At 62.9% G+C, this 114,968-nt stretch carries 99 protein-coding genes and 8 pseudogenes (1 of these 107 cut by a window edge); 66 read left to right on the top strand and 41 right to left on the bottom strand.

The genetic code is table 11. The annotated features are described in order from the left end of the window. The first annotated feature begins 322 nt into the window (after positions 1-322). Positions 323-2,185: a dihydroxy-acid dehydratase gene (gene ilvD, locus OKW28_RS06515; RefSeq protein WP_429444262.1), complete on the top strand. Its 1,863-nt coding sequence runs from the start codon at positions 323-325 to the stop codon at positions 2,183-2,185. Between the two features lie 255 nt (positions 2,186-2,440). Here ilvD and OKW28_RS06510 read toward each other — a convergent pair whose 3' ends face one another. After that, positions 2,441-3,175 (bottom strand): GGDEF domain-containing protein, encoded by a 735-nt coding sequence (locus OKW28_RS06510; RefSeq protein ID WP_429444261.1) that lies wholly within the window; start codon positions 3,173-3,175, stop codon positions 2,441-2,443. 335 nt (positions 3,176-3,510) lie between these two features. Between OKW28_RS06510 and OKW28_RS06505 the strand changes: the two genes are divergently transcribed. After that, positions 3,511-3,972 carry a CHRD domain-containing protein gene (locus OKW28_RS06505; protein ID WP_429444260.1) on the top strand — a complete coding sequence of 154 codons (462 nt, stop codon included), beginning with the start codon at positions 3,511-3,513 and terminating at the stop codon, positions 3,970-3,972. Between the two features lie 44 nt (positions 3,973-4,016). Here OKW28_RS06505 and OKW28_RS06500 read toward each other — a convergent pair whose 3' ends face one another. Together OKW28_RS06500 and OKW28_RS06495 are read right to left on the bottom strand one after the other, a co-directional pair. Then, positions 4,017-4,709: a cytochrome b/b6 domain-containing protein gene (locus tag OKW28_RS06500; protein WP_429444259.1), complete on the bottom strand. Its 693-nt coding sequence runs from the start codon at positions 4,707-4,709 to the stop codon at positions 4,017-4,019. A gap of 8 nt (positions 4,710-4,717) precedes the next feature. Beyond that, positions 4,718-4,837: pseudogene (locus tag OKW28_RS06495) on the bottom strand (GGDEF domain-containing protein); the annotation flags it as partial. 351 nt (positions 4,838-5,188) lie between these two features. On the opposite strand from OKW28_RS06495, the gene OKW28_RS06490 reads away from it, so the two are divergent. Beyond that, on the top strand, positions 5,189-7,573 hold the full coding sequence (locus OKW28_RS06490; protein ID WP_429444258.1) for a filamentous hemagglutinin N-terminal domain-containing protein: 2,385 nt from the start codon (positions 5,189-5,191) through the stop codon (positions 7,571-7,573). A 123-nt stretch (positions 7,574-7,696) separates the two neighbouring features. Here the strand turns inward: OKW28_RS06490 and OKW28_RS06485 are convergent, their stop codons facing one another. Further along, positions 7,697-8,188, bottom strand: a complete 492-nt coding sequence (locus OKW28_RS06485; protein ID WP_090807449.1) for an aminoacyl-tRNA deacylase — start codon at positions 8,186-8,188, stop codon at positions 7,697-7,699. 409 nt (positions 8,189-8,597) lie between these two features. Between OKW28_RS06485 and OKW28_RS06480 the strand changes: the two genes are divergently transcribed. Next, the gene (locus tag OKW28_RS06480; RefSeq protein ID WP_429444257.1) at positions 8,598-10,361 is read left to right on the top strand and encodes a beta-galactosidase; all 1,764 of its coding nucleotides are present in this window, start codon (positions 8,598-8,600) and stop codon (positions 10,359-10,361) included. Positions 10,362-10,381: 20 nt separating this feature from the next. Here OKW28_RS06480 and OKW28_RS06475 read toward each other — a convergent pair whose 3' ends face one another. Next, a complete protein-coding gene (locus OKW28_RS06475) occupies positions 10,382-12,346 on the bottom strand; it encodes an enterotoxin (RefSeq protein ID WP_429444256.1) in 1,965 nt (654 codons plus the stop codon). Between the two features lie 54 nt (positions 12,347-12,400). Then, the gene (locus OKW28_RS06470) at positions 12,401-12,526 is read right to left on the bottom strand and encodes a hypothetical protein (protein ID WP_429444255.1); all 126 of its coding nucleotides are present in this window, start codon (positions 12,524-12,526) and stop codon (positions 12,401-12,403) included. A gap of 537 nt (positions 12,527-13,063) precedes the next feature. On the opposite strand from OKW28_RS06470, the gene OKW28_RS06465 reads away from it, so the two are divergent. Next, the gene (locus tag OKW28_RS06465; RefSeq protein WP_429444254.1) at positions 13,064-14,272 is read left to right on the top strand and encodes an acyltransferase family protein; all 1,209 of its coding nucleotides are present in this window, start codon (positions 13,064-13,066) and stop codon (positions 14,270-14,272) included. Positions 14,273-14,642: 370 nt separating this feature from the next. On the opposite strand, the gene OKW28_RS06460 is transcribed toward OKW28_RS06465, so the two are convergent. Beyond that, positions 14,643-15,608 (bottom strand): diguanylate cyclase domain-containing protein, encoded by a 966-nt coding sequence (locus OKW28_RS06460; protein WP_429444253.1) that lies wholly within the window; start codon positions 15,606-15,608, stop codon positions 14,643-14,645. 422 nt (positions 15,609-16,030) lie between these two features. Between OKW28_RS06460 and OKW28_RS06455 the strand changes: the two genes are divergently transcribed. The 4 genes from OKW28_RS06455 to OKW28_RS06440 all read left to right on the top strand — a co-directional run bounded on the left by OKW28_RS06455 (position 16,031) and on the right by OKW28_RS06440 (position 20,617). Beyond that, positions 16,031-16,489: a filamentous hemagglutinin N-terminal domain-containing protein gene (locus OKW28_RS06455; protein WP_429444252.1), complete on the top strand. Its 459-nt coding sequence runs from the start codon at positions 16,031-16,033 to the stop codon at positions 16,487-16,489. Positions 16,490-16,929: 440 nt separating this feature from the next. After that, positions 16,930-17,472, top strand: coding sequence for a (2Fe-2S)-binding protein (locus tag OKW28_RS06450; protein WP_429446871.1), 543 nt, complete (start codon positions 16,930-16,932; stop codon positions 17,470-17,472). Continuing rightward, positions 17,469-18,479, top strand: coding sequence for an FAD binding domain-containing protein (locus tag OKW28_RS06445; protein ID WP_429444251.1), 1,011 nt, complete (start codon positions 17,469-17,471; stop codon positions 18,477-18,479). The genes OKW28_RS06450 and OKW28_RS06445 overlap by 4 nt, the downstream gene beginning before the upstream one ends. Further along, the gene (locus tag OKW28_RS06440; protein ID WP_429444250.1) at positions 18,476-20,617 is read left to right on the top strand and encodes a xanthine dehydrogenase family protein molybdopterin-binding subunit; all 2,142 of its coding nucleotides are present in this window, start codon (positions 18,476-18,478) and stop codon (positions 20,615-20,617) included. Before OKW28_RS06445 ends, OKW28_RS06440 begins: the two co-directional genes overlap by 4 nt. Positions 20,618-20,709: 92 nt before the next feature. Here the strand turns inward: OKW28_RS06440 and OKW28_RS06435 are convergent. From OKW28_RS06435 to OKW28_RS06425, 3 genes and pseudogenes are all read right to left on the bottom strand, one after another. Beyond that, positions 20,710-22,024: pseudogene (locus OKW28_RS06435) on the bottom strand (SUMF1/EgtB/PvdO family nonheme iron enzyme). A gap of 114 nt (positions 22,025-22,138) precedes the next feature. After that, on the bottom strand, positions 22,139-22,795 hold the full coding sequence (locus OKW28_RS06430; protein WP_429446870.1) for a helix-turn-helix domain-containing protein: 657 nt from the start codon (positions 22,793-22,795) through the stop codon (positions 22,139-22,141). A gap of 339 nt (positions 22,796-23,134) precedes the next feature. After that, entirely contained in the window at positions 23,135-23,602 is a 468-nt protein-coding gene (locus OKW28_RS06425; protein WP_090807329.1) for a universal stress protein, read from the bottom strand. Positions 23,603-23,870: 268 nt separating this feature from the next. On the opposite strand from OKW28_RS06425, the pseudogene OKW28_RS06420 reads away from it, so the two are divergent. Beyond that, positions 23,871-24,561, top strand: a pseudogene (locus OKW28_RS06420) (FadR/GntR family transcriptional regulator). 57 nt (positions 24,562-24,618) lie between these two features. On the opposite strand, the gene OKW28_RS06415 reads toward OKW28_RS06420, so the two are convergent. Further along, positions 24,619-25,212, bottom strand: a complete 594-nt coding sequence (locus OKW28_RS06415) for an acyl-homoserine-lactone synthase (protein WP_429444249.1) — start codon at positions 25,210-25,212, stop codon at positions 24,619-24,621. A gap of 156 nt (positions 25,213-25,368) precedes the next feature. Here OKW28_RS06415 and OKW28_RS06410 point away from each other — a divergent pair, with 156 nt between their 5' ends. After that, entirely contained in the window at positions 25,369-25,686 is a 318-nt protein-coding gene (locus OKW28_RS06410; RefSeq protein ID WP_013092374.1) for a hypothetical protein, read from the top strand. Here OKW28_RS06410 and OKW28_RS06405 read toward each other — a convergent pair. Beyond that, the gene (locus OKW28_RS06405) at positions 25,670-26,374 is read right to left on the bottom strand and encodes a helix-turn-helix transcriptional regulator (protein ID WP_429444248.1); all 705 of its coding nucleotides are present in this window, start codon (positions 26,372-26,374) and stop codon (positions 25,670-25,672) included. The two genes, OKW28_RS06410 and OKW28_RS06405, sit on opposite strands and share 17 nt — an antisense overlap. Before the next feature lie 576 nt (positions 26,375-26,950). Between OKW28_RS06405 and OKW28_RS06400 the strand changes: the two genes are divergently transcribed. The 7 genes from OKW28_RS06400 to araD all read left to right on the top strand — a co-directional run bounded on the left by OKW28_RS06400 (position 26,951) and on the right by araD (position 35,142). Beyond that, a complete protein-coding gene (locus OKW28_RS06400) occupies positions 26,951-27,940 on the top strand; it encodes a dihydrodipicolinate synthase family protein (RefSeq protein WP_429444247.1) in 990 nt (329 codons plus the stop codon). Then, positions 27,937-28,881 carry an SMP-30/gluconolactonase/LRE family protein gene (locus OKW28_RS06395; protein WP_429444246.1) on the top strand — a complete coding sequence of 315 codons (945 nt, stop codon included), beginning with the start codon at positions 27,937-27,939 and terminating at the stop codon, positions 28,879-28,881. Before OKW28_RS06400 ends, OKW28_RS06395 begins: the two co-directional genes overlap by 4 nt. Before the next feature lie 248 nt (positions 28,882-29,129). After that, a complete protein-coding gene (locus tag OKW28_RS06390; protein WP_429444245.1) occupies positions 29,130-30,299 on the top strand; it encodes an extracellular solute-binding protein in 1,170 nt (389 codons plus the stop codon). Between the two features lie 170 nt (positions 30,300-30,469). Continuing rightward, on the top strand, positions 30,470-31,549 hold the full coding sequence (locus tag OKW28_RS06385) for an ABC transporter ATP-binding protein (RefSeq protein WP_429444244.1): 1,080 nt from the start codon (positions 30,470-30,472) through the stop codon (positions 31,547-31,549). Next, a complete protein-coding gene (locus tag OKW28_RS06380; RefSeq protein WP_429444243.1) occupies positions 31,546-32,433 on the top strand; it encodes an ABC transporter permease in 888 nt (295 codons plus the stop codon). The genes OKW28_RS06385 and OKW28_RS06380 overlap by 4 nt, the downstream gene beginning before the upstream one ends. Further along, positions 32,433-33,374, top strand: coding sequence for an ABC transporter permease (locus OKW28_RS06375; RefSeq protein ID WP_429444242.1), 942 nt, complete (start codon positions 32,433-32,435; stop codon positions 33,372-33,374). The genes OKW28_RS06380 and OKW28_RS06375 overlap by 1 nt, the downstream gene beginning before the upstream one ends. A 31-nt stretch (positions 33,375-33,405) precedes the next feature. Further along, positions 33,406-35,142, top strand: coding sequence for an L-arabinonate dehydratase (gene araD, locus OKW28_RS06370; protein WP_429444241.1), 1,737 nt, complete (start codon positions 33,406-33,408; stop codon positions 35,140-35,142). Between the two features lie 3 nt (positions 35,143-35,145). On the opposite strand, the gene OKW28_RS06365 is transcribed toward araD, so the two are convergent. Both OKW28_RS06365 and OKW28_RS06360 read right to left on the bottom strand, forming a co-directional pair. Continuing rightward, positions 35,146-35,751, bottom strand: a complete 606-nt coding sequence (locus OKW28_RS06365) for a short chain dehydrogenase (protein ID WP_429444240.1) — start codon at positions 35,749-35,751, stop codon at positions 35,146-35,148. 140 nt (positions 35,752-35,891) lie between these two features. Then, a complete protein-coding gene (locus tag OKW28_RS06360; RefSeq protein WP_184007055.1) occupies positions 35,892-36,344 on the bottom strand; it encodes a DUF3005 domain-containing protein in 453 nt (150 codons plus the stop codon). Between the two features lie 329 nt (positions 36,345-36,673). Here OKW28_RS06360 and OKW28_RS06355 point away from each other — a divergent pair, with 329 nt between their 5' ends. Continuing rightward, complete coding sequence (locus OKW28_RS06355) at positions 36,674-36,907, top strand: hypothetical protein (protein WP_013092363.1); 234 nt, start codon at positions 36,674-36,676, stop codon at positions 36,905-36,907. A gap of 148 nt (positions 36,908-37,055) precedes the next feature. Then, a complete protein-coding gene (gene epsC / locus OKW28_RS06350) occupies positions 37,056-37,982 on the top strand; it encodes a serine O-acetyltransferase EpsC (RefSeq protein WP_018423597.1) in 927 nt (308 codons plus the stop codon). Between the two features lie 50 nt (positions 37,983-38,032). Here the strand turns inward: epsC and OKW28_RS06345 are convergent, their stop codons facing one another. The 3 genes and pseudogenes from OKW28_RS06345 to OKW28_RS06335 form a co-directional block, all read right to left on the bottom strand. Next, positions 38,033-38,545, bottom strand: coding sequence for a metal-dependent hydrolase (locus OKW28_RS06345; protein WP_429444239.1), 513 nt, complete (start codon positions 38,543-38,545; stop codon positions 38,033-38,035). 144 nt (positions 38,546-38,689) lie between these two features. Further along, a complete protein-coding gene (locus tag OKW28_RS06340) occupies positions 38,690-39,199 on the bottom strand; it encodes a hypothetical protein (protein ID WP_429291650.1) in 510 nt (169 codons plus the stop codon). Positions 39,200-39,364: 165 nt separating this feature from the next. Beyond that, a pseudogene (locus OKW28_RS06335) lies at positions 39,365-40,484 on the bottom strand (porin). A gap of 597 nt (positions 40,485-41,081) precedes the next feature. Between OKW28_RS06335 and OKW28_RS06330 the strand changes: the two are divergent. After that, complete coding sequence (locus tag OKW28_RS06330; protein WP_184024828.1) at positions 41,082-41,603, top strand: hypothetical protein; 522 nt, start codon at positions 41,082-41,084, stop codon at positions 41,601-41,603. 176 nt (positions 41,604-41,779) lie between these two features. On the opposite strand, the gene OKW28_RS06325 is transcribed toward OKW28_RS06330, so the two are convergent. After that, a complete protein-coding gene (locus tag OKW28_RS06325) occupies positions 41,780-42,211 on the bottom strand; it encodes a hypothetical protein (protein WP_429444238.1) in 432 nt (143 codons plus the stop codon). 240 nt (positions 42,212-42,451) lie between these two features. Here OKW28_RS06325 and OKW28_RS06320 point away from each other — a divergent pair, with 240 nt between their 5' ends. The 5 genes and pseudogenes from OKW28_RS06320 (at position 42,452) to ggt (ending at position 47,747) form a co-directional block, all read left to right on the top strand. Continuing rightward, a complete protein-coding gene (locus tag OKW28_RS06320; RefSeq protein ID WP_429444237.1) occupies positions 42,452-43,153 on the top strand; it encodes a CDP-alcohol phosphatidyltransferase family protein in 702 nt (233 codons plus the stop codon). Continuing rightward, the gene (locus tag OKW28_RS06315; RefSeq protein WP_429444236.1) at positions 43,150-43,965 is read left to right on the top strand and encodes a HalD/BesD family halogenase; all 816 of its coding nucleotides are present in this window, start codon (positions 43,150-43,152) and stop codon (positions 43,963-43,965) included. Before OKW28_RS06320 ends, OKW28_RS06315 begins: the two co-directional genes overlap by 4 nt. After that, a pseudogene (locus tag OKW28_RS06310) lies at positions 43,962-44,405 on the top strand (TIGR00374 family protein); the annotation flags it as partial. The gene OKW28_RS06315 and the pseudogene OKW28_RS06310, both read left to right, overlap by 4 nt. Before the next feature lie 157 nt (positions 44,406-44,562). Further along, entirely contained in the window at positions 44,563-45,966 is a 1,404-nt protein-coding gene (locus OKW28_RS06305) for an MFS transporter (RefSeq protein ID WP_429446868.1), read from the top strand. 35 nt (positions 45,967-46,001) lie between these two features. Further along, a complete protein-coding gene (ggt, locus tag OKW28_RS06300) occupies positions 46,002-47,747 on the top strand; it encodes a gamma-glutamyltransferase (RefSeq protein WP_429444235.1) in 1,746 nt (581 codons plus the stop codon). Between the two features lie 48 nt (positions 47,748-47,795). Here ggt and OKW28_RS06295 read toward each other — a convergent pair whose 3' ends face one another. After that, a complete protein-coding gene (locus OKW28_RS06295; RefSeq protein ID WP_429444234.1) occupies positions 47,796-48,845 on the bottom strand; it encodes a S1C family serine protease in 1,050 nt (349 codons plus the stop codon). A 177-nt stretch (positions 48,846-49,022) separates the two neighbouring features. On the opposite strand from OKW28_RS06295, the gene OKW28_RS06290 reads away from it, so the two are divergent. Then, positions 49,023-49,421, top strand: coding sequence for a VOC family protein (locus tag OKW28_RS06290; protein WP_429444233.1), 399 nt, complete (start codon positions 49,023-49,025; stop codon positions 49,419-49,421). A gap of 162 nt (positions 49,422-49,583) precedes the next feature. Next, positions 49,584-50,510, top strand: coding sequence for a polyphosphate kinase 2 (gene ppk2, locus OKW28_RS06285; RefSeq protein ID WP_429444232.1), 927 nt, complete (start codon positions 49,584-49,586; stop codon positions 50,508-50,510). A gap of 98 nt (positions 50,511-50,608) precedes the next feature. On the opposite strand, the gene OKW28_RS06280 is transcribed toward ppk2, so the two are convergent. Together OKW28_RS06280 and OKW28_RS06275 are read right to left on the bottom strand one after the other, a co-directional pair. Continuing rightward, on the bottom strand, positions 50,609-52,195 hold the full coding sequence (locus OKW28_RS06280) for an inorganic phosphate transporter (RefSeq protein WP_429444231.1): 1,587 nt from the start codon (positions 52,193-52,195) through the stop codon (positions 50,609-50,611). A gap of 236 nt (positions 52,196-52,431) precedes the next feature. Beyond that, positions 52,432-53,025 (bottom strand): short chain dehydrogenase, encoded by a 594-nt coding sequence (locus OKW28_RS06275; protein ID WP_429444230.1) that lies wholly within the window; start codon positions 53,023-53,025, stop codon positions 52,432-52,434. Positions 53,026-53,245: 220 nt separating this feature from the next. On the opposite strand from OKW28_RS06275, the pseudogene OKW28_RS06270 reads away from it, so the two are divergent. Next, positions 53,246-54,089 (top strand): annotated as a pseudogene (locus OKW28_RS06270) (CHAD domain-containing protein). Between the two features lie 103 nt (positions 54,090-54,192). Then, positions 54,193-55,788 carry a diguanylate cyclase gene (locus OKW28_RS06265; protein ID WP_429444229.1) on the top strand — a complete coding sequence of 532 codons (1,596 nt, stop codon included), beginning with the start codon at positions 54,193-54,195 and terminating at the stop codon, positions 55,786-55,788. A gap of 64 nt (positions 55,789-55,852) precedes the next feature. On the opposite strand, the gene OKW28_RS06260 is transcribed toward OKW28_RS06265, so the two are convergent. The 3 genes from OKW28_RS06260 to OKW28_RS06250 all read right to left on the bottom strand — a co-directional run bounded on the left by OKW28_RS06260 (position 55,853) and on the right by OKW28_RS06250 (position 58,887). Beyond that, on the bottom strand, positions 55,853-56,965 hold the full coding sequence (locus OKW28_RS06260) for a VTT domain-containing protein (RefSeq protein WP_429444228.1): 1,113 nt from the start codon (positions 56,963-56,965) through the stop codon (positions 55,853-55,855). 218 nt (positions 56,966-57,183) lie between these two features. Beyond that, positions 57,184-57,822, bottom strand: coding sequence for a GTP cyclohydrolase I FolE (gene folE / locus OKW28_RS06255; protein WP_184063367.1), 639 nt, complete (start codon positions 57,820-57,822; stop codon positions 57,184-57,186). A gap of 135 nt (positions 57,823-57,957) precedes the next feature. Then, complete coding sequence (locus tag OKW28_RS06250; RefSeq protein WP_184063233.1) at positions 57,958-58,887, bottom strand: LysR family transcriptional regulator; 930 nt, start codon at positions 58,885-58,887, stop codon at positions 57,958-57,960. Between the two features lie 419 nt (positions 58,888-59,306). Between OKW28_RS06250 and OKW28_RS06245 the strand changes: the two genes are divergently transcribed. The 5 genes from OKW28_RS06245 (at position 59,307) to pcaC (ending at position 63,546) form a co-directional block, all read left to right on the top strand. Further along, positions 59,307-60,014: a 3-oxoacid CoA-transferase subunit A gene (locus OKW28_RS06245; protein WP_062131411.1), complete on the top strand. Its 708-nt coding sequence runs from the start codon at positions 59,307-59,309 to the stop codon at positions 60,012-60,014. A gap of 13 nt (positions 60,015-60,027) precedes the next feature. Further along, positions 60,028-60,687: a 3-oxoacid CoA-transferase subunit B gene (locus tag OKW28_RS06240; RefSeq protein WP_429444227.1), complete on the top strand. Its 660-nt coding sequence runs from the start codon at positions 60,028-60,030 to the stop codon at positions 60,685-60,687. Positions 60,688-60,971: 284 nt separating this feature from the next. Beyond that, complete coding sequence (locus tag OKW28_RS06235; protein WP_429444226.1) at positions 60,972-62,351, top strand: 3-carboxy-cis,cis-muconate cycloisomerase; 1,380 nt, start codon at positions 60,972-60,974, stop codon at positions 62,349-62,351. A 5-nt stretch (positions 62,352-62,356) separates the two neighbouring features. Further along, positions 62,357-63,148: a 3-oxoadipate enol-lactonase gene (gene pcaD, locus OKW28_RS06230; protein ID WP_429444225.1), complete on the top strand. Its 792-nt coding sequence runs from the start codon at positions 62,357-62,359 to the stop codon at positions 63,146-63,148. Continuing rightward, on the top strand, positions 63,145-63,546 hold the full coding sequence (pcaC, locus tag OKW28_RS06225) for a 4-carboxymuconolactone decarboxylase (protein WP_018423567.1): 402 nt from the start codon (positions 63,145-63,147) through the stop codon (positions 63,544-63,546). The genes pcaD and pcaC overlap by 4 nt, the downstream gene beginning before the upstream one ends. 162 nt (positions 63,547-63,708) lie before the next feature. On the opposite strand, the gene OKW28_RS06220 is transcribed toward pcaC, so the two are convergent. The 6 genes from OKW28_RS06220 to OKW28_RS06195 all read right to left on the bottom strand — a co-directional run bounded on the left by OKW28_RS06220 (position 63,709) and on the right by OKW28_RS06195 (position 66,933). Then, positions 63,709-63,867, bottom strand: a complete 159-nt coding sequence (locus OKW28_RS06220; protein ID WP_429444224.1) for a hypothetical protein — start codon at positions 63,865-63,867, stop codon at positions 63,709-63,711. A gap of 33 nt (positions 63,868-63,900) precedes the next feature. Continuing rightward, positions 63,901-64,104, bottom strand: a complete 204-nt coding sequence (locus OKW28_RS06215; protein WP_429444223.1) for a hypothetical protein — start codon at positions 64,102-64,104, stop codon at positions 63,901-63,903. Between the two features lie 503 nt (positions 64,105-64,607). Then, complete coding sequence (locus OKW28_RS06210) at positions 64,608-65,000, bottom strand: hypothetical protein (protein ID WP_429444222.1); 393 nt, start codon at positions 64,998-65,000, stop codon at positions 64,608-64,610. A 39-nt stretch (positions 65,001-65,039) separates the two neighbouring features. After that, positions 65,040-65,405 carry a hypothetical protein gene (locus OKW28_RS06205; protein WP_429444221.1) on the bottom strand — a complete coding sequence of 122 codons (366 nt, stop codon included), beginning with the start codon at positions 65,403-65,405 and terminating at the stop codon, positions 65,040-65,042. Next, complete coding sequence (locus OKW28_RS06200) at positions 65,402-65,803, bottom strand: tlde1 domain-containing protein (protein ID WP_429444220.1); 402 nt, start codon at positions 65,801-65,803, stop codon at positions 65,402-65,404. Before OKW28_RS06200 ends, OKW28_RS06205 begins: the two co-directional genes overlap by 4 nt. A 437-nt stretch (positions 65,804-66,240) precedes the next feature. Continuing rightward, the gene (locus OKW28_RS06195; protein WP_429444219.1) at positions 66,241-66,933 is read right to left on the bottom strand and encodes a TetR family transcriptional regulator; all 693 of its coding nucleotides are present in this window, start codon (positions 66,931-66,933) and stop codon (positions 66,241-66,243) included. Between the two features lie 289 nt (positions 66,934-67,222). On the opposite strand from OKW28_RS06195, the gene OKW28_RS06190 reads away from it, so the two are divergent. The 11 genes from OKW28_RS06190 to OKW28_RS06140 all read left to right on the top strand — a co-directional run bounded on the left by OKW28_RS06190 (position 67,223) and on the right by OKW28_RS06140 (position 81,346). Next, positions 67,223-68,812 (top strand): 6-hydroxynicotinate reductase, encoded by a 1,590-nt coding sequence (locus tag OKW28_RS06190; protein ID WP_429444218.1) that lies wholly within the window; start codon positions 67,223-67,225, stop codon positions 68,810-68,812. A 24-nt stretch (positions 68,813-68,836) separates the two neighbouring features. After that, on the top strand, positions 68,837-69,775 hold the full coding sequence (locus OKW28_RS06185) for a UPF0280 family protein (RefSeq protein ID WP_429444217.1): 939 nt from the start codon (positions 68,837-68,839) through the stop codon (positions 69,773-69,775). Beyond that, a complete protein-coding gene (locus tag OKW28_RS06180; protein ID WP_429444216.1) occupies positions 69,751-70,341 on the top strand; it encodes an amino acid synthesis family protein in 591 nt (196 codons plus the stop codon). The genes OKW28_RS06185 and OKW28_RS06180 overlap by 25 nt, the downstream gene beginning before the upstream one ends. Before the next feature lie 50 nt (positions 70,342-70,391). Further along, positions 70,392-70,976, top strand: coding sequence for an amino acid synthesis family protein (locus OKW28_RS06175; RefSeq protein WP_184024981.1), 585 nt, complete (start codon positions 70,392-70,394; stop codon positions 70,974-70,976). A 173-nt stretch (positions 70,977-71,149) separates the two neighbouring features. After that, positions 71,150-73,102, top strand: a complete 1,953-nt coding sequence (locus OKW28_RS06170) for an ABC transporter permease (RefSeq protein ID WP_429444215.1) — start codon at positions 71,150-71,152, stop codon at positions 73,100-73,102. Further along, positions 73,099-73,908: an ABC transporter ATP-binding protein gene (locus OKW28_RS06165; protein WP_429444214.1), complete on the top strand. Its 810-nt coding sequence runs from the start codon at positions 73,099-73,101 to the stop codon at positions 73,906-73,908. The genes OKW28_RS06170 and OKW28_RS06165 overlap by 4 nt, the downstream gene beginning before the upstream one ends. Further along, positions 73,905-74,618 (top strand): ABC transporter ATP-binding protein, encoded by a 714-nt coding sequence (locus tag OKW28_RS06160; protein WP_429444213.1) that lies wholly within the window; start codon positions 73,905-73,907, stop codon positions 74,616-74,618. The genes OKW28_RS06165 and OKW28_RS06160 overlap by 4 nt, the downstream gene beginning before the upstream one ends. 34 nt (positions 74,619-74,652) lie before the next feature. Then, positions 74,653-75,852: an amidohydrolase family protein gene (locus OKW28_RS06155; protein WP_429444212.1), complete on the top strand. Its 1,200-nt coding sequence runs from the start codon at positions 74,653-74,655 to the stop codon at positions 75,850-75,852. A gap of 31 nt (positions 75,853-75,883) precedes the next feature. Next, the gene (locus tag OKW28_RS06150; RefSeq protein WP_429446866.1) at positions 75,884-76,390 is read left to right on the top strand and encodes a (2Fe-2S)-binding protein; all 507 of its coding nucleotides are present in this window, start codon (positions 75,884-75,886) and stop codon (positions 76,388-76,390) included. Continuing rightward, complete coding sequence (locus OKW28_RS06145; RefSeq protein ID WP_429444211.1) at positions 76,387-80,034, top strand: molybdopterin cofactor-binding domain-containing protein; 3,648 nt, start codon at positions 76,387-76,389, stop codon at positions 80,032-80,034. The genes OKW28_RS06150 and OKW28_RS06145 overlap by 4 nt, the downstream gene beginning before the upstream one ends. Positions 80,035-80,137: 103 nt before the next feature. Then, positions 80,138-81,346 (top strand): ABC transporter substrate-binding protein, encoded by a 1,209-nt coding sequence (locus tag OKW28_RS06140; RefSeq protein ID WP_429444210.1) that lies wholly within the window; start codon positions 80,138-80,140, stop codon positions 81,344-81,346. Positions 81,347-81,474: 128 nt separating this feature from the next. Here the strand turns inward: OKW28_RS06140 and OKW28_RS06135 are convergent, their stop codons facing one another. Continuing rightward, the gene (locus tag OKW28_RS06135; protein ID WP_018423554.1) at positions 81,475-81,726 is read right to left on the bottom strand and encodes a hypothetical protein; all 252 of its coding nucleotides are present in this window, start codon (positions 81,724-81,726) and stop codon (positions 81,475-81,477) included. A gap of 195 nt (positions 81,727-81,921) precedes the next feature. Between OKW28_RS06135 and OKW28_RS06130 the strand changes: the two genes are divergently transcribed. Then, positions 81,922-82,446: a DUF6496 domain-containing protein gene (locus tag OKW28_RS06130; protein ID WP_429444209.1), complete on the top strand. Its 525-nt coding sequence runs from the start codon at positions 81,922-81,924 to the stop codon at positions 82,444-82,446. 100 nt (positions 82,447-82,546) lie between these two features. Here the strand turns inward: OKW28_RS06130 and OKW28_RS06125 are convergent, their stop codons facing one another. Continuing rightward, the gene (locus OKW28_RS06125) at positions 82,547-83,875 is read right to left on the bottom strand and encodes an aspartate aminotransferase family protein (protein ID WP_429444208.1); all 1,329 of its coding nucleotides are present in this window, start codon (positions 83,873-83,875) and stop codon (positions 82,547-82,549) included. A gap of 185 nt (positions 83,876-84,060) precedes the next feature. On the opposite strand from OKW28_RS06125, the gene OKW28_RS06120 reads away from it, so the two are divergent. Beyond that, positions 84,061-85,476 (top strand): PLP-dependent aminotransferase family protein, encoded by a 1,416-nt coding sequence (locus OKW28_RS06120; RefSeq protein ID WP_429444207.1) that lies wholly within the window; start codon positions 84,061-84,063, stop codon positions 85,474-85,476. Positions 85,477-85,500: 24 nt separating this feature from the next. On the opposite strand, the gene OKW28_RS06115 is transcribed toward OKW28_RS06120, so the two are convergent. Beyond that, positions 85,501-86,124: a LysE family translocator gene (locus OKW28_RS06115; protein ID WP_429444206.1), complete on the bottom strand. Its 624-nt coding sequence runs from the start codon at positions 86,122-86,124 to the stop codon at positions 85,501-85,503. A 300-nt stretch (positions 86,125-86,424) separates the two neighbouring features. Here OKW28_RS06115 and OKW28_RS06110 point away from each other — a divergent pair, with 300 nt between their 5' ends. From OKW28_RS06110 to OKW28_RS06100, 3 genes are all read left to right on the top strand, one after another. Further along, positions 86,425-87,132: a site-specific integrase gene (locus tag OKW28_RS06110; RefSeq protein ID WP_429444205.1), complete on the top strand. Its 708-nt coding sequence runs from the start codon at positions 86,425-86,427 to the stop codon at positions 87,130-87,132. 12 nt (positions 87,133-87,144) lie between these two features. Then, positions 87,145-87,819, top strand: coding sequence for a hypothetical protein (locus tag OKW28_RS06105; protein ID WP_429444204.1), 675 nt, complete (start codon positions 87,145-87,147; stop codon positions 87,817-87,819). Positions 87,820-88,086: 267 nt separating this feature from the next. Continuing rightward, on the top strand, positions 88,087-88,545 hold the full coding sequence (locus tag OKW28_RS06100) for an RES domain-containing protein (RefSeq protein ID WP_429444203.1): 459 nt from the start codon (positions 88,087-88,089) through the stop codon (positions 88,543-88,545). 240 nt (positions 88,546-88,785) lie between these two features. On the opposite strand, the gene OKW28_RS06095 is transcribed toward OKW28_RS06100, so the two are convergent. From OKW28_RS06095 to OKW28_RS06080, 4 genes are all read right to left on the bottom strand, one after another. Beyond that, on the bottom strand, positions 88,786-89,028 hold the full coding sequence (locus OKW28_RS06095; protein WP_429444202.1) for a hypothetical protein: 243 nt from the start codon (positions 89,026-89,028) through the stop codon (positions 88,786-88,788). A 448-nt stretch (positions 89,029-89,476) separates the two neighbouring features. Then, positions 89,477-90,832: an MFS transporter gene (locus tag OKW28_RS06090; protein ID WP_429444201.1), complete on the bottom strand. Its 1,356-nt coding sequence runs from the start codon at positions 90,830-90,832 to the stop codon at positions 89,477-89,479. A 262-nt stretch (positions 90,833-91,094) separates the two neighbouring features. Next, entirely contained in the window at positions 91,095-92,132 is a 1,038-nt protein-coding gene (locus OKW28_RS06085) for a Rieske 2Fe-2S domain-containing protein (protein ID WP_429444200.1), read from the bottom strand. A 144-nt stretch (positions 92,133-92,276) separates the two neighbouring features. Continuing rightward, a complete protein-coding gene (locus OKW28_RS06080; RefSeq protein ID WP_429444199.1) occupies positions 92,277-93,371 on the bottom strand; it encodes a porin in 1,095 nt (364 codons plus the stop codon). A 416-nt stretch (positions 93,372-93,787) separates the two neighbouring features. On the opposite strand from OKW28_RS06080, the gene OKW28_RS06075 reads away from it, so the two are divergent. From OKW28_RS06075 to OKW28_RS06005, 15 genes and pseudogenes are all read left to right on the top strand, one after another. Further along, positions 93,788-94,429 carry a TetR/AcrR family transcriptional regulator gene (locus OKW28_RS06075; RefSeq protein WP_429444198.1) on the top strand — a complete coding sequence of 214 codons (642 nt, stop codon included), beginning with the start codon at positions 93,788-93,790 and terminating at the stop codon, positions 94,427-94,429. A 104-nt stretch (positions 94,430-94,533) separates the two neighbouring features. Beyond that, positions 94,534-95,808, top strand: a complete 1,275-nt coding sequence (locus tag OKW28_RS06070) for a cytochrome P450 family protein (protein ID WP_429444197.1) — start codon at positions 94,534-94,536, stop codon at positions 95,806-95,808. An 11-nt stretch (positions 95,809-95,819) separates the two neighbouring features. Continuing rightward, entirely contained in the window at positions 95,820-97,241 is a 1,422-nt protein-coding gene (locus OKW28_RS06065; RefSeq protein WP_429444196.1) for an aldehyde dehydrogenase family protein, read from the top strand. Further along, positions 97,241-98,344, top strand: a complete 1,104-nt coding sequence (locus OKW28_RS06060; RefSeq protein WP_429444195.1) for an alcohol dehydrogenase catalytic domain-containing protein — start codon at positions 97,241-97,243, stop codon at positions 98,342-98,344. Before OKW28_RS06065 ends, OKW28_RS06060 begins: the two co-directional genes overlap by 1 nt. A 12-nt stretch (positions 98,345-98,356) precedes the next feature. Further along, the gene (locus OKW28_RS06055; protein WP_429444194.1) at positions 98,357-99,934 is read left to right on the top strand and encodes a class I adenylate-forming enzyme family protein; all 1,578 of its coding nucleotides are present in this window, start codon (positions 98,357-98,359) and stop codon (positions 99,932-99,934) included. 226 nt (positions 99,935-100,160) lie between these two features. Continuing rightward, positions 100,161-101,372, top strand: a complete 1,212-nt coding sequence (locus tag OKW28_RS06050) for an acetyl-CoA C-acetyltransferase (protein WP_429444193.1) — start codon at positions 100,161-100,163, stop codon at positions 101,370-101,372. A 14-nt stretch (positions 101,373-101,386) separates the two neighbouring features. Further along, entirely contained in the window at positions 101,387-103,537 is a 2,151-nt protein-coding gene (locus OKW28_RS06045; RefSeq protein WP_429444192.1) for a 3-hydroxyacyl-CoA dehydrogenase NAD-binding domain-containing protein, read from the top strand. Beyond that, a complete protein-coding gene (locus tag OKW28_RS06040; protein ID WP_429444191.1) occupies positions 103,530-103,976 on the top strand; it encodes a PaaI family thioesterase in 447 nt (148 codons plus the stop codon). The genes OKW28_RS06045 and OKW28_RS06040 overlap by 8 nt, the downstream gene beginning before the upstream one ends. Then, positions 103,973-105,172: an FAD-dependent monooxygenase gene (locus OKW28_RS06035; protein ID WP_429444190.1), complete on the top strand. Its 1,200-nt coding sequence runs from the start codon at positions 103,973-103,975 to the stop codon at positions 105,170-105,172. The genes OKW28_RS06040 and OKW28_RS06035 overlap by 4 nt, the downstream gene beginning before the upstream one ends. 116 nt (positions 105,173-105,288) lie before the next feature. Beyond that, positions 105,289-106,242, top strand: coding sequence for a PDR/VanB family oxidoreductase (locus OKW28_RS06030; RefSeq protein ID WP_429444189.1), 954 nt, complete (start codon positions 105,289-105,291; stop codon positions 106,240-106,242). 173 nt (positions 106,243-106,415) lie between these two features. Next, positions 106,416-106,919: a TetR-like C-terminal domain-containing protein gene (locus tag OKW28_RS06025; protein WP_429444188.1), complete on the top strand. Its 504-nt coding sequence runs from the start codon at positions 106,416-106,418 to the stop codon at positions 106,917-106,919. Between the two features lie 59 nt (positions 106,920-106,978). Further along, positions 106,979-107,443, top strand: a complete 465-nt coding sequence (gene tnpA / locus OKW28_RS06020; protein ID WP_429444187.1) for an IS66-like element accessory protein TnpA — start codon at positions 106,979-106,981, stop codon at positions 107,441-107,443. Beyond that, positions 107,443-107,796 (top strand): IS66 family insertion sequence element accessory protein TnpB, encoded by a 354-nt coding sequence (tnpB, locus tag OKW28_RS06015; protein ID WP_429444186.1) that lies wholly within the window; start codon positions 107,443-107,445, stop codon positions 107,794-107,796. The genes tnpA and tnpB overlap by 1 nt, the downstream gene beginning before the upstream one ends. Before the next feature lie 116 nt (positions 107,797-107,912). Beyond that, positions 107,913-109,490, top strand: coding sequence for an IS66 family transposase (gene tnpC / locus OKW28_RS06010; protein ID WP_429444185.1), 1,578 nt, complete (start codon positions 107,913-107,915; stop codon positions 109,488-109,490). A gap of 80 nt (positions 109,491-109,570) precedes the next feature. Next, positions 109,571-109,996: pseudogene (locus OKW28_RS06005) on the top strand (transposase); the annotation flags it as partial. A 27-nt stretch (positions 109,997-110,023) separates the two neighbouring features. Here OKW28_RS06005 and OKW28_RS06000 read toward each other — a convergent pair. The 4 genes and pseudogenes from OKW28_RS06000 to OKW28_RS05985 form a co-directional block, all read right to left on the bottom strand. After that, complete coding sequence (locus OKW28_RS06000) at positions 110,024-112,093, bottom strand: recombinase family protein (RefSeq protein WP_187639680.1); 2,070 nt, start codon at positions 112,091-112,093, stop codon at positions 110,024-110,026. After that, entirely contained in the window at positions 112,086-112,277 is a 192-nt protein-coding gene (locus OKW28_RS05995; RefSeq protein ID WP_187639681.1) for a hypothetical protein, read from the bottom strand. Before OKW28_RS05995 ends, OKW28_RS06000 begins: the two co-directional genes overlap by 8 nt. 1,099 nt (positions 112,278-113,376) lie before the next feature. Next, positions 113,377-114,054 (bottom strand): annotated as a pseudogene (locus OKW28_RS05990) (helix-turn-helix domain-containing protein); the annotation flags it as partial. Between the two features lie 30 nt (positions 114,055-114,084). Beyond that, on the bottom strand, positions 114,085-114,968 hold the 3' portion of the coding sequence (locus OKW28_RS05985) for an IS4 family transposase (protein WP_429443705.1). 496 nt of this gene lie beyond the right edge of the window; only the last 884 of its 1,380 coding nucleotides appear in the window; the start codon falls outside the window, past its right edge; it ends in the stop codon at positions 114,085-114,087.

The raw sequence follows: 114,968 nt of genomic DNA, 5'->3' as shown, positions 1-114,968 counted from the left end.
GCGACTGGCCTCGAACCCGGTGTTGCACTCGAAAAGACCTCTGTTTCCGTTTCAATGTTCTTACAGTGAACACGGTTTCGTTAAACGAACGCTACATTATTCGCGGTGGGAGCGGGAAATGTCAAGAAAAACGTGAAATCGGCTGAACGGTCGCGACATCGATTAATATCTTTCACGACCTAATTACGCAGAAAAAATATATTGGACGTCTTACTGGCGTTCTTGCACTATTCGTTCCAGCGCAAAGTCCGCGTACTCATGCGATCCCCACGCCCGCGCGGGCGCTCATTAAAACCGATAACAGCAATTCCTGAGGATACAGATGCCCAACTATCGCTCACGCACTTCGACTCATGGCCGCAACATGGCCGGCGCCCGCGCGCTGTGGCGCGCCACCGGCATGAAGGACGACGATTTCGGCAAGCCGATCATCGCGGTCGTGAATTCGTTCACGCAGTTCGTGCCGGGCCACGTGCATCTGCGCGACCTGGGCGCGCTGGTCGCGAAGCAGATCGAAGCGGCCGGCGGCGTGGCGAAGGAATTCAACACGATCGCCGTCGACGACGGCATCGCGATGGGCCACGGCGGCATGCTGTATTCGCTGCCGTCGCGCGAACTGATCGCGGACTCGGTCGAGTACATGGTCAACGCGCACTGCGCGGACGCGATGGTCTGCATCTCGAACTGCGACAAGATCACCCCGGGCATGCTGATGGCCGCGATGCGCCTGAACATTCCGGTCGTGTTCGTGTCGGGCGGTCCGATGGAAGCGGGCAAGGTCAAGTCGCCGACCGACGGCCAGGTGATCGCGAAGATCGACCTGATCGACGCGATGATCAAGGCCGCCGATCCGAAGATCAGCGACGCCGAAGTCGCCGAAGTCGAGCGCAGCGCGTGCCCGACCTGCGGTTCGTGCTCGGGCATGTTCACCGCGAACTCGATGAACTGCCTGACCGAGGCGATCGGCCTCGCGTTGCCGGGCAACGGCACCATCGTCGCGACGCACGCATGGCGCAAGGGCCTGTTCGAGCAGGCGGGCAGCCTGGTCGTCGATCTGTGCCGCCGCTACTATCAGGAAGAGGACGCCTCGGTCCTGCCGCGCAGCATCGCCACCAAGCAGGCGTTCGAAAACGCGATGACGCTCGACGTCGCGATGGGCGGCTCGACCAACACCGTGCTGCACCTGCTGGCCGCCGCGCAGGAAGCGGGCGTCGATTTCACGATGTCGGACATCGACCGTATCTCGCGCAAGGTGCCGTGCCTGTGCAAGGCCGCGCCCATGACCGACAAGTACCACATCGAGGACGTGCATCGGGCGGGCGGCATCATCGGTATTCTCGGTGAGCTCGCGCGCGCGGAGCTGCTCGATCTGTCGTGCGGCAACGTGCATAGCGACACCCTCGGCAACGCGATCGCGAAGTGGGACATCGCCGGCGGCGCGGGCGAGGAAGCGCAGAAATTCTTCCGCGCGGCGCCGGGCGGCATTCCGACCACGGTCGCCTTCAGCCAGGAAGCGACCTACGCGACGCTCGACACGGACCGCAAGAGCGGCTGTATCCGCAGCAAGGAAAACGCGTACTCGAAGGACGGCGGCCTCGCGGTGCTGTACGGCAACCTCGCGGAGAAGGGCTGTATCGTGAAGACCGCGGGTGTCGACGAATCGCAGTGGCTGTTCTCGGGTCGCGCGCGCGTGTTCGAAAGCCAGGACGACGCGGTCGACGCGATTCTCGGTGACAAGGTCGTGCCGGGCGACGTCGTGGTGATCCGCTATGAAGGTCCGAAGGGCGGTCCGGGCATGCAGGAAATGCTGTACCCGACTTCGTATCTGAAGTCGAAGGGCCTCGGCAAGAGCTGTGCGCTGTTTACCGATGGCCGTTTCTCGGGCGGCTCATCGGGCCTCGTGATCGGCCATGCGTCGCCCGAAGCAGCGGAAGGCGGCACGATCGGTCTGGTCGAAGACGGCGACGTGATCGAGATCGACATTCCGCAGCGCAAGATGCATCTCGCGGTGTCGAATGAAGAGCTCGCACGCCGTCGCGCGGCGATGGAAGCGCGCGGCGACGACGCATGGCAGCCGACCAATCGCGAGCGTGTCGTGTCGCAGGCATTGCAGGCGTATGCGGCGCTCGCGACCTCGGCCGATCGCGGCGCGGTGCGCGATATTTCGCAATTGAAGCGCAAGTAAAGCGCCAATAAAGCGCCAATAAAGCGCCAATAAAGCGCCAATAAAGCGCCAATAAAGCGCCAATAAAGCGCGGACTGGCGCGGATCGGCGCGGCGGCCCTTTTCGCGGTGACGCGACCGGGCCCCAATAGAGACCGGTATGCGGGCGACTGCATGCCGGTTTTTTTGCAGTGGCAGTGCGAATGGACGATCGCTCAGGCGTCTCCTGCGCAGCCCTCCGCGGAGCCTTTCCTAAGCCGGAAAACTGGAAACGATGTCATCGGCACGCTACGACGACCCCGCCAGCATCACGCAGTTTCTGCCGTTGGCTTTCGCGGCATAGAGCGCTGTATCGGCTCTCGCCGTCACCGAATTCGTCGACGCCAGCGCTGAGTGTGCATGCGACGTCGCCGGTCGGAGCGCGCGCAACAGACGCCGCGACGAGTGCGCGCAACCGGTTCGTGAGACGGGCCGCCTCCTTTTTCCCGGTCAGTGGCAGCAGTAGCGCAAACTCCTCACCGCCGATGCGGCCAAGGACGTCGGTTTGCCGAATTCCGCGCGATATCGTCAAGGCAACATGCGCAAGAGCCTGGTCGCCAGCAGCATGCCCGTATCTGTCATTGATGCCCTTGAAGTTATCGATGTCCAGAATAGCGATGGACAGCTTCGACTTCGCCACCTTTGCCAACTCGAACAGCGACTCGGTCCTGGCGATGAACGCCCGCCGCCCGAGCGCGCCCGTCAGATCGTCGATGGTGGCGAGGCGCTCCATCCGCTCCGCCAGCCGGTCATGCGCCAGCATCACCATGCCAACCGACAGGCATGGCAAGGTCAGTATCGCCATGCCGAGAAACGCGACGTTCAGCGGCGTGTCCTCCAGAAAAGTCGTTTCATGCGCCAGGCCGGATCCATACGAGCCGAGAACGGCGACGCTCATCATGCAGGACAGAATCGCGATGCCGATGAAGGCGTTCGGGATGGACATGGCAGCGTAACAATGGGTGTGATCCATGAAGGCTCCTGGCGCAACACCAGGTCGCGCCAGTTACATCCGCTGCCTTCGCGCAAAGCGCATATGTACCGGAAGAATTTTTCGCGCCAGATCAAATTTCAACGATTTTCGCCCGACGGTTTCCTTTCGAATCGCTGGACAGACTCATCTGGCGTCGACGTGACGGGGCGGTCGCCACGCATAGCCGGATTTCGGCCTCATGCAACCTTCGCGTTACGGCCTGCTTGCGTCTATGCTTGACTCACTTGTTTGGCTGCCAACAACGCCGACGAGGTCTTCTGCAGTCTTCAATAATCGCCCGCTCACCAAGGGCAAACCCAACAGGAGAAAACCAGATGTCACGATCCATCACGCGGCGCGCTTTCATGGTGTTCGGTGGTTTGGCCTTCGCGGGTACGCTGACCTTGGCGCAAGCGGCGCCCGTCTCGTTTGAGGTGCCTTTGACGGGCGCCCAACAGGTTCCGCCGGTGCAGACGCCTGGCAGCGGCAGCGCCAAGCTCACGTTCGACCCCAGCACGCGGGTCGTCACCTGGAACATCAGCTTCAGCGGATTGACGAGTCCGACCACGATGGCGCATTTCCACGGACCCGCCCCGGCCGGTAAAAACGCTGGCGTAAAGATCTGGCTGTCGCAGAAGGGCACCATGGAGGCGACGAGCCCGATCACCGGTCAGGCCACGCTATCTCCGGCCGACGCCAAGATGTTCGAAGCCGGTGACATGTACATCAACGTTCACACGAAGAACAATCCGGATGGCGAGATTCGCGGCCAGGTGACGCCGCCGAAGGGCAACTGAAGCAGGCACGGTAGCCGCGCCCGGAGAGCGGGTTTGCGTCAGGCTCAAAGATAAGCCGCGAGCAGCATCACCATGGCAACGCCGACGCCGAATGGCAGCAGCGCCAGCAGCGCTGGCGCCTGCCGCGGCGCGTCCACGGACCAGGGCAGCAGTTTGTAGCCGGTCAGCATCGGGCGCAGCAGGTTGTGTCCCTTCGCTACCGCGTAGAGGGCGATCACGAGCACGTGCAGCACCACCGCGGCGAGCAGCACGTACCAGACAAGGCCGTGCAACGCTGAGATTGCGTTGGCGAGCCACACGGGCACCAGTTCGCTAAACGGCCCTTCGTCGGCGATGTCGTTGTTGACGTAGAGCCCGCTCAGCGTCTCGGTCAGCAGCAAGACGAGCAGAAATAAAACCATCCAGCCGCCGGCCGGATTGTGACCGACCTGCACATCGGGCTCGCGATGAAACAGGCGGCGCAAATGGTGAAGCGCGGCAGCGGGTGATGCCACGAAACTGCGAAAGCGGGCGGTCTCACTGCCAAAGCAGCCCCATAGCAGCCGGAAAATGACAAGGGCGAGCAGCGTCTCGCCGACGCGCACGTGCCAGTCGATCCAGTTCAACTTCAACGTGACATACGCGGCCGTGACCAGCACGACCACCAGCCAGTGAAACAACCGCACCGGCGCGTCCCAGACAAGGACAGGGCGGGTTACGGGCTGGGTCGGCCGTGTGTCGGGTTCGTGAGCATCCATGTGTCGTACAGCATTCGCAATTCCTTGCCGCGCTTGGGATGGGACAGGTGTTCCCAATACATCATGGCGGAACTGGCAAACAAGGTTCCGATCACAAGAAGGTAAAGCGTGGCTAGATCGACTTTCATCGCTGACTTCAGAGCGCGTCCCCGGTGCAACGGGCAAAAGGTTAGAGACTACATACGTGATAACGGCAAACGCCGCGCATCCTTGCGAAATGATATCGGAATGGGTCGTGGGGGAGACGCGAAGCCGGGCGGGTGGGCCTACGGTCGACCGAAAAGCTACACGGTGAACGCGGAAATTTCGCCGGCTGGCATCTTCTGCGAAACGCGCCATGTCGGCGCAAAGCCAATACAGATCGTCGCGAAAGGTTGAGTTCATCGCGAGGCGCAGCAGCGCCAGATTGCTATTCTTCATAGACATAGACCGGTTGTTCACGCGCACTCCCATGCGTGCCCGCGCGGAAAGGGGGATGTATGACGCGTCCTGCACTATCGCTGCTTTTCCTGTGCATTTCTGTTGCCGGTCTGTCTGCGACGCACCTTGCGTGCGCAGCAGGCGTTCTTCCGCAGGGCGGCCAATACGTTGCCGGGGCCGGCACCATCTCGAGCCATGGCAACGCGCTGCTGGTCACGCAGCCGGGTTCGACGCGCGGCGTGATCGATTGGAACAGCTTCTCTGTCGGAGCCCACAACCGCGTGACGTTCGACAACGGCTCCGGCGCGACCTTGAATAGGGTCACGGGCGGCTCGCCGTCGGCAATCCTCGGCAGACTCAGCGCAACGGGCAGCGTGTATGTGATCAATCCGCAGGGCATAGTCGTGGGCCCCTCGGGCGTCGTGACAACGGGTGGACGTTTCGTCGCGTCTACGCTCGATGTCTGCAACTGTGCTTTCATCAAAGGCGACGCACTCACGCTGTCGGGCGAGTCAAATGCGAGCGTGATCAACCTCGGCAAAATCAGTTCGAGCGGCGCCGATGTCTTCCTGATCGCGCGAGGCGCGGTCGTCAATGCGGGCACGATCAAAGCGCCAGGCGGCACGGCCGAACTGGCCGCAGGCGAACAGGTGTTGTTACGGGACTCGGCCAGCAGCAAACAGGTTTTCGTGCAGACGGGGAGCGTTGGTACGGTCGTCAACAGTGGACGCATCGCAGCCGCGCAGATCAGCCTGCAGGCCGCCGATGGCAACGTGTTTGCGCTCGCCGGCGGTGGCGCGCGCATACGCGCGACGGGCACGGCGAACCGCGACGGACATGTGTGGCTCGTCGCCGACACCGGCCGGATCGAGCAGTCGGGCGTCGTCACGGCCAGGAACGCCGACGGCAGCGGCGGGACGGTCGATACTGCCGCGGCGCAACTGGCATTCGGCGCCAAGGCAGCGGTAAATGCGGGCGAATGGAATCTCTCGACGCCTGCATTCACGATCGATCATTTCGCTGCACGCGCACTGCGCCGCAGCCTGAATTCGGGCACTACTGTCGATGTCGCCACGACAGGCGCGATGGGCGCAACGGGCGATCTGGACGTCGCATCGAGCCTGCGCTGGTCTGGTCCCGCTTCGCTGACGCTCGCCGCGTACCGCGACGTGTCAGTCGCGAGCGGCGCGACGATTGCGAACAAAGGCGCGGGCAATTTGACCTTGCGCACCGACGCAACCGGAAGCGACAACGGCGGCAGCGTCGTGAATCACGGCACGCTCGACTGGTCGAAAAGCACCGGCGCGCTGAGCGCTTTCTATGACATGAACGGCACATACGTTGCCGGTACCCAACTGAGCAACCCGGCGTGGACGCCCCCCGCGTTCAGCGGTCTGGTGACGCAGATCACCGCATACAAGCTGGTGAACTCCCTGACCGATCTGTCGAATGTCGCCAACGACCTCACCGGTAACTACGCGCTCGGCAAGAATGTCGATGCGAGCGCGACGAGCAACACCGCCTTCGTTCCAATCGGCAGCGTCGACACACCATTCACGGGGCAGTTCGACGGACAAGGCAACACGATCAGCTCGCTAACGGTCGCGCAGTTGGCGCCTTCCCAGTTCGTACGATTGATGGGTATGTTCGGCGTGATCGGCGCCCAGGGCGTCGTGCGCAACGTCGACATTTCGGGCACGGCGAGCACGGCTCCCAACCAGATGGCCAGCGTCTACATGGGCTTGCTGGCCGGCATGAACAACGGCACGGTCCTGCGGGTGAATACGTCCGGCACGGTTCTTAGCGGTGGACCTGGCGCATCCGCTTTGCTCGACTTTTCGATAGCCGGTGGGCTCGTGGGCGCTAACGCCGGCTCGATCCAGCGTTCTTCGAGCAGCGCCGCCGTGACCGCGGGAAATGTGCTCGGTGGTCTGGTGGGCGCGAATAGCGGTCTGATCAACCAGTCGTTCGCCACGGGTCCTGTCGTTTCGCTGAGTTATATCAATGAGGGCGGCGGCGGCCTTGTCGGCGTTAACAGCGGCATGATCAACCAGTCTTATGCAACCGGCTCGACAACGCTTCTGGGCTATTGCCGCGGCGCTGCCGGTACGCCGTGCGGCGGCGCCGGCCTCGTCGTCATAAACTCGGGAACGATCACCCAGTCATTCGCGACCGGTCTCGTGACTCAGCCGTCCTATCAGCCGATCGGCATCGCGCGGGCCAATACCGGCAAGATCGGGAACGATGTGTACTGGGACACCGACACCACGACTGCCACAGTCGGCGTCGTATACGGCACGCAGATTCCCGCGGCGAACGGGCTGACCACCGCGCAGATGAGCACACCGGCATCATTCGTCGGTTATGACTTCAGTCCGACGGGGGTGTGGGCGATGCCTGCTGGCGCGACGCATCCGGTGCTGCGCTGGCAGCTGGCGCAATGACGCGTGACTAATCAAGCGGAAGCTGGAAAAAAAATTCTAGCTTCCGCTGATTAGTTACCCCCTGATAAATGAAGCAATAGGCGGTCAAATTATCGCGGCCAGCGCACGGGCTGGCCAGTTGGGTCAGGCCCGCCCGCTCAACCCTCGCATCCGCCGTGCGAAATGGGCGCGCTCCGCATCGTCCATCAGCATGAGGAATTGATCCGCTTCCATATGAATCAGTTCTTCGTGATCGCCCGCCTCGAAGTAGACGTCGGGCTGGCCTGCCAGGCTGGATTCCAGGTAGGTTTTCATGCCATACGCCATACAAATTGGCGGCAGCGCTCCCACATCGCAGTCCTTGAATAATTCGCGCAGTTCGACTTCCGTGGCCAGGGCGAGCCGGCGCCCTGTCTTGCTCCAGAGTTCGGAGAGCTGCACGGCGTAAGTTGACGGCAGCACGGCGGCCACGTAGCCGTGTTCGTCTTCGAGGAGCACGGTCTTGGCGAGGCGGTCGCCCGGAATGTGCGCCGCAGCAGCCGTTTCGATACTCGAGTGGCTGTATGGGTGACGCACGACTTCGTAGCGGGAACCCTTGCTGCGCAGGCAGTCCTGCAAGGTTGGCGACATCGACATGGCACACCTCCTGTCGAATACCAGAAAAGGAATGAACAATTGCGATCTTTTCAGAATAGTTCACGCACCGGCAATACGCACGCCAGCTGAACGATTCCATCGAGCGATCGCATCCACCAGTTGAATCCACCGTTCCTTAGCTGACGTCGGTCGGCCGGTCCGGCGAACGACACCTTTTGTCCGTGCGAGGCATGGCGCCGCCGCGGACCGAAAATGTTCGCAAGCTGTAGATCGTTAAAGAACTGCGTTCTACCGTTCTCGCAGGTGCAGCCGATTTACAAGTAGCCTGCATTCGTCAACTTGACAACGCCCATCGTGAACCTCGAACGCAACCATACCTTCTCCTTTAGCCACCGACGGCGAACATTTCCTGCTCGACGGCCTGCCGTTCCAGATTCGCAGCGGCGAGATGCATCCAGCCCGCATCCCGCGCGAGTACTGGCGACACCGGATCCGCATGGCAAGGGCGATGGGGTTGAACTGCATCGCGTTGTACATCATGTGGAATTACCACGAGACGCATAGAGGCGTGTTCGACTTCCGCAGCGGGAATCGCGATATCGAGGCCTTCATCCGCCTGTGCCAGGCCGAGCAGATGTGGGTGCTGTTGCGCCCCGGGCCTTACGTGTGCGCAGAGTGGGATCTGGGCGGCCTCCCTTCCTGGCTGTTGCGCGATCCGGACATCCAGTTGCGGACCGACTCGGCCACCGATCCTCGCTACATGGCGGCGGTGGCTCGCTATATCGACGAACTGGTTCCGCGTATCAAGCCATTGATGAGCGAGCACGGCGGACCGATCCTGATGATCCAGATCGAGAACGAATTCGGTTCGTATGCGAGCAATCCGGCTTACCTCGAAGAGCTCAGGCAGCTTTGGCTAGCAGGAGGCATAACCGGGCCGTTCTACACCGAAGACGGTCTCCCGCAACTCGAACGCAATCGCACCACGGTAACGGGCGGCGCGATCGCGCTGAGCAACGGCGACGCAGCGCAGATCGCAACCGTGCGCCGCGATTTCCCCTCGGTGCCCGCGATGGCTGGCGAGGTGTACCCGGGGTGGCTCACGCATTGGGGCGAAGCGGGGTTTTCGGGCGTGGACTACGACCTCTCCAGTACCTTGGCCACGTTCATGCAGGCGCGACTGTCGTTCAACCTGTATGTCATTCACGGCGGCACGAGCTTTGGCTTTTTTGCCGGCGCGAACGTGGACGGTTCAGGCAACTATCAGCCCGACATCACGAGCTATGACTACTGCGCCCCGATCAGCGAGCAAGGCATGGCGACGCCGAAATACATGAAGTATCGAGACCTTATCGCCAGCTATCTGCCCGAACCCTTGCCAGCCATACCCGACGTCATCGCCACGCTTGACTGCGCAGGCGCTGAGGCCTTGATGCCAACGCTCTACGCCTCGATCTGGGACAACCTGCCCGCGGCACTGCCACGCGAGCATGGCGTCGAGCCGCAGTCGTTTGAACGCTACGGTCAGGCGTTTGGCTTCGTGCTGTATCGCAAGTCTTTGCCGGAGCAGGCGCGCGGTGTGCTGGATATCAGCGCCGTTCACGACTACGCAACGGTTTTCCTTGGTGAACGGTACGCGGGCGGCGTATCGAGAGCGCAACTGCCGCAGAAGTACGCGCAGTCGCTCCACATGATGCATCGCGCGCCGCTTGCCCTGCCTTCGGCGCGGCACAACCACGGGTCGAACCCGGACGGCCAGGTAGCGCTGGAGATACTCGTCGAGGCCATGGGGCGCGTCAACTTCGGACCCGCGATCGTTGACCGTAAAGGTCTGCTCGAGCCGGTCACGATGAAACACGTCGACGGCTCGCTCGCGTTGCTCGAGGAATGGGACATCTACCTGCTGCCGATGGATGAAACGTTTATCGCCAACCTCAACGAAGACTGCACGAACCCACAGAAACCCGGTCTCTTTTATAAGGCGAGCCTGCTGCTGACTGAAGTCGGCGACACCTGGCTCGACATGAGCAACTGGACCAAGGGTATCGTCTGGGTCAATGGCCGCAATCTCGGACGCTACTGGAACATCGGCCCGCAAAGGCGCCTGTATTGTCCCGCGCCGTGGCTCGTGCAAGGTAACAACGAGGTGCTGGTCTTCGACCTCCATCAGATCGAGGCAAAGCCGATTCAACTGGCCGACAGGTTGTACTAGCGCCTACGCCTCGTCCCCCTTCACCGCTTCGCGGCGGCAACCGGCAGCAGTTCGAGCGTGAGCACTTCGAACGGCGCCAGTTGCACTGCTTGCGACAGATCAGCGTCCAGTTGAGCAGGAATACCGGAATCCCCCGCACGCCCAAGGCTGCGCGATTCGAATCGTGCCGCCGCGTTATCTGGCAGTTCCAGTTGGCGCCGCAGGTCGAGTGCGAAGCGTTGCGTGCGACTGTGAGGATTGCGCAGCGTCACGATCGCCTTGTGCGGCGCCCACGCTGCCCAACCATAGGCCGCCAGTTCGTCCGGCGCTCCGCCAATCCAATGACTGTCGCGAAGAATGTCGCCGTTTTCGCGCGCCCATTGGGCGGCGCGCGCAAGCACATCCCAGTCGTGCTCGCCCAGCAGCGCCGGCGTAATGTAGAGCTCCTGCAATTGCGTGCCGGTTCCGAAGTACGACCACACTTCGTTGGAGAATGCGTCGCCCGCCGACGCATTGAGGCGTGGATTGCACTGCGCGTAGAGGATGCCGTGCAGCATCAGCGAATTGAGTGGAAAGAGCGGACTGCGCTCCACGACGTTGTGATACGTCTGCGTGTCGCGGTATGTGATCCAGCGCTCGCGGTTCGTGCCGCTGCCCGCCAGGCCATCGTCGCTGCCGCCGCGCCAGATGGAGTCGACGTGGCGCAGCCAGAACGGCGACGGATGCGTACCTGTGGTGAGATTAATGAAGGTTTCGGGCTTGGCCGCGCGGATGTCCTCGATCAGTTGAATCGCCGCGTCCCAATCGCTGTCGAACAGGCTGCCGGGGAACACCCTGTCGGCATTGCCTGTGCCGTCGAACTTGAAATGGTTGACGCCGCCCTTGTCGAGCAAGTCCATCACGACTTCATGAAAGCGCCGGTAATACGTCGGCCCCGATAATGCGAGACCGTTGTCGATGACCTCATAACCAGCGGCACGTCCTCGCGTCACGCGTTCCTGTTTCGGCATACCGTAGCCGCCCCACGGGGAAAGCCATATGCCGGGAGCGGCGCCGAATCGCGCGGCAGCGTCGCGCAGCGGAGCGAAGCCATGTGGAAATGCCTTGCTGAATTGCCAGCCGCCGCCAAGGTCGTCCCAGCCATCGTCGAACAGAAGCGAATCGATCTGCACCCCGCGCGCTGTGTGCAACTCGTGGCCGATTGCTTCGATGCGCTCGAGCGCCTGCTCCTGCGTGTACGGCGTGAGGTAGCCGATGTCGCCCCAACTGTTGTAGTGCAGAAACGGGCGATACGGGCGAGCCCGTTCCCGCTCCAGATAGATGCCGAAGTCGCGCCGAACCTGGCCGTCGCTGGCTACACCTGCCACAGCGGAGTAGACCAGCGTCCTGTTTTTCTCCAGCGGCAACGCGCGATGCAGCATGAAGCTGAGGCTGTCGCCCTTCACCTGACTTGTCGCCAGCGGGTGCTCGAAGCCCAGATAGAAGTTACCCGCAATGACCGGCGTGCCCTTGCGCTCACTACTGGCCCTGGCGCCTGGAGCGCGCGTCTTCAGCAATGAGACGGCAGCGATCTCTTCGTCCTGAAGAAGCGCCGTAATTGCCAGCTGGACGCGCAGATATCGTGACCCTTCGCGCTGCTCGACGCTCCATTGCACCTTTAGGCGTCCATGTGTATCTACCAGGGAGACGCTCGCGCGTCGCCCTGCGATTCGTTCGCCCAAGCGGGACGCATGCGGGTTGGGTTCGAGCGCAGCGTCGCTCACGGGCGCAACGACCCTCAGCTCGGCCACGCCCATAGTGGTTCCGTCAGCGAGCGTGAGCGTGAACGGCGCGACGATGCGTAACGTGCGTTTGCGCTCGCAATCGATCAGTGAGAAACCGGCGAGACGTTCGTCTTCGTTCGTCCAGCGCAATGCAATCGCGTCGTTGCCGAACGAGGAGATATGTCCCGTCGTCTGGAGCACGGGCATGCCAGTTTGCGTAGGCGAAGCATGGTTGGCGCGCATGGAGAAACCTGTCTCGGGCCAGAGGAAGAGATTTTCGCCGCCCCGCGAATGGCGTCAGATAACGAACTGCGCCGTGGTGGAAGGCGCGAACAGTTCGTCGATAGTCAATAGCCGTTCGGAAAGCCCCTGCGTATGGTGGTAGCGCAAGAACGCGTTGAGCACCGCTTCGTTGCCGGGCACACCGTAGCGCTCGCCCGAGGCGGCTCCGGAGCGGCGACTCTCAAATCCGCCAACGCGTACTTACGACCCGCAGCGGTCACTGGAACTGCTCCATCGTAAATGATCGCTACCGAGGCGACTACGGCCGGCCGCATCGTTGTATCCCGCTCCGTGGCTCGGCTGTGTAACTCGGGCCGACCAATCGGGCCTTTGGGGTTGTGAAAGCCAGTTCGGACGCGCAACAGCCATATCCGCCTTATGGAAAGCCTCTCATACAGTTCAGCGACCGTCGGAAAGAAGAGCCGTCCGCCTCGTTCGACCTGTTATGGAGGTCCGGGCCGCGACGGCGAGGTCGCAACTTCGCGAACAGCGGTCATTGCCTGATAAGCCTCCCGTTGAATGCGCCAATCGTTTGAATACGCCAATCCGTAGGGTGTTTTTGACGATCCGGCATTCGTGTCTGACCTGTCGTCTTATCCTTGGGTGAGCTTCGTGGAATCCCTCGGTCGGATCGACCGCAAACGATATAACAAGGGCATGCTATGTGGAGGCCAGGTCATGGCTATGACTAACGCCGTCGTGTCAGTCCGTCCCGCCAACGCGCGGAAGAATATCGAAGTGTTCACTTCGTTGCGCGGTATCGCATGCCTGATCGTTGTTATGGCGCACGTGTGGAGCATCCTTGACTGGCCGCGCCTTTTTGCCAACGATCGTTCAGTCCTCTCTTCGTATCAACTCATTGGCGGCTTGTTCAATGCGTCGGGCGCCGTTCAGATGTTTTTCGTGTTGAGCGCATGCGTGCTTGCAGTGTCGCTGTCAAATGAACCAACGCAACAGGCGCCGCCGGTTAAAAAGTTCTATGTGCGGCGCTTCTTCAGGATCTACCCAGCCTTATGGGCTTCAATTGTCCTGACGCTATGTCTCTGGCATTTGATTCGATCCCCGCAGGCGTTGGACTCTGGGCTTTATAGCGCGTGGGGAGCGTGGCAAGCGTACCCTTCGCCGCCCACCGCAAAACTCATCGCGCTCTCCATGTTGGGGCTCTACGTACACCTGAACGGGCCGCTTTGGACCTTGCGTGTCGAGCTGTTCTACTCTCTCGCATTTCCAGTTATTTATCTGCTTGCCCGGAATCCACGCAAGCGGTGGGCGTTACTCGCTTGTGTTTCCCTATTGGCCCTGTTACCGATCCCGCGGGTGTTTTGTATGCATTATGCGTTAGCCTTCGGACTCGGCGCCGCCATTCCCTTCCTGCCGCGTGCGGGCGATGTTCCATACCGCATCACAGCTACCATCGCATTGATTGCGCTGCTGTTCTCGCAGATGGCCGCGGACCGGCTCGGTATAGACATGAAAGGCGCTGAGAACATCGAGATGCTGGTCGCGTTCGTCGCCGTATATTGCCTGTATCACAGCGGCAGGTCGATGCAGGCACTTGAAGCCGGGCCGTTCGCATTTATCGGCGACATCTCCTACAGCATCTATGTGCTGCATTTCCCAATTCTGTTCGCGTTGACGCCGCTAGTCGTCGAGGGTTTCGGAACGACACAGGTACGCGCGCATCCGTTGGCGTCTCTGCTCGTTCTCACCGTTTTCGCCATTTGCACAACGATCTTCGTGGCAGCGCTCTCGCGCCGTTATGTCGAACGGCCCGGGGAACGCCTCGGCCGGATCCTCTACGCCGCGGGCAAGGAACAGTCTTCGCGCGCGTCTACCACTGACAACTCACCAAGCGTCGCAAGCAGGCGCCCGTCTGAGCGGGACTGACAGAGAAGCCCCAGCCTGCGGATGTCTTGCTAAAAGCTATATATCTGCGGGTTGAAAGCCTCATCTTGCCAATCACGCGACAGTCCGAGCAACGTGAATCGTCGGCGCACGAGCGACCGGTTAATGGCGGCAAACCGACGTTGGGTGTCAGACTAGCGAGCTACGTGACGGACCGTTCATGGCCGCACCCGGCCGGATGGCGACCGTCTCAGTTCGCCCCACTCCGGGCCGAACTCCAGCCGCGAAATGAAACTATCTTCCGCAGCGAGACGACGCGCACACTGCTCCCAGATACGAGCGTCCGCGGCCCGGCACCTGCATCAAATGCGCTCGCCAACACGAGCAGGACACCGCCGGGAACCCTGTCCGCTTACGCGCCGGCACCCGTCTCATCGAAGAATGAGGTTTTGTCCGTCCCGTTCGCTTTGGCGCGATACATCGCGCTGTCGGCCTGGCGCATCAGGGCGTGTACATCAAGACGTCCGTCCGCGCTATTGGCACCGAGCATGCGCACGCCAATGCTGGCCGATACGGCGACGGGATGACCGGCGATCTCTCGAAGCCCATGAAGGATGTCGTGAATACCGTCGGCAATCGCGCGCGCGCCGGCGTCGCCATGCACGTGGCGGGCGAGCACCGCGAACTCGTCGCCTCCCAGGCGGGCAACCGTATCGCCGCGGCGAATGCGTGTCTGCAGACCGTTGGCGAAGCACTGCAACAGTTCATCACCCACCGCATGCCCATAAGCGTCATTGACGTACTTGAAGCCGTCGAGATCGATGAACATCAAGACAGACTGTCCTTTATCGTCGTCTCGCGCCGCAGTCGCTTTAGCGATCGCCTGCTCGAGTCGAGTGCGGTTGCTGAGTCCTGTCAGAGGGTCCGTCGCAGCCTGCCGTTCGAGCCGATGCACGAGGGCCATCAAGTACACGGAAGTCGCCGCGATGCTGAGCATGATGCCCAATCCCACCGCGAGGTTTTCTCTCCACCACGGCTCGACGTGCATCAAAATCACGACGCCTGCAAGCGCAACTGCACATGAAAGTAGCAACGGCCGCTTACCGTGGCGGCAACCGGCACCCACAAGAAACCAGAACACGACCCAGAGCAAGGGCAGCGCCACGCGCCCGCCGAGCGCCAAGGCAGTCATGACAAGCGCCTGGTCTGCAATCGTGGTGACCGTCAATCGAAGGCGCGGCCGAACTGTCCAGGCGGTCGCGGCTATGTATGTCACCACGCCGAATACAACGTATGCGAAAACCACGCCCAGAGTGTCATACGCGGCGGCCGTGCGTTGGAGCGCGGCGACGGCGATATAGCCGATCAACACGACCATGCCCAAGCATATCCGGAGGAGCGCCTGCTCCTTCTCAGGTTGTCCGCGAAAGACACCTAGAAACGTTTGCTCATGCCAACGCTGCGCGCCCGGCCGCTCCATGCCGTCTACCCCGTCAATATTGTCCTTTGCAGAGCGGGCATTCTATCGCTTTTGCCGGCGACCAATGCTTCTTGCCGCTCTCTCCGTCCGCTTCCGAGGGTTGAACGGCGATTCCTGCCGCCGCGGCGACCGACACACACCCCCGCCTGAAGCGGTACCAGCAAGCACCGGGTGCATGCCCAAATACCGGTTGGTCTTTTGAAACGCGCTGCAACCATTAGGCTGTGTTGTGCGGTATGGCGGCTTTCGCGCCTTGCCTGGTCGCAACAATCTGCGTTCCGCGACGACGACTTTCCACGAACCACGTTTCGGGAGGGATCATGTCGCGTCATTCATCCAGACTGGCGCTCCAGTCGCCCCCAACCCCGCGCAATGGGCTGTCCTTTTCGCTGGCGTATGCCGGCGCGGCACTCATCGCGCCTCGGTCGCGGCCTTCCGCGTGGAACCGTGTTCTGCGCCCGCTGCCGCTTGCGCTATGGGTGCCGCTCGCGCTCACCGCGTGGTGCGTGCCGATGGCCCACGCGGCCGGACCGCTGCCGCAGGGCGGCGCCTTGGTCCGGGGCCAGGGCGCGATGACGAGCGGCACCACTTCGCTGACGATCGACCAGTCCTCGTCCCGCGGCGTGATCGACTGGCACAGCTTCTCGATCGGCAACGGCAACACCGTCGCCTTCAACAACGGGTCGGGCGCGACGCTGAACCGTGTCACGGGCGGCGATCCGTCATCGATTCTCGGCAAGCTCACCGCCACCGCGGCACACTCGCAGCCATGTGAATGAGGGCAGACGTCGAATAACCTTTAACGCGTGCAGCCAACCGACGTCAGGCACAGGTCGTTGCAAACCGGCCAGTTCTCGACGGAGAAGGATCGTTAAATTCGGTGCCCGCATTGGTCCAATGCTGTTTTTTTGAGGATACTGCGCCGACACTTTTTATCTGGATCGTGCGGACCGCCATCACCTACATCGACTGCGTTTCGCTGGCGCATAGGGCCTGGGACCTATGGCCTCAATCAGCATCAGGTCGAAATCGGCTCACCTAATCCTGGCCCGCTTGCAAGTGTCGAGCGAGTGCATGCGAGCAGCTCGCCGTTGCAGTTCGAGCCGGATCGATTCTTTGGGAGACGGTGCGGAGGCAGGAGGGATATCGTCCCTTGATATCGACTCCATATGGTCTATATACAAGCAGAGTGATTGTTGAAACCGGCAAGGAATTGGGAATGAACGACGCTACTTTCGGGGAGCAATCAGATCCAAATCGAGACGCCGGGCTGCATTGGTCAAGCAGCGTCACGGTGACGATGCGTGTGAACGGCCAGCCGCGGGTCGCCATGGTGAACCCGCGCGTCACGCTGCTGGACTGGTTGCGCGAAGACTCGGGTCTCAGCGGCGCCAAGAAGGGCTGTAATGAAGGCGCATGCGGCACCTGCACCGTGCTGGTCGACGGCAAGCGGATGAACAGCTGTCTGACGCTCGTCGTGCAATGTGACGGCTGCGAGGTCACGACTGTCGAAGGTCTGGCCGCCTCCGACGGGACGCTGCATCCGGTACAGCAGGCATTTATCGAGCACGATGCCTTTCAGTGCGGCTATTGCACGCCCGGGCAAATCGTCTCCGCGGTCGCCTGCATCGCTGAAGGGCACGCGACCGATGAGGCGAGCGTTCGCGAATGGATGAGCGGCAATCTGTGCCGCTGCTCCTGCTATCCGCAGATCGCGGCGGCCGTGCTCGATGCCGCCGGCGCGGCCGGGGACGAACGATGAAAAACTTCGAATACGCGCGTGGCGCAACCGCGCAACAGGTAGTCGCGTCGCTGGCGGCGGGCAACGTGGCGATCATCGCGGGCGGTACGGAGCTGCTCAACTGGATGCGGCTCGGCATCGCAGCGCCCGATCGCGTCATCGATGTCGGTGGACTCACAGGTCTCGTTCGTATTGTGCGCGAGCGTGACGATCTGGTGATCGGCGCGCTGACGGACCTGAACGTGATCGGTGAAGACGTGCTCGTCGGCGCCCACGCGAGCGCGCTGGCTCAAGCCTGTCTGCTCGCCGCCTCGGCGCAGGTGCGCAACCGCGCGACGCTCGGCGGCAATGTGATGCAAAAGACGCGATGCGCTTATTTTCGTTCGGAAGCGCCGTTGCCATGGGGCTGCAACAAGCGCAATCCCGGGTCGGGCTGCCCCGCGCGCAATGGCATCAACGAACGGCATGCAATTTTTGGCTGGACCGATGCATGCGTCGCGGTTCAACCGTCCGATCCGGCTGTGGCACTGGCTTGTCTGGATGCGACAGCTGAGGTCATCGGGCCGAACGGCGGTCGAATGATCAAGATGACGGAGTTCCACCTGACGCAGCAGGAAGCGGCCGGCATGGGCGGCGATGCCGCCCGGCTCGAGACGAGACTGGCTGCCGACGAAGTGATCGTCTCCTTTCACATACCCATCCGCGCGGACGCACGATCCGCCTACGTAAAAGTCCGCGAGCGCGCCAGCTACGAATATGCGCTGGTCTCGGCAGCCGCATCCGTGGAGCTCGATCGGGATCGCATTGTGTCGGCGCGCATTGCACTTGGCTCGGTGGCGCAACGCCCGTGGCGCCTTCCAGCCGCGGAGGTGTCGCTGGCCGGGCAGGCGCCGACCAGGGAAGTGGTCACGCCGATTGTCGACGCGGCAATGAGCGACGCCCGGCCGCTCGCTCACAATGGCTACAAGGTGACGATGGCGCGCAATGCCGCGGTGCGTGCGTTACTGACGGCAGCAGGGCGATCATGAGCATCGGCACGGCGGTCTCCCGCGTGGAAGGCCAGGCGAAGGTCACTGGACAGGCGAAATTCGCGGCTGACAACACGCCGCCCGGCACGCTTCATGCGGCGTTGGTCGGCGCGCCCGTCGCGTCGGGCCGGCTGATCGACGTGGATGCCACCGCGGCACTTACCTTAGCGGGTGTGGTGCGGGTGCTTACCGCGCACGATATGCCGCGATTCGGTGCGGTTCAGCCGCCAGCGGCGGTGCTCGCACTGCCGTTGCAAAACGACGCGATTCGGTACGAAGGCGAGCCGGTCGCAATCGTGCTTGCGGAATCCATCGAGGCGGCGGAAGCCGGCCGCGATGCCGTGCTTGTGCGTTGCGAGCGCGACGACCCCATCCTTCCCGGCGCCGCGCCGCGCGAGCCGCCGCCCGAGCCACGCATGCTCGGCGATGATCTGGAGATGGGCGACGTCGATGCGATTTTCGGAACCGCACAGGCAAGCGTGGCGGCGACGTATGTTCAAGCCGCGCGTCACCACAATGCGATGGAGACATCGGGCACCGTTGCGCGATTCGAGCACGGCAAGCTCACGCTGTGGGATGCGGTTCAGGCGAGCGAGAATGTGCCGCTTGTCGTAGCCGCGGCACTCGGCATGAGCCCGGACGACATTCACGTGATCGCACCGCACACGGGTGGCGGGTTCGGCTCGAAGGGATATGTGTGGCCGCACCAGATTCTTGCCGCCGCCGCGGCACGCGTCGCGGGGCGGCCAGTGAAGCTTCATCTGCGGCGTCACGATCAGTTCGTCTGCGTCGGCTATCAGCCGTGGATGAAACAGGACATCAAGCTTGCGGCAACGGCGGACGGCCGGCTCAGCGCCATCGATCACGAAATCGTCAATTCGAGCGCGATTGCGGACACGCATCTGGAGCCCGCAAGCGAAGCAAGCAAGACGCTTTATGCGTCGCCCGCCATTCGCACCAGGCAGTGGCTGGAGCGGCGCAACATCAACGTGCCCACGCCAATGCGCGCGCCGGTGGAAGGTCCGGGGCTATGGGCGCTCGAAAGCGCGATGGACGAACTCGCCGTGGCGCTGAAGATCGATCCGCTCGATCTACGACTGGCGAACTACGCCGAGGTCGATCCGCATACGAACAAGCCTTGGTCGTCAAAAAAGCTTCGCGACGCATATGAGGAAGGTGCGCGCCTTTATGGCTGGCGCACGCGCGGCGAGACGCCACGACGAGACGGAGCGTGGCGCATCGGACATGGGATGGCGACGAGCTCAATGGGCAATTTCCGCTTTCCCGGCGGGGCGCGCGTGCGCCTGAGGTCCGACGGCACGGCGCTGATCGAGGCGAACACGCACGATATCGGCACCGGCACGCAGACGGTCTTTTGCCAGATCGCGGCCGAAGAGCTGGGCTTGCCGATCGAGAACGTGTCGATTGTGTGGGGCGATACCAACCTTCACCCGGCGAGTCCCGTCTATGGATCGAGCGCCACGGGCAGCACGGGAAGCGCGATCGCACTGGCTTGCCGGGAAATCAACGCGAAGCTCGATGCGCTCGGCGGGAAAGAAGTTCGCGCGAGCCTGCGGCGGGCTAACCTACCGGAGATGGTCGCGGACGGTGCGTTCACGCTTCCGGGTGGCGCCAGCTTCAGCGCCGACGGCGACGGTACGCCATACGCGATGCGGACGTGGGGTGCGATCTTTGTCGAAGTAGGCGTCGATCCCGAGCTTGGCCTCGTGCGCTTGCGCCGGGCGGTGGGTGCCTATTCCGCGGGCCGGATTATCAATCCGAAAACGGCACGAAGCCAGATGACGGGCGCGATCATCTGGGGTTGGGGCAAGGCGACGATGGAGGAAAGCGTGCAGGAGCCCAATACCGGTGGCTGGCTCGCGAAGAATCTGTCGAACGTGGCGGTCCCGGTGAATGCGGACATTCCGCTCGATATCAAGATCCACTTCGTCAGTGAGTATGATCCGCATGCAAGTGCGATCGGTACCCGCGGCATCGGAGAACTCGGCGCGACCGGCGTGGATGCCGCAGTGGCCGCAGCCGTCTACGACGCCATTGGCTTGCGTGTGCGCGACCTGCCCATTTTGCCGGGCAAGATACTGGCAGGCCTTTCGAGTCAGCACGCCGCTGCGGGATAGCAATGCGGCTCGGTCGTGAGTTGAGTGCTCAGGACGGACGGCACCGCAGTTTTGCGCGGATATTTTCAGTTGAGCGAAAGATGATCATCGAGTTATTTTTTGCTTAACTTGTCACAACCCCGCACACACCGAAACCCCGCATACACATACTGATAATGCGGCTGAAACCAGTTGCGAAATTCCGGCCGCAGCATGCACAGCGCGGTACGCGCCGAGCCGCCCTTCAGCACGTAGTGCTGCCCATCGAAGAAGTTGGCCGAATAGCCGGGATAGAACGGAAACGCTTCGAAGCCCGGCAGCGCTTCGAAAAGCGTCGAGGTCCATTCCCAGCCGTTGCCGAACTGACCTTCCGCGCCGAACGTGCTGACGTTGTCCGGATGCGCGTCGACGGGCCGTGGATCCCAACTGCGGAAATCGAAGTTCCCCGACGCCGCTTGCGGCGCACCGTGCGCCGCGCGTTGCCATTGCGCCTCGGTCGGCAGGGTTTTGCCGGCCCAGCGCGCGTAGGCGCTCGCTTCGGCGTGGCTCACGTAGACGGGCCAGTCGAGCGGCAAGGGCACGTCGTCGAACATCGTGCGCAGCGTCCATGCGGGGCGACCGTCTTGCGCCGTGCGTTGCGACCAGGCAGCGGGATGCTCGATGCGCTCCGCTTCCTTCCACACCCAGTCCTTCGGCGACCACCACTTCGGCTCGCGATAACCGCCGTCTTCGATGAACTCGAGGAACGCACCGTTCGTGACCATGTATCGATCGATCTCGAACGCGGGCACGTCCACGCTCATTTCGCCGAACTCATTATCCCAGCCGAAGCGGCCGGCCTCGCGCGGCATGCCGAGCACGGCCGTGCCGGCCGGCACGCTGACCATCGACGACAACGCGTCGCGCTGCTCCTCGCTCGTCACCACCGGCTCGCGCAACGCGGTGATTCTTCTGCGCGAGTGGCAACTGATGGAGCATGTACGCGAGCGTTTCCGCATGCATCAACCGATGCTCGATCGCGACGTTCAGCAGCTGCACGGCCGCCTCGTCGTGCGCCGGGTTGCCGAGTTCGTCGAGCGCGGTATCGATCTGCCGGCGCGCGCGCGTCGCATACTCGCGCACGGCGGCGAGCGACGGCCAATCGCCGGGTTGATCGGTGGGAAAGCCGCCGTCTACCGGATCGATGCCGAAGGCGAACAACTGGTCGAGTTCCGGCGCGAAAGCCGGCAGATCGAACAGACGCTGGTCGAGCAGATTGCGATCGAACGCTTCGAGATGGCCGATGTAGAACACGACGCGGTGACGCTCGCGGATCGGCCGTTCATAGAGGTAGTCGGGTTTGACGATCGCAAACAGGTCGTCGGTGACTTGACGCGCGTCGAGCAGGCGCTGCACGAGCGGATGATGCGGGACAGGGTCGCGATTCATTGGGGCCGGGTCTCCATGCAACACGGTTGCCGTCGGGGGACGGTCTGAAAACTCTACCCGCTCGCAGGCAGCGTGCCAAGACGAACGGCGCGACCGTCCAGGCCACTCCGGCCGCTAGATCTGCCGCAAGCCTTCGAGATCGACGATGTGAATGTGCTTGCCCCGCGTGTCGATCAGGCCGCGTTTTTGAAATCTTGACAGGGTACGGCTGACCGTTTCGAGCGTTATGCCGAGGTAGCTGCCCATGTCCTCGCGCGTCATTCGCAGATTGAATTCCGACCACGAGTAGCCGCGCTGCGCATTGCGCTGTGACACGTCCAGCAGGAAGGCGGCGACGCGTTCGTCGGCGGACAGCGAGCCGAGCACCATCATCTGCGCGGCTTCGCTGACGATCTGCGCGCCCAGTAGCTTGTGCATGCGCTCCTGGATCGAACTGATTTCGCGACACAGCAGCTTCAGCGCGCTATATGGAACGATGCACACCGTGCTGTCTTCCAGCGCGACGGCGCTGCACGCATGGAGGTCCGCGCTGATGCCGTCGAGCCCGAGCGGCTCGCCGGCGAGACGCAGCCCGGTGACCTGCTCGCGGCCGTCGCGGTGGACCATCACGGTCTTCATCGAGCCGGAGCGCACCGCGTAGATATTGTCGAAGCGGTCGCCGCTGCGATACAGCGCTTCGCCGCGCGGCACCGAGCGCGCCGAACAGATCAGCGTTTCGAGCTTCGGCAGTTCCTCCGCCGACAGCCCCTGCGGCATGCAGATCTGACGCATCGAACAGCTGGAGCAGCGCGCGGCGGTACGTGCGGTTGCGCGTGCCGCCACGGCCTCGCGGTTGCCGGCGGAGCGGGTCGAGGAACGGGTCACAGCAGTAGGATTCAGCATGTTCTGCGCGCGATTATTGGTAGTGGCGAAATTGTCCCACCCGCTATGGCCCGCAACTGGCGGCAAAGTGACGCGTTCGCTGCTCGGCAGTCCGAGCAACGGCGGTGCTCTGCCGAAGGTGAGAAGGTGAGCCGCCGCGGCCTATATCGACGTCGCCCGTCGACGGGTAGCGTGGCTCGATTCCGGCAAGGCAGGGCGTGGCGTGCCGCCCTGCGCCCGATGAAAGAGTCAGGCGGGTTCCTTGTCGGTGCCCGCGGCGGACGGTACCAGCAGAACCGGAAGAGTGGCCTGGCGCACGCAGCGTTCAGCGACGCTGCCGAGAATCAGCCGCTGAAAGCCACGCCGGCCGTGCGTGCCCATCACGAGCAGGTCGGCGTTGAATTCGGCGGCGGCTTGCAGCACGATCTCGGCGACATCGCCGAGCGACGAAGCCTCGGAGACGGCCGGGTCGCCCTTCACACCTTGCTCGGCCATCACTTTCGAAAACTCGGCACGCAGCTCCTGGCCTTCCTCGATCAGGCGGTTGCGCAGGATCGACGGGTCGTAGCCGGGCGCCTCGAAGTACATCGGCGTGTTTTCGACGACATAAAATGGCCGCAACACCGCGCCATTCGATTTGGCGAGATCGAGCGCCGCTTCAAACGCACGGCGCGAGGTATTGCTGCCGTCGACCGCTACAAGGATGCGTGTGTACATATCGGCTCCGCGTCAAAAATGCGTCTGCCACATTGCTAGCCGCGGCAGGTTTATTGATCTTTTATACCAATGAGCTTAGATGATTGCCGGAAAAGATGCACCGGACCAGGATGTAAATCAAACACTTGCCAAATATTCCGGCGCGGCGCGGACAAAATGGCGTGCGCGAAGCGGCCCGGCATGCTTACAACCCGTAAAACTTTGCTGAAGCCGAAACAGGGTTGGCCTTACAATCAAGCCATATTCAGACAAGCTGGCCAGTCCGCTGATGAACGATCGAAAAACCAAGGGCTTACCCGACCAGATCTACGGCGACATTCTCAACCGCATCCTCGAAGGCGAATACAAGGAAGGCGAGCGATTGCCGACCGAACACGCGCTGGCGGAGCGTTTCGCCACGTCCCGACCGACCGTGCGCGAAGCGCTCGCGCGATTGCGGGGCCGACGGCATCATCTCGACGCGGCACGGCTCTGGCACGACCGTCGCGCGGCGCCCCGATCCGGACGTACGCCGCTTCGCGCCGCTCGAAACGCTGTCCGATATCCGCCGCTGCTATGAGTTTCGCATCGTGACTGAGGCGGGCGCGGCCGCGCAGGCAGCGCTGAAGGCCGACGCCGACGACATCGCCGCGATCCAGCACGCGTGGGACGAGCTCGAGCGCATCATCGAGGCGCAGGGGATCGGCGCGAAGGATGACTTCCTGTTTCATCAGGCGGTCGCGCGCGCGTCGAAGAATCCGTTTTTCATCACGGTGATGTCGTTCATCGAGGAACAGATCCTGTTCAGCATGAACCTGTCGCGCAATCTGTCGCTCGTCAAGACGGTGGAGCGGCAGCGGCTGGTGCAGGCCGAACACATGGCGGTGCTCGACGCAATCCGCCGCAAGGACGCGGCGGGCGCGGGCGCCGCAATGCGCGCGCATCTCGAGAACGCGCTGGAACGGATGTTCGGTTCCTGAGTCCGCGCGCGCGGGTGAAGGCGTCGCGACTTTTGTCAGGCCGCGCTTCGGCGAGGTTCAAGCAGCGACGGCGACCGGCCCGAACAGCGAGGTCAGCGTTTTCGCGCTCACCGCGACGTCGAGCGCGACGGCCCGCTCGATGCCAATCTGCAGCGGCGGCCCGAGCCGGCTGACGTCGAGGCCGGCTCGGCGCAGCATCCTCTCGATCGGCGTGGTGGTCACCGTGACGTAATGCGTGATGCCCATGCGCTGCGCGAAGCGCATCACTTCCTGAATTGCGCGGATTGTCATATCCGTGAAACCAAACGACTGTTCCTCACCGCCGGTTTCGATCGCCCAGCGGCTCAGTTCCCAGATATGTCGCCCGACCGGCGCGGCCGCGCCATGCAGTAGCTGCGGGAAGGTGTCTTTCAGCATGTTCGGACCTTCGGTCGGCATCAGGCGCCAACAGCCGCGCAACCGTTCGTCTTCGCCCTGAATCAGCATGTAGTACGGCCCGAGCGCGTCGTAGCCGTCTATCTCCATTCCCGCGATGGTCGGAATTTCCCAGCCGAGCCGGCCGTGAAAGACACGGGCGCGCAAGCGGTACATCTCGTTCATTAGTTCGTTGTCGAATTCCTGCCGGAGTCCAATTCGGATCGTGGTTTGCATGACGTTCTCCTGTACGCGTTGGGGGGCTGCCAGATACGCAGGAAAACTTATGCATTCTGAATCTTTGCGCCACCTACCTACCTGGATAGGTGTGGATGCTTATCGGGTATATCAGAATTCAGACACGTCTCCGCCCCCAACCTACAAGGGTCCAAAATGGAACTCCTCGACAATCACTGGCAACCGCAAACCCACCTCCAGGCGCGTCCTTCGGAGGTCTCTTCGGCAGTGGATCGCGTTCTGATCATTGCCTATCGGAAGAAGAAAAAAGAGAGCCAGCGCCGTTTCTGGGCTCGCTTTGGCGTCACGCAATCGCGCGGCAGCCGCTTCGAGTCGGGCGCGGAGATCCCGGCGCCGGTGTCGATCCTGCTGGGTCTGTACTTCATGAAGACCGTGTCGGATGCCGATCTGGGTCGCGCCGAGCGTGTGATGTACAGCCGCGACGCGGCCGCGCTGCTCAACCCGGGTCAATAAGCCCAAGCTGCGCCGCGATCACGGCTGCCGCACGCCGCGAATTCACGCCGAATTTCGCCCTGATGTTTTTCATATGGAAGTTCACCACCGCTTCCGAGCAACTCAGGATGTGAGATATCTCCCACGTGGATTTGCCGCGTGCGGTCCATTTCAGACATTCTCGCTCGCGCGGCGTGAGCTTCGGCATCAAGGTCTGCGCATGTGAATTCAGATGCTGTTTGCTGGTGTCGATCACCAGGTCGCGCAACAGCACGAGGTTCGGCAACGCGGCGTTCACATGGCGCCTGAACCCGTCTGACGGCTTGTCGTCATTGACGAAGCACATCATGCCGGCTTCCTGATTCGGCCCATGAATTGGCAGCGTCACGCCCGCGCCCAGACCGTACGAGCGAGCTTCCTCATACAGGGAGTGCTGCGCCGGGCTGGCGAAAATCTCGGGCGTCCAGACCAGCGGCGATGAGCGTGACAGGCAGTGTGCGACCGTCGGATCGATATGCACCATGCCTTGCTCGTCGTACGTCTGGCGCCATGCCGGTGCGTAAGTGCTGCGCAGGTAAGCGTCCTCGAGACGCATGGTTGGCCGCGGCAGCATCGCGACCAGAATCTTCTCGAAGCCCCACGTTTCGGCTAAGCCCGTAATCACGCCGAACCATTCCGCCTCGTCGGCGGCGTCCAGTAGCGGTGCCATCTGCTCGATAAAGTGTAGCGACAATTTTTTGGCTCTCTCAGGCTCGCAAACATCTCGTTCACGGTTATTGGCAGACAAACTTCGGTCCGCTCTTTTGGTCCGCGTAATCTATCACTAAAAACTCGAACGCAATGCGCCGGTGCTCCGCGGGGTAAACGATAGCCGCCACGTGATAGCAACGCCGGTGTCGCCTATTATTATGCCGATTGAAATAAATCTTTAACCCGGCCGGGCTTCTCGGGTGAGCGGCGCGGCTAATCGGCGTCCGGCGACAGATTTTAATATGTTTCGTTGACAGCATTATTTCGTCGCGCTTCAGAATAAATCGTATTTACTCGATTATCTGGGGAAAGCGGGTTATTGCTCGCCGTGTCCTTGTTGCCAAAAAAAGCCTGCGCCGATTCCACAGGCTGCGGCCCCGCTTCATTGTTATACAAAAGAAATTTCGTGATCGGCTCCCGCGCAATTCGCCGCCGACGGCATGCTGGGCGATCGTCACGCGCAGGTTGTTTGACAACATTGTGATGCCGATGCTACCGTGAAGCCTCTGCCTAGCGCGTTTCCGCGTCAACCATCATGAACGAATCACCGCTCCGCGACGGCGAGTTCGCCGCGTCGGTCATGGCCGTGCCGCCGCTCGCGCGCCGGGCCGACTACACGCTCGACCCTGCCCAGAATCTCGCGCTGATCCGCCATATCGAAGCGGGCGGCGTACGCACGCTACTGTATGGCGGCAATGCGAACCTTTATCACGTCGCGGTCAGCGAATACCGCGAGCTGCTGGACCTGCTCGCCGAGGCCGCGGGCCCCGGGACACGGGTGATTCCGGCGCTGGGTCCCGACTACGGCAAGATGCTCGATCAGGCGCGCATCCTCGCGCAGACGCGTTACCGCACGGCGATGGTGCTGCCGCTCGGCGGCTTCACGACGTCCGAGGGCGTCGAGACGGGCCTCACGCGGATCGCCGACACGGCCGGCATGCCGCTCACGCTGTATATCAAGAGCGAAAACTACGTCGCTGTCGATACGCTCGCGCGGCTCGTCGAGCGTGGGACGCTGAGCGCGGTCAAGTATGCGATCCCGCGCGACAACCCCGCTGACGATCGGTATCTGCGCCGGCTGCTGCAATGCGTGCCGGCCGCGAAGATCGTATCGGGCATGGGCGAGCGGCCGGCGCTCGTGCATCTGCGCGAGTTCGGACTCGCAGCGTGGACGACCGGAAGCGGCTGTATCGCGCCGAGCATGGTGATGGCGCTGCTGCGCGCGGTGCAAAGCGGCCGGAGCGCCGATAGCGCCCGTAGCGCCGATCACGACACCGCCCAACGTCTGTACGATGCGTTCATGCCGCTCGAAACGCTGCGCAACGACATCTCACTGATCCGCGTGCTGCACGATGCAATCACGTTCACGGGCCTCGCCGACATGGGGCCGCTGCAGCCGCTGCTCAGTTCGACACCGCGCGAGCATCATGCGAAGATCGCGCAGACCGCGCGCACGCTGCTCGCTCTCGAGCGCGAGTTCGCGCCCACCCGATCGAACCGCTCCGACACGCAGACAACCCCATGACCGATCACAGCCGACGCTATCCCGATCCCTCCATCCGCGTGTTCGATCCGCGCTTCAGGTCGTTGATCATCGCGTCGGCGTCGGTCGAATGCTTGTATCAGGGCACGCGCTGGTCGGAGGGGCCGGTGTGGTTCGGCGATGGCCGCTATCTGCTGTGGAGCGACATTCCGAATGACCGCATCCTGCGCTGGGACGAAACGACGGGCGCGGTCAGCACGTTCCGTCAATCGTCGAACAATGCGAACGGCCATACGCGCGATCGCGAAGGGCGTCTCGTCAGTTGCGAGCACCTGACGCGGCGTGTGACACGCACCGAGTACGATGGCTCGATCACCGTGCTCGCCGATCGCTATCAGGGCAAGCGCTTCAATTCGCCGAACGACGTGGTCGTCAAATCGGACGGCTCGATCTGGTTTACCGACCCGACCTTCGGCATCGAAGGTTTCTACGAGGGCGAGCAGCAGCAGTCCGAGCTGAAGGCGTGCGTGTATCGGATCGACGGCCAGTCGGGCGAGGTGTCGATGGTCATCGACGACGTGCTCGCCCCGAACGGTCTCGCGTTCTCGCCGGACGAATCGCTGCTGTACGTGGTCCAATCGCGCGGCGAGCCGCGCAAGATCCGCGTATTCGACGTCGAGGCCAATGGCAAAGGCACGACGCTGTCGAACAACCGCGTGCTGATCGACGCGGGTCCGGGCACCCCGGATGGTTTTCGTGTAGACACGCATGGCAACTTGTGGTGCGGGTGGGGCATGGGCACCGACGAGCTCGACGGCGTGCGCGTGTTCAGCCCGCAAGGCGAGCCGCTCGGCCACATCGCATTGCCAGAGCGTTGCGCGAACGTTTGCTTCGGCGGACGGCATCGCAACCGTCTGTTCATGGCGGCGAGCCACGGGTTGTATTCGCTGTTCGTCAATACGCAGGGTGTGCGCGGAGGTTGAGCAATTGTCCGCTAACCAGACAACATATATTGCTATCGCGGCGAGGGCTCGGGTTTGCCCTTAACCCGCGGTGCCGGGCATTGAACGACAAGGATTTCAGGTAAAACGAGCCATTTTCTCGCCCGACCCACGCTCTCGACTATTTGCTTGACATCGGCTGTTGCGCTTCGCTATGTTCCCTTGGTAGAAAGAGACCGCCCGCAACGCATCGACCAGCGGGCTTCCATACCAAGAAGCGAGGAGACGCAATGACTGTTTCGCACAGGTTGTCGTTCAAGCTGGTATCCGTCTGTATCGCCGCGAGCGCGGCGTTCGCCCTTGCCGCGCACGCGGCCGATCCGGTCACGATCAATATCGTCGACGTGGCCGGCGATCTTCAACTCACGCAGAAGGGCTTCGAGGCGTTCAAGGCGAAGAATCCGAATCTCGTCGCGAACATCACGTTCACGAACGCGCCCGCGCCGCAATTGCCCGGCAAGATCAAGGCGATGCAAGCCGCGGGCCGCTCCGACATCGACCTCGTTTTGACCGGCACCGACGCGCTCGCGGCCGGCATCGAACAGAACCTGTGGATCAAGCTGCTGCCTGACAACGCGGCGCAGTTCACCGGCGTGCTCGACAAGTACGCGCCGGGCCCGCGCAAGATGCAGGATCTCGCGCAAGGCTACGGGCTCGAGGTCGCGTATATGCCGGCTGGTCCGCTGCTCGAATACAACCCGGCCAAGGTCAGCGATCCGCCGAAGACACCCGAGCAACTGCTGCAATGGTGCAAGGCCCACCCCGACAAGCTGATCTACGCGCGGCCGGCCAATTCCGGTCCAGGCCGCACGTTCCTGATGGGCTTGCCCTACGTGCTCGGCGACAAGGACCCGCAGGACCCGGTGCACGGCTGGGACAAGACGTGGGCGTTCCTGAAGCAGTTGAACGACTGCATACCGTACTATCCGGGCGGTACCTCGGCGGTGATGAAGGAACTGGGCGAAGGCACGCGCGACATGACCGTGACCGTGACCGGCTGGGACATCAATCCGCGCGCGCTCGGCATCGTGCCGGCCGAATTCCGCGTACAGCCGTTCGACAACATGACGTGGGTCAACGACGCGCACTACATGGTGGTCCCGAAGGGCGTGCCGAAGGAAAAGCTCGACGTGCTGTACAAGATGATGACCTTCATGCTGGAGCCCGCGCAGCAGGCGCTGACCTACGACGACGGCTACTTCTATCCTGGCCCCGCGATCAAGGGCGTCTCCGTCGAGCAGGCGCCCGCGCATAGCCAGGAGGTACTGCAAAAGTATGGCCGGCCCGAATACGCGAAGATGTTGGCCGATCGTCCGCATGCTTTGCCGCTCAATGCAGCAGCGATGGTCGCCGCCTTCAGGAAGTGGGATAGCGACATCGGCGCGCAGAAGACCCGTTAGGCCTTCACCATTGCGACGGAAAACGAGGCGAAACGCAGCGCGGCGTGAGGCACCGCCGCGCTGCGTGTTTTCAGCGATCACGCGCCTCGGCTTAACTGCCTGATGCGCCGCGCCCACCGCACGCGCGGCACTCGCGACATCCGTCGCCTCACGCGGATCAGGAAACCGCCATGAAGCATCACTTTGAGCAGTTGCGGCTCGATTCGGTGAGCCGCAGTTTCACCAACGCGCAAGGCCACGCGATCGCCGCGCTGCAGGGTCTCGATCTGACGATCCGGCGCGGCGAGTTCATCGCGCTGCTGGGGCCGTCGGGTTGTGGCAAATCGACGGCGCTGAACTGCATCGCCGGATTGCAGCCGCTCACCGGCGGCGGCATCTGGCTCGACGAGCGGCGCATTGACGTGCTGCCGCCGGAAAAGCGCGGCTTCGGCATGGTGTTCCAGAACTACGCGCTGTTCCCGCATATGAGCGTGCTGGACAACGTCGGCTTCGGCCTGAAAATGCGCGGCGTCGGCAGAAGCGAGATCGCGCGCCGTGCACGCGAGGCCTTGAAACTGGTGCAACTGACCGGTCATGAGCACAAGCTGCCCGGCCAATTGTCCGGTGGCCAGCAGCAGCGTGTCGCGATCGCGCGTGCGATCGTGATCGAGCCGCCGCTGATCCTGATGGACGAGCCGCTGTCCAATCTCGATACGAAGCTGCGCATCGAAATGCGCGCGGAAATTCGCCGCATCCATACGCAGCTCGAACGCGCGACGCTGTACGTGACGCATGATCAGGACGAAGCGCTGTCGATGGCCGATCGCATCGTCGTGATGAGGGAGGGCGTCGTGCAGCAGGTCGCGACGCCGAAGGAGGTCTATACGCGGCCGCGCAATCTGCATGTCGCGCGCTTCATGGGTTATCGCAATGTCGCCGAGTTCACGCTGGAGGGCATGCAAGGCGATGGCGTCGTGGTCAGTGCTAACGGCGTGCGGCTCATCGGCACGCCGATGGCCGGCTTTGACGGCAAACGCGTGAGTGTCGCGCTGCGCCCTGAAGACATGGAGCGCGCCGAGCCCGGCGCCGACAACGCGTTCGAGGCGCTGATCGACGCGGTCGAATACGGCGGCCACGATTCGCTGCTGCGCGTGAAGACCGCGTTCGGCGACGTGTGGGCGCGCGTGACCGGTGAATGCGCGGAGGGCGAGCGCATCACGCTGCGCGTGCGGCCGTCGTGCGTGCTCGTCTACGACGCCGAGGGCGCATGAACACGCCGACGCTTGTCCCGCCGCTTACGTCCCGCGCGCCGCGCGATGCCAATGCCTGGCTCGTCGCGCCCGCGCTGCTCTTTATCGTCGCGCTGTTCATCTATCCGTTCGTGTATGGTCTCGCGCTGTCGTTCCGGCCGATGAACGGCGGCGGCGTGTGGGCCAACTATCTGACGTTCTTCACCGACACGTCGATATGGCCGACGATTCTCGTCACGCTGAAGCTGTCGGTGCCGGCCACGCTGATCAACGTCGGCGTGTCGGTGCCGGTCGCGTTCGCGCTGCGCCGCTATTCCCGTTATCAGAAGATCGTCACGACGCTGTTGGTGATCCCGGTGACGCTCGGCACCGTGCTGATCGCCGACGGCATGCTCACCTACTTCGGTCCGCACGGCTGGCTGCCGCAGGCGTTGCAGGCGCTGCATCTGTACACGCAAGAGGTGCGGCTCACGCACAACTTCACGGGTGTGCTGCTGTCGCTGATCGTGTCGGGCTTTCCGTTCGCGTTTCTGCTGACGCTGTCGTACGTGACCGGCATCGACCCGACGCTCGCAAGCGCGGCCGCGACGCTTGGCGCGAGTCCGTGGCAGCAGTTTCGCCGCATCTATCTGCCGCTGCTCGTGCCGGGGCTCACGATGGCCGCGTGTCTGTCGTTCGTGCAGGCGTTTTCGGTGTTTCCGTCGGCGGTGCTGCTCGGCGCGCCCGCGGGTCCGACGCGCGTGATGTCGATTGCCGCGGCCGAAGCCGCGTTCGAGAGCTACGACTATCCGCTCGCATCGGCGATCGCGATGGTGATGGGCTTCGTGCAACTGCTGGTGGTCGCCGCGCTGCTCGGCGCGCGCCGCTGGTTCTATCGTGGTCCTGTAACGGGAGGCAAAGGCTGATGACGACCGATCGCCGCGCGACGCAGCCCGACTGGTCCGCGTCCACCTCCGCTTCCGCGGCGCCTCAGCCGGGCGACGGCGCCCGCGAGCCAGCGCAACATGCGCGTCAGCGCGCGAATCTGCCGGGCCGCATCTGGCAGGTGCTGGTGTGGGCCGTGATGGCGTTCTTCCTGATCAACGTCGTGCTGCTGATTGCGACCGTCGCGGTGAATTCGATCGCGACGCGCTGGTTCGGCACCGCGTTGCCGCAAGGCTTCACGTTGCACTGGTATGCGCAGGCGTGGAGCGACTTCCAGCTCGCGAGCGTGCTGTGGGTGACCGTGCAGGTGGTCGGCGCGGTCGTGCTGCTTTCGGTGCTGCTCGGCGTGCCGGCTGCGTATGCGCTCGCGCGCGTGCAATTTCGCGGCAAGCGCCTTGCGATGCTGATCTTTCTGCTGCCGTTGATGGTGCCGCCCGTCACCTACGGCATTCCGATGGCGACCGCGATGTACAAGGTCGGACTCGCCGGCACGCTATGGGGCGTGATTCTTGCGAATCTCGTACCGGCGCTGCCGTTCGTGATTCTGGTGATGACGCCGTTCATCGAGCAGATCGATCCGAATCTCGAAGCGGCCGCGCGCATTTTCGGCGCGAACACGTTCCGCTATTTCCGTTACGTGCTGCTGCCGCTGCTCGTGCCGGGCATGCTGGCGGCGGGGCTGCTCGTGCTGGTGCGCACGATCGGCATGTTCGAGCTGACGTTTTTTACGGCCGGTCCGGCCACGCAAACGCTGGTGGTCGCGTTGTACTACGCTGTGTTTTCGACCGGCGTGCGCGCGCCGCAATCGATCGATGCGATGGCGATGATCTATATGGCGATCACGTTGATCTGGGTGCTCATCGCACTACAATTCGTGAGCCCGACGCAGATCGTGTCCCGCGTGAAAGAACAGAGGCGCTGACGTATGGTCGGCGCCAATCGTGGAGTAGACGTTGACGAAGAGAAAGACCCCCGAGGAATTGCGCAGTCATCGCTGGTACGGCGCGAACGATCTGCGTTCGTTCGGCCACCGCTCGCGCACCGCGCAGATGGGCTACAACCGCGACGAATACGCGGGCAAGCCGGTCATCGCGATTCTGAACACGTGGAGCGAGATCAATCCGTGCCACACGCATTTCAAGCAGCGCGTCGAGGAAGTGAAACGCGGCATCTGGCAGGCCGGCGGCTTTCCGATCGAGCTGCCTGTGCAGACGCTGTCCGAGCCGTTTCAGAAGCCCACCACGATGCTGTACCGCAATTTCCTCGCGATGGAAGCCGAGGAGATGCTGCGCTCGTATCCCGCCGACGGCGTCGTGTTGATGGGCGGCTGCGACAAGACCACGCCCGCTTTGTTGATGGGCGCGATCTCGATGGATCTGCCCGCCATCTTTCTGCCCGCCGGCCCGATGCTGCGCGGCAACTGGAACGGCGTGACGCTCGGCTCGGGTTCCGATTCATGGCGCTACTGGGCCGAACTGCGCGCGGGCACGCTGACGCCGGACGACTGGCAGGGCGTCGAGGGTGGCATCGCGCGCTCGCCCGGTCACTGCATGACGATGGGCACCGCATCGACGATGACGAGCGCGGCCGAAGCGCTGGGCTTCACGCTGCCCGGCTTCGCGTCGATTCCCGCGCCCGATTCGCGGCATGCGCAGATGGCCGCGAAAACCGGCATGCGTATCGTCGAGATGGTGTGGGAGGATCTGAAGCCGTCGGACCTGATCACGGCGGCATCGGTCGATAACGCGGTGACGACTTGTGTCGCGCTGTCCGGGTCGACCAATTCGGTCGTGCATATGATCGCGCTTGCACGGCGCGCGGGCATCGAGTTGACGCTCGACCGCTTCGACGAGATCGCGCGCCGCACGCCCGTGCTCGCGAACATCAGACCGACCGGCGCCTATCTGATGGAGGACTTTTTCTACGCGGGTGGTTTGCGCGGGCTGCTCGCGGAACTGGGCGAACTGATCGACGGCTCGCAGAAAACCGTGAACGGCCGCACGCTCGGCGAGAACCTTGCCGGCGCGCGCATTTTCAACGACGACGTGATCCGCCGCCGCACGAATCCGCTACTGCGCGACAGCAGCCTCGCGGTGCTGCGCGGCAATCTCGCGCCCGACGGCGCCGTGATCAAGCCGGGCGCGGCCGAGCCGCATCTGCTCGTGCATACGGGCCGTGCGGTCGTGTTCAGCGACTACGACGACATGGCCGCGCGCATCGACGACGACGCACTCGACATCGACGAAAGCTGCGTGCTCGTGCTGCAGCACGCGGGGCCGGTCGGCGCGGGCATGCCCGAATGGGGTCAACTGCCGATTCCGCGCAAGCTGCTGCAAAAAGGCGTGCGCGACATGGTGCGCATCTCTGACGCGCGGATGAGCGGCACGAGCTATGGCGCGTGCGTGCTGCACGCGGCGCCCGAGGCATTCGTCGGTGGGCCGCTGGCGTTGGTGCGAAGCGGCGATCTGATCGAGCTCGATGTGCCGCGCCGCAGGCTGAATCTGCTGGTATCGGACGAAGAGCTCGCGCGCCGCAAAGCCGCGTGGGTCAAACCCGCTGCGCGCTTCGAGCGCGGCTATGGCGCCCTGCATCAGGCGCACGTGATGCAGGCGGATCAAGGCTGCGATTTCGACTTCCTGCAGCGCAGCGGCGTGAGTCCCGATAGTTCGGGCGAGCCGGAGATTCACTGAGGTTCAATACCCCACGCGATACACGCGCCCCGTCTGCGCCCCTTCCACACTGCGCAGATAAGCAAGCGCCGCGCGTTGCGCGCTGACGGGCTCGAAGCCGCGAAAGAACGGCGCGTAAGCCTCCATCGACTCGGTCAGCACGGTCGGACTCACCACGTTGATGCGCAACCCGCGCGGCAGTTCGATCGCGGCGCCGCGCACGAAGCCCTCAAGCGCGAGATTGACGGTCGTCGCGCTCGCTCCCTGCGGAATCGGCTCGTCGCCCAGAATGCCGCTCGTCAGCGTGAACGATCCGCCGTCGTTCACATACGGCAGCGCCGCGAATACGACGTTGATCTGGCCCATCAGCTTGTCGCGCAGCCCGACCCAGAACTGCTCGATGCTCATCTGCTCCAGCGGACCGAAATGCACCTTGCCGGTCGCGGTGACGACGCCGTCCACCTTGCCGATGTCGCGAAACAGCCGCTCGACGCTCGCCGGGTCCGTGCTATCGACGTGATATTGCCCGCGCGTCGCGCCCACCTCAATCACTTCGTGACGCGCCTTCAGCTCCGCGCGGATCGCCTGGCCCAGCGTGCCCGTGGCACCGACGACGACGATTCTTTTCATCCGCAACTCCGTTAAACGACCAGCGTTAAACCAAGCAAAGCACGCACCAGAATAAAACAGTGCGTGCTGCGTGATTGCCTGATAAATCGGAATAAACCCGGTAATTCAAACGCGCGCGTATAAAGGGATGATACGCGCGCCTATTTCACCCGATGTAATTCGATTACGCGCGCAGGCCGCAAATGATTGAGCGCATAGTGAATGCGGCCACGATCGTGGCGCTGTCCGACCGGACGCGGGTCGTCGTACTGATGGTCGGCCGAGTAGGCGGCGAGCGGCTCGGCCATGCCCTTGTCGATCACCGCGTAGCCCGGCTCGAGCGCGAGCAGCAGATGGTTGCCGCCGACCCGGCTGTCGAAGCCGGCCATGCCATCGAGCGACTCGGGCACGCTGTTGTCGAGCGTCGCATTGCTGGTCGTCACCGCGTCGGGCGAGATCGCGCCGTGGCCCGCCAGACGGGCCGCTTCGCGGTTCTTGCCGTCGGTGTCGACGGTGCTGTCGTGCGTGCGGTCGTTGTGCAGGTCCGTGCTTCGTGGGTCCTTCGGGTCCGGTTTCGTACCGGCGTTTTCGGGTTTGCTGATCGCGCTGTTCATCGTGCATTCTCCTGAAGCGGACATTCGAAGAAAAGAGCAAAAGCCGTTCCGACTGACACGGCGCCGCGGTGCGCGGGAGTCGCGATGCGTTGTCCGCCATCCTTCGATGCGAGTGGCGTTACCTCGCGATTGAATGGCGATGACATCCGCGATTCATTTCGTTTTTTTAATGGACGCGTATTTTCTACAGAGTATGATCTTACTCCTGCGACCGACGCGCGGATAAATTGGCGGCATGCTCCGGCTGTTCCAGCATGGTCGGAAAAAACTAACAAACAAATGGCCGCGGGACTGAGAAAATGTTACGGGGCTTCAGGGGCGGGTGACTCATGCACTTCGATGCTGCATTCACACATCGCGGCTATCTTCTGAATTGCGAACCGGCGCGCTCGGGCGACGGCTCCTGGCAACCGTATGTGGTGATCTCGCGCTCGAGCGACGGCGAACTGGTCGCTAACCGTTTCTTTCCCACGGAACTGCGCTTCTCCGACGAAGCCGCTGCCATCGCGCACGCGCGCGATTGGGCAGTGCGCTGGATCGACGCGAGCAGTCTGACTATCTGAAGTCAGGGAACGATGCGTGCGTGCCAGCGCACGTCGACGCAATGAATCCGAGCCGACCTGCGCGCTGCCGGGCGGGCACCGTTAAAACGCGGTAATCTCTGCTCGATAACCACTTCGAACCGGTGCACGCCGCACGGCGCCGTCCCTTATGCCCAACGAGCCTTCCCATAACTGGGGCCTTGAACAGATCGTCGCCGACCTGCGCGCCTCGCGCGAGCAATTGCATCGCACGCGGCATCCGCTCGGCATTCGCGAATTGCCATCGCGCGAAGCGGTGGTCAATATCGTGGCCGGTCTGCGCGCCGCGATGTTTCCGACGCATTACGGCGCGCCCGATCTAACCGACGAGACGGTCGACTACTACGTCGGCCACACGCTCGAAAGCACGTTGCGGCTGCTCGCCGAACAGATTCGCCGCGCGCTGCGCTTCCTGCCCGAGTTCGGCGCGACGCCCGACGCCGAGTTGCGGGAGCGCGCGTTCGCGGTGGCGCGCGAGTTCGCGACGCAGCTGGCGGGCATACGCGCGCTGCTCGTCAGCGACATCCAGGCTGCGTACACCGGCGACCCCGCCGCGCAGCACATCACCGAAATCCTGCTGTGCTATCCGGGCGTGTGGGCGATGACGCATCATCGGCTCGCGCATGCGCTGCATCGGCTCGGCGTGCCGCTGCTGGCGCGCTTCATCAACGAGATCGCGCACTCGGCGACCGGCATCGACATTCACCCGGGCGCGACAATCGGGCCGAGTTTCTTCATCGATCACGGCACCGGCGTGGTGATCGGCGAGACAGCGATCATCGGCGAGCGCGTGCGCGTGTACCAGGCGGTCACGCTCGGCGCGAAGAGCTTCGCGGCCGATGAGGACGGCACGCTGATCAAGGGCAACGCCCGGCATCCGATCGTCGAGGACGATGTCGTGATCTACGCGGGCGCGACGATTCTCGGACGCGTGACGATCGGGCGCGGGTCGGTGATCGGCGGCAACGTGTGGCTCACGCATAGCGTGCCGCCGGGCAGCAGCGTATCGCAAGGCAAGGTCCGCGAAGGAGAGCGCACCGACAACGGACGGCAATGATGCACGGCTAGCCGTCGCGCCCGCGTGCCGGGACGATTGCATCGCTGCGCCTAGCCGATCGGCCAATGGCGCAACCACGGCAACGCATGCATGCCATGCAGCCACACATGCTCGCCGATAAACCACGCGTCCGCCCAAGACGCCGCGACGACGATCAGATCGCAGTGCCCGCTATTCCATAGATTCAACGAATGTCGCCCGGCGATCCACGGCACGCCGAGCGGATTCGGCCAGTCGGCGAGCAGATGCATCAGGCCGCCGCACGCGAAGCCGAACGCGGGCGCCGCGTAGATCGAATGTCCGAGCGTGTGATACGACACCGCGAGCAGCGCGAGCCAGCCGATGCCCCAATGCGTCAACGTGCGATGCGTGATCCACAGCCGCCGCGCGCGCGACCACCATGCGACTTCGAGCCAGTCCGGCGCGGTGCTGCCGGCCACGCCAGCGATGAAGCTCAGCAGCACGCCAGCATGAAAGGGACCGCCGCCGCTGCGCGCGACGATCGCCGCCGCGATGATGCCGGCTGCGAAACCGGTCGCATGATGCGCTTTGCTGGATGCCATCGAAACTCGCGGCACACGTGCCGCGCGAAAAACAAAGGGCGGCTATGTTCGCAGATGGGCGCGTAAAAAAATAGCCGATGCGCGAGATAAAAATTCGCGCACCGGCCTTCCGTGCATGACGCGCACGGCGTTCAAGCGCGCCGCTCAGGTCGCGCAGCGCGCGATATCGAAGCGCATTTCCTCTTCGGGCGGATCGTCGGGCGCATTGGCCGGATGCACGACCTTGATGACCGTGTTGCCGTTGAGCGGGGTCAGCGTGACGAAGTACGAGTTGTGCGAATCGGCACCGACCGCAAGTTCGGTTGCCGCGCCGGCGTGCGAGGTGCGCACGCGCGGCAGACGTTCTTCGAGGCAGGCGGCGATGGACGCAGGCGTGCGTGACGACGACACGTACACGAGCGGTGCGGACGCATCGCGCGCGGGGCCGCCCGATGAACCGCAAGCGGCGAGGGTGGCGGTGAGGGCGACAGCTGGGGCAAGCAGGAGAAGTCTTTTCATGATCCGATCGTCGGCATTCCCGGTCATGCATGGGAAGGTGAGGCGCGGGCGAAGCGCGATGCGCTGACGTACAGCGCGATGCTTCGCGACGAAGCTGCCGTGCAGGCGGCGCGGTTTCGCGGCGTCGCACGGCGGCCGGGGCAGTATACCGAGCATGTGTCGACGTCGTCACTAGCGCGGCCATGCGTTTATTGGTCTGACGGCAAACCGTAAGGCCCGTGAAAATACTCGAACGTGATCGTGTCGCGTGGGTTCGACCGCGCCACGCGGGGATGGCCGCGCGGCGCAATGCCTGCATGAAAAGCGTGATGAGAACCGCCGTCAGAAGCGATGCCGCAGACCGACTGCCGCGGCGACCCGGTTGCCGGTCGACGACGGCGCAAGCGTATTGATCGCCGCGACGTTCGCGCCGAAGTCGCCGAGTTCGCCCGATGCATGCTGGTACACGCCTTCGAGGTACACGTCGGTGCGCTTGCTCAGTGAGTAATCAGTGAGTAATCGCCCTGCAGCGACACCGTGCGCCACTTCGGATCGCCCGAGCCGTTCGAACCACTCATCTTGCCGTCGGTGAACGTGTACGAAGCGGAGACGCTCAATGCCGGCGTCAGCGCATAACGGCCGTCCACTTCGTAGTTGTCCAGATGCAGGTTGGCGCTCGCGATGCCCGGCAGCATCGCGCCGCCGACGTTCACGCCGATGATGCCGTCAAGTTGCGTGTGCGTGTAGACGAAGCCCGCGGGAGCCGGCCCGTAGGAATAGTTGATGTCTGCGCCGAACGTGCGTTGCAGATCGGCCGCGATCGCCGCGGTGCCGTCGCCTTGCGACACGGCGCCGTTCAGGTTCGAGCTGCCCGAGTTGTTCAACTGCAGATAGGCGGCGAAGCTCAACGGACCGTTGTCGTACGAAGGGCCCGCGCTCAATTGTTCGCGAACTGGCCGGCCGCGTTGCTGAAACCGTACAGCCCGCCGAACTTCAGGCCCGCGTAGTTCGCGCTCGAGTACTTGACGGCGTTCTTGATCGAGAACGTGCTGGCCAGGTTGTCGTTATCAAACGGGTGGGCCGCGAGATTGTTGCCGTAGCCCTCGCCCGCTTCCGACAGCGGCGCCAGGTAGTCGCTGACCGCGTCGTACTGACGGCCGAGCGTAAGCGTGCCGAACTGATCACTCTTCAGGCCGACGAACGCCTGGCGATTGAACATCGTGTTGCTTTCGCCGTTCTGGCCATTGTTCAGGTTGAAGCCGTTTTCCAACGTGAAGATCGCATGCAGACCACCGCCGAGGTCCTCGTTGCCGCGCAGACCAAAGTAGGTGTTCGACAGCGAGCCGCTGCCCTGCCGCCAGTTGCTGTGACCGAGCTGGTTGTTCGAGTAGATGAGGCCCGCGTCGAGCGAGCCGTACAACGTGACGCTGCTTTGCGCGTGGGCGGCGAATCGGCATTCCAGCGAAGGATGGTGCTGGCGCCCCGTTGACTGTCGATTCGCAGCGAAGTGTAATTGCCGCTATGCGGATATTTAAACACGCGCCTTACAGCGGTTTATTTTCGAATCCGCGATTCTGTGAATTAATCGCGTAAGTGCAGATCCGCAAAAGGAAACTATTTTTTACGATCAATGGCGGGACGCGTTGTCAAGTCTGAGGCTATTGTCGGGCCGTAACGGCTCAAGGCCCCGCGGCGAGCACAAGGGGAAAGCGGACGAGGCCGTTTGCGCTGATTCCCACGGTTTTGCGCAATGCAGTCTTTCGAAGAAAGCCTTAAATCGAGGAGGGATGCCACTTATAATTTCGATAGACCCCTTCGACCAAAGGGCGTCTTTTTCATTTTTACACGCGGCTTTCGGGCCGCGTTTTTTTATCTGAAATTTAAAGCGGATTTATACATCGTCGCGTAGGGTAAATATAACTTTTCGCGCGTGGAGCGGCTGCGCCGTTCCGAACGCGCCTTGTCCGTTCGTCAGAGCGAGCAGGGCCAAGCGGGCTGGGCAGGTAGAATCGCGGGTTCGAAATCTGTTTGTGCGCCCCGCGAAGTGAGTGAACCTGTGATGACCGACACGCCCTTTCCCTCGACCGACACGAATGCCGAGTTCCTCGGACCGGACGACAGCGTGCATGAAGAACGTCTGTGGCGCGACAACGGCTGGACCGCGCGCATCATCAAGAACGAAGACGACGAAGGCTGGGCCGTCGAAATGATCAAGGACGGCGAGGCGGAGCCTGCGCTCGTCGGACCGTGGACGATGGGCCGCAACAAGAAGGATCCGAAGCCGCTCGACGTATCGGCGTTCAACACGCTCGTGAAAACCGCGGCGGAAGTGCTGCGTCGTCACGAGCAGCAGCTGCGCGCGCAACTGCACAAGACGGTGCGCGTGCCGAGCGCGGACGGCAACGACGAACTCGACATCACGCTCGACATCGTCCCCGACGAAGACGAGCCGTACGCACTGTTGAGCGCGCTCGATATTTTCGGCGAGCAGATCGCGCAAGTGCAGGTTGCGCCAACGTTCAAGCTCAGCAAGGCGAGCGCGGCGGCGTGGGTGGCAAACGAGTTTCGTCGGCCGGGGTAAGTGGCGGTTGTAGGCGCGGTTGCGTCGTGATCGGATCCGCTGGTCGCTGACACTGCCGGCGATCATGACGCAGTTGGCAGAGCGGCGCTGCTATTTCACTGGCCACTCGAACTGGCTCGTGGTCGAAGATATCGACGATCGTGGCGAAACGGTCGAATACGACGTCTCGCCAAACCCTAGCTGCGCTTGCAGAAAATCGCCGTGATGAGCGGCGCGACGTGATGCACGATCGCCGTGCTGCCGGCGTTTTCAACCGCGCTTTTAACCTTGTCGTCGCTGCCGAACACGACCGCGCCATACGCGGACTGCGCGACCGGTTCGCCGTCGCCGACCCGGAACATCGGGTCGTCCTTTTCGAAGCCCACCACCGCGAATACGTGGAAACCGAACGCGGTCAGATGCGCATCGGGCATCGGCGAGAACGCGTTGATCGAGTTGCTTTCGACGTGACTTGGCTTCGGGTTGATCAGCTGCTGCTGCATCAGATCGGCAATGAACTGGTGGCCGCTCTCATTGCATGTCAGCGGCGCGTCGAGCTCCACGGCGAACGAGGAAAGGGGCAGCGCGGCGGCGGCGGCAAACAGCAGAGGGACAAGCAGACGGTTCATGAGCGGAGGCGGGCGTCAACAGTCGATGTCGTGGATTAGCAACCACTGCGCCATCCCCCGGAGGGCACGAGCGGTGCTGCACATCGAACAGATTCCGCGTGACTGGCACAACTGGATTCGCACTTTACAGCGATTCGGTGAATTCCGCTTTGTGACGGACACACGAACGGCATTTGCAAATTGCAGAGCAACGTATGACATAACAGCAAGCTTTCAGAATCCCGTATATATTTCCGCCTTATGACTTCGCAACCCCGACCTCCAATCAACGTTCCGCCGCCGCGTACGTGGGACGCCCGGCTCGCCCGCCGGCTCGTGACACCGCTAGTTGACACCTGGGTCACCCCGAACCATTTGACCACGCTGCGCCTGCTGATCGGCGTCGCAGGCGCGCTGTGCCTTGCGCACGGGGGATTCGCGTGGGCCAATGCGGGCGCGCTGCTGATCGTCCTGTCGAATTTCGTCGATCACACGGACGGCGAACTCGCGCGAGTGGGCGGCAGGTCGAGCCGCATCGGTCATTTTTACGACCTCGCCTGTGATGCGCTCGTGACCGTGATGCTGTTCGTCGGCATGGGTATCGGTGTCGGCGGCGCGCAGATCGACGCTGTGAAGCTCGCGCCCGGCGTGCTCGGCGCGGTGGCTGGTGTCGCGGTCGCCCTGATCTTCTTTTTGCGCATGCGGACCGAAGAAATGGTCGGCAAGGCCGGCACGAAGCAGGCGTCGATGGGGGGCTTCGAAACCGAGGACGTGCTGTACCTGCTGCCCATCGTCACGCTGACGAATGTCGTCGCGCCGTTCGTGGTGGTCGCGTCGATCGGCGCGCCGCTGTTCGCCGTATGGGTGGTGATCGACTACTGGCGCATCGCGCGCCGTAGCGCTCGCCCGACGGCCAAGGCCGCCAGCGCGTCTGAATCCCGTCAACAGCGGACCAGCAAATGAATCTGCACGCCGAAGACGACGTGATCGCGCCCGTGTCGTCAGGCACGCCCGTGGCGGCGCTCACGCCCGCGCCCGATGCCGACCGCGCGGTCGCGAGCCGTACCCGCACGTTCGACAACGCGCGTCTGCGTAAAGACTTCGCCGCGCAGGACGCGTTTCTGTATCTGGACGATTTCCTCGCGCCGGAAGTGACCGCGCAGCTGGTACACAGCGCGCGCTCGCTGCTCGACGAAGTGAACCGCAACTATCTGCCGGGTCACAAGCAGGGCGGCAGTGTCGGCCGCCATACGATCGACCGTCTCGCGCCGTTCATCGCCGAGCTGTATCGCTCGAAGGAGTTGATCGGCTGGCTCGAGCAGCTTAGCGGCGACCAGTTGCAGGTGTCGCCCGCCGACGATCCGCACGCCTACGCGCTCTACTACTACACGCGCCCCGGCGACCATATCGGCTGGCACTACGATACTTCGTATTACGACGGACGCCGCTACACGCTGCTGCTCGGCGTGATCGACGAATCGTCGTGCCGGCTCGACTACGAACTGCATACGCGCAATCCGGAGGTGCCGGACCAGCCGGGCTCGGTGCAGATTCCACCGGGCGGCCTCGTGTTTTTCGATGGCGACAAGCTGCGTCATCGCATCACGCCGGCCGGCTCGAACGAGATTCGTGTGTCGCTGACGTTCGAATACGTCACCGATCCCAACATGCGGCCGTGGCGCCGCTTCGTTTCCAACATGAAGGACGCGATCGCGTACTTCGGTTTCCGCCAGGTGTTCCGTCAGATGGCCTCGCGCGGCAAGGACGCCGCGTGAGTCGGGCGGCCCTGCTTCTGCTGTCGATCGGATCGGCGCTGTTCGTCGGCCTGCTCGCCTGGCAGGGCTTCGGCTCGGTGGCGTCGACCTTGCTCGCAGCCGGCTGGGGGCTCGCCGTCGTCGCCGCGTTCCACGTGATGCCGCTCGTGCTCGATGCGGCTGCGATCGCCGTGCTGTTCAGGCGCGACCACCCCTCGCGTGACGGTGCGCATGAAGGTCCAGCAAGCGGTGCAACCAGCCGCCCGACGAGCGCTGCACGAGCCGAACCCTCGCTGCGCGATGCGCTGTCCGCGCGCTGGATCGGCGAGTCGGTGAATAGCCTGCTGCCCGCTGGGCAGATCGGCGGCCCGGTGGTCATGGTGCGTCAACTGTCGCAGCGCGGCATGCTGCTGCGCGACGCGGCCGCCGCGATCACCGTCAGCACGACCTGGCAGCCGCTCGTCAGCGCATCGCGCTGAGGCGTCCGTGCCGCGTGCGAAGATGCACGGCAGCGCGCGATGGCACACGGCAAAATCCCCTCGCGCGACAACATTTGTTGTCGCCGCGATGCCATAATCGACGCTTTCCATTGATGGCTGGCCGCCCGTCGCCATGACAATGCTGCTCGCTTTAGGCGCTTTCATCGTTCCGCTGATCGTCGCGTGCGCGATGTTCATGGAAAACGTGGACGGCACGGTCATCGTGACGTCGCTGCCGGTTCTGGCACGCGACCTCGGTCATGATCCGATCACGCTGAAGCTTGCGATCACCGCGTATGTGATCGGCCTTGGCGTCTTTATCCCGATCTGCGGCTGGGTCGCCGACCGCTTCGGTTCGCGCACCGTGTTCCGCACCGCGATCGGCATCTTCATGGGGGGCTCGCTGCTGTGCGCGGCCTCCACTTCGCTCGATACCTTCGTGCTCGCGCGCTTCGTGCAGGGCATCGGCGGCGCGCTGATGGTGCCGGTGGGCCGCATCATCATCTTCCGGTCGCTGCCGAAGTCGGAGTTCATTCGCGCGATGAACTATCTGACGGTGCCGGCGTTGCTCGGTCCAGTGGTCGGGCCGCCGCTCGGCGGCTTTATCACCACCTATCTGCACTGGCGTCTGATCTTCGTGATCAACGTGCCGATCGGCCTGCTCGGCATCTGGCTCACCAACAAGTACATCGCCAATACGCGCGAGCCGCATCCGGGCCGGCTCGACTGGCTCGGCTTCGTGCTGTCGGCTAGCGGGGCTTCGCTGTTCATGCTCGGGCTCTCGCTGGTCGGCGGCGAACTGGTGTCGACGGGACAATCGGTCGGCATGTGCGTGACCGGCATCGTGTTGCTGCTGCTTTATGTGCTGTACGCGAGCCGCGTCGCGCTGCCGGTGCTCGATCTGCGTTTGCTGCGCATTCCAAGTTTTCATGCGAGCGTGATCGGCGGTTCGCTGTTTCGGATCGGTCTTGGCGCCGTGCCGTTCCTGTTGCCGCTCGCGTTGCAGGAAGGGCTCGGCATGACCGCATTCAGAGCCGGCGCGATCACGTGCGCGTCCGCGTTCGGTTCGATCTTCATGAAGACGGTGGCGTCGCGCATTCTCGAACGCTTCGGCTTTCGTACCGTGCTGATGGTCAACGCCGCGTGCGCGGGTCTCGCGATCGCCGTGTACGGGTTGTTCTTTCCCGGCACGCCGCATTGGGTGATCTGGTGCATCGTGCTGGTGGGCGGCTTCTTTCCTTCTCTGCAATTCACGTCGCTCAATACGCTGGCCTATGCCGATATTCCGGGCAGCGACGTCGGCCGCGCGACGAGTGTCGCGAGCGTCATCCAGCAGATGTCGCTCGGCCTCGGCGTGACGATCTCGGGCATCGTGCTGCAGATTTCGCATCGTGTGCAAGGGCATCCGAACATCGTGTTCTCCGATTTCTGGCCGGCGTTTCTCGTCGTCGGTCTGTTCTCGTGCCTGTCGATTCCGATTACGCGGCGGCTGCCGCGAGACGCGGGCGAGGAGATCTCGCGCGGCCGTCGCGGGCGCGCGTAAGCCATCATGCGGATGTCGTCGTCGATGAGGATGTCATGAACTTGTTTCGCAACGTCAAAGCTTCAACCAGTGCTTCGATCAGCGGTCTTGCCCTGATCGCAATCCTCTGCGTTTCAACCGGGTTTCTCGAGGCGGCGCCTGCTGTCGCGAAAGCGCCCGCGAAGACGCAACCGGCCGCGCTTGCCGGTTCGGCGATTGCGGTGCCGGACTCATACAGCGCCGATGCCGCCGAGCAGATCTTCAACGAAGGCGGCAATGCGGTCGATGCGGCCGCCGCGATCGCCTTCACCCTTGCGGTCACGTTCCCGGATGCGGGCAACATCGGCGGGGGCGGGTTCATGACGCTGTACGTCGACAACAAGCCGTATTTCCTCGACTATCGCGAGCGCGCGCCGCTCGCCGCGACGAAGAACATGTATCTCGACGACAAGGGCGAGATCATCAAAGGCATGAGCCTCGTCGGCTATCGTGCGGTGGGCGTGCCGGGCACCGTCGACGGCATGTGGCAAGCGCAGCGCCGTTTCGGCAAGCTGAAATGGCAGCAGGTGCTCGCGCCGGCTATTCACTATGCGCGCGACGGCTTCGTGGTCGCCCCGCAACTGCAGAAGCTGCGCGACGATGCGGCGAAGAACTTCGCGGGCAAGACCAATTTCGACACTTACTTCGGCAATCTGAAGCAGGGCGTCACCTTCAGGCAGCCTGACCTTGCCGCGGTCCTGCAGCGTATTTCCGATCAGGGCGCGAAAGATTTCTACACGGGCAAGACTGCGGATCTGATCGCCGCTTCGATGCGCGGCCACGGCCTGATTACGAAGGCCGATCTCGCGCAGTACAAGGCGGTTTGGCGCGAGCCGGTGCAGGCGAACTGGAACGGCTATCGCGTGATCACCGCGCCGCCGCCGAGTTCGGGCGGCGTCGGGCTCGTGCAACTGCTGAAGATGAAGGCCGATATCGCGCCCGAGTTCAAGAACGTGCCGCTCAATTCCGTGCAATACGTGCATCTGATCGCGGAGCTCGAGAAGCGCGTGTTCGCGGACCGCGCGCAGTATCTCGGCGACCCGGATTTCTACAAGGTGCCGGTCGCGCAACTGATCGACGACCCGTATCTGGCCAAGCGCGCGGCCGAGGTCGATCCGAATGCGCCGTCGGACACGAAGAGCATTCAGCCGGGGCTCGGGACCTCGATGCCGGAGAAGGCGGAGACCACGCATTTTTCGGTGGTCGACAAATGGGGCAACGCGGTGTCGAACACTTACACGCTGAACGGCGCGTTCGGCTCGGGCGTCGTGGTGGATCGGGCAGGCATCGCGCTGAACGACGAGATGGACGACTTCTCCGCGAAGCCGGGCGCCGCGAACATGTTCGATGTGGTCGGCAGCGACGTGAATGCGATCGAGCCGAAGAAGCGCCCGTTGTCGTCGATGGCGCCGACGATTCTGACGAAGGACGGCAAGGTCGCGCTCGTGATCGGCACGCCGGGCGGATCGCGCATCTTCACGACGATCTTCCAGGTGATCAACGACATCTACGACTTCGACATGCCGTTGCCGGATGCGCTCGCCGCGATGCGTTTCCATCACCAGCTATTGCCGCCGAATACGATCTATTCGGAGCCGTACAAGCCGATCGAGGGCGAACTCGCACACCAGCTCGAGGCGAAGGGCTACAAGCTGGAAGGGCAGGAATTCACCGGCGATGTTCAGGTGATCAGGATCGATGGGGACGAGCCGGAGGCGGCGGCCGATCCGCGCGGGCGAGGGGTGACGCGGGTGGTTCGGTAGGGTTTCACGTTGGGCACCAGGCAAGGCTGCCCAACGCAAAGTGCCCCATCACCCGGCCTGCTCCACCGGCGTCACCGTCAACTCCACCCGCTGCGCGCCGCGCAACACCGTCACGTTGACCGGCTTGTCGATACGCGAAGCATCGAGCGTGCGTTGCAGTGCATCCACATCCTGCACCGGCTGCGCGTCGATCGCGACGATCGTGTCGTCGGTGCGCAAGCCGCCGAGCGCGGCCGGACTGCCTTTGACGATCTCCATCACGCGCACGCCGCTTTGCGTGCCGAGCCCGAAGTAGCGCTGAACGCGCCGCGACAGCGGCGTCGTCGTGCCGGCCACGCCGATATACGCGCGTCGCACGCGACCGTGCGCGAAGATCTGCATGATGACCCACTTCGCGGTATCGATCGCCGTCGCAAAACAGATGGCCTGTGCGCCAGGAATGATCGCGGTATTCACGCCGATCACCTGACCCGCTGAATTGATCAGCGGTCCGCCCGAGTTGCCCGGATTCAATGCCGCGTCGGTCTGGATCACGTCGTAGATCATGCGGCCGGAGTTCGAGCGCAGCGACCGGCCGAGCGCCGAAACGACGCCGGTCGTCACGGTCTGTTGCAGCCCGAGCGGGTTGCCGACCGCAATGGCGATCTGCCCGACGCGCAGCTTCGATGATTCGCCGAGTTCGACATGCGGCAGCGGTTCCGGCGAACCGATGCGCAGCACCGCGAGATCGCTGCCGGGATCGTCGCCGACCAGATCGGCGTCGAACTTCGCGCCGTCGGCCAGCGTCACCTGGATATGCGTCGCGCCATGCACGACGTGGCTATTGGTCAGCAGGTAGCCGTCGGGCGTGAACAGGAAGCCCGAGCCGGTGCCGCCGCGCGCGCCGCGCCCATGCGCGGACGCGTCGCCGGGCAGCCGGCGTTCGACGGCGATAAACGCGACCGCCTGCTGCACGCGCTCCAGTGCACCGATCACGGTGCGGGAGTAGGCGTCGAGTAGCGCGTCGTCGTCGTGGGTCAAAAGGTCGGTGGATTGGGGCCCGGGGGCGTCGGATGCGACGCTCGACAGGTCATCGATGAAGCGTGGGCGGCTTCCCATAACGATGCTCCGGATAGACGGGCTCCCAGATGCGGGACGGTGCGCGAGTTTTCAAGTGCATCCCGAGGGCGTCGACGGCGTCCCGGCCGCGCCGCCAGACCGGTGGCCACTGCCCGTGAGACACTTTCCCGGGCGGGCCGTCGCTCGCCGCTCGCTCGCACCACGGAGACCCTGTTCATGTCCGCATCTAACGCTTCAGCGCCGCAATCCCAGCAGCCGGGTCCACGCATCGAGTCGCTCAGCGCGATCACGCTCGCCACCAGCGACATGCAGCGCGCCGTCGCGTTCTACGAAGCGCTCGGCTTCCCGCTCAAGTTCGGCGGTCCGCGCGAGGCCTTCACGTCGTTCGCGTTCGGCAGTTCGTATTTGAACCTGATCGCCGATGCGCGCGCGCCGGTCAACTGGTGGGGGCGCGTGATCATCTACGTGTCGGACGTCGACGCGTTCCATGCCAGGGCGGTGGCGGCAGGCTTGCAGCCGACGTTCGCGCCGTCGGATGCGCCGTGGGGCGAGCGCTATTTTCATATCACCGATCCGGACGGCCACGAACTGAGCTTCGCGCGGCCGGTGCCCTAGCGGCGGAAGTCGGGGCAAAACTCGCTATCATGGGGTTATCACGCATGTGCAGCGGCCGCCCACGCGGTAACACGGCTGACACCTCGCGCTTCGATAATCGAACGCGACCGCGTCGCGCTAGCCGCCGCGCGCCATCCCATTCCTGTTGCGAGGAGAGCCGCAATGAAAGAGCCGGACCCGACACCCGATATCGAACTGATGGCGGAGCGGCAACGCCGTTTCGAGGAAGACCTCATCGACGCCTACGACGAAGAACTCGAAATGGAGGTCGACGACCGCATCATCGACGGCCCGACCGGCTTTACGCCCGAGCATCGCGAGGCGCGCAAGCAGTACTTCCGCGAACTGTTCCGGCTGCAGGGAGAACTGGTCAAGCTGCAGGACTGGATCGTCGCGACCGGGCACCGGCTCGTCGTGATCTTCGAGGGGCGCGACGCGGCCGGCAAGGGCGGCGCGATCAAGCGCATCACACAGCGCCTCAATCCGCGCGTGTGCCGCGTGGCCGCATTGCCCGCGCCGAACAATCGCGAGCGCACGCAATGGTATTTCCAGCGCTATGTATCGCATCTGCCGGCGGGCGGCGAGATGGTGCTATTCGATCGCAGCTGGTACAACCGCGCGGGCGTCGAGCGCGTGATGAACTTCTGCACCGACGAGGAATACGAAGAGTTTTTCCGCTCGGTGCCGGAGTTCGAAAAGATGCTGGCGCGCAGCGGCGTGCAGATCCTCAAGTACTGGTTTTCGATCACCGACGAAGAGCAGGAAATCCGCTTCCAGAACCGCATTCAAGATCCTCTCAAGCAGTGGAAGCTGAGTCCGATGGATCTGGAAAGCCGGCGCCGCTGGGAAGCCTATACGCTGGCGAAGGAGGTGATGCTGCAGCGCTCGCATATCCCCGAGGCGCCGTGGTGGGTCGTGCAGGCCGTCGACAAGAAACGCGCGCGCCTGAACTGCATTCAGCATCTGCTGAGCCAGGTGCCGTATCACGAGATCGAGCATCCGCAGATCGACTTGCCGTCGCGTGTCTATCACGAAGACTATAGCCGTCAGCCGGTGCCTCAGTCGATGATCGTGCCCGAGGTGTATTAAAAGCGGATCGTATGAAATAGCTGGCCAATGAAAAAGCGCGGTACGTATATCAGCGTACCGCGCTTTTCTTCCTGCTTCGCCCCGCCAGATCGGCGAACTCAGAACACCGAACGGAACACCCAGAACAGCCCGCCCGCGAGCGCGATCGACGCGGGCAACGTCAGCACCCATGCGAGGATCAGACTGCGCACCGTGGCCCATTGCAGACCCGAGCCGTTGGCTGCCATCGTGCCGGCCACGCCGGAAGAGAGCACATGGGTCGTCGACACCGGCAGACCGTAGACGTCGGCGGCACCAATCGTGACCATCGCGACGAGTTCAGCCGACGCGCCCTGGCCGTACGTCAGATGCTGTTTGCCGATCTTCTCGCCCACCGTAACGACGATGCGCTTCCAGCCGACCATCGTGCCGAGACCCAGCGCGATCGCGACCGCCACCTTGACCCACGGCGGAATGAACTTGGTCGCGTGGTCGATCTGCGTTCTGAAGTTGGCGATGATCTTCGCGTCTTCGGGCGAGAACTGCGGCTGATTGGCCTTCTGCATCAGACGGATCGCCTCGGAGGTGACATACATGTTGTTGCGCACGTTATCGACGATGCCTTGCGGCACCGCGGCCATCGAGCCCGACTCGCCGACCTGGCGACCGATCTGCTCGGTCAGCTGCTGCAGCGCCGGCAGCGTGGCGGGCGTCAGCTGACGGGTGCGCACGAAGGCCTCGACGTCGGCGCGCGGATCCGCGGAAGGCACCGCGCCCTGCGTGTAGCGCGACAGCGTCGCCGCGGTTTGATGCGCGACCGCGACGAAGTTCTGCGTTTGCGCCGGCGTGACCGCCTTGTTCAGCGCGTAGGCGGTGGGCACGGTACCGATCAGGATCAGCATGATCAGCCCCATGCCTTTCTGGCCGTCGTTCGAGCCATGCGCGAACGACACGCCCGTGCAGGTCAGAATCAGCAGGCAGCGAATCCAGAACGGCGGCGGCTCCTTGCCCTTCGGCTCGGCATACAGTGCGGGCACGCGCACGACGGCCTTCAGGATCAGCAGCAGCAGGCCCGCAAGCAGAAAGCCCACGATCGGCGAAAACAGCAGCGACTTGCCGACGCCGAGCGCCTGATTCCAGTCGACGCCGCTGGTGCCGTTCGCACCATGGATCATCTGATTCATCAGACCGACGCCGATGATCGAGCCGATCAGCGTGTGCGAACTCGAAGACGGCAGGCCCAAAGACCACGTGCCCAGATTCCAGATGATCGCGGCGATCAGCAGCGCGAATACCATCGCGAAGCCGGCGCTGCTGCCAACCTGCAGAATCAACTCGACGGGCAGCAGTTGCAGCACGCCGAAGGCGACCGCCCCGCTCGACGTCAGCACGCCCAGAAAATTCCACGCGCCGGACCAGACGACCGCGATATTCGGCGTCAGCGAGTGGGTATAGATGACGGTGGCGACCGCATTGGCCGTATCGTGAAAGCCATTGACGAACTCGAAGCCGAGCGCGATCAGCAGCGCGACATCGAGCAGCAGATACGGCAGTACCGAGCTTTCGCGTACGGGCTGCAGATCGTCCATCAGATGAACGCCGCAGTACACGACGCCCGCGATGAGCAGGGCAACGAAAATAACCAGGCCCGCGTTACGGCCTTTGCCGCTGGCGGCGCCTGGTTGCGGATACGAAAGTTCCGGCATGACGTGAGCCCCAAAAAGTGGTCGCAGAGTTTTTGATGCTGCTTTCGCTGTGTGTCGCAACAATGACAACTACGTGACGGCATTGGGGGTGCGGGAAAAGCAGGCGCGGCGCGGCTTATGCTACGCCGCTCACGCCGGTAAATACTACGCCGGCTGGCGGACGGGAATCGCAAGATGTCCGAACCGGACTAAGCGAGTGATGAATAGCACGAGCGGCGAGCGGGCTTCGGTTGCGGTTACGACGCGCTGACTACTTCGCCGCTTGCGCTGCCACCGAGGGTGCGTTTATAAGCTTGCGCGACGATTTCCGCCGGTACCCCTTGCGACGGATCGCGGCCCATCGAATCGAGCGTTTCGGCGACCCACCCCGGGCTCACCACATTGACGCGGGCCTTGCCCCGCAACTCGAGCGCGGCCGAGCGCGCGAACGCTTCGACACCCGCATTGACGATGCTGACCGCGGCGCTGCCTTCCATCGGCTGTTGCGCGAGCACGCCGCTCGTCAGTGTGAACGAGCCGCCTTGCGACACATGGTCCACGCCGCAGCGCACCAGATTGATCTGCCCCATCAGTTTATTGGCAAGACTAAAAGAAAAGTCTTCGTCGCCAAGCGCCGCGAGCGGCGCGAATTTCGCCGAGCCGGCCGCGCAGATGATCGCGTCGAAGCTGCCGGCTTGCGCATACATCGCTTCGATGCTGCGTTTGTCCGACAGGTCGACGCGCAGTGCCGAACCTTTGCGGCTCGCGCCGACCACGTCATGCTCGGTGGCGAGCAGCCTCACGATGTGCGAACCGAGCAGGCCGGTCGCACCGACAACGAGTATTCGCATACATCCTCCTAAGGTCTGTTGCGGCATTTGCCGCGCTGCACACTGCATCGTCGCCGGAGCACTCGCCGAACCGTGCAACGCGCGATCCTATCGGTCGAGGATAGACGCTGCCGGTGCGACGCGCCAACGCGTGAGGGAAGAGCCGGCTGACACGCGCCCCGATCCTCCTGAGCATCATTTTTGCTACGCTGGAAGTAAGGTCATGTATCCGGGAGCGTCGATGAAGCAAGACAGCGAGACAGTCAACGAGCCGGTAGAGGACGAACCGGCACAGCGAGCCTTTACTTCCTATGCCACGCCGCTCGTCGATGAGGCGATCCGGCTCGCCAACGGGGTGCACGGCGACGCGTCACCCGAAGCCCTGCACAAACTGCGCGTTTCACTGCGGCGTTTGCGTTCGTTATGGTGGGCTTTCGCACCGCTGCTCGACAAGGGCGAAAATTCCCGGCAACGGGCGGTCTACAAGTTTCTCGCCACCGCGGCGGGTCGAACGCGCGATTGGGACATCCTGATCGCGTTGCTCAAGCAGGAAGACAGCGGCGCGCAAGCATTGATGCCAAAGCTCGAGCAGGCGCGCCGCGACACGCTGGCGACCAGTCGCGAGACGTTGTTGAACGCCGACGTCAAACACCTGCCGCGATGCGTTGGCCACCACTTCCGCGCAACTGCACGCCACGCACGATTCGGCTATTGCGCTGCGCAAATTTGCCGCTCGACGCATAGGGGCGTCGGAGCACTCATTGAACAAGCGCATCAAACGCGCGCGCCATGCGAAAAGCTCGAATTACGCAGCCTTTCACGATGTCAGAAAAGCGGGCAAGAAACTGCGCTATCTGTTCGAGTTTTTCGGGCCGGTGCTTAAAACCAGCCATAAGCGCACGCTCAAGCGCCTGAAAAAAATCCAGAAGCACTTCGGCATGCTCAACGATACCGTCGCGAGCGAAACGCTGTTGCGCGATAATGCCGCGTCGCTTGCCGACGCGGACCACATCGAAGCCGCGTTGGGTTGGCTCGACAGGAAACGCAAACGCCGCTTGCGCGCGGCGTCGGAGCTACTGGGCTGAGAGAGCGCGTTCGGTCCTCGCTAGCGCGAAGGATCCGCAGCCCAAAATGCACGGCGCACCGCGCTGCGGTCCGAAAGAATAGTCCGCGAAGGAGGCGAGGAGCGTGGCACCGCATGGGCTTTCGCTGCGTCATCGGCTGCGCCTGACGTTGCGCGTCGTTCGAGCCGGGATGACCCGCTATGTGGGCAACCGCCCGTGGGTGGCCGGCGTCGCCGGCACGCTCGTCGCGTTGGCGATGTCGATCCTGACGGCCGTGGAGGTCGGCGAAGGCCGCCGCGAAATGCTCGATCATGCGCGCCAGACGTCGCAAAACCTCGTGTCGATCATTTCCGCCGATCTCGCGCGCAACGTCGAAATTTATAGTCTGTCGCTGCAATCGATGGTGGATGCCGCGGGCGATCCGCTCACCTGGACGCTGCCGGTCCCGGTGCGCCAGGCGATGCTGTTCGATCGCGCGACCACCGCCGCGTTTCTCGGCGGTGCGTATATAGTCGGCGCCGACGGTGAAGTGGCCGCCGCGCAGTACGACGACGCCAACACCACCGTCCATCTCGACGATCGCGAATACTTTCAGGTGCACCAGCGCAATCCGGCGGCGGGCCTGTATTTCTCGCATCCATTCATGTCGCGACTGCGTGGCGGCAAGCTGTCGATCGCGCTGACGCGGCGCATCGACGATGCGCAAGGCCGCTTTGCCGGCATCGCGCTGCTCGCGATCCGCATCGAGTACTTCCAGCACCTGCTGGACCGGATCGACACCGGCGAGCAGGGCTCGGTTTTCATCGTGATGGCGGACGGCACGCTGCTCGCGCGCAAGCCGATCGACGCGCGCACTATCGGCACCAGCGTCGCAAAGTCGCCGACCTTCGCACCGATGACGGTGCACGACTCCGGCAGCTACGTATCGGTCTCGCCGGTCGACGGTGTGCGTCGCATCTTCACCTACACGCACGTACCGGGCACGCCTCTGATCGTGGCCGTCGCGCCCGCTGTCGATGACGTGCTCGCGCCGTGGCAGCGTCGCAGCCACGTGGCCGCCGCGCTGACCATCTCGTTCGGCTCGGTGTTCGTGCTCGTGTCGTGGCTGCTCGCGTTCGCGCTGCGCGACAAACAGCGCGCGCAGGCCGCGTTGCTGCGTCTTGCCGCGACCGATCCGCTGACCGGGCTCAACAATCGCCGCGTGCTCGACAAGCGGCTCGACGACGAATGGAAGCGGGCGCGACGCGAGAAGAAGCCGCTGTCGGTGCTGTTCATCGATATCGATCACTTCAAGCGTTTCAACGATACCTACGGCCATGAGAGCGGCGACGAGGTATTGGTCGCGGTGGCTGATTGCATCGCGTCCGTGGCGCGGCGCTCGGCCGATCTGGTCGCGCGCTACGGCGGCGAAGAGTTCGCGGTGGTGCTGCCGGATACGACCGCGCAGGGCGCGTTCGCGGTCGCGGAGCAGATTCGTCGCAAGGTGGAAAACCAGGTCATCGTGCGCGGACACGATGCGCCGCAGGCGGTGACGGTGAGCGTCGGCTGCGCAACGGCGCTGCCGAGCGCCACGGATGTCGCGAACGGACTCGAGCTGCTGGCCGCCGCTGACGGACAGTTGTATGTGGCGAAGAACGAAGGGCGCAATCGCACCCGGTCGGCGCAGTGGGACGAGTATTCGGCGGCGCAGGGGGTCTCGCGCACGGGGGCGGCGCCTTAACGCCAGGTGTTCGTTCGCCTGAGCGTGAGCTTCGTCGGCGGAGATTGTCGTGATGCGGCGCGATTCAGGCGCGGTCCGCACTGCGCGGCGCGAAGCCGCGCAACGTCACGGCCGCAGATGTTTCGTCCCGCAACGCCGAGCGCGACCGATTGGCGGCCGCACCATCCGCCTGAGCCAGCAAGCCCACTGGGAAGCCACGCCGCTGCCATGCATCGAGCCCGCCGCGCAGTGCGCGAATCCGCGTGTAGCCATTGCTGCGCATATGTTGCGAGACTTCGAGCGCGGTCGCGCTGTCCGGGCAGATGCAATAGATGACCAGGTCGTATGTGCGCAGCGCGCCGTCGATCTGCTCAGGCGAATGCGGATCGAGCGCGCGCGCGTCGGGAATCTGGCGTCGCAGATCGAGCAGCGAAGCGCCGGGCCGCGCATCGAGCACGCGGGACGGCGTCATGCGGCGCAGGCGACCGAAGCGCCGCCAGCGCCACGGCATGCTCCACGCGGCGGCACTCGCCGATGAGGCCTGCGTCGGCGCGGCCAGCATCGGCGCGGCTTGGGCCGACGTGGCTCGCGTGAACCGACGCCGTTCGTAATATCGCAGATACAGCCGGTAGAGCAGATAGACGAGCGCCACCGCAAGAAGAATGTCGGCGATCGTGCCGCCGCGCTGCTCGACGAACGCGCGCAGCATGTGCACCTCGCGTTCCACGGCCGCGCCGCCGAGCAGCCAGAACGTCGCCCACGCGATCACGCTCGCCAGATCCCATAGTGCGTAGATGCGGATGTCAACGGCGGTCGTACCCATCAGCGGTGGCGTAATCAGGCCGAGGCCGGGCACGAACTTAGAAATCGACACGAGCGGCACGCCATAGCGTTCGAATAGTGCGCGCGCGGTTTCGAGCCTCATATCGACGGCGGGCGACAAGCGGCCGAGCCACGCGAGCAGTTTGCGTCCATACAGACGGCCCGCCGCGAACCAGGTGCCGTCGCCGATCAATGCACCCAGCACCGCCGCGCCGAGGGTCGGCCAGAACGCCAGGGTGCCCGCAGCGATCGCCGAGCCCGCGAACAGCAGCATCGGCACGGCCGGAATCGGTACGCCGAGGCGCGTCAGCAGGACGTTGACGAACACGATAGCGCTGCCCCAGGTTGAAACCGCCGACAACGGAAACTCGACCAATTGAGGCGCTCCTGGTGCTGCTGTTGGGCTGGCATGCGTGGACGGCCGGTATCGACCATCGGCCTCAATCGTCAATACGCAACTAACTGTCAACCCCGCGTGCCCACCGCAAAGTGGCCGGCGCGCTTGAAGAGAGTGCGCGCGGGCGCGCACGCTGGATTCGCAGGGGCGGGGGCTGCATCGTCAACCAACCACAAACGGCCCCCGGGTCCACCTCATCAGGCATTCGGCACCGCCACCACGCCCGGATTTCCGACGATCGCCAGAAACTCCCGCCGTGTCGACGGATCGGTGCGGAACGTGCCGAGCATGCGCGACGTGACCATCGTGACGCCCGCCTTGTGCACGCCACGCGTCGACATGCACTGATGCGCGGCTTCGAGAATCACGCCCACGCCGGCCGGCTGCAGCACATCGTTCAGCGTATCGGCGATCTGCACCGTCATCTTTTCCTGGATCTGCAGCCGTTTCGCGAACGCATCGACTAGGCGCGCGAGCTTCGAAATGCCGACCACGCGATGGTTCGGCAGATACGCGACGTGCGCGCGTCCGATGATCGGCACCATATGGTGCTCGCAATAGCTTTCGAAGCGGATGTCCTTCAGCACGATCATTTCGTCGTAGCCGTCCACTTCGGAGAAGGTACGCGCGAGGATGTCGCGCGGATCGACCTGGTAGCCGACGAAAAACTCGTCGTAAGCGCGCGTCACGCGTGCCGGCGTGTCGATCAGGCCTTCGCGCTGCGGATCGTCGCCGGCCCAGCGCAGCAGCACGCGCACGGCTGCCTCGGCTTCTTCGCGGCTCGGGCGTTCAGCGGCCGCTACGGGTTTGGTCTTCTTTGCCTTGCTGCTGGTCATGCGTCGCTCTCCTGGATCGCGCGTCGACGCTGCGCGGCGCGCGGGGTCAGTAACTGAGGTCATTGTTCCATGTTTTGCGCCGAAGGTGCCGATGCCCCTTTCGCGGCCGGGCAGTCGCGGGCGTGCTGCGCACGGCTACTTCGGCCATTCGTCCATCGCATCGTTGAACAGCTCAGCGACCACGCCGCGCAGCCAGCTGCCGCGCGGATCGTTATGAAACTTGCGATGCCAGTGCTGCCGCAGGTCGAAGCGCGGCAGCGGCAGCGGCGGCTCGACGAGCATGATCGACGCATGCTCCGACACGTACGCGAAGCCGATCGCGTGCGGCACGGTCGCGAGCAGGTCGGTGCGCGCGAGGATGAAAGGCAGGCTCATGAAGTGCGGCGTTTCGAGCACCGCGCGTCGCTTGATGCGCTTCTTTTCGAGGTACTGCTCGAGCACTTCCTGGCTGCGTCCCTCGGCGCGCACGACCGCATGCCCGGACGCCACGTATTGCTCGAGCGTGAGCGGCCCCTTCGACAGCGGATGTCCGCTGCGCATCAGGCAGATGAAGCGATGCGTGAAGAGCCGCTGCTGAAAGAAGTTGTTGCCCGCCAGGTCCGGAAAATAGCCGACGGCGAGATCGACGTCTCCCGATTCGAGCCCGCGTTCCACTTGCGACGGCGACAGCGTGACCGAGCGCAGATTCGCGGACGGCGCGCGCTCGGCGAACAGCTGCAAAAGACGCGGCAGAAACACGATTTCGCCGACGTCGGACAGCGCGATCGAAAACGTGTGCGTGCTCGTCGCCGGATCGAAATCCTGCACGTCGAGCATGCCTTTCTCGATGCGCAGCAACGCGTCGCGCGCGGCGGGCAGGATCGCGAGCGCGCGCGGTGTCGGCTCCATGCCTTTCGATGTGCGCACGAACAGCGGATCGTCGAAGTATTCGCGCAGGCGCCCAAGCGCGGTGCTCACGCGCGGCTGGCTCACACCGAGCTGCTCGGCGGCGCGGCTCACGTTGCGCGTGTCTTCCATCGCGACCAGATAGGGGATCAGGTTCAGATCCAGATGTGTCTCGGACATGCTTGTTATGGCTCGCGGGGCGGGCGGGGCAAGGGAATGCTTATGCCGTATCGCTATAGAGCCTAGTTGAAAAATCGCCCGTAAGCATAGTGGGATTTTGCGCGGCCGGCATTTTCGCGCGCAGCGCGAGCCCTGGACGAGGGCATCCCGGACCTTCGCCGCCGCGAGCGGCGACCTATGATGAAGGGGGTTTCCCTGCCTTGACAACCCGCCCACAGGACAACCATAATCGCCGAAGCGTTCGCTAAACGAATCACTGTTCACGTAACGAACAATTCAGCGGCGAAGCAATCGAAGGCGCCAGCCCGCTCTCCCCCTCGCGAGCCGTCGCCAGCATGCCCGGAGACTGTTTCCGCGCGAGCCTTGCCGGTTACGGCTGTCAGCCCAGCGGCACGTAGCGCCCCCAAAGGAAATTCGACATGATCAACAAGATTTTCGAGACACTTCAATCGGCGGTCGCCGATGTCCACGACGGCGCGACCGTCATGATCGGCGGCTTCGGCACGGCCGGCATGCCGTCCGAGTTGATCGACGCGCTGATCGAGCAGGGCGCGCGCAATCTCACCATCGTCAACAACAACGCAGGTAACGGCGATATCGGCCTCGCGGCGCTACTGAAGGCCAAGCGCGTGCGCAAGATCATTTGCTCGTTCCCGCGCCAGACCGACTCATATGTGTTCGACGCGCTCTATCGCGCCGGCGAAATCGAACTCGAACTCGTGCCGCAAGGCAACCTCGCCGAGCGCATCCGCGCCGCGGGGGCGGGCATCGGCGGCTTTTTCACGCCGACCGCGTACGGCACCAAGCTCGCCGAAGGCAAGGAAACCCGCCTGATCGACGGCCGTCACTACGTTCTCGAAGCGCCGCTGCACGCGGACTTCGCGCTGATCAAGGCGTACAAGGGCGATCGCTGGGGCAACCTGATCTATCGCAAGACCGCTCGTAACTTCGGGCCGATCATGGCGAGCGCAGCGAAGACCGCGATCGTGCAGGTGTCGGAAGTGGTGCCGCTCGGCGGCCTCGATCCGGAAGAAATCGTCACGCCCGGCATTTTCGTGCAACGCGTGATCGCGGTGCCGCAAGCGGCGCATGCCCCCACGCCCAATCCTCACGACGCTGCTGCCTGACCCGGAGACCGACATGAAGAAACTGACTCGCGATGAAATGGCCAAGCGCGTTGCCCAGGACATCCCTGAAGGCGCTTACGTGAACCTCGGCATCGGCGTACCGACGCTGGTGGCGAACCACCTCGCCGCAGACAAGGAAATCTTCCTGCACAGCGAAAACGGTCTGCTCGGCATGGGCCCGGCACCGGCGAAGGGCCAGGAAGACGACGAACTGATCAACGCCGGCAAGCAGCACGTCACGCTGCTGACGGGCGGCGCCTACTTCCATCACGCCGATTCGTTCGCGATGATGCGGGGCGGCCATCTTGACTTCTGCGTGCTCGGCGCGTTCCAGGTGTCGGCGAAGGGCGACCTCGCGAACTGGCACACCGGCGCACCCGACGCGATTCCGGCAGTCGGCGGCGCGATGGACCTCGCGATCGGCGCGAAGCAGGTCTACGTGATGATGGAGCATCTGACCAAGCAGGGCGAGAGCAAGATCACCGCCGAGTGCTCGTACCCGGTCACCGGTATCGGTTGCGTGACCCGTATCTATACGGACCTCGCAATGATCGACGTCACGAAGGAAGGCCTCGTCGTGCACGAGATTTTCACGGACATCGGCTTCGACGAACTGCTGAAGCTGACCGGTGTGCCGATGACCGACGGCACGCAGGCCGCGCGCGCGGCCTGATGGTTGGCTGAGGCGTCGCGGCCGCGGTCTGCTTTGCGGCCGCGTCGATGGCGTCTCGTCTGAAAGCGGCATTGCGCGAACGGGCCAGCGCTGACGGGGCGAACTCCTCGTCAGCGCTGGCCTGGCAACTTCAGCGACGGGTTGACCACGTTTGGCGCACAATACGCAGCACATACCGCGGCATAGGCACGGCACGAGCGCTTGCTCCGCCACGGCGTCTGCTTCGAACCGCCGCGCACCGTGCCGCTTCATCGCTTCCGATTCCCTCAAACATCGTCGTCACCATGCTCGACTCCAGCGCCCGTCTGACTGGCCTTCTTTGCGGCACACAGCCGATGAACGACATCTGGGCGCCGCGTGCCACGTTGCAGCGGATGCTCGACGTCGAAGCCGCGCTCGCGCGTGCCTCTGCCGCGCACAAAGTCATTCCCGAATCCGCCGTCCCCGCGATCGAAGCGGCCTGCCAGGCCGACCAGCTCGACGCCGACGCGCTCGCACGCGACGCCGCGCTCGGCGGCAACCTCGCGATTCCGCTCGTCAAGCAACTGACTGCACGCGTCAAAGCCGCCGATGCCGAAGCTGGCAAATACGTGCATTGGGGCGCGACGAGCCAGGACATCATCGACACCGCGACGGTACTGCAACTGCGCGACACTTTCGACCTGCTCGACCGCGGCCTGCAAGCCACCTGCGACGCGGTCGCGAAACTCGCGGCCACCCATCGCGCGACACCGATGATCGGCCGCACGTGGCTGCAGCAGGCGCTGCCGATCACGCTGGGTCTGAAGTTCGCGCAATGGCTCGACGCGCTGTTGCGTCATCGCGAGCGGCTCGATGCGTTGCGCGAACGTGTGCTGGTGCTGCAATTCGGCGGCGCGGCCGGCACCCTCGCGAGTCTGCGCGAGGTGGCGCCGCAGGTCACGCAGTCGCTCGCCAAGGAACTCGGCCTCGCGGTGCCGACCTTGCCGTGGCACACGCAGCGCGATCGCATCGCCGAGACGGCGTCGCTGTTCGGCATGCTGATCGGCACGCTCGGCAAGATTGCGCGCGACGTGTCGCTGCAGATGCAAACCGAAATCGACGAACTCGCCGAACCGGCCGCGGCCGGCAAGGGCGGTTCGTCGACGATGCCGCACAAACGCAACCCGGTCGGTTGCGCGGCGGTACTGACGGCCGCGACGCGCGCGCCCGGCCTCGTGGCGACCGTGTTCGCCGGCATGGTGCAGGAGCACGAACGCGCGCTTGGCGGCTGGCAGGCCGAATGGGACGCGCTGCCGGATCTCGCGCGCCTCGCGGGCGGCGCGCTCGCGAACATCGAACAGATCGCGTCCGGCCTGAGCGTGAACATATCGCGCCTCGCCGCGAATCTCGACGTCACGCACGGCCTGATCCTCGGCGAAGCGGTGATGCTCGCGCTCGGCGATTCCATCGGCCGGCTCGACGCGCATCACCTGGTCGAGCGCGCGTCGAAGGCGGCGATCCGCGACGGCAAGACGCTGTATGACGTGCTCGCCGCCGACGCGGCCGTCACCGAACATCTTTCGTTCGAGCGCCTGAAGGAGCTGCTCGATCCCGCTCAATACGTCGGCCAGGCGCACGCATATGTCGACGCCGCCCTGACGCTTCACACCACGCGCGCGCAGCGCGCCCATTCCAAGGAGTAACCGGCATGCCCTACGCCGCAGTCAACGGCACCGAGCTTCACTATCGTATCGACGGCGATCGTCACGGCCACGCGCCGTGGCTCGTGCTGTCGAATTCGCTCGGCTGCGATATGTCCATGTGGTCGCCGCAGGTCGCGGCGTTGTCGAAGCATTTCCGCGTGCTGCGCTACGACACACGCGGCCACGGTCATTCGGAAGCGTCGAAGGGTCCGTACACGATCGAGCAGCTGAGCGGCGACGTGCTCGGCCTGATGGATACGCTGAAGATCGCGCGCGCGAATTTCTGCGGCATATCGATGGGCGGCCTGACCGGCGTCGCACTCGCCGCGCGTCACGGCGACCGCTTCGAGCGCGTCGTGCTGTGCAACACGGCCGCGCGCATCGGCTCGCCGGAAGTGTGGGTGCCGCGTGCCGCGAAGGCGCGCAGCGAAGGCATGTTCGCGCTCGCCGACGCGGTGCTGCCGCGCTGGTTCACGGCAGACTTCATCGAGCGCGAGCCGGTCGTGCTGGCGATGATCCGCGACGTGTTCGTGCATACCGACAAGGAAGGCTACGCATCGAACTGCGACGCGATCGACGCGGCCGACCTGCGTCCCGAAACGCCGGGCATCAAACTGCCGACGCTCGTGATCAGCGGCACGCATGACCTCGCCGCCACGCCCGCGCAAGGCCGCGAACTTGCGCAGTCGATTCCGGGCGCGCGCTACGTCGAGCTCAACGCCTCGCATATCTCCAACATCGAAAAGGTCGACGAGTTCACGAAGACCGTACTCGACTTCCTGACGGAGGCAAAGTGAACGACGAAGACCGTTACGAAGCCGGAATGGGGGTGCGTCGCGCGGTGCTGGGCAACGCGCACGTCGACCGTTCGCTCGCGAACCGCACCGAGTTGACCGAGGAGTTCCAGAACCTGATCACGCGTTATGCATGGGGCGAGATCTGGACGCGTGAAGGTCTGCCGCGTCATACGCGTAGCCTGCTGACGATCGCGATGATGGTGGCGTTGAATCGCAGCGAAGAACTCGCGCTGCACCTGCGTGCCGCGAAGAACAACGGCGTCACGCGCGAACAGATCAAGGAAGTGCTGCTGCAGACCGCGATTTACTGCGGCGTGCCGGCGGCCAACTCCGCATTCCATCTGGCCGACAAGCTGTTTCGCGAGGATGATGCGGCGGCCGCGGCGGCGAAGTCGTAAAGACTGAGCACACGTAACTGGCCCTGCGCATCGCGCAGCGCGGCGATAAAGGCCGGGTGTCGAGCAGCGCATTGAACTGCGCACCGGTCATGCTGTAGACGGAGAGGATGTCCGCGAGCGGCGCATCGCGCAGGATCAGGTCGAAGGTGAGGGCAGGCGTGCTCACGACGGACTCCGCAGCTTACGCAGGAAACGCTGCACGGCCACCCGCGCGATCTGCTGCACCCGACGGTGGGTCGCCTTCGACACCGCGCGCAGGTCATCGAGCAGTTCATGCGGTAGGTACTGGCGGTAGGAAGGGTTGCGGTAGCGGCCGGCCATTTCAGTTCGTCCATTCCCACCGGCCACGACAGGTCAGGACTGTCTTGCGTTCAATGCAGGCCAGCGGGCCAGGGCAATGAACCACAGCAGAATGACGTTCACCACCGGAATGAAGGCAAGCAGCGACCAGGCGCCCGCATATCCCGCCTTCTTCAGGATCAGCCATAGCGGGATAATCTCCGCGATGACGACAACAAGAACAAGCACCAGCCAGTGCCATATGGAAAGAGCGCCCACGCATACCTCCATTTTTTAAAGTTGACGGGCAGAGCTGAGTATAACGACGCACGGCTGACTCCTTCTCGATGTTTCCGGCTGCCATCGATGCCGCACACCCGCTGCGCTTTACGCGCGTAGTCCTGCAACGCGGTCAGTTTCCGTATGGTCGCATCCCCGTCGCTGGTGATACCGAGAAGATCGTCAGCAGCCGCTGCCGCTGCGGGAAGCGGCCAGACACTTCCGCGCCACGCAGCAGGCCGTACTCGACGCGTGCGAAGACTGGGAGGGCGATGGTTACATGCGGCCCGCAACGGGCTTTCGCGCCGGAAGCGGTATCGGATCGATTGCCCGCCTTGGCGACTATCTCGTGGAAGCCTACAGATAGACCCGAACCAGACGTACAGGCCGCGCGGGCAACGGGTCTAATGACTGAAACAGAGCGAGGCAGGGGCCTTATGACGCGCCGCTCGCAGGCAAAAAAAGACCCGCGCGATGCGGGTCCGGGTCTGAACTGGCGCGGTTCACTCGATATGCCTGTACCGAGTGTCCCCGCCGCCACGCTGCAACTGTTTCGAAACGATAAAAAACTGTTCGTCACTAATCGTACACTCCAGTTCGCCTATCTCGTACACAGCAACCAGCTTGATCTTGTTTCCGTTTCGCTCCTCAAAGGTAATCTGATAGACCCCGCGCCACATTGGTTCGCCATCCTCATATTTACCGATCTTCTCGGACGCCAGTCGCACGGCCCTTGTTTTCGTAGCATCGAAATCCAGGGAGAGGATGTCAGTTTTTCTTAGCGCCATCTGGGCCACATAGGCCGGAAACCGGTCGCCGCATGGCGGGTATGGTCCGGGTTCCGCCAGGCATAGCGCGGGAAGGGATAGCAGCAGGACTGCAAAAGCGTGTTTCATGGATTCAAAGGACCTCACTCTATCTGCTTGAACATTCTGTCAGACCTCGACTCTTGACAGCAAATGCTTCGAAACGACAAAGACCTCTACGGCACTCATTGAGCATTCAAATTCGCCAGCGTCGTTCACAGCAATCACCTTGACCTTGTTTCCGTTTTTTTCGTGGAAGGTGATGTGATAGACCTCACGCCACAACTGTTCGCCATCCTCATCTTTTCCTATTTTCTCGGATGCCAGTTGCACGGCTTGGGTTTTCGTATAGTCGATATTGCCAAGCATGCCTGCGTTTTTTAGGCTGTTTTCGGCGATGTTGGTCGGCCACCCGTCGCATGGCGGGTTCGGTCTGCCTTGCGCCAGGCATAGCGCGGGAAGGGATAGCAGCAGGACTGCAAAGGTGCGTTTCATGGATGTTCCACCCTAAGCATTCTGTCGCCGCTGTTCCAGATTTGCTTGCGATATGGCAAGTGCAGAACGATACATCCATTTGACGCGTTGCCGGGATCGGTCTGGCTGTCGCCGTGGATCATGAAGGCGGAGCGTTCGCCTAAGCACGTTCCGCAAACAGGGTTAAGCCGCATCGAGAACGGTCCAGTTTTAGGGTGCGGAAACGGCGCCGTAATTTCATACAGGCCGACGGGGATTGGTCCCCAGTCGCGGACATACTGGCTACTGTGTCTATTCTTGTGCTCTCCCTTGCCTGAATATCCCTTATTTGTGACTAATTTGTCGTTGTGATACAACAAGTGGCTCTCATGCTTGTAAATCCACACCATCGTCTTTTTCTCATTGGTTGTACGAACCAACGATTACACCAGACCATCTGGTCGCACACAATTTTTAAGATATACGTCAGTTTGATCTGCATCCGTGTATTGAGCCGACAGAGGCAAGTGCAATTGATCGCGAAAGATCACGGCGAATATGAGTATGGGGCCGATTCGTGGGGAAAACAGAACCACGCCGCAACGATTGACGGCGCAACACAACGTAAGGAATGCGCATCATGGCAACGAAAAAGAACGCGAAGAATGCAGCCGCAACGAACGTTCAAAATGCAGATGTGCAAAAGCCGGACGTTAAGAACGTCGGCGCAGTGAAGCCTCAAGCCACGAAAACCGCAGCAAACGAAAGCCGCAAAACGAAAACGCCTGTTACCGTTGTGAAGGAATGCGCGCCGTTCAGGATTGGTATCGAAGGAATCCGCACGGCATTCGCGAATTCGGCGCGCACCGATATTTTTTTATGCGGTAGTAGTCGCTACAACGCTCGCCGGCACCTGCACGCACACCGCGCGCAACACCGTCTCCTTGATCACCTCGCGCCAATGCGCGAGCGCCGCCTTGTCCATCAGCGGCTCGCCGAGAAACGCGCCGAGCGTGTACTGATTGGCGTTATAGAAATAGCCGAGCGACGCGATCATCAGATACACGTCGCGCGCCGCGATATCGGCGCGAAACACGTGCTGCGCGCGGCCCGCCTCCAATAGCCTCTGCACGACCGAAATCGCGTAGCCCGAAATCTCCTTGAGCTTCTGCGATTTTTTCGCATGCTTGCCCTGGTGCAGATTTTCGCTCGACAGCAGCGTCACGAACTCCGGGTGATCGAGGTAGTACTGCCAGACGAACTCGACCATCTGTTCGAGGCCATGCACCGGATCGCGCAGATCGAGATCGAGTTTGCTTTCGGCTTCGTTGAACTGCGTGTAGATCGTCTCCAGCACTTCGATGAACAGCTGCTCCTTGCTGCCGAAGTAGTAATAGATCATCCGGTCGTGCGAACGCGCGGCCTTCGAAATACTTTCGATGCGGCCGCTTGCATAACCCTGCTTCGCGAACACCCTGATGGCCGCCTTCAGGATCTTGGCGCGCGTGTCCTGCGCCTGTTTCGCGCGGATACCGATGGCGCCCGGCTTGCGGGCGGCGGTGGGGCTCATGACGGTCTCGGATCTCTTTGTCAGCGTAGGTTTGAACGGCGGGCGCGCAGACTCAGCACGCCGATGCCGCATTGCACCATGATCCCGCGTGACGGAAAACACATTGCACAGTCGATTTTGATCGAGTAGATTTCAATCGAGTTTGGTGTAGAAGATACTACATGAACGGTGAGTGACCGCAACATGAAAATGGGCGGCCCACGCGGAAATGCCCTGAAACCTGGACGATTCGCGCACCACGCAGCACCGCCGGTCATGTCGCGCCTGTGATGTCGTAGGGAACCCCACGATGACAGAACATACGAAGGTCGATTTCGGTGCAGAGAGTGTCGATCGGCATACCGCGTCGACGCCGGGGCCGACCGTGCTCGCAAAGTTGGCGCCGCGCAGCGAGCGCATGGCCTCGAACAAGATCGAATGCAATGCGTGTCCGGTGCTGTGCCAGATCTCGGAAGGGCGCACCGGCGCGTGCGACCGTTATGCGAATGCGGATGGGCGGTTGATTCGCGTCGATCCAGTGGTGTTTCTGTCGCGTGCGAACGATGCCGACGCCGATCCGGCAAATGCGGCGATCGAATTCGGCACAGCCCCCCCCGCGGACCCAGGCACCACCGAACCCGCGCTGTTCGTCACCGGCGTTGGTGCCTCCTCGACCTATCCCGACTACAAGCCCGCTCCGTTCATCGTCGCGTCGAAGCTCGACGACGTCGACATGGTCACCGTCGTCACCGAAGGCATCTTCAGCTATTGCAGCTTCAAGGTGAAGATCGACACCGACCGCTTTCTCGGCCCGGAACAGGCGAACGTGCGTTGTGACGGCGAGATCGTCGGTCACGTGAGCACGGCCGAATACGGCTCGCAGATGCTGAGCCTCGGCGGTGTCCATCATCTGACCGGCGGCAGCAAGAAAGAAGGCCGCGTGACCTGCGACATGATGCTCGCGCTCGGCAACAAGGAGGCGGTCGAGCTTGGTATCGACGGCGGCGCGAGTCTCGTGATTCGCGCCGGCGTCGCGCCGATCGTCGACGGTGTCGAGGAGCAGCGCATGCGCGTCGGCTGCGGCTCCGCGACGATCGGTATCTTCGCGAAGCAATGGTTCGGCCACGTCGATGAGGTGGTGGTCGTCGACGATCACATCACGGGCGTGCTGACCGAGCACCAGGCGGGCCGCTGCCTCGGCATGACGCGCTCGGGACTCAAGATACGCGGCCGCAAATCGACGCCGGGCCGCTATTTCCAGGTTGCCAATCCTGGAACCGGTTGGGGGGGCACCGACATACAGGACCCGCTCGCGATCGTCGAAGGATTCGATCCGTCGGTCGCGAAGCCGGGCATGCGCGTGCTGATGGTCTCGACGACCGGCGAACACGCGCAATGGTACGAACTCGACGCACAGCTCGTGCCGCGCATCGCGCCGATGCCCGACGCGGTGCGCCGCACGGTCGAGCGGATCGGCGAGAACTGCGAGCCGTCGCTCGCGACGGTGCTGTTTGTCGGCGGCGCGGGCGGCAGTCTGCGCGCCGGCGCGACCGAGAATCCGGTGCTGCTCACGCGCGCGATCAAGCGCAAGCTCGTCAACGTCACGTGCGGCGGCGCGCCGGCTTATGTGTGGCCGGGCGGCGGCATCACCGTGATGGTCGACGTGACGCGCATGCCGGACCGCTCGTTCGGCACGGTGCCGACACCGGCGCTCGTCGCGCCGATCGAATTCACGATGACGTACGACACGTACCGCGATCTCGGCGGCCACGTCGAGGCGGTGCGCTCGTTGCAGAGCGTGCTCGCGAGCGGGCCGACGCATACGGAAGGGGCGCCGCTCGCGCGGCGGACGCTGGCTCGCGATCCGGACAATCCGTGGCCGCCTGCAATGCCCGGTTAAGCACCCTGACCAAAAAATCACACGATGACCTCCACCCGAACCCGCCTCGACGAACACCGCTGGCATTGGCAGCACGGGCCGATCGACCTGATCCTCGGCGCCGACGGCGAGCCCGACGCGGTGCGTGCCGCATATGACGCGTGCTGGGAGCGCTTCAGTCCTGTGCTGGAGGAGCTGGTCCGGGAATTGAACGTGCTTCGGCAACCAGTGCGCGCTGTGGCGGCACGACATGATTGCCCGCTTCGAGGGCCGGTCGCGACGCGTATGTGGCGTGCGTGTCATCCGCATCGTTCAAGCTTCATCACGCCGATGGCGGCGGTCGCGGGCAGCGTCGCCGACGAACTGATCGCCGCGTTCGCGCGCGACGGCATCGCGCGTGCGTTCATCAACAACGGCGGCGACATCGCGCTGCACCTCGCGGCGGGGCAGCAGTATCGCGTGGGCGTGTTGGCGGACCTTGCGCAATTTTCGGGCACGCGTTTCGCGCACGATCCTGCGCTCGACGCGCATCTGACGCTCGACGCTCGGCAGCCGATTCGCGGCGTCGCGACGAGCGGCTGGCGCGGCCGCAGCTTCAGTCTCGGCATCGCCGACAGCGTGACCGTGCTCGCGCGCGATGCCGCGAGCGCCGACGCCGCCGCGACGATGATCGCGAACGCGGTCGATCTCGACCATGCGGGAATCGTGCGGCGTCCGGCGTCGTCGCTGAAGGACGATAGCGATCTCGGCGATCTGCTGGTGACCGTCGACGTGCCGCGTCTGCCGCAGCCGCTGATCGATTTCGCGCTCGCGCGCGGCGTCGATGTCGCCAAGCGGTTGCGCGACCAGGGTTTGATCGAAGGCGCCGCGCTGTTCCTGCAAGGACGGGCGCGGGTCACCGGCATCGACGATTCACGCGCGTTGTCCGCCACGCGCGCTTCACTGACAACGGAGGCTCCGTGTTCGAAATACGCCGCGTGCTGACGCACGTCGAAGACATCTTCCACGAGTTCGGCCCCGCGCCCGCGCAGCCGCTCAGACGAGGCGCGATCGCCGCGGTGATGACGAATCCGTTCGCGGGCCGTTACGAGCCGAAAATAGAACACGCGATGGAAGCGCTGAAGCCGCTCGGCTTCGAGATGGCGCAGCGGCTGCTGACGGCGATGGCGGTGCCGCATGCGTCGATCGAAAGCTATGGGAAGGGCGCGATCGTCGGCGCGCGCGGCGAACTCGAGCACGGCGCGCTATGGCATGTGCCCGGCGGCTACGCGATGCGCGAGCTGCTTGAAAAGCACGGCGTGCCGACCCACGCGATCGTGCCGTCGACGAAGAAGGTCGGCGCGCCGTCCACCGCGCTCGACGTGCCGCTCACGCATGTGAACGCGAGCTACGTGCGCAGCCACTTCGATGCGATCGAAGTACGCGTGCCCGGCGCGCCCGCCGCCGACGAGATCGTCTACATCCTCGTGATGAGCACGGGGCAACGCGTGCATGCGCGGGTGGGCGGCCTCGCGAAAGAGGCGATCGTCGGCAAGGACGGCTTGCGCTGAAGCGGCGCGCGGCAACCATACAGCAAGGCAACGAAACTCGGAGAGCGCAAATGGCAATCAGGCTTCGCAAGCTGGTCGTGCAGGTCGACGAAACACGCATCGAAATGGGCCAGACCGTCGAGCCGCCCGCGCGCCGCGCGGTCGCGATCGCAGTGATCGATAATCCGTATGCGGGCCGCTATGAGGCGAAGCTCGACGCGCTGATCGAAGCTGGCGAGGAACTCGGCGCGCTGCTCGGCAAGCGCTGCGTCGAGGCGTTGGGCATCGCGCCCGGGGAGGCGCAAAGCTACGGCAAGGCGGCGATCGTCGGCGAGGCGGGCGAGCTCGAACATGCCGCCGCGATCCTGCATCCGAAGCTCGGCGCGCCGCTGCGCGCGGCGGTCGAAAAGGGCGCGGCGCTGGTGCCGTCGGCGAAGAAGATCGGTACCCTGGGCACCGCGATCGACGTGCCGCTCGGCCACAAGGACGCCGCCTACGTGCGCAGCCATTTCGACGCGATCGAGGCGCGCGTGGCCGATGCGCCGCGCGCGAACGAAATCGTCGTGGCGGTCGCGGTGACCGCGTCGGGCCGGCCGCTGCCGCGCATCGGCGGCTTGCAGGCGAACGAGATCAAAGGCGAGGACGGCCTGCGCTGAGCGATCGTTTTTCTCAGCCGCCTGTTTGCCGTCGCTTGTTTTGCGGGTTGTTTCGCTGGTAGTGTCCTGCCGTTGACGCGGGCGCGCATGGTGCCGCCCGCGCTGCAACGTCCGCCGATCGGGCCGCTGCGCATGTTGCGCGCGCGCCGATCGGCGAGCTGCCGAGGGTCGCGATGCTTTCGAATCTGCTGGTACAACTGGTCAATGGACTCGCCGACGCGTCGACGCTGTTTCTGGTCGCCGCCGGTTTGTCGTTGATCTTCGGCGTGACGCGCATCGTCAACTTTGCGCACGGCTCGTTCTATATGTTCGGCATTTACGTCGCGTATAGCATCGCGAGCCGCTTTGGCCACACGGCGGGCGGCTTCTGGCTGTCGGTGCTCGCCGCCGCGCTCGCGGTCGCGGTGTTGGGCGCGCTCGTCGAAATCGTCGTGTTGCGGCGGATCTATCAGGCGCCGGAGTTATTCCATCTGCTCGCCACGTTTGCGCTCGTGCTGATCTTTCGCGACGCCGCGCTATGGCTTTGGGGTCCCGACGATCTGTTCGGCCCGCGCGCGCCGCATCTCGCGGGCGCGGTCGATTTTCTCGGCCATCCGCTGCCCACGTACGACATCGCGCTGATCGTGATCGGTCCCGTCGTCTTGCTGCTGCTGTGGTACGCGTTGACGCGCACGCGTTGGGGCACGCTTGTGCGCGCCGCGACGCAGGATCGCGAGATGCTCGGCGCGCTCGGGATCAATCAGGCGTGGTTGTTTACCGGCGTGTTCTTCGTCGGCGCGTTTCTCGCGGGACTCGGCGGCGCGCTGCAAGGGCCGCGCATGTCGGCGAACCTGTCGCTCGACCTCGAGACGATCGGCAATGCGTTCGTGGTCGTCGTGGTCGGTGGCATGGGTTCGATTCCGGGCGCATTCGTCGCGGCGTTGCTGATCGCCGAGATCAAGGCGCTGTGCATCGGTATCGGGCACGTGACGATCTTCGGCGTCGGTTTATCGCTGAGCCGCTTCACGCTGGTGGCCGAGTTCGTCGTGATGGCGGTCGTGCTGGTGGTGCGGCCTTGGGGTCTGCTCGGCCGCGCGAGCGCCGCGGTGCGCGCGATGGGTACGCCGGAAACGCCATTGCGTCCGGCGGGCAGGCGTCTGAAGGGGCTGGCCGCCTTCATGTTGCTGGTGCTGGTTCTGGCGCCGCTCGCGGCCAACGCGTTCCCGTACATGCCGGTGCTGCTGGTTGAAATCATGATTGCGGTGCTGTTCGCGGCGAGTCTGCATTTCATCATGGGTCCGGGCGGCCTGCATTCGTTTGGCCATGCCGCGTACTTTGGACTTGGCGCTTACGGCGCGGCGCTGTTTCTGAAGGTGCTGAATCTGCCGATGGAAGCCGCGTTGCTGCTCGGGCCGCTGCTCGCGGGGGTGGGCGCGCTCGTGTTCGGCTGGTTCTGCGTGCGACTGTCTGGTGTCTATCTGGCGATGCTGACGCTCGCGTTCGCGCAGATCGTCTGGTCGGTCGTGTTCCAGTGGGACGACGTGACGGGCGGCAGCAACGGCATTCTCGGTCTATGGCCGTCGAACTGGCTGTCTTCGCCGGTCGCGTTCTACTACCTGACGCTCGCGTGCGCGGTGCTCGGCGTGTGGCTGCTGCGCCGCATGCTGTTCTCGCCGCTCGGCTATGCGATGCGCGCGTCGCGCGATTCCGCGCTACGCGCCGAGGCGATCGGCATCGACGTGAAGCGGGTTCAGTGGGCGTCGTTCGTGATCGCGGCGTTGTTCTGCGGACTCGCCGGATCGCTGTACGCGTTTTCGAAGGGCAACATCTCGCCCGAAGTGATCAGCGTGAGCCGCTCGGTCGATGGCCTCGTGATGGTGCTGCTCGGCGGCTTGCAGACGTTGAGCGGGCCGATCGTCGGCGCGGCCGTGTTCACGTGGCTGCAGGACACGGTCGCGCGACAGACCGACTACTGGCAGGCGATGCTCGGCCTCGCGATCCTGCTGCTGGTGATCGCGTTTCCACAGGGTATCGTCGGCTTCATTCGCGAGCGTTTCGGCGACGCGAACGGCGATCAGGCCGACAAGACCAACGGCGGCGCCGCGTCGCCGTCGCAACGGGCCGCCGCGGTCAAGGAGGGGCTATGAGCCTGCTGCGCGTAAGCGGTCTGTCGAGATCGTTCGGAGGTCTGAAGGCGGTCGATAACGTTTCATTCGATCTCGAAGCGGGTCAACTGCTGGCGCTGCTCGGCCCCAACGGCGCGGGCAAATCGACTTGTTTCAACATGGTCAACGGCCAGTTGCAGCCGTCGTCGGGTTCGATTCTGCTCGACGGTCATGAACTCGTCGGCATGCGGCCGCGCGATATCTGGCGGCGCGGCGTCGGCCGCACGTTCCAGATTGCCGCGACGTTCAACTCGATGACGGTGCTCGAAAACGTGCAAATGGCGCTGGTTTCGCGCGAGAAAAAGACTTTCGGCCTCTGGAAGCCAGCGGGCTCGCACCATGCCGACGAAGCGTTCGCGCTGCTCGAACAGGTCGGTATGGGCGCGCACGCGAAGCGCGCGTGCGGCGTGCTCGCGTATGGCGACGTGAAGCGCGTCGAGCTTGCGATCGCGCTCGCGAACCGGCCAAAGCTGCTGTTGATGGACGAACCGACCGCCGGCATGGCGCCGAAGGAGCGCAACGAATTGATGGCGTTGACCAAGCGTCTGGTGACCGAACACGAGATCGGCGTGCTGTTCACCGAACACAGCATGGACGTCGTATTCGCGTACGCCGACCGGATGATCGTGCTCGCGCGCGGCAAGCTGATCGCCGAAGGCGACGCCGACACGATCCGCAACGACGCGCGCGTGCAGGAGGTCTATTTCGGCACCGGCAAGACGTTCCGGCCGCACGCGCCACTGCAAGACGCGTCAGGCAGCGCGCGGGATCGTGGAGCATTGCAATGAGCGAACCGATGCTGAAAGTCTCCGGCCTCAATGCGTTCTACGGTCGCGCCCACATCCTGTTCGACGTCGGCCTCGAAGTCGGCCGCGGCGAGGTAGTCGCGCTGATGGGCCGCAACGGCGCCGGCAAATCGACGACGATGAAAGCGGTGATGGGACTGCTGCCGCGCCGCCACGGTGAAGTGACGTTTCGCGGCCAGAACATCAGCGCGCTCGCGCCGTACAAGATCGCGCGCATGGGCGTCGGTTTCGTGCCCGAGGACCGCCGCGTGTTCGCGGACCTGACGGTGACGGAAAACCTCGATACGGGCCGCCAGCCGCCGCGCGAAGGCGCGCCGCAATGGACGCCCGACAAGCTGTTCCGCCTGTTTCCGAATCTCGGCGAAATGCCGAAGCGCCCCGGCGGCCAGATGAGCGGCGGCGAGCAGCAGATGCTGACCGTGTCGCGCACGCTAATGGGTAATCCGTATCTGGTGCTGCTCGACGAACCGTCCGAAGGCGTCGCGCCGGTGATCGTCGAGCAGATGGCGAACATGATTCTCGAACTGAAACGCGAAGGGCTATCCATTCTGTTATCCGAACAGAATCTGCACTTCGCCGAGCTGGTCAGCGACCGCGCGTATGTGCTCGAAAAAGGGCAGATCCGTTTCAGCGGCACGATCGGCGAACTCGCACGGAACGAAACAGTGAGGCGCGCTTATCTGAGCGTGTGAATTCATCCGGTAGTCTCGGCGAAAGGAGAGGCAGATGGCGGCAGAGACGTTGACAGGCTTATCGGGCAAGGTCGCAGTAACGAACATCGGGCTGCTGTTGTCGGGCGATATCGATCAGCCGATTCTCGACGCGGACACGCTGGTGATCGACGACGGCGTGATCGTGGCGGTCGGCCGCGAGAAAGACTGCGATCTCGAAGGCGCGCGCACGACGGTCGACTGCAAGGGCACGACGGTCGCGCCGGGCCTGATCGACTCGCACGTGCATCCGGTGTTTGGTGACTGGACGCCGCGCCAGAATCAGCTCGGCTGGATCGAGTCGAATCTGAACGGCGGTGTGACGACGATGATCTCGGCCGGCGAAGTGCATTTGCCTGGCCGTCCGAAAGACGTGCTCGGCGTGAAGGCGCTCGCGATCACCGCGCAGCGCTCGTTCGACGGCATGCGCGCGGCCGGCGTCGGCGGCGGCGTCAAGGTGCTGGCGGGCGCGCCGGTGATCGAGAAGGGCATGGTCGAGCAGGACTTCAAGGAATTGTCCGAAGCCGGCGTGAAGCTGCTTGGCGAAGTCGGCCTCGGCAGCGTGAAGGGCGGCGAGGAAGCGCGGCAGATGGTCGCGTGGGCCCGCAAGTACGGCATCCAGAGCACGATTCACACGGGCGGTCCGTCGATTCCGGGCTCCGGCCTGATCGATCGGGACGTGGTGCTCGCCGCCGATGCCGACGTGATCGGCCACGTCAACGGCGGCCATACCTCGCTGTCGTATCGGCACGTGTGCGATCTGTGCGAGCAGTCGAGCCGCGCGCTCGAAATCGTCCACAACGGCAACGAGCGGATCGCGTTGCTGACCGCGCGCCATGCGATCGAACTGAAATGCCCGCATCGGATCATTCTCGGCACCGATAGCCCGGCCGGCTCCGGCGTGCAACCGCTCGGTATTCTGCGCATGATCGCGCTGATCTCGAGCCTCGCCGACGTCCCCGCCGAAATCGCGTTCTGCTTTGCGACCGGCAATACCGCGCGGCAGCGCCACCTGCGCCAGGGGCTGATCGAGGTGGGCCGTCCCGCCGATCTCGTGTTCATGGACCGCGCGCAGCATACGGCCGCCGACACGCTGCTCGAAAGCGTGCAACTCGGGGATATTCCGGGTGTGGGGATGGTGATGATCGATGGTCTGATCCGTTGCCGGCGCAGCCGCAATACGCCGCCCGCGACCGAAGTGCCGGTGGTGCTGTGAACGCGCGGCGCGACAGGGTGCTCGCATCATGATGAACCGCGCCGCTCAGCTCGTGCTGAAGGTGAACGGCGCGACGCATGTGGTCAGCGCGGCGGCGCAGACACCGCTGCTCTACTTGTTGCGCAATGATCTCGCGCTGAACGGGCCGAAGTTCGGTTGCGGTCTCGGCGAATGCGGCGCCTGCACCGTGCTGCTCGACGGCATGCCGACGCGCGCCTGCGTGACGACCGCCGAAGTCGCGCTGGGCCGCGAGATCACGACGCTCGAAGGGCTCGGCACGCGCACCGCCTTGCATGCGGTGCAGCAGGCGTTCATCGACGAACAGGCCGCGCAATGCGGCTACTGCCTGAACGGCATGATCATGACCGCGAAGGCGCTGCTCGATCGCGATCCGCATCCGACCGTCGCGACGATCCAGCGCGAGCTGTCGCGCAATCTGTGTCGCTGCGGCACGCATGTCGAGATCGTGCGCGCGGTGCAGCGCGCGGCGCAATTGCTCGACGCGCAAACGGACGTGGACGACGGAGCGCGCGTATGACCGGGCCGGACTTCAGCGTCGATCGTCGTGGCGCGACGCCGTCGCGCAGGCAGTTGTACGACGCGCACAGCGTGCTGCTCGTCGCGCGGCCGCCGCATGCACCGGTCAAGGCCGCGTCCGGCCAGCCGGGTTCGCGTTCTTCGTTCGTGCCGACCGAGGCGGATCTGTTTCTGGTCGTGCGAGACGATGGCAGCGTGGTCGCGTTCAACGGTCATGTCGACCTGGGCACCGGCATCGGCACCGCGCTCGCGCAGATCGTCGCGGAAGAACTCGATGTGCCGCTGACGCGTGTATCGATCGTGCTCGGCCATACCGGCGAAGCGCCGAACCAGGGACCGACGATCGCGAGCGCGACGATCCAGATTTCGGCGGTGCCGCTGCGGCAGGCGGCGGCGCAAGCGCGTCAGTATCTGGTCGCGCAAGCGGCCGCGCGCCTGAATGTAGACGCGAACGATCTCGACGTGCAGGACAGCCGCGTGTTTCCACGCGATGGCGACCCGGCGCAGGGCATTCACTATGGCGAGCTGATCAAAGGCCAGCGTGTCGAACTGCTGCTGTCGAACGATGCACCTTTGAAACCGCCGCACGCGTATCGCGTCGTCGGTAAAAGCGCGCCGCGTGTCGACATTCCCGCGAAGGCGACTGGTGAGCTGAGCTTCGTGCACGACGTGCGCGTGCCCGGCATGCTGCATGGACGCGTGGTGCGGCCGCCTTATGCGGGCGTCGCGCAGGGTGAGTTCATCGGGCATAGCCTGCTGGAAGTGAACGAAGCGGCGATTCGCGATTTGCCTGGCATCGTCAAGGTGGTCGTGATTCGCGATTTCGTCGGTATCGTCGCCGAGCGTGAGGAGATTGCGCAACAGGCGGCGCAGCGGCTCGACGTGCGATGGAAAACGGTCGATGGCCTGCCGCCGCTCGACACGAGCGAGCAGGTCGAAGCGGCGTTGCGCGCGAATCCGGCGACGCGGCGCGATCTGGTGATCGAAGGCGACGTGGATGCGGCGCTCGCGCAAGACCCGTCGCGCACGTTGGAACGCACTTACGTGTGGCCGTTCCAGATGCACGCATCGATCGGCCCGTCGTGCGCGGTCGCGGACTATCGCAACGGAGACGGCGACGACACGCAGCTGAAAATCTGGTCCGGCACGCAGAACCCGCATTCGCTGCGCGCCGACCTCGCGTTATTGCTGACACTCGACGAAGCGCGCATCGACATCGTGCGGATGGATGCGGCGGGCTGCTACGGACGCAATTGCGCGGACGACGTCGCCGCCGACGCCGCGCTGCTGTCGCGCGCGGTCGGCGCGCCGGTGCGCGTGCAGCTCTCGCGCGAGGACGAACACGCGTGGGAACCGAAGGGCGCCGCGCAACTGATGGACGTGCGCGGCGCGCTCACCGCCGAAGGCGAACTGGCCGCCTACGACTTTGCGACGCGCTATCCGTCGAACGACGCCCCCACGCTCGCGCTGCTGCTGACCGGCACGATTCCCGCGCAGCCGCAGGTGTTCGAGATGGGCGACCGCACGGCCGTGCCGCCGTACGACTATCGCAGCATGCGCATCGTCTGCGACGACACGCCGCCGATCGTGCGCGCCGCGTGGCTGCGCGGTGTGTCCGCGTTGCCGAACACGTTCGCGCACGAGTCGTTCATCGACGAACTGGCCGAGCAGGCCGGCGTCGATCCGGTCGAATTCCGCCTCGCGCATCTGACCGATCCGCGCGCGATCGACCTCGTCAAGGCGGTCGCGGCGAAAGCCGGGTGGGAACCGCGCGAACCCGCGTTCAGAACGCGCGGCGAGGACGACGAAGACGGCAATATCGCGCGCGGCCGCGGCATCGCGTACGCGCGCTACGTGCACAGCAAATTCCCGGGATTCGGCGCCGCATGGTCCGCGTGGGTCGCCGACGTCGAAGTCAATCGCAACAGCGGCGAACTGGCGGTCACGCGCGTCGTGGTCGGCCAGGACACCGGCACGATGGTCAATCCCGATGGCGTGCGTCACCAGATTCACGGCAACGTGATCCAGACGACGAGCCGCGCGCTGAAGGAGCAGGTCAGGTTCGGCGACAACGCGGTGACGAGCCAGGAGTGGGGCGCGTATCCGATCCTGACGTTCCGCGAAGTGCCGGTGATCGACGTCGTGATGATGCCGCGCCACGGCGAGCCGCCGATGGGCGCGGGCGAGTCGGCGTCGCTGCCCGGCGCGGCCGCCATCGCCAATGCGCTGTACGACGCGACGGGGGTGCGTTTCCGTCGCCCGCCGTTCACGCCGGAAAAGATCCGCGCCGCGCTCGCCGACGCGCAGGCGGAAGACGCGGCGGCGGCGCGCAGGAAAAAGCGCTGGCGGCGCGGCTTTTTCGGCTTGTTGGCCGCGGGCGTGGTCGGCTGGCTTGGTGCGCTGTCGTTCGCATCGGTTTCCAGCGTGCCGCTTGCGCCGATCACGCCGCCGCTCGCGAGCGCGTTCGCGCCGGAACTGATCGCGCGCGGCAAGCTGCTCGCGTCGCTCGGTAATTGCGCGGTTTGCCATACCGCCCACAACGGCGTGCCGAACGCCGGCGGCAAGCCGCTCGCGACCCCGTTCGGCATCGTCTACAGCACCAACCTCACGCCCGACGGCCAGACCGGGATCGGCCACTGGTCGCTCGAAGCGTTCGTGCGCGCGATGCGGCACGGCATCAGCCGTGACGGTCATCGGCTGTATCCGGCGTTTCCGTACACGTCTTTCCAGAACATTTCCGATGACGATCTGCACGCGCTCTACGCGTATCTGATCTCGCAAACGCCGGTGCGCAGCCGGCCGCCCGAAACGAAGCTCGCGTTTCCTTTCAGCGTGCGTCCGCTGATGGCTGCATGGAACGGCCTGTTTCTTGGCCGCACCGCGTTTGCCGCCAACCCCGCGCAGAGCGCGCAATGGAATCGCGGCGCGTATCTGGTGAATGGCCTTGGCCATTGCAGCGCGTGCCACACGCCGCGCAACGCGTTCGGCGCCGAGAAAACCGGCGCGGCGTTCATGGGCGGAGGCAGCGCCGAGGGCTGGGAAGCGCCCGCGCTGTCGGCGTTGTCGAATGCGCCGGTGCCATGGAGCGAGGACGAACTGTTCCGCTATCTGCGCGACGGTCACGCGCCGTTGCACGGCGTCGCGGCCGGGCCGATGGCGCCGGTGATCGGCGATCTCGCGGCGCTGCCCGACAGCGATATCCGCGCGATGGCCGTCTATCTCGCGTCGCTCAATCCGCTGGAACCGAACGCCGATCCGGCCGCGACCGCGCGCGAATACGAGCGGGCCAGCGCGATGACGGGCGCGCCGGTCACGGCGGGTGCGCGGCTTTTCGACGGCGCGTGCGCCGCGTGCCATCACGCGGGCAGCGGACCTCAGTTGTTCGGCGCACGTCCGTCGCTTGCGCTGAACACGAACCTGCACGGCGCGACGCCGGACAACCTGATTCGCGTGATTCTCGACGGCATCGGCTCGCCTGCGCGGCCCGAACTCGGTACGATGCCGGCTTACCGCGACAGTTTCAACGACGCCCAGGTCGCCGAGCTCGTGTCGTTCCTGCGCGCGCAGTTCGCGGGCGGCAAGCCGGCATGGCAGGACGTCGCCGCGAACGTGGCCAGAATCCGCGCGGAACCGCGCGAGCAATGAGCCGCCAGCCGTCGTCCGAAGGTGCGCAGGTCCGCGCGCTTGCACGTCCGCACGTTCGCATGTCTGACTAAAACCACCATTCCTTCTGATAACGGAGAAACGCATGACCACGCGCGCAGGATGGATCTCTCGCCTCATGGTGTCGACCGTGTGCTCGTTTGCCGCGCTCAGCGCGAGCGCACAGCAGACCATCAAGATCGGTGAGATCAATAGCTACAAGGCGCAGCCCGCCTTTCTCGGGCCTTACAAGCAAGGCTGGAATCTCGCACTCGAGCAGGTGAACGCGGCGGGTGGCGTGCTCGGCAAGCAGCTCGAAGTTATTTCGCGCGACGACAGCGGCAACCCCGGCGACACGATCCGCGTCGCCCAGGAACTGATCGCGCGCGAGCAGGTGCAGCTGCTGTTCGGCGGCTTCCTGTCGAACACCGGCCTCGCGCTCGCCGACTTCGCGAAGCAGAAGAAGATCTTCTTCCTCGCGGCCGAACCGCTGACCGACAAGATCGTCTGGGCCGATGGCAATAAATACACGTACCGTCTGCGTCCTTCGACCTACATGCAGGTCGCTATGCTGGTGCCCGAGGCCGCGAAGCTGAAGAAGAAGCGCTGGGCGATCGTGTATCCGAACTACGAGTACGGGCAATCGGCGGTGGCGACCTTCAAGAAGCTGCTGACGGCCGCGCAGCCGGACGTGCAGTTCGTCGTCGAACAGGCGACGCCGCTCGGCAACGTCGACGCGGGCGCCGTGACCCAGGCGATCGCCGACGCGAAGCCCGACGCGATCTTTAACGTGCTGTTTGGCGCCGACCTCGGCAAGTTCGTGCGCGAGGGCAATACGCGCGGGCTCTTCAAGGACCGCGCTGTGGTGTCGCTGCTGACCGGCGAGCCCGACTACCTCGATCCGCTCGGCGCCGAAGCGCCGACCGGCTGGATCGTGACCGGCTACCCGTGGTATTCGATCGATACGGCCGCGAACAAGCAGTTCGTCGACACGTATCAGGCGAAATATCACGACTATCCGCGGCTGGGCTCGGTGGTCGGCTATTCAGCGCTGATGTCGATCGCGGACGGCATCAAGAAGGCGGGTTCGACCGATCCGGACAAACTCGCCGCCGCGTTCAAGGGGCTCAACGTGCAGACGCCATTCGGCCCGATCATGTACCGCGCGCAGGACAATCAGTCGACGATGGGCGCGTATGTCGGCGTGACCGGCGTGAAGGACGGCAAGGGTGTGATGACGTCGTACCGCTATGTGGATGGCGCGAGCGTGCAGCCATCGGACGCCGAGGTGAAGAAACTGCGCCCGGCGGATTGAGGACGTGGCGCGCGGCGGTCCGTCGTGACTGCCGCGCAATGGCCGCGCGAGTGTTGGTGAATGCACGTCCGCAGCGGTTTTTGCCACGAGCGGGCGGCTTTGAAAACGGCGGTTGGCGTCGGCGAAACCTACTCTTCCGCGTCGTGCTCCGTGACGAAGCGCTTCAGATAAGCGAGCACGGCCGCTTCCATCGCGCGATGATCGGCGGTGTTTTTCGAGCCCGCGTTTTCTTCATCGCCGAACAGTGTGGACGGCGCGTTGTGCACGTCCACTTCCTGCCCCTCGCGGAACACGCGAATTTCGTGGACGTCTTCGACGTACTCGGCGATCCAGTGCACGCCCTCGATATGTGTGCCAGCGCGAACCGTAACTATCTTCATGGCTGTCTCCATGCAAGGCGGCCGATTTGAGTTAGCGCTTCGGCGCTTACTCCCGTCCCATGTCCACAACCATACGCCGTCCCGCCGACGCACGCGAGTCCCGCCGCGCAACCGCCGCCGGACCATGGCGCGGATGGGCGCTCCGGCACGCTCGTTGCTCAATGATAGAGACTCACCCACAACCGGAGAACCGTCATGCCAGAGCAGAAAACCTTGAAGCGTGCCGAGGCCGATAAACGCGCCGGCAAATCAGCGAGTACTCAAGCGGGAGAGTTCGTCAAGGAACAGGTGGACAAGGTCCGCGCCGGCAAGCACGGCGTGCGCTCGCCGAAGCAGGCGATCGCGATCGGGCTGTCCGAGGCGCGGCGCGCGGGCGTCGACGTAAAGCCGCCGAAGAAGGGCGCCACGAGCGAGGCGACCCGCAAGAAAGCGCAGAAGGACAGCGCGGCGGGCAAGCACGAAGGCGCCGCGAAGAAGAGTGCGAGCAAGGAGTCGAGCGCGAAACGCTCGCGTGTGTCGGAGAGCGTGCTCAAGCGCGAGAGCACGGCCGGGGCGTCGTCGGCGGCGATGTCGAAGCAGGCGAAGTCGGCGGCGGCCAAGCGGCCAGCCGCGAGCCGCTCGGCCGCAGCCAAAAAGGCCGCTGCGACGAAGGGCGCGGCTGGACGCTCCGCTGCCGCGAAAAAGGCCGCGCAAACGCGGGCGTCGCGCGCGCATCACTGAGCTTGCGGCTCGCAAAGCGGCAGCAATAAAAAAGAGCGGCGCACGCATGCGCGTGCCGCCGCTCTTTCGTCGTCGCCTGGTGGCGCGCTTGCGCGCCTTTTTACTGCACCGTCGCCAGCACCTCGCCAACGATGCGGAAGAGCCGCGCGATCTGCTCTTCGTCGATGATCAGCGGCGGCGAGAACGCGAGGATGTCGCCGGTGAAACGGATCAGCACGCCTGCCTCGAAGCATTTGACGAACGCCTCGTAGGCGCGCGCGCCCGGCGCTCCGTCGCGCGATTCGAGCTCGATGCCCGCGACGAGGCCGAGGTTGCGCACGTCCTTCACGTGCTTCGCGCTGCGCAGCCCATGCGCGCCGGCTTCGAACGTCGGCGCGAGGCTGGCCGCGCGCTCGAACAGCTGATCGCGGCGGTACAGATCGAGCGTCGCGATCGCGGCCGCGGCAGCCGCCGGATGCGCCGAGTACGTGTAGCCGTGAAACAGCTCGATCGCGCCCGGCGCGCCGCTACCCACGACCGTGTCGTGGATCGTGCGGCTCGCCGCGACCGCGCCCATCGGAATCGACGCGTTGTTGATCGCCTTCGCCAGCGTGATCAGGTCCGGCGTGACGCCGAAGTGTTCGCTCGCGGTCGCCTTGCCGAGGCGGCCAAAGCCCGTGATCACCTCGTCGAAGATCAGCAGGATGCCGTGCTTCGTGCAGATCTCGCGCAGCTTCTGCAGATAGCCTTGCGGCGGAACCAGCACGCCGGTCGAGCCGGCCACCGGTTCGACGATCACCGCGGCGATCGTCGAAGCGTCGTGCAGCGCGACGATGCGCTCCAGCTCCTCTGCCAGATGCGCGCCCCATGCGGGCTGGCCCTTCGAGAACGCGTTGTGTTCGAGGTTGTGCGTGTGCGGCAGATGATCGACCGCCGGCAACAGCGCCCCCGAAAACGTCTTGCGATTCGGCGCGATACCGCCGACCGAAATCCCGCCGAAACCGACGCCGTGATAGCCGCGCTCGCGGCCGATCAGACGCGTGCGCTGGCCTTCGCCGCGCGCGCGATGGTAGGCGAGCGCGATTTTCAGCGCGGTGTCGACCGATTCGGAGCCCGAGTTCGTGAAGAAGATGCGATCGAGCCCTTCCGGCATCAGCTCGGCAACCTTCTTCGCCGCTTCGAACGCAAGCGGGTGGCCCATCTGGAAGGTCGGCGCGAAGTCGAGCGTCGACAGCTGCTGCGTGATCGCGGCGATGATTTCATCGCGGCCATGGCCGGCGTTCACGCACCACAGCCCGGCGCAACCGTCGAGAATCTCGCGCCCGTCGGTGCTTCGGTAGTACATGCCCTTCGCCGATTCCAGCAGGCGCGGCGCGGCCTTGAACTGGCGGTTGGCGGTGAAGGGCATCCAGAAGGACGACAGATCGTCGATGACGGGGCGCGAAGTCATGGCATCTCCTCGAAGTGGCGCGGTTGGGGCTTTAAGCGTAGCCAAACTGTAGCCCTCGCGGTTTAATGGCGGCATAAACAGTTGACCAAGTGTGGTGTCAACTGTGCTGGTGGATTCGCGCGAACTGTTCCGGTAGGCGAGCGGTCCGCGGTCCGTCTTTTTGCCCCTCGTTTTTCGCCCGAAACATGATCGAACTGGACCTTCAACGCGACCGGCGCGCGGCGCCGACGCTCGTCGAACAGGTCGTGCAGAGCTTCGCGCGCGCGATCGACTCGCAATCGCTGCGCGCCGGCGCACTGCTGCCGTCGGTGCGGCAGCTTGCCCAAAGCCACGCGCTGAGCACCTTCACCGTGACCGAGGCGTACAACCGGCTCGTGTCGATGGGCCTCGTGGTCGCGCGGCGCGGCTCCGGCTATCGGGTGGCGGCGCGCTCGCCGTCCACGCGGGCGGCTGTCGCCGACTGGACGCCGCCGAGCCTGACCGCGACATGGCTGCTCTCCGACGTGTTCGCCGATCACTCGGTGCCGATCAAGGCGGGCTGCGGCTGGCTGCCGAGCGAATGGACCAACGAGAGCGGCCTGCAGCACTCGTTGCGCGCGCTGAGCCGGGTGCCGGCCGCGCGCCTCGGCGACTATGGCCATCCGTACGGCTTCGCGCCGCTGCGCGAGCGCATCGCCGAACAACTCGACCGGCGCGGGCTGCCCGTCGACGTCGCGAACGTGCTGCTCACGCAGGGCGCGACGCAGGGGCTCGATCTGATCGTACGCACGCTGCTGCGCGCGGGCGATGCGGTGATCGTCGAAGATCCCGGCTACTGCAATCTGCTGCAGATCCTGAAGCTCGCCGGGCTGCTCGTGTATGGCGTGCCGCGCACGCCGGCCGGCGTCGATACGGACGTTCTCGCAACGCTGGTCGCCCGGCACAAGCCGAAGGCGATCTTCGTCAACACCACGCTCCAGAATCCGACCGGCGCGACCTTCGGCATGTCGGCCGCGTTCCGCTTGCTGCAGATCGCCGAGCGCGAGCGCATCTGGGTGATCGAGGACGACGTGAGCCGCGAACTCGCGCCGGCCGGCGCGCCGCTACTGGCGGCGATGGAAGGCTTGCAGCGCGTGTTGCACGTCGGTGGCTTTTCGAAGACGGTGACGCCGTCGCTGCGCTGCGGCTATGTGGTGGCCGAGCAGGCGGTGCTGCGCGAACTCGCGCGCACGAAGATGGCGGTGGGGCTGACGTCGTCGGAAACGATCGAGCGGATCGTCGACAAGGTGCTGGTGGAAGGGCGTTACGCGCGCCACGTCGAGATGGTCAACGAACGGCTCAAGCTCGCGCACGTGGCACTCGAAGAACGGCTGGACGCGCTCGGGCTCGAGGTGTTTCACCGGCCGCGCGCGGGGCTCTTCATGCTGGCGCGTCTGCCGATCGAAGCGGAGCGCGCCGCCGAGGTCGCGACCGCCGCGCTCGCGCACGGCATCTGGCTCGCACCGGGCTCCTACTTCCGTCCCGACGACGCGCCGAGCGCGTGGTTCCGCTTCAACGCGCCGTATTCGAGCGACGACGCGTTGTGGCGCTTCATCGAGCGGGTCGGGCAGGGGGCGTGGTAGACCGCGGCGGCGCGCGTCGAAAGCTCAGCCGCCGTGCCCGAACAGCTTCAGCGCGATCGGATACAGCGACGCGACCAGCAGCAGCGCCATCGCGATGTTGAAGACGCGCAGCCGCTTCGGGTTCGACAGCACCTCGCGCATCGCGGTGCCGAAACCGGCCCACACGCAGATGCACGGAAAGCCGATCACATAGAACACCGCAGCCATCGCGACGGCGTTCATGCCGAAGCTGTTGCTCAGGTGAATCGTCGTCGCGGCGGTCAGCACCATCATCCATGCCTTCGGATTGACCCACTGAAACGCGATCGCCTCGTGAAAGCGCATCGGGCGACGCTCGCCGTTCCTGAGCTTCAGTTCGCCCGACGTGCCGATTTTCCACGCCAGATACAGCAGATAAGCGACGCTGACGACTTCGAGCACCGTGTACAGCACGGGGAAATGCACGAACGCCTCGCCGAGGCCGATGCCGACCGACAACATCAACAGCACCACGCCGACGCTGATGCCGGACAGATGGGGCAGCGTGCGGCGAAAGCCGAAATTGACGCCCGACGCGAGCAGCATCGTGTTGTTCGGACCGGGCGTGATCGAGGTGACGAGCGCGAACAGGATGCCGGCGGGCAGCGCGCTGAGAGTGACGAAAGACATGAGGGCTCCGGTGTCGCCAACAGAAAACGGTGAGGCTCATTCTAGCGACAGGTGCCGGTACAGTACCTGTACGGTTTTGAAAATGATGTCCGGTACGGATCGATGATGACCTGATTGGCCGGAAAGCGTCGCCACGCATAAGACGGCATTAGAGTTGAGATTCCCGCCGCTTTAAATGAGATTTCCGACAATTTAAATGAGATTGCAATCGTGCGACGAATTTCCGCTTGCACGATATTTGATGATTCGGAAAATGCTGTGTGAGAATCGATCACGCGAATACGGCACAGTGAGGTGATCATGCAGCAAGGCAAAATGGCAGAGCGCTTCGATTCACCTGCAGACCCCGAATGGTCAGGCGTAGCAATATCTAGGGAGGAGTGGATTAAAGATCCTGATGCGGCGTTTGAATTTTGGATCACACATTCTCTCTCGAGTGGTGACCGTGAATTTGCTCGGAATTCGATTGCGATGTACGGATCAATGTTGCGTGCGTTTCAAAGATTCCTCAGTGAGTGTTGTCCGAAGCAAAATGTATTGACCGTCAACGCTGATCAGATAAGGCGGTTTCTGGAAAGTTTGGAAGGCCGTGGACGTACTCCTCCACGCAGAGGGCGGGAGAAAAAACCTCCTCAAGCAACAATAGTTCAGCGGGAGCGCCTTGCTCAATTGGACCGCCTACTGCGGAAGACCGAGACGGGCGTCCCGGTTCGGGCAGGCTATCTACTGGCGACGTCCAACAGTTACATAAGCTACTGTGGGAAGGTCCTTTGTGGGACGTTGTGCGGGGAGGAGCGCACTGCGCGCGACACGGGCGGGTTTCGCGTCGCACGGATGCGAGGGCTTGACGTGATAGTCGCCGTGCTTCGCCGCGAGGCGAGCGCCCGACTCATTTCCCGTCTTGGGCAGCGCGTTCGCCGGCCTCGTGCGGGCCGCTTCTCCAGCCGGAGTGTCGCGTCCCGATCCGGCATGCTCGCGGCTGTCGGCGCGCCTCCCTTGGATTGCTGATCAGGAGTTGAAATGGAACTGGCAACCAAACGCAACCACGCAAGTGCGAAAGCCGACCTGCGAGCACTTGTGAATGGACAGTACGCTGGCGACGCGAATGCCTTGATCGAGAAGATCGCGGCAGACCTGCTCGCTGGTGTATCCGCAGGTGCAGCGGTGAAGTCGGGCGCCGGAAAGACGGCAGGCCTGACCAGCCAGTCCGCCCGCCGCGAGATTGCCGCGCGGCTGGCTGAGTGGCTGATCCGGGACACCGGTCGCGGTGGTATGGATCAGCCGTCTTGGCTGCCAGTTGCCAAATGGAGTCCTGAGGAGGTGATCGAGCGAACCGGGATGTCAAAGAGCACGCTCTACCGCGGTGACCACGCCCTGTTCTACAGCGTGGTGCCGCCCGGCAAGAAGAATGGCCGCGCGTATCCCGCATGGCAATTCACGGCGGACGTGCCCTCGCATCTGCCGCATCTGCTCGAGATTCTCCGCAGTAATTCACGGATGCAGGTCAACACCTTCTTTATGTCCGAGCATGAGTCGCTGAATGAACTGTCGGCTGCTGAAGTCCTCGCGGGAATGCCGTTTGAGGACCGACGGAGTGTGACGCCCGCACAGGCCCGGATGCTGTCGCTTCCGGTCAAGGTGCGGCTCGACAGGATCGTTGCGCTGGCGAGGATGGAGGTGGCTGACCTGGATTGAGCAACAGAAATCCAATGTCAGAACACAAAAAATCAGAATTGGAACGGTTGCTGCGGCTGGACGAAAAGGTCCCGGCTACAGCCCAGATCCTGCATGCGCTAGGGAAGCAGCACTACACCTACGAAGTCAATCGCGTTTTTGTGCGTGCCGTCACCAACCCGAAGTATGTAGCAACGGCGTCGCCGTTTGTGCCGGGCCGTTTCGGTCCGCCCCCCCGAAACGGCCGGCGGCGATCAGCGGCTTCCGTTCACTTGGCGGTATCTCGGCATGGATAGCCTGGTAGCAGCGTGGGAAGGCCGGCTGGTCCTGAACAATCGCGGTCCGGGAACGGGCTTCCATATCACAGCCCGGGCAGAGGAAGGGGGACCGCTAGCATATGTGAAATTTACGCGGCCGCTCTTGCTGTGGAACCTCGGTGAGGTCCATAGCAGCCGGCTCGGCTTTCATGACGCAATCTCTGACGGCGACTACGCGGCATGCCAGCTGTTTGGCCAGAGGATTCGCGAGGCGATGCTGACGATGCCTCCCGAGGAGCAGCCTGATGGCTTCGTCTATCCGTCCCGGCGCGTGAAAGGTTCTCCCGCGCTAGCGCTTGCGGATTGGGCGGCCAAAGAGCTGTTCGCGAGCGCCGAGGTGGTGATCACGCGATTCGTCGACTCCGAGATCTACGCCCGTTTTCGCGAGGACGATATGCGCACTGAGCCACCCGCTCGCGACGCTCCGTAAGGCCAAGGCTATCGCCGCGCGCGACTATTATGGCCGAATTAGCGTGACCCCGACGGAGCACGGACGTCATTTCAACGCCGCGCGGCGCGACTAGCCGTTATCGGGAAACGAGCATGGTCATTACCGACCGCCGTTTGCGTGCGCTTTTCTTGAATATGAAGGTCTCCTCAGGGGCCGAGAAGAGACTTTAACGACGTCGCGCCTCCCCTTCGAACTTGCTGGCGCGTGATCGGTGTTGACTCATCCAATCTTCGACAGATAGAGAGAAAACAATTTACCGATGTGAAAATTTGCTTCTCCGAAAGCAACCTCCGAGCGCTCCATGCTGGCGACAGCGGATTCGAGCATCTCCACTCCAAGCTCCGCACGCATCGCTCTAGCGATCTCCGAGCGCGCAGCATTGATCGGCCTGTCAAGGGCTTTGCCCGCCTCAGTCGGATGGGCATACCACCCTCTGCCTTGATGTGCCCGGTTGACGTTCAACCAGTTGTTTGTTGCAGAGACTATTGATGAGTCGGGCGGCGGTGGGACGAGCAATGCCCTATATGCGGCAACGCGACTGCTCGGACACCATGGGGATTCGAGTACTACCCGCAGGACAAATCCCTGCGCCGGTGTAGCGAGATCACTAAATTGTTGAGGCGACACGTACGTTGATCAACAGGAATTAGCCTTGCTCTGTGATGGATACGAAGCGCGATGCTATGGGCTGAATGTCCGGTCGGTCGAGCCGGTCGACTTGGGGTCATCGCACACATGGTTCGAGAACTGACAACGCAACGATATGAACGAAATATCGGCGAACAAAACTCGTTCGCATCTCCTGCGGACAGGGGCGACCGCACGATCGCGTCGCCACGCCACCAAAAAACGTCCGTGAATCATTTTGTGAGCGGCTTCGTGGCAAGCAGCGTTGAGGAGCTCCCGGCAACTAATGATGTTCGTTTTTAAGTGGCCGAATCACGGCGGTGGTCGAAGCATCGAGTTCTGTGTTCTTCCGAATCCCGAGGAGGGCACCGATGCCTAGCAGTGCAGGGATCGCAAATACGATGAAATTTTGAAAGAATGGTAGCCCCATCCCGAGAATCAGGCCCCCTAGCAGCGGCCCTATCATCGCGCCGAGCTTTCCTGCTGCCGATGAATAGCTTACGGCCGTCGCCCTTATCTCCGCGGGGTACGCTTTTGCCACAAAGGACGCGACGATAGAAAGGGTTCCGATTGTCGACGCGCCGGCAAGAAGCAGCATCATCGATAGAAAGGGCTGCGGCGGCTTGGTGCCGAGCAATACCAACGACGCTGCTGCACAGATCAGGAATCCGATCACCGTTTCCCGAGTTCCAAAGCGATCTGACAGCCAGCCTCCAAGGACGCTACCGAGGACTGCGCCGGCATTTAGCAGCATAAGAAACGATAGACTTGACACAAGGGGATAGCCGCCGCTCACCATCAATTTCGGTAGCCAGGTATTCAGCGCGTAGGCCAAGAGCATGCAGGCTGCGGACACCAGCCAGATCAGTAGAGTACGGTCGAAACGGTCGTCACTGAACAGCGACGAAACAGAGGTCATCATGGCAGGAGAAGTCTTTAACGCTGCCGCACTCGTGGTATCCCCGCTGAGGTGAACGGTGGGATCAATTCTCCTGAGAGTCTCAATGGCCCTATCCAAGCGCCCGGTCGACAGCAGGAAAGAAACTGATTCTGGCAGGGTGCGGTACATAAATGGCAAGGTAACCAGCGGAATTGTGGCGAAGTAAAGCGTCGGCCTCCATCCCACACTAGGGATTGCAAAGATTGCGACCGCCGCAGAAACCATTCCGCCGATCGCATAGAAGGCCATGACCGCTGTGACCGAAATCCCCCGGCGCCTCTCGGGCGATAGCTCATCGACAAGTGCAACAGCGTTGGGGATTGCTCCGCCAAGTCCGATGCCTGTCAAGAGACGCAGCAGGCCAAAGACTGAAGGTCTCGGTGCAAATGCACTAAGGCACGACATGGCACTAAATAGAATCGTACAGAGAAGCAGCACAAACCGTCGGCCGAACCTGTCAGCTAACGGGCCCATAGCAAGTGCACCGACCAACATTCCGGCCAATGCCATGCTGCCAAGCGTTCCTGTTTCCACTGCGTTCAGGTGCCACTCCTTCATTAAGGTTGGAACAAGGGCTCCAAAGATGACAAGATCATATCCGTCGAATAGCACAATGAATGCACACCACGCCAGCAGCACGAAGTGAAATTTCCCCAGCCGCGCGTTAGCAACAATCTGCCGCAGCGATTGACTCTGCATTTCTATCTCCTTTTCGATTTATTGACACCTGGAAGGCTGGGCGCTCAATATGCAGAAGGCTCTCGAACCTGTGCGTAATTTCACCGCCAACACCTGACTTCAACTTCTAGCAAGCTGGACGTGACCTGTCCTTTCCGCGTCTTTTCGTCATTAACAATAACGACCCCTATAAGGAGCCAAGCAGCGGGCATCACTGCAGGATGACCGCGCTCGGTACCGCGGCCGAGCTCGACGCTGCAAAGAGATTGACTGACCGAATTGATTAACTGCTCACCGGTGTACGGAGCCCGGCTTCATAGTTCTCGCTGAGAATTCGTCGAACAGCCAAGGAGGGACTGTCGCTGGCGATATCGACGTAAGCTCTCGGCACTTCAGACTGGCGCTGCCACTGCATTTCAATAACGGCTCTGTCTTCTTCAAAAGTCTCGGAGGTTGACGCGATCTTGGCGTCGAGCAGTTCACCCGAAGTGTTCTTCCGATCTATTCCAACTGACCAGAAGTAATGGCTGGTGGTCTCTGTTTCTGGAGTAATGGCCTGGAAACTGTGCCCGCGATATCCTGATCTGCCGTGCTCAAGGTCGCCGGGGTCGCTATCTGCTGGCACAGCGCCTGTATGGATCATCACGACTCCAGGGTTGCATCGCGTTATTTGCCATCGATCTACAGGCCCTTCAAATGAACTAATTATCCGATAAGCCGGCGGGAGCGAAACTCCGCGCATCCATCTCAATACTTGAACCTCATTGCCTTCTCGTTTCCACTGAACTTCGGCTGTCGAATGACGTTCCTCATCTCCCCCGATTGTGGACTTGTGGACGTATCCGACATGGGTAAGATCCAGGAGGTTGTCGTAGATCAGCTCCTGAGGAGCGCGGTAATAGACATGCCTTCCGGCCCAGTGCCAGTCTGTCGAGTTATGCCAAGAAAACCGCACAATCGCCCGAGGATCAGCCAACGCTTCATCCCCTGTCCAGACCCAGATTATTCCGTCTTGCTCGACAGTAGGGAAGGCTCTTATTTTCGCGGCCCTCGGGATTTTGTTCTGCCCTGGAATCTTGATACAGAGGCCATCAGCTCCGTACATTAGCCCGTGATAGCCGCACCGGATCACGCCATTGGTTAATTCGCCCTTGGAAAGAGGATAGCCCCGATGACAGCATTGATCGAGGAGGGTGGTGATCGCGGCATCCGTCGGTCGGTAAAGAACGATAGGCAATCCGGCCACCTTCCGACTAAGCAGGTCTCTGCTTGTCAGTTCGGTGCTCCATCCCGCCATATACCAGTTGTTGACATCCAGCATACCGATCTCCGAGGTCCATACAGATAGTTGGGTGAATTAACGCGTCGAAATTGGTTCGGAAAAATAGCGAACGCCGCCGAGTTTGCGCATACATTGATACATTTATTGCTTTCGATTTACGTCATGAGGATGTTCCGGTCATTTTTAAAAGAAGTGCCTAATGCCAGCCATCATGCCAGTTTGCGATTTCCCGGGAGCCGGTGTGTTATTGCCGCCGACGCTCACCGTGTACTGGGCGTTTCCGCTGTTGATTAAATGCGCAGCCTGAACGTAAAGCGTGGTTGCCTTCGAAAGGCTATAAAGAATACGGACCACGCCCATTGACGCGCTACGTTGCTGGTCCGTGTTTATGACTCGTCCGATTTGACCATCCAACGTAAAGGACGGGGTTAACATATAGCTGAGACCACCGTAATAAATGTTCGATGTGACGGACGTGGACGCGGACACTTGGCGGTGAATCCAGCCTGCGACGACCTTTGCATTCCCGAAGCGTGCAAAGGCGCTCAGATAGGCTCGCCAGTCTTTGTCAGACGAGTTGGACAGTTTGATTGGGGCTGCACCGTTGAAGAACGACGTAGCTGCCGACGGGTCCCCGCCACTTTGCGCGTCGTATCCAGCGGCGACCCCGAAACTCTTCCATGCATACTCCGCGTATGCAGACCAATCGCGGCACGAAGACGGCGATCCGGGCGCTTGACCGGCACAACCGCCAACTGCGTCCCGCCCGAACGAGTATGTGGCGCCTATGCTGAGACCCGAGAACGAGCCCTTGTAGCTGATTGAGTTGTCCGCGCGGGCATTTGGTAGATACGCGTCGAAGGCCGCCAAACCGTAGATGTTCGGCCCCATCAGTTCGGTGTCTGCAAGTGCATTGAGTGTCATCGTCCATTGACGGCCGAAGGTTAGGGTGCCGTACCGACTGGACAATCCGACGTAGGCTTGGCGCCCGAATTCCCGACCGCCTTGGCCGATCGTCCCGTTGCCGACCGTGAAACCGTTTTCGAGCGTAAAAACCACCTTGTAACCATTCCCCAGCCCTTCGTCGCCCTTTAGTCCCCAACGCGACGTGTACGTTCCTGTATTGATCGGCATTCGAACTACGGAGTTACCCTTGAGGTCAGCGTTCGTCAGATACTCAATCCCGGTGTCCATGATTCCGTATAGGGTTACGCTTCCAGCGAACGCATTACCAGCTGATGCGCCGAGGAACAAAGCTGCACATGCCAATTTCTTCACGATCGTCTCCAACCCAGATATTTGTAATATTTTTATTTAGCTATGCTTACGAGTCTCGCCTGCTTGCCGAGCCCAATTTTCGGGTCTCCGTAGTCAGACGCCGCATACGAGAGGCGAATTGAATGTAGCAAAAGGACTCAGAAAATGAAAGTGAATTCACATTCTTTTGTCGTCGTGGTAAACACCCAGCACCCAACCTGGCCGTTCGCGGCAACCCTGCCGGGGCAGTGACGGACGCCACCTGGCGGGGAAAAGCGGGACCGTCCCTGGCGCGCCCCTCGCTGGACTGCGCGGGCGAGCATGGGTGACCGCTAGCGGATTACCCTAGGTTGGCTTTAAGAAAATGAATTCACTTTCATTTTCAGCGCGGCTTTGCTACAGTAGTGCCATGAGAACGAGCTAAATAGGGTGAGTCCATGGAGACATTGCAGGTCCGTCGGGCAGGCGCAAAGCGCACCAGAACCGAGGCGGCGATCAAAGATGCGGCGCGGCGTGTGCTGGCGCGCGACGGGTACGTGAACGCAAAAATTACTGATATTGCGGAAGAAGCGGGCAAGGCCATCGGCTCCTTCTATCAGTACTTCAAGAACAAGGAGGAGTTGCTGCTTGCGCTTGCCGAAGAGTTCAGGATCGCGCTGCGTGACAACATCAACCCTCCGGACGTGCACGAGGACCCGTTCGAGAATTTCCGCGAGATGCTACTGTCGTTTTGGAGGGTCTATCGTGAACACGGCGTGGTGGCGGTCGCCGTTTTCCAGGCTTCGATGGTGAACGAGTCGTTCGCCGCAATCTGGCGTGAGATTCGCGCGGAGGGTGTCCGTGTTAGTAGCACGCGTATTCGCCTCGCGCAGCGGCTGGGATATTGCACAGGTGTCGACCCTGAGATTGCGGGCTCCTGTTTGTGCTCCATGATTGAGTTCACTTGCTACAACTGGGTTGTGGCCAATGGCGACCTTCAAATGCTCGGTCGAGACGTGAATGACGACGTGCTGACGGACACCCTGACAAAGATGGTGGTCGGCGCCATCCGCTGGCGCGAAGAGCCCACCAAGCCCTGACATTGCCTCAATTTGCAGTTACGGATGCCTGTCGGCAGGGTGGCGCTCGTCTATACGCCGCGCCATTGGCTCGGCAGAAAATATACTAAATGGAGACAGCAGCGATGGTCCACGTTTCCCATACCAGTGACGGATTGTTCAATCTCCCGCACTGTGAGCGAATGCTCGATCCTCATCCCGTGTACAAGGAGCTGGCAGCCAGGGGTCCGGTTGTCCGCGCTCGAAACGCCGTTGGCACGGAGATCTATCTCGTCACCCATTGGGCCGAAGGTTTGGCTGCGTTGAATGACCCGCGCATTGCGAAGGGGTCGCAATATATGCAACTGGCGCTCGCAAAGACTGGCAAGAGCGGCCCGAGTTCTGGCTTTCCCATCTCCGGTACGCAAGCCGGAAATCTGCTCAACACGGACGCGCCTGAACATACGCGGTTGCGATCGCTTGTGAATCTCGCTTTCTCGCCCCGGCGGCTAGAAGCGCTGCGCGTGATGATCGAAAAACTGGTCGATGACCTCATCAACGGGATGCGTGGACGGGACGCCGCTGACCTGATCGCCGATTTCGCCTATCCCATTGGTATCACGGTCATTTGCACGATGTTGGGAGTGCCGGAAGAACGCCGAGCGGATTTCCGGCAGTGGGCGGCATGGGCTATGACCCCCGGTCACAGTGAACAAGACAAAGGTATCTCCCTGCTTCAGGATTATCTTGCGCGGCTGATCGAGACCAAGCGCGCAGCCGTTGCGCCGGGAGCATCGCCCGACGAACAATCGGACCTGCTGTCGGCGATGATTGCTCTACGCAATGCGAAGGACGCGCTGAGCGACGACGAGATTCGGAGCATGGCATACCTGCTACTCATCGCCGGGCACGAAACGACCGTCGGCCTGATCGGCAACACGCTGCTGCACTTGTTGCGCAACCCGGAGCAAATGGCCCTGCTCCGTGCTGAATCAGCCCTTGTCAAACAGGCCGTAGAAGAGACGCTGCGCTATGACGGATCCGTGCATCGGACGACGTTTCGCGTCACGGTCGAGGACGTGACCATCGGCGATACCACGATTCCTCGCGGCAGCTTCGTTCAGGTACTCATCGCCGCATTGAATCGCGATGCCGCCCGATTTGAGGATCCGGATCGCTTCGATATCATGCGCTCTATCAAGCAGCACACCGCATTCGGCCATGGTCCGCACTTTTGTCTTGGCTCTCATCTCGCCCGAATGGAAGCGCAGATTGCGGTCGGTCGTATCGTTAAGGCATTCCCGCAGATGACGCTCGCGTGCGCCCCGGAGGATATACCCTGGGTGAGCACCGTGATTCGCGGTGCGCAGTCGATGCCGGTCAGTCTCAGTGGCGCGACGTCGGTCCTCCAATCACAATAGGAGAGGAATCGATGGAAACCTACTTCAACCTTGTAAGCGGCGCGAGCGCGAGCGCGTCGGACGTCTATGACGTAAAAGATCCCGCCACATTGGATATCGTTGCTCGGGCGCCGGTGTCCACCATTGACGACCTTGACGCGGCGGTTGCTGCAGCCAACGCCGCGGCGCGCGGAAGCTGGGCCAACGACTTGCCGGCACGTAAGGCAATGCTGGCGCAATGTGCGCACAGGATCGAAGTCTGCAGTGCCGAACTCGCGCATGTTCTCAGTCGCGAGCAAGGTAAGCCATTGGCGGCCGCCAAGGGGGAGATCGCAACGTCGGTGCGGCTGCTAACGTACTACGCGCAAAAGGATCAGCGCAGGGAAACGTTACGTCAACGATCGTCCGAGTATGTCGACGTCGTGCGCGCACCCATTGGCACGGTGGGACTGATCGTCCCGTGGAACTATCCTATCGCGATCCTGATGATGAAGCTTGCGCCCGCCCTTTGGGCCGGGAACACGGTCGTGATCAAGCCGGCGCCATCGACGCCTCTCACGACATTGATGCTTTGCGCGCGGCTTGCGGACATTCTGCCTGCCGGTGTGATAAATACAGTCACTGGCGAAGGCGATATCGGCCAAGCACTTGTCGAACATGCTGGTATTCTTAAGGTCTCCTTCACGGGTTCTACGCAGACCGGCATTCGCGTAATGGAAAGCTCCGCACCGATGCTAAAGCGTTTGACGCTGGAACTTGGCGGGAACGACGCGGCGATCGTCTGTCGCGATGCCAATGTGGCGGACATCGCCCCAAAGATCTTTAACAACGCATTTGCGAACGCCGGGCAGCTGTGCTGCGCGATCAAGCGGCTGTATGTTCACCGGAGCATATTTGATCCGATGCTTGAGCGCCTTATAGAAATTGCACGGCACTGGCGCGTAGGACCGGGGCTTAATTGGGATACGCAGATGGGGCCGCTGAACAACCGGGCTCAACGCGATCATGTTCGCGCACTGCTTGACGATGCCGTGGCGCAAGGAGGCACGATTCATGTAGGAGGCGAGCCGCTCGACGGCTACGCCGGACATTTCCTGAAACCAGCAATTGTTTCGGACGTCAGCGACGCGACCCGAATAGTGAAGGAGGAGCAATTCGGACCCGCTCTTCCTGTATTGCCTTTCGACACGGTCGACGAAGCCATCTATCGAGCGAACGCTTCTGAGTTTGGCCTTGGTGGCTCTGTCTGGTCGACCGACGTAAGCGCCGCTGTCGACGCGGCATCCAGATTGGAGGCGGTGAATCTTTATGTGAATCAGCATGCTGTACCGCCCGATCCCGAATTGCCATTCGGCGGAATGAAGGCAAGCGGATTTGGTTATGAGCTGGGCGAGTGGGGTTGCGACGATTTCAGCATTCGCAAGGTCCTCAACGTAAATGCGGGAGTCGAGTGATGCGAAAAATGCGTGCCGCCTTGCTCGAGTCGACGGGGAGCCGCCTCAAGATCGTCGACGATGTGGAGATCGATGATCCGAACGTTGGCGAAGTGCTTGTCCGGATCCGTCACTGTGGCGTGTGCCATTCGGACCTTAGCATCGTCGACGGATCGATGCCATATCCATTGCCGGCCATTCTTGGACATGAAGCAGCGGGTACGGTCGAGGCACTTGGCCGCGGCGTGGACGATCTCAGGATCGGCGATCGAGTGGTCTTGTCGATGAGGCCACCTTGTGGCCGATGCGAGTTCTGCTTGCGCGATCAGCCAGTGCTTTGCAAAGCCACGGCGAGCCCTGCAACAGCCAACACGGTCATCGCCTCGCGCCTGCGCCGCAAAGGCGTGCCGGTTACGCAGGGATTGCGCTTGGGCGCGTTTGCCGAGTATGCGCTGATCGACAGGGCTGGTGTCGTGCCGGTGCCGGACAGCGTCCCGTTGAGTGAGGCGGCGGTGGTCGGATGTGCAGTACAGACCGGACTCGGGTCGGTGTTCAACATCGCCGGGGTCGACGCAGGGGAAACCGCCGCTGTCATCGGACTGGGCGGAATCGGCCTGTCCACTGTCCAGGGTCTGAGACTCGCCGGCGTCAAGACTGCGATAGGCATTGATCCACACCAGGCACGGCGCGACAAGGCCCTGACCATGGGCGTTAACGCGGTATTCGACAGTGACGATGAAGCACTGTCGGCTGGCGCCTTACCTTGCCTCGAGAACGAGGGTTTTGACTACGTTTTTGATTGTGTCTGTGCACCTGGCACGATGCAGACGGCCGCGCGCCTCGTCAGGAAGGGCGGTCAGATTGTCCTGATTGGTGTGGCACAGGTCGGAACGACTGTCGCTGTGCCAGCGCTGGACGTCGTACTGAAGCAGCTGACTATCAAGGGCTCCTTCCTCGGCAATTCCCATCCGCAGCGCGACATGACTCGATATCTGGACCTGCGCTGCGATAACAGGCTGGATCTGACGGGGCTAGTGACGAGAGAGCGTCCGTTGGAGGAGATCAACGAGGCGTTCGATGACATGCGTAACGGCGTAGGAATTCGAACCGTATTGAGTGTATAGCAAGGTGAGACGATGAATCTTTGTCTGACGTCCTCGGTGACGAGAGCAGCTCGAATCAACCCCGACGGTTGGGCGATAACTGGCCCCAACAAGGTATCGTGGAAGACATTCGCGGACCGCGTCAATTCTGTTGCGCATGCTTTGCCGGCCTTTGGCGTCCGTCCCGGCGATCGGGTCGCACTGCTGTCGCTCAATCGACCAGAGTTTCTTGAGGCACAGTATGCGATCTGGGCGGCTGGAGCGGTTTTAGTTCCGATTAACCACAGGCTTGCCGAATTTGAAATTATCGAAATCCTGAATGATGCACAAGTAAGTTGCATGATGTTTGACGAGGACCATGCTGCAGTCGTGCGCGAAGTCGTCACATCGGTGGAGAGCTTGAAGTCGTTGATCGCCTTGGAGGAGTCGAAGGTGTTGTCATTGGCGGCCTTTAACGTTCCAGTTGCATTACTCGCACTGTTGCGCCGCATGGAACCCGCGACCCGCGGAGTTCCGACACAGGTTAGTGATGAATCGACTGCGGCGATTTTCTATACCGGTGGGACGACGGGGCGACCCAAGGGCGTCATGCTGTCGCACAAGTCATTCGCCGTGCAGGCCTTGGTGATGGCGAATGCGCTTCGGTTTCAGGCCGACAGCGTCTATCTGCATGCCACGCCAATGTTCCACCTTGCGGATTTCGGAATTGGATTGGCGTTGACAGTTGCGGCCGGTGCGCACGCGTTCTTGCCGCGGTTCGATCCAGGCCAGGCGATCGAGCGAATGGCGGAAGTCGGCGTGACGGAGGTCAATCTCGTCCCGACGATGCTCGCGACCCTGCTGGATCAGCTCACTGCCGCTCAAGCGTCAGTGCTCGTGAACATTCGTACCGTCGCCTACGGAGGCTCGTCGATCGCAGCACCGCTCCTGCAGCGGCTGATGCAGGCCATGCCGAGAGCTCGCTTCCAGCAATTCTACGGAATGACCGAGCTGTGCGGCGCCTGCACGACGCTACCGCCCGAGCGCCATGTGATGGATGGCCCGCTAGCAGGGGAGCTTCAAAGTGCTGGTCAGGCATTGCCGATGACGGAGATTGAGGTGCGTGGTGTCGATGACGTACCGCTGGAATCTGGGCAGCCCGGTGAAATCGTCGTGCGTGGTCCGCAAATGATGCAGGGTTACTGGCGCAACATTGCCGCGACAGAAGCGGTGCTTCGCGACGGCTGGCTGTACACCGGTGACGTGGGGTCGATCGACCGCAATGGATTCGTGACGATCGTCGACCGCATCAAGGACATGATCGTGACCGGCGGCGAAAACGTTTATTCGGCCGAAGTCGAGAGCGTGCTGACGAGCCATCTGGGTGTTGCAGCATGCGCGGTCATCGGGCTGCCGGACCCCAAATGGGGCGAACGGGTCCACGCGGTTGTCGTCAAGCGTCCAGATATCGAGCTTTCGGAAGACGACCTGGATGCGCATTGCCGCGCGCGGATCGCGGGATACAAGCGGCCCCGGAGCTATGAGATTCGCGACGAACACTTGCCGGTGAGCGGTGCAGGAAAAGTCCGCAAGGCGCAACTGAGGGAAGAGGCTCTGACAAAGTCCTTCTGAAGCCGCTAGCGCGGCGTAACCCATCGATTCGAATTCGGTTGCCTTGCGGTCCCGCGAGGCGAGGGGAATGTTTTTGCCATGAAAACCGCAGTCTCGACCTGACGGCGCGCCACTGGCGCCGCGCGCTCCTGGGCGGCACCGACAGGTGGCGAACGCAAGAGCGGATTTTACTTCAATCCTGAACAAAGTGCCTTGCTGTGCATGGCACGGGGAGCCTTTAAGTCTCATGACACACGACGCTTATATTTTCGACGCGGTGCGTTCACCGCGAGGGCGCGGCAAGAAGGACGGTGGCCTGCACACCCTGTCACCGATCGAACTGGCCAGCGAAGTACTGAAAGCCATCCCGGCTCGCCACGCGGGATTCAACAGCGAGAAGGTAGAAGACGTGATCTTCGGTTGCGCCGAGGCCGTCAACGATCAGGGCGCGAACCTCGCGCGCTCGGCTGCCCTCTACGCAGGTTACGCCGATTCGGTCGCTGGAAGTACCGTCGCGCGATTCTGCGGCTCCGGTCTTGAAGCATTGAATATCGCATCGTGCAAGGTTATGGCCGGTCAAGGCGATCTCTTCGTCGCAGGCGGTATCGAAATGATGTCACTCGTCCCGATGCTTTCGACGGGTGGCCCCACTGTGAGCGATACATTCTTCAACGACAGATCGTGGGCGACGCCGCAGGGCGTATCGGCCGACCTGATCGCCACGATCGAGGGCTTCAGTCGCGACGATGTCGATGCATGGGCGGCGCAATCGCATCGACGTGCGGCGAAGGCAGTGGCGGAAGGGGCATTCGATCGGTCGATCGCACCGATTCACGACAGCAATGGAACGCTGATGCTCGATCGCGACGAGCTCATCCGCCCGGAAACAACCGTTGGAAGTCTCGCAATGCTCAAGCCGTCCTTCGAGAGGGCGGCTGACGCCGGCTACGACATCACGATTCGCCGCCGCTACCCGCACCTTGACCGCCTGCTGCACGTCCACCACGCGGGCAATTCTTCGGGAATCGCAGACGGCGCTTCGGCGCTCCTGATCGGGAACCTTGCTTCCGCAGAAGCGCTGGGCATCAGGCCGCGAGCCAGGATTCGCGCCATTGCGCAGGTCGGAATCGAGCCGTGCATCATGCTGACCGGGCCTGTTGAAGCCAGTCGACGGGCGCTCGCGCGCTGCGGATTGAGCTTCAAGGATGTCGACCTGTTTGAGGTGAATGAAGCGTTTGCCTCGGTCGTCCTTTACTTCAACCGGCACGCAGGGGTCGATCCGGACATCGTCAACGCAAACGGCGGCGCCATCGCGCTGGGGCACCCGATCGGCGCAACGGGCGGCATGCTCGTCGGCACGCTGCTTGATGAACTGGAGCGTCGCGATGCGCGCTTTGGTGTTGCAACCATGTGCACTGGATTGGGCATGGCAGTCGCAACGGTAATCGAAAGAATCTGACCGAGGACGCAAACATGATTGAAGCTTCACTGGACCCAAGCAGCGGCATTGCGACGTTAACATGGGACGTCGCGGGTTCGCCCGTCAACGTCAAGAATCGCGCTGCGATCGCGGCTTTTGTGAATGCGGTCGAGGCCGTTGTCACGGACGGCAACGTAACGGGGATCATCGTTACGTCGGCAAAAAACGACTTCATCTCCGGCGGTGACCTGAATGAGTTGCGAGCGGTCCGAACCCCGGACGGCGCACTGGAACTGGTCAGGGATATCGGTGTATGCCTGCGTCGGCTGGAGACGTGCGGTAAGCCGGTTGTGGCCGCAATCAACGGGTCGGCGATCGGGGGCGGCCTGGAAGTGGCACTCGCCTGCCATCGTCGCATCGCTGCGGATAGCGAGACAACACGGATCGGGCTGCCCGAGGTCACCTTGGGGCTAATGCCGGGTGCCGGTGGAACGCAGCGGCTTGCCCGCCTCATCGGCGTCGCGACGGCAGGCCCGCTCCTCCTTGAAGGCAAACTGCTGAAGGTTCACGCTGCTGCCGCACTCGGCATCATCGATGACGTAGTTCCGGCGGCAGAACTGCTGGATGCGGCCACGGCCTGGCTGACCGACGCGCGCGGGGGCAGCGCTGCAACGCAGCCGTGGGATCGCGAAGGATATACCGTTCCGGGCGACGATCCGCAATCAATGAAGGGGCGGCTGTTCTTCATGGGGGCGTGGCCCAGGCTTCGCCGCAAGACATCGCCGGACGATCCCGCTGCCGGGGCAATCCTCCAGGCGCTTCATCACGGCGTCGAGCGAGGGATCGACGCCGGCCTAAAGATCGAAGCGCGACTCTTCGCAGCCGTTGCGTGCTCGAAAGCTGCAAGAAACAAGATCAACACGTTGTTCTACGGCGTCAACTCGGCACGGCGTTTGAAGGCGCGGCCGGTCGGCATTGCTACGTTCAAACCGAAACGCATTGGCGTGATCGGCGCGGGGTTAATGGGGAGTGGCATCGCGCATACTGCGGCGCGCGCCGGACTCGACGTCGTCCTTCTCGATGCCACCCAGGAACGCGCAGACGCAGGTCTCGCGGCCATTAGGAGGAATCTGGCAAAGGCACTGGAGCGCGGGTACCTGAGGGAGACCGAAGCTGCGTCGATCTTTGAGCGAATCGAGTCGTCTGCTGACTTCGGGCGACTCGCCGGCGTAGACGCCATCGTCGAGGCGGTCGTGGAACGTGAGCACGTCAAGGCAGACGTCACGCAGCGGGCGATGGCTATCGCGCCCGGCGTGCTGTTCGCATCAAACACGTCGACGCTTCGCATCACGACACTCGCGAATCTCGCTCCTGTTCCCGAAAATTTCGTCGGAATGCACTTCTTTGCACCGGTCGACCGGATGCCGCTGCTCGAAATCGTGCGCGGCGAGTCGACTTCCGACGAGGCTGTCGCCAAGGCGCTGGACCTTTGCCAGATACTCGGGAAGACGCCAATCGTGGTCCGCGACAGCCGTGGTTTTTACACCAGCCGTGTCGTAGGCGCGTACACGCGAGAGGCGCTGCTGCTCCTCGCAGAAGGTGTTCCGCCGCAGGTCGTTGACAACGCGGCGGTCAATGCGGGAATGCCCATTGGCCCTCTGGCTATGGCGGACCAGACGTCACTCGACCTCCTTCTGGACATCATCGGCAGCCTCGCTGGCGAGCGAAGGGAACACGAACCGTTCGTCCGCGCGTTGCACGTCCTCGATAGGATGGCCTCCCAACTCGAACGACGAGGCCGCAAGGTGAATGCGGGCGTCTACGACTATGCGCCGAACGGAGACAGGACGGCTTGGGCCGGCCTGGCCAAGGAATTTCCGGCGACGGCGCCGGTGCCGGACGAAGCCGATATCGAGAACCGGCTGCTTCACATTCAGGCGCTGGAGAGCATCCGCGCGATGGAGGAGGGCATCTTCGACGATCCGGCCGACGCGGATGTTGCATCGGTTCTGGGATGGTCGTTCCCGTCGAGCCTCGGCGGCGTGCTATCGCACGTCGACGGTATTGGCGTTCCCGAATTCATTCGCCAGTGCGAAGAACTGACCGCTCGCTATGGCGATCGGTTTGCTCCCCCCGCGAGCCTGCGCGACATGGCTAAAAACGGACTCAGCTTTCGCGGCCGCGCAGGAGAGCACCTTGGCTAATCTGTCATGCACGGACCTGCAGTCGATTTCCGACCAGGTGTTCCCGCCAATGGTGCAGGCATTGGGGCTGCGCGTGGAGCGGGCCAAAGGGGACGAAGTCGTCGTCCGGATGCCGGTTTCCCGTCATGCCGCGCGTCCCGATGGCGTGATTTCAGGGCAAGCCATTTGTACGTTGGCGGATACCGCTATGGTGCTGGCCATTGCAAGTCAGCTGGGCGAGTTCCGACCGGTTTCGACCGTTGATCTCCACGTCAGTTTTCTCGGTGCGATCCGAGGCGCCGATGCCATCGCGATGGCGAAGGTCGAACGCATCGGTTCCAGCCTGGCGTTTGTTTCCATGGTCGTCACATCAGTGAATGACAGTCGGAAGCTCGCCGCGAAGGCGAGTGCCACGTTTGCAATGCCGCGCGAAAGCAGCGGCCAGGAGATGACACCATGAATTCCCGTTCCACGAAGGTGGTCATTGCCGGGGCTGGCATTGGAGGCCTGGCGGCCGCCATTGCTCTGCGACAACGCGGGTGCGAAGTTGTCGTCATTGAGCAGGCGTCTCAGCTCGGTGAGGTCGGCGCTGGCGTTCAGATGAGTCCGAACGCAGTCAAAGTGCTGCGCGCGATTGGTGTCGAGCCGTTGATCCGCGAGGTGGCATGCGAGCCGGTTGCGTTCACGGGGCGGGACTGGAAGAGCGGGCGAGTGCTTTACCGGACGCCAATCAAAGGGGTGTATGAGCGGGTTTACGGCGCTGGCTACTACCACCTTCACCGTGCCGACCTCCATCGCGCGCTCACCGAACGTCTAGGCGCCGGGGCATTGCGCCTCGGGCAGCGCGCAACCGGGATTGAGCAAGACCGGAACGCGGCAGGTTTGAGGCTCGACAGCGGCGAACTTGTCGAGGCTGATGTGATCGTTGGTGCGGACGGAATTCACTCAGTGGTACGAAGAAGTTTATTTGGGGACGAAAAGCCCCATTTCACGGGGAACATCTGCTGGCGTGGGATGGTGCCTGTCGATGCGCTTCCCAAAGGCCATGTGGAGCTTGCGTCGTCCAACTGGCTCGGACCGAAGGGGCACGTCGTGCACTACTACGTCCGCGGTGGTGCGATGGTGAACTTCGTTGCTGTGTATGAAACTGACGAGTGGACCCAGGAGTCGTGGTCCACGCCGAGCACGGTTGATGAAATTCTCGAGACATACTCGGGCTGGAATCAGGAGTTACTAACGACGTTCAGCAAGTCAGAGCACTGCTTCAAGTGGGCGCTGTACGACCGGGAGCCCCTTTCCCGCTGGACGGAGGGGCGTGTCACCCTGTTGGGAGACGCTGCGCATCCGATGCTGCCATTCCTTGCACAGGGTGCGGCGATGGCGATTGAAGACGGATATGAGCTCGCCAGCAAGATCGGTTCTAAGCAATCCGGGGCCGGCATTCGGGAAACGTTGGTGGAGTACGAGCGGCAACGTATTCCGCGAACGAGCCGCGTGCAGCTGGGTGCCCGCGCACGCGGGACAACCTTGCATCTCCGCTCGCCGTGGGAACGAATGAAGCGGAACATCGGTTTCATGCTTCAAGGCTTCCGAACCCCGGAATCGACTACTCATCGCGCTGAGTGGATTTACGGTTACGACGCCACAGCGCGGTAGATCTTCGAGGAGGGTCTGCGTCAGGCTCACCCGTCGGCCGCCGGTCGGCGTTGCAGCGGATGGCGTTCGGAGCGCGTTCCTGCAAGCGTCCTTCAGTGTCACATGTCGAGGTAGGTATGAGTACGATCGAGGTACGTGTAGAGAAGAGGGTTGTGGAAGCCGACGATATTGTCAGTCTGGAACTACGCGCGGTTTCCGATGCGACGCTGCCGCCTTTCTTGGCAGGCGCGCATATTGACGTTCATTTGCCCAATGGACTGGTCCGGCAGTACTCGCTTTGTAATGCGTCGGCCGATAGCGGGCGATATGTCATCGCGGTGCTGCGGGAGCCGAATTCACGCGGCGGATCGGCGGCCGCCCACGAGGCGGTGGCAGTTGGAGATATCCTGCAGATCAGTTCGCCAAAGAACCATTTCCCATTATCGGCCGCGACCCGTTCGGTATTGATCGCAGGGGGCATTGGTGTCACGCCTCTTATTTCGATGGCCTGGGCCCTGCACGCGTCCGGGGAGGACTTTGAGCTGCACTACTGCGCACGTTCCAAGTCACGCACGGCGTTCCGCGAACAGCTTCTTGCAAGCCCGTTTTCCAGGAGAGTCGAGTTCTACTTCGACGATCAAGGCGACTCCATCAGAATCAATGAACTCTTGGGGGAGCCCGAGCCTGAGACCCACATCTACGTTTGCGGTCCTGCGGGTTTCATCGAGTTCGTGAGGCGCTCCGTGAAGCAGCTTGGATGGGCAGACAGTCATGTTCATTTTGAGTTTTTCGCAGCGCCGCAGTGCGCAATGGAGGGTGATAGCCTGCCTTTCGAAATCGAAATCGTTAGCACTGGCGCGCGGCTTGCCGTGCCCGAAGGACGTAGCGCAGCAGACGTTCTCTATGAAAATGGATTCGAGATTCCATTGTCCTGTGAACAGGGCGTTTGCGGAACTTGTGTGATGCGGGTCATGAATGGCATTCCCGATCATCGCGACATGTTTTTATCGGACGAAGAGAAATCGCGGAACGATAAATTCATGCCGTGCTGCTCGAGGGCATTGAGCCGGGTATTGGTGCTAGATCTCTAGATCGTATCAGCGCCAGACCGAAACCGGTTTTGGTTTGGTTGACTACGGCAATATTACAAGCTCGGGGACCCGGATGGGAACGCGACAGCCTATTCTGTTAGCCTCCCGCCCGAACAACGCGCCTCCCTGCCCAGCGGTGCCCTGATTTGGCAAGAAGCCGTTCTCCAGTCGGTGTGGAACGCGCGAGCGGGGGCGCCGGTCCGCAATATCGGCGTCACCGTGGGAAGCTTGAACTGGTCGCCGCAGCGCTCGAAGGCGAGCTGGCCGCTTTGCCCGTTGCCGTTGCGGACACCGGAAACCTTCGTGACGACCTCCTGGCCCTGGCCCAGCAGATCGCCACGGCCTTGACGGCGCGGCGCGCGCGACTGTTCGTCGGCATTGTGCTGGCCGGACGTGACAATCCGGTCCCGCTGAACCTTCTCGCCGGCGAATTGCGCCGGATCGGCGCTACCGGCTGGGGGGATATTATTGCGCGCACATCCGAACGCGGCGAAGTCGCAGGCTCCCCGGTTGTCCCCAGCGTCGTGGCTGATCTGCCGTTCGCGTATATCGTGGGCAGGACACTTCTCGACGGCCAACCACCGGGCAAAGGGGATCTGGAGGCAATGATCGACACGATGATTTTGCCCGCGCTTCTATCTCTGGATATCCGTAAGCGCGCGATTTCGCACACCTAGCTTGCGCTGTTGAGAAGGCTCACGATTGCGTCCGCAACCTCACTTTGCGGACGCAATCCATGACAGAAGATGACCTCAGGTTTTTGCCCCTATGCGTGACGCGTGTTGGTGCCGGCGGCAAGCGAAGCTTCGATCCAACGGACAAACGACGACTCGTCGAAGCCTGTCTGCGGCCAGGCGCTTCGCTATCGGGCCTCGCCCTTAAGGCTGGTGTGAACGCCAACCAGCTGCATAAATGGGTCCAGACGCGTGAACAGTGCCGGCCCCCAGTCAGGCACGACGTGCCGGTCGCATCGTCAGCGTTTGTGCCGGTTGTCGCAATCGACGAGCCAACAGCGCTGCTGGCGCCCGCGCCCGCGTCGCACCGCGCCACCGGAGCAGAATCATCCTGCGTTTCGCCACGCTCAACACGAGTGGCACGGCTGTCGGCTCAGCTGCCTAACGGCGTGAAGCTTGAGCTCGAATGTTCAGCAGACGACGTGGCAATCGTCAATGCCGTGGTTGCTTCATTGGGAGCGCGTTGATGTTCCGTTTCGACGCGGACCTGACGGTCTTCCTGCATCGCGAACCGATCGACTTCCGCGCCGGCATCAACAGCCTCGTGACGCTCGTCGAGCAGTCCATGCAGCTCGATCCGTTTGCACGCGCCGTGTTCGCCTTCCACAACCGCAAACGCAACCGGGTCAAACTGCTGTTCTACGATCGCAACGGTTTCTGGATGATGTTGAGGCGCCTCGAGGAAGACCACTTCGTATGGCCACGCCGGCAGCAGACCGTCGTCAAGCTGACGAGCGAGCAGTTGCACTGGCTCCTGGAGGGCATCGACATTGATGCTGTACGCCGCCATCCGGTACGGTCGTACCATCACGCCAGCTGAGCATCGGGCGTCGCCCGTCAGCAATAACTGGCCGGCCGTCCCCCAAGGGGACTTCCTTCGGGGCGTTACAAATTCCCGTAAACCCATCGCGGGCGACACTTCGCTATCGTGGAGGCATGAACGAGGACGACTTCTCCCGATTGCCGCCGGCCGCCCAGGCCTATATCCGTGAACTCGAGACACGCAACCGGCAACTGGGCGAACGGATTACCCAGCTCGAAGAGCAGTTTCGCCTCGCGCAGAGCAGGCGCTTCGCCCCGAGCAGCGAGAAGCTCAAGGATCGTGTCTTCGACGAGGCCGAGCAGATCGCCGGCACCGAACCCGACGGCATGGATACCGGCACCACCGACGACACGTTTGCGCTTCCCGACACGGGTCTGCCGGATCCGCCTGCGCCCACGGGAAGCAAGCCGGGACGTAAGCCGTTACCGGCGCATCTGCCGCGTCAGCGCATCGAATACGATCTGCCCGAAAGCGAGAAGGTATGTCCGTGCTGCGCGCACGCCCTGCACCGTATGGGCGAAGAGATCAGCGAACAATGGCATATCGAAGTAAAGGCCTCGGTGCTTCAGCACGTGCGCTTGAAATACGCGTGCCGCCACTGCGAGCGTCACGCGGAGCGCACGCCGGTGATCACGGCACCGATGCCGGCCCAGCCGTTGCCGGGCAGCAATGCCAGTGCGGCGATGATCGCCACGGTCACTGCGGGCAAATATGTCGACGGAACGCCGCTATACCGGATGGCCCATGCGCTGGCACGCGCGGACATCGAAGTCGGGCGTGGCACGCTGGCGAACTGGATCATCCGGCCCGCTGAACTGCACTACAGCCGGTTGTACGAGGCGCTGCGCAAGACACTGCTGTCGCAACAGCTGATTCACGGCGACGAGACAACGGTACAGGTGCTCAAGGAGCCGGGCAAAGCCGCCCAGAGCACCTCGTACATGTGGGTCTACCGCAGCGCCGAAGATTGCCCTGAGCCCGTCGTGCTGTTCGACTACCAGCCGGGGCGCGGGCAGGAATATCCCCGGGCGTTCCTCTCCGGCTATAAAGGTCTGCTGATGACCGATGGATATGCCGCCTGGCGCACGCTCGACGGCCCGACGCACTTCGGTTGCCTGGCTCACGCCCGGCGTGCCTTCGTGGAGGCCCTCAAGGGCATGAAGAAACCAGGCGGGCGGGCCGCACATGCACTGGAATACTTCAAGGCGCTCTACCAGGTCGAAACTCTCGCAAAGGCAGATCGGACCGAAAGCGAGACGCGCGTCGATTACACCTTCCGGCTGCGCCAGCAACACAGCGTGCCGCTGCTCGAATCCTTCAGGAAATGGCTTGACGAATTGGCACCGCAGATCCTTCCTGAGAGCCTGCTGGGCAAGGCGATCTCCTATACACGCAATCAGTGGACGTACCTCAGCCGCTACGTGAACGATGGGCGTGCCCCAATCGATAACAACGTGATCGAGCGCGACATCAGGCCATTCTGCACCGGCAGATCGTCATGGATGTTCAGTGACACGGTTGCTGGCGCGAAGGCCAGTGCCATGATCTACAGCTTGATGCTCACGTGCCGAGCGTGCAACGTCGAACCTTATGCATATCTCGTTCGGGTACTCGGCGAATTACCGCAACGAGCATTAGACGCCGATGTCACCGACCTGCTGCCGTTTAACTTCTCGAAGCCTACGGCTTGACCGCGTAACAACGCTTGGTCCAACCACCGTATCGACGCGACCGTTGCCACGCAGCCCATTTGGTCCCGTGTGCGCCAGATCGAGCGCTTACGATCAATCGGGCAAACCAGGTCTGGGCACTGGATACGAGTTATATCCCGATGGCGCGCGGCTTCGTGTATCTGACCGCCGTGGTGGACTGGGCCAGCAGGAAGGTACTGGCCCACCGCGTAGCGATCACGATGGAGGCGATGCACGCTGTCGAGGCGTTGGAAGAAGCGTTCGCGAAGTACGGGCAACCTGAGATCGTCAATACCGACCAGGGCAGCCAGTTCACCGCGATAGCGTTCACCGAGGCCGTGCTCAGCCGGGGCATCCGCTTGTCGATGGACGGCAAAGGTGCCTGGCGAGACAACGTGTTCGTCGAGCGCGTGTGGCGAAGCGTGAAATATGAAGAGGTGTATCTGAAAGCCTATGAATCGGTCGGCCACGCCCGGCGCTCAATCGGCGACTACATCAATCTGTACAAGTGCGTTTCATACTGCCCAACCTCGCTATGTTGTTGATAAATCTAGAGAGCCCTGTTGTGTCGTTGGTATTGTGGGGTGTCCACGCCGTGCGCGAGCCCGTCCGACGAGTTCGGTAACTGCGTCCCCGGTCAGCGAATTGCGATTGAAGATCCATGGCCCGTTGGGTAACGGATGTTCGGCTGGGATCTTGTTGCGCTCAACTGCGAGCCTGAGCGTTCCGGGGCTCACACCGATGAACGCCGATGCCTCGGTCAACGTCATCCATCCTTCAGCAGCACGTCGTTCGCTCGAATAGACCGGGATCTGATGGTGGCTGCGCAACGCGGTGACTCGCTCCTGGGTCCAGAAGTTACCCCGGCCGGTTCGCAGGTCATTGCGATTGAGTACGCCGGCGATCACCAGATCCGGACAGATACGGACAAGCTGGCGCACGGCATCAATTGCTTCACGTGACGTATGCGTAGTGTTCTCTCCGCGGCGCCGCCGCGGCACGCGAATCTCGGTATGTACTCCGCCCTTCCAGTGAATGACGAGCACGATTTCGCTCGTTGCGTCGTCAACGTCAACGACGACTTCGTGGATCAGGGTGCGCACTATGCGCTTCTTCAGGCGGGCGTCGGCCTGCGGCCAGATCGATTCCAATGCAGTGGCAAGATCGGCAAACTCCTCTGGCTGGGTAGGCGGTATCTGGCCGGATGTGCGCGACTGTTGCTCGATACGCGATTCCAGTTCCTCTACGCGTAGTAGCGCATGATTCCAGCGCCGCTCCAGTTCGTCGGCGACGAGCCGGTTCTCGGGGTCAGCAGCATCGTACTGTTTCTGCGCGCGTTGCGCGGCGTAGCGTGCAGCCTGAAGATCCCGCTGCAACGCGGCCAGCACTTCGTCCTGCTTCAGGGTCTCTTCTTCGCGCGCCACGATTGCTGCCTCAATTGCCGCCGGTTGAACGACCTGCAAGACCGCCTCGGCGATGGCCGCGTCCGCGCGTGTGCCACCGAACGCAATACAACGCGGTTGCCCCTTGTCCATCCAGCCGCGATGACAGCTATAGCGCAAGGCGTCGTGCCTGTTACCCGTGTAGTGTAGCGTCAGCTTGCTCGCGCAGCGCCTGCAGCGCAATAGTCCCGCCAGCAGGGCCTCACCGTTCTTCGGGGCGCCAGCGTGTCCGGCCAGACGCAGGTTGCCGCTAATGGCACACTGGATCCGTTCGAATTCGTCCCAGTCAACGTACCCTTCGTGGGCATTCGGAATGAGCGCAAGCCACTGATCCCGTGGTTTGCGGCGATCACGTTTGCGTGGTTCCCCAGCCTCGTAATGGATCGCGCATTCGGTTTTGCCATAGGCATACGTGCCACCGTAGATCGGGTTGGTCAGGATCCGGTACACCGTGCCGTAGCTCGGCCGTTTCCATTGGATTTCGCCGCGCGGCATGCATGCCGGCAACTGCAGGCCGTGCTCCAGGAACCATAACAACGTCTGACGCACCGAACCAATCGCGCCGAACTGGCGGAATACTGAGCGGATGGCGTCCTGCACGCGCAAATCCGGATCCTTCTCCAGGCGCTGGTCTTCGGTCTTGCAGTAACCCACCGGCGCCGCGACAATGAGTTCGCCGCGTTTGGCCTTCTCCCGACGAGCTTCGAGCGAACGCTGACGCAACAGATCCAGCTCGTATTCGTTCAGGCTGCCCTTCAAGCCGAGCAGCAAACGATCGTTGCTCTGCCGCGGTGAGTAGACGGTCTCCTGATCGACGAGCACCGTGTCGACGACGCGGCACACCTCAACCAGTTGCTGCCACTCGCGACTGTTGCGCGCGAATCGTGAAACCTCGCGAGCGGCAACTGCGCCGACGTGCCCAAGACAGACCTCTGCGACCATCCGTTCGAAGCCCGTGCGCGTTTGCGTTCCGGCCGCAGAGCGTCCCAGATCCTCGTCGATCACCTCGATCTCGTTCCAGCCCAACTGATGCAGACGATCCTGCATCGCATACTGCAGCTTCTGGCTCTCCAGATTGTGGCTGACCTGGTAGGCCGACGACTGGCGCACGTACAGCATGGCCTTGCGCGCCAGATGCTGCGCCCGAATCTTGTCACTCATCGCGCACCTCCGGCTCGTGTACGGCGGCGAGCAGCCCGCGACGGTGTTGCCGCAGCAGCTGCGCCAGCAAACGCACCGTCTGCTGCCGGACCTCTTGCGGCAGGTGCTCCCATTGTGGTGTCTTCGGAAAGAGACGGAACAGGTCGAGTTGACCGCCCGGTTGGGGGTTTGTCTGGCGTCGCATCAGCACCTCCTGTACGGAGCAAAGGATGGTGCTCGGCTTGTACCATACCGCGCGGCGTGGCAGCAGGCGCCTGCGCCAACAGGTACTTCAGTTCCCTCAATGCTTCACAGCTGACGGCGGGAGACGTTGCCGAGGTAATGCGACAGCAGGCAACGGGATCGAACATCCATTGCGGCACCTCCAGCAAGCCCGCCGTGTCGAACGGCTCTCGCCCACAGCGCAGCACTGACTCGGCGTTCTTCCTCTCTATCGTGGTGAAAATCCATACCGTGTGCCCGTACCACGGGTGCCAGCGGTAGAGAACCTCCTTTGATTCGCCGATATGGGCGTTGTGTTGACGGCTTGTACAACCAGAGACGACCTCATTCGAGTCTGGAAGACCGCACGCCGGATGAGGCATACTTCGCGACGCTGCCTGCGATCAAATTGGCAGCATGACTGCCCCGGACGTTCCACTTAAAAATCTCAGAAGACTGTCCGAACGGGTGAGACCATCTCTGAGGTGTTGGCTCTGGCTGCTCCGCGGGCTGCGACGTTGGCGCTGGGAGCATAGGGGGCTGGCCTTATGAGTGGACTCATGGGCACGCCTATGTACGGGCTTATGAGCCGGCTTATGAGCCGGCTTTTGAGTAGGCTTTTCAGGAGGCTTTTCAGCAGGCTTTTGAGTGGGCTGTGGAGCGGACGCGGGAGGGCGAAGAGGAACGGCGCGCACCACCGGTTGCGAGGCCGGAACCTCGGGCTGCACCACACCCTGAAACTGCGTCTGCGCGCTCGCCGACACGAACGCGGCGGCAGCGGCGGACCGAGCAGCGGCGAGGCCGCGCCCCCTTGCGGCCACAAGCAGGAGCGCGGACGTCTGAAGCACGCTATTCTACGACGTTCCGCTCACGGAATTGCAGCGTCAGCTGCTCGGGCTACTCGGCGTCCCGGAAGACACCTTTCGCCAGCCGGACTAGCGACGAAATTCGCGCCAAATTGTGTCCTCGACGTGCGGAATGTAAGTCTTAAGGCGAGCGAAGCGGTCATTGGCGCATATCGCCTATTCTCTCTCACGCGTTGACGGCTGCCAGCGCACACGAATGGCCCGAATTTTCGCGAGCTAAACAGACGTCATCTCGCCAATGGGTCCCGCCGTATTCGCGGACGCGGTATCGATTTGCGCCATATGACTCTTTCGCCATGCAGCCGGCGGCATCCCGAATTCGCGCTTGAATGCCCGATTGAACGCCGGCTCCGACTCGTAGCCGACCTGCTCCGCTAGCGCGGCAAGCGACTTGCTTCCGATCAGGAGTTCATGCGAGGCGAGTTGCAGGCGCCACCGCGCCAAGTACTGCATTGGGGGCTGTCCTAACAGGTCAGTGAACCGTTTCGCTAACGCCGAGCGTGATAACCCCACTTTTCGCGCGAGTTCATCAACGGTCCAGGAGTGTGCTGGCTGAGCGTGAAGCATCGATAGCGCAGGCCCGACAAAGCGATCGCGCACGCCTGCTAGCCATCCCTTCCGGTCTGCGGGCAACGTATCGATACAGCGGCGCACCGCCTCGACAAAGAGTAGTTCGGATAACCTGGCAAGGACAATCGCACTGCCAGCGCGCCACTGCGCCGCTTCGGCGACAGCGAATCGAAGTGATGATTCAAGCCATGCCGATTGAGGATCGTTGCGCATATCGATCTTGAAGAGCCGCGGCAGCGAGGACAGCAACGGGTTCCCCAACGTACCGTCGCAGGCCAGAAAACCGCACACCACACGCGTTGGTGGCCCGCCCCCGCCATAGGCTCAGGATTACCCACAAGTAATGTGATGGTGCTATTCGTTTTGCCTGAATATTCGGTACATCATCGTGATTTCGTGCAGGACAAGAAATCCACGCCAGATGACGGTAGGACCAGGTGGACGATCATGCTTTCGAGCGAGATATCCGCCGAGTCTGGCGATCCACAAGATGACCTGCGCGAGTGACGGCGGTTTATCAGGTATTTCGGTACTGCCATGCGTACGACAGTAGAGGGCTCGCCACTCGATTGGCTGCAGCAATACTTCGCATGGCAGGTTGCCATCAAGCCTGGCAAGCAACATGGAGTACAGGATCCTCCAGCTTACGACGGCGAACAATGCGGTGGCGCGGACGAATCGATCGAGATTGCCAAATTGGCGGGCTTCAATGCGACAGCCACTTTTAAGCACACGATGCCACGATTCAATCGTCCATCGGCGCGCATACCATGCAAGACGCTCGAGGGCCTCTGCGTGTGTTTGCGTAGGCACCGAAGTCAGTAGAAGCCATTCCAATGGCTCTGCTCCTTCGTCTAAGTTCGTTTCCTGTGCATGAATTGCAAACACTTCAATTTCGGGAAGCTTCTCGCGACGACGATTTTGCGGCGGACGAAGGCGTACGGGCATGCAGCGCACAACCAGCCGTGCGGTGCGTGCCTGGCGGTTTTCGCGTGCAGGCACCTGCAGTTGCGCCTCTCCAAGCACTGGCGAGGCCAGCACGGTTTCCCACAAATATCGATCGGGGTGAGCAACGCGTCGGTTCCACGACGCGCGCACCAACCAGTCGACACCGGCAGGCCGCTGCGCCAGGAACACGTCATAGACATCGCCTTCACGGTCGCTCACGCCGATGACATGCGTGCACGGACAGTGCGTCTTGAGTACGCCCAGTTGCTCGATGCCTTCGAGCCATTTCG

This window comes from Paraburkholderia sp. 40 (assembly GCF_050434105.1).
Classification (GTDB): domain Bacteria; phylum Pseudomonadota; class Gammaproteobacteria; order Burkholderiales; family Burkholderiaceae; genus Paraburkholderia; species Paraburkholderia tuberum.
Note: the sequence above shows the minus strand (reverse complement) of the source record. Positions and strands in the feature narration are given on the sequence as shown.

What these genes read in the sequence shown, in the direction of transcription:
- ilvD (WP_429444262.1), top strand. Translation starts at nt 323, where the DNA reads ATGCCCAACTATCGCTCACGCACTTCGACTCATGGCCGCAACATGGCC.
- OKW28_RS06510 (WP_429444261.1), bottom strand. Translation starts at nt 3,175, where the DNA reads ATGGATCACACCCATTGTTACGCTGCCATGTCCATCCCGAACGCCTTC.
- OKW28_RS06505 (WP_429444260.1), top strand. Translation starts at nt 3,511, where the DNA reads ATGTCACGATCCATCACGCGGCGCGCTTTCATGGTGTTCGGTGGTTTG.
- OKW28_RS06500 (WP_429444259.1), bottom strand. Translation starts at nt 4,709, where the DNA reads ATGGATGCTCACGAACCCGACACACGGCCGACCCAGCCCGTAACCCGC.
- OKW28_RS06490 (WP_429444258.1), top strand. Translation starts at nt 5,189, where the DNA reads ATGACGCGTCCTGCACTATCGCTGCTTTTCCTGTGCATTTCTGTTGCC.
- OKW28_RS06485 (WP_090807449.1), bottom strand. Translation starts at nt 8,188, where the DNA reads ATGTCGATGTCGCCAACCTTGCAGGACTGCCTGCGCAGCAAGGGTTCC.
- OKW28_RS06480 (WP_429444257.1), top strand. Translation starts at nt 8,598, where the DNA reads ATGCATCCAGCCCGCATCCCGCGCGAGTACTGGCGACACCGGATCCGC.
- OKW28_RS06475 (WP_429444256.1), bottom strand. Translation starts at nt 12,346, where the DNA reads ATGCGCGCCAACCATGCTTCGCCTACGCAAACTGGCATGCCCGTGCTC.
- OKW28_RS06465 (WP_429444254.1), top strand. Translation starts at nt 13,064, where the DNA reads ATGGCTATGACTAACGCCGTCGTGTCAGTCCGTCCCGCCAACGCGCGG.
- OKW28_RS06460 (WP_429444253.1), bottom strand. Translation starts at nt 15,608, where the DNA reads ATGGTCGTGTTGATCGGCTATATCGCCGTCGCCGCGCTCCAACGCACG.
- OKW28_RS06455 (WP_429444252.1), top strand. Translation starts at nt 16,031, where the DNA reads ATGTCGCGTCATTCATCCAGACTGGCGCTCCAGTCGCCCCCAACCCCG.
- OKW28_RS06450 (WP_429446871.1), top strand. Translation starts at nt 16,930, where the DNA reads ATGAACGACGCTACTTTCGGGGAGCAATCAGATCCAAATCGAGACGCC.
- OKW28_RS06445 (WP_429444251.1), top strand. Translation starts at nt 17,469, where the DNA reads ATGAAAAACTTCGAATACGCGCGTGGCGCAACCGCGCAACAGGTAGTC.
- OKW28_RS06440 (WP_429444250.1), top strand. Translation starts at nt 18,476, where the DNA reads ATGAGCATCGGCACGGCGGTCTCCCGCGTGGAAGGCCAGGCGAAGGTC.
- OKW28_RS06430 (WP_429446870.1), bottom strand. Translation starts at nt 22,795, where the DNA reads ATGCGTCAGATCTGCATGCCGCAGGGGCTGTCGGCGGAGGAACTGCCG.
- OKW28_RS06425 (WP_090807329.1), bottom strand. Translation starts at nt 23,602, where the DNA reads ATGTACACACGCATCCTTGTAGCGGTCGACGGCAGCAATACCTCGCGC.
- OKW28_RS06415 (WP_429444249.1), bottom strand. Translation starts at nt 25,212, where the DNA reads ATGCAAACCACGATCCGAATTGGACTCCGGCAGGAATTCGACAACGAA.
- OKW28_RS06410 (WP_013092374.1), top strand. Translation starts at nt 25,369, where the DNA reads ATGGAACTCCTCGACAATCACTGGCAACCGCAAACCCACCTCCAGGCG.
- OKW28_RS06405 (WP_429444248.1), bottom strand. Translation starts at nt 26,374, where the DNA reads ATGGCACCGCTACTGGACGCCGCCGACGAGGCGGAATGGTTCGGCGTG.
- OKW28_RS06400 (WP_429444247.1), top strand. Translation starts at nt 26,951, where the DNA reads ATGAACGAATCACCGCTCCGCGACGGCGAGTTCGCCGCGTCGGTCATG.
- OKW28_RS06395 (WP_429444246.1), top strand. Translation starts at nt 27,937, where the DNA reads ATGACCGATCACAGCCGACGCTATCCCGATCCCTCCATCCGCGTGTTC.
- OKW28_RS06390 (WP_429444245.1), top strand. Translation starts at nt 29,130, where the DNA reads ATGACTGTTTCGCACAGGTTGTCGTTCAAGCTGGTATCCGTCTGTATC.
- OKW28_RS06385 (WP_429444244.1), top strand. Translation starts at nt 30,470, where the DNA reads ATGAAGCATCACTTTGAGCAGTTGCGGCTCGATTCGGTGAGCCGCAGT.
- OKW28_RS06380 (WP_429444243.1), top strand. Translation starts at nt 31,546, where the DNA reads ATGAACACGCCGACGCTTGTCCCGCCGCTTACGTCCCGCGCGCCGCGC.
- OKW28_RS06375 (WP_429444242.1), top strand. Translation starts at nt 32,433, where the DNA reads ATGACGACCGATCGCCGCGCGACGCAGCCCGACTGGTCCGCGTCCACC.
- OKW28_RS06365 (WP_429444240.1), bottom strand. Translation starts at nt 35,751, where the DNA reads ATGAAAAGAATCGTCGTCGTCGGTGCCACGGGCACGCTGGGCCAGGCG.
- OKW28_RS06360 (WP_184007055.1), bottom strand. Translation starts at nt 36,344, where the DNA reads ATGAACAGCGCGATCAGCAAACCCGAAAACGCCGGTACGAAACCGGAC.
- OKW28_RS06355 (WP_013092363.1), top strand. Translation starts at nt 36,674, where the DNA reads ATGCACTTCGATGCTGCATTCACACATCGCGGCTATCTTCTGAATTGC.
- epsC (WP_018423597.1), top strand. Translation starts at nt 37,056, where the DNA reads ATGCCCAACGAGCCTTCCCATAACTGGGGCCTTGAACAGATCGTCGCC.
- OKW28_RS06345 (WP_429444239.1), bottom strand. Translation starts at nt 38,545, where the DNA reads ATGGCATCCAGCAAAGCGCATCATGCGACCGGTTTCGCAGCCGGCATC.
- OKW28_RS06340 (WP_429291650.1), bottom strand. Translation starts at nt 39,199, where the DNA reads ATGCTCGGTATACTGCCCCGGCCGCCGTGCGACGCCGCGAAACCGCGC.
- OKW28_RS06330 (WP_184024828.1), top strand. Translation starts at nt 41,082, where the DNA reads ATGACCGACACGCCCTTTCCCTCGACCGACACGAATGCCGAGTTCCTC.
- OKW28_RS06325 (WP_429444238.1), bottom strand. Translation starts at nt 42,211, where the DNA reads ATGAACCGTCTGCTTGTCCCTCTGCTGTTTGCCGCCGCCGCCGCGCTG.
- OKW28_RS06320 (WP_429444237.1), top strand. Translation starts at nt 42,452, where the DNA reads ATGACTTCGCAACCCCGACCTCCAATCAACGTTCCGCCGCCGCGTACG.
- OKW28_RS06315 (WP_429444236.1), top strand. Translation starts at nt 43,150, where the DNA reads ATGAATCTGCACGCCGAAGACGACGTGATCGCGCCCGTGTCGTCAGGC.
- OKW28_RS06305 (WP_429446868.1), top strand. Translation starts at nt 44,563, where the DNA reads ATGCTGCTCGCTTTAGGCGCTTTCATCGTTCCGCTGATCGTCGCGTGC.
- ggt (WP_429444235.1), top strand. Translation starts at nt 46,002, where the DNA reads ATGAACTTGTTTCGCAACGTCAAAGCTTCAACCAGTGCTTCGATCAGC.
- OKW28_RS06295 (WP_429444234.1), bottom strand. Translation starts at nt 48,845, where the DNA reads ATGGGAAGCCGCCCACGCTTCATCGATGACCTGTCGAGCGTCGCATCC.
- OKW28_RS06290 (WP_429444233.1), top strand. Translation starts at nt 49,023, where the DNA reads ATGTCCGCATCTAACGCTTCAGCGCCGCAATCCCAGCAGCCGGGTCCA.
- ppk2 (WP_429444232.1), top strand. Translation starts at nt 49,584, where the DNA reads ATGAAAGAGCCGGACCCGACACCCGATATCGAACTGATGGCGGAGCGG.
- OKW28_RS06280 (WP_429444231.1), bottom strand. Translation starts at nt 52,195, where the DNA reads ATGCCGGAACTTTCGTATCCGCAACCAGGCGCCGCCAGCGGCAAAGGC.
- OKW28_RS06275 (WP_429444230.1), bottom strand. Translation starts at nt 53,025, where the DNA reads ATGCGAATACTCGTTGTCGGTGCGACCGGCCTGCTCGGTTCGCACATC.
- folE (WP_184063367.1), bottom strand. Translation starts at nt 57,822, where the DNA reads ATGACCAGCAGCAAGGCAAAGAAGACCAAACCCGTAGCGGCCGCTGAA.
- OKW28_RS06250 (WP_184063233.1), bottom strand. Translation starts at nt 58,887, where the DNA reads ATGTCCGAGACACATCTGGATCTGAACCTGATCCCCTATCTGGTCGCG.
- OKW28_RS06245 (WP_062131411.1), top strand. Translation starts at nt 59,307, where the DNA reads ATGATCAACAAGATTTTCGAGACACTTCAATCGGCGGTCGCCGATGTC.
- OKW28_RS06240 (WP_429444227.1), top strand. Translation starts at nt 60,028, where the DNA reads ATGAAGAAACTGACTCGCGATGAAATGGCCAAGCGCGTTGCCCAGGAC.
- OKW28_RS06235 (WP_429444226.1), top strand. Translation starts at nt 60,972, where the DNA reads ATGCTCGACTCCAGCGCCCGTCTGACTGGCCTTCTTTGCGGCACACAG.
- pcaD (WP_429444225.1), top strand. Translation starts at nt 62,357, where the DNA reads ATGCCCTACGCCGCAGTCAACGGCACCGAGCTTCACTATCGTATCGAC.
- OKW28_RS06220 (WP_429444224.1), bottom strand. Translation starts at nt 63,867, where the DNA reads ATGGCCGGCCGCTACCGCAACCCTTCCTACCGCCAGTACCTACCGCAT.
- OKW28_RS06210 (WP_429444222.1), bottom strand. Translation starts at nt 65,000, where the DNA reads ATGAAACACGCTTTTGCAGTCCTGCTGCTATCCCTTCCCGCGCTATGC.
- OKW28_RS06205 (WP_429444221.1), bottom strand. Translation starts at nt 65,405, where the DNA reads ATGAAACGCACCTTTGCAGTCCTGCTGCTATCCCTTCCCGCGCTATGC.
- OKW28_RS06195 (WP_429444219.1), bottom strand. Translation starts at nt 66,933, where the DNA reads ATGAGCCCCACCGCCGCCCGCAAGCCGGGCGCCATCGGTATCCGCGCG.
- OKW28_RS06190 (WP_429444218.1), top strand. Translation starts at nt 67,223, where the DNA reads ATGACAGAACATACGAAGGTCGATTTCGGTGCAGAGAGTGTCGATCGG.
- OKW28_RS06185 (WP_429444217.1), top strand. Translation starts at nt 68,837, where the DNA reads ATGACCTCCACCCGAACCCGCCTCGACGAACACCGCTGGCATTGGCAG.
- OKW28_RS06175 (WP_184024981.1), top strand. Translation starts at nt 70,392, where the DNA reads ATGGCAATCAGGCTTCGCAAGCTGGTCGTGCAGGTCGACGAAACACGC.
- OKW28_RS06170 (WP_429444215.1), top strand. Translation starts at nt 71,150, where the DNA reads ATGCTTTCGAATCTGCTGGTACAACTGGTCAATGGACTCGCCGACGCG.
- OKW28_RS06165 (WP_429444214.1), top strand. Translation starts at nt 73,099, where the DNA reads ATGAGCCTGCTGCGCGTAAGCGGTCTGTCGAGATCGTTCGGAGGTCTG.
- OKW28_RS06160 (WP_429444213.1), top strand. Translation starts at nt 73,905, where the DNA reads ATGAGCGAACCGATGCTGAAAGTCTCCGGCCTCAATGCGTTCTACGGT.
- OKW28_RS06155 (WP_429444212.1), top strand. Translation starts at nt 74,653, where the DNA reads ATGGCGGCAGAGACGTTGACAGGCTTATCGGGCAAGGTCGCAGTAACG.
- OKW28_RS06150 (WP_429446866.1), top strand. Translation starts at nt 75,884, where the DNA reads ATGAACCGCGCCGCTCAGCTCGTGCTGAAGGTGAACGGCGCGACGCAT.
- OKW28_RS06145 (WP_429444211.1), top strand. Translation starts at nt 76,387, where the DNA reads ATGACCGGGCCGGACTTCAGCGTCGATCGTCGTGGCGCGACGCCGTCG.
- OKW28_RS06140 (WP_429444210.1), top strand. Translation starts at nt 80,138, where the DNA reads ATGACCACGCGCGCAGGATGGATCTCTCGCCTCATGGTGTCGACCGTG.
- OKW28_RS06135 (WP_018423554.1), bottom strand. Translation starts at nt 81,726, where the DNA reads ATGAAGATAGTTACGGTTCGCGCTGGCACACATATCGAGGGCGTGCAC.
- OKW28_RS06130 (WP_429444209.1), top strand. Translation starts at nt 81,922, where the DNA reads ATGCCAGAGCAGAAAACCTTGAAGCGTGCCGAGGCCGATAAACGCGCC.
- OKW28_RS06125 (WP_429444208.1), bottom strand. Translation starts at nt 83,875, where the DNA reads ATGACTTCGCGCCCCGTCATCGACGATCTGTCGTCCTTCTGGATGCCC.
- OKW28_RS06120 (WP_429444207.1), top strand. Translation starts at nt 84,061, where the DNA reads ATGATCGAACTGGACCTTCAACGCGACCGGCGCGCGGCGCCGACGCTC.
- OKW28_RS06115 (WP_429444206.1), bottom strand. Translation starts at nt 86,124, where the DNA reads ATGTCTTTCGTCACTCTCAGCGCGCTGCCCGCCGGCATCCTGTTCGCG.
- OKW28_RS06110 (WP_429444205.1), top strand. Translation starts at nt 86,425, where the DNA reads ATGCAGCAAGGCAAAATGGCAGAGCGCTTCGATTCACCTGCAGACCCC.
- OKW28_RS06105 (WP_429444204.1), top strand. Translation starts at nt 87,145, where the DNA reads ATGGAACTGGCAACCAAACGCAACCACGCAAGTGCGAAAGCCGACCTG.
- OKW28_RS06100 (WP_429444203.1), top strand. Translation starts at nt 88,087, where the DNA reads ATGGATAGCCTGGTAGCAGCGTGGGAAGGCCGGCTGGTCCTGAACAAT.
- OKW28_RS06090 (WP_429444201.1), bottom strand. Translation starts at nt 90,832, where the DNA reads ATGCAGAGTCAATCGCTGCGGCAGATTGTTGCTAACGCGCGGCTGGGG.
- OKW28_RS06085 (WP_429444200.1), bottom strand. Translation starts at nt 92,132, where the DNA reads ATGCTGGATGTCAACAACTGGTATATGGCGGGATGGAGCACCGAACTG.
- OKW28_RS06075 (WP_429444198.1), top strand. Translation starts at nt 93,788, where the DNA reads ATGGAGACATTGCAGGTCCGTCGGGCAGGCGCAAAGCGCACCAGAACC.
- OKW28_RS06070 (WP_429444197.1), top strand. Translation starts at nt 94,534, where the DNA reads ATGGTCCACGTTTCCCATACCAGTGACGGATTGTTCAATCTCCCGCAC.
- OKW28_RS06065 (WP_429444196.1), top strand. Translation starts at nt 95,820, where the DNA reads ATGGAAACCTACTTCAACCTTGTAAGCGGCGCGAGCGCGAGCGCGTCG.
- OKW28_RS06060 (WP_429444195.1), top strand. Translation starts at nt 97,241, where the DNA reads ATGCGAAAAATGCGTGCCGCCTTGCTCGAGTCGACGGGGAGCCGCCTC.
- OKW28_RS06055 (WP_429444194.1), top strand. Translation starts at nt 98,357, where the DNA reads ATGAATCTTTGTCTGACGTCCTCGGTGACGAGAGCAGCTCGAATCAAC.
- OKW28_RS06050 (WP_429444193.1), top strand. Translation starts at nt 100,161, where the DNA reads ATGACACACGACGCTTATATTTTCGACGCGGTGCGTTCACCGCGAGGG.
- OKW28_RS06045 (WP_429444192.1), top strand. Translation starts at nt 101,387, where the DNA reads ATGATTGAAGCTTCACTGGACCCAAGCAGCGGCATTGCGACGTTAACA.
- OKW28_RS06035 (WP_429444190.1), top strand. Translation starts at nt 103,973, where the DNA reads ATGAATTCCCGTTCCACGAAGGTGGTCATTGCCGGGGCTGGCATTGGA.
- OKW28_RS06030 (WP_429444189.1), top strand. Translation starts at nt 105,289, where the DNA reads ATGAGTACGATCGAGGTACGTGTAGAGAAGAGGGTTGTGGAAGCCGAC.
- tnpA (WP_429444187.1), top strand. Translation starts at nt 106,979, where the DNA reads ATGACAGAAGATGACCTCAGGTTTTTGCCCCTATGCGTGACGCGTGTT.
- tnpB (WP_429444186.1), top strand. Translation starts at nt 107,443, where the DNA reads ATGTTCCGTTTCGACGCGGACCTGACGGTCTTCCTGCATCGCGAACCG.
- tnpC (WP_429444185.1), top strand. Translation starts at nt 107,913, where the DNA reads ATGAACGAGGACGACTTCTCCCGATTGCCGCCGGCCGCCCAGGCCTAT.
- OKW28_RS06000 (WP_187639680.1), bottom strand. Translation starts at nt 112,093, where the DNA reads ATGAGTGACAAGATTCGGGCGCAGCATCTGGCGCGCAAGGCCATGCTG.
- OKW28_RS05995 (WP_187639681.1), bottom strand. Translation starts at nt 112,277, where the DNA reads ATGCGACGCCAGACAAACCCCCAACCGGGCGGTCAACTCGACCTGTTC.